General features: G+C 37.2%; 110 protein-coding genes, 3 tRNA genes and 1 pseudogene (2 of these 114 only partly in view). 48 read left to right on the top strand and 66 right to left on the bottom strand.

Translation table 11 applies throughout. The features are described 5' to 3' along the window. The 10 genes and pseudogenes from O4O04_RS06210 to O4O04_RS06165 form a co-directional block, all read left to right on the top strand. Positions 1 to 71, top strand: the final stretch of a protein-coding gene (locus O4O04_RS06210) for an electron transfer flavoprotein subunit alpha/FixB family protein (RefSeq protein ID WP_272534891.1). The gene continues 889 nt to the left of window position 1, outside the view; only the last 71 of its 960 coding nucleotides appear in the window; its start codon lies off the left edge, out of view; its stop codon occupies positions 69 to 71. 72 nt (positions 72 to 143) lie between these two features. After that, positions 144 to 679 (top strand): annotated as a pseudogene (locus O4O04_RS06205) (LolA family protein); the annotation flags it as partial. Positions 680 to 682: 3 nt separating this feature from the next. Then, positions 683 to 2,572 carry a hypothetical protein gene (locus O4O04_RS06200; RefSeq protein ID WP_272534889.1) on the top strand — a complete coding sequence of 630 codons (1,890 nt, stop codon included), beginning with the start codon at positions 683 to 685 and terminating at the stop codon, positions 2,570 to 2,572. A gap of 2 nt (positions 2,573 to 2,574) precedes the next feature. Continuing rightward, on the top strand, positions 2,575 to 3,546 hold the full coding sequence (trpS, locus tag O4O04_RS06195; RefSeq protein ID WP_272534888.1) for a tryptophan--tRNA ligase: 972 nt from the start codon (positions 2,575 to 2,577) through the stop codon (positions 3,544 to 3,546). Positions 3,547 to 3,588: 42 nt separating this feature from the next. Further along, positions 3,589 to 5,943, top strand: coding sequence for a ComEC/Rec2 family competence protein (locus tag O4O04_RS06190; RefSeq protein WP_272534887.1), 2,355 nt, complete (start codon positions 3,589 to 3,591; stop codon positions 5,941 to 5,943). Beyond that, positions 5,936 to 6,721: an rRNA adenine N-6-methyltransferase family protein gene (locus O4O04_RS06185; protein WP_272534886.1), complete on the top strand. Its 786-nt coding sequence runs from the start codon at positions 5,936 to 5,938 to the stop codon at positions 6,719 to 6,721. Before O4O04_RS06190 ends, O4O04_RS06185 begins: the two co-directional genes overlap by 8 nt. Before the next feature lie 166 nt (positions 6,722 to 6,887). Continuing rightward, positions 6,888 to 8,153 (top strand): sterol desaturase family protein, encoded by a 1,266-nt coding sequence (locus O4O04_RS06180; RefSeq protein WP_272534884.1) that lies wholly within the window; start codon positions 6,888 to 6,890, stop codon positions 8,151 to 8,153. A gap of 45 nt (positions 8,154 to 8,198) precedes the next feature. Beyond that, positions 8,199 to 8,681 carry a glutathione peroxidase gene (locus tag O4O04_RS06175; RefSeq protein ID WP_272534883.1) on the top strand — a complete coding sequence of 161 codons (483 nt, stop codon included), beginning with the start codon at positions 8,199 to 8,201 and terminating at the stop codon, positions 8,679 to 8,681. Between the two features lie 72 nt (positions 8,682 to 8,753). Continuing rightward, positions 8,754 to 9,035 (top strand): hypothetical protein, encoded by a 282-nt coding sequence (locus tag O4O04_RS06170; protein WP_272534882.1) that lies wholly within the window; start codon positions 8,754 to 8,756, stop codon positions 9,033 to 9,035. Next, on the top strand, positions 9,032 to 11,752 hold the full coding sequence (locus O4O04_RS06165) for a TonB-dependent receptor plug domain-containing protein (RefSeq protein WP_272534880.1): 2,721 nt from the start codon (positions 9,032 to 9,034) through the stop codon (positions 11,750 to 11,752). Before O4O04_RS06170 ends, O4O04_RS06165 begins: the two co-directional genes overlap by 4 nt. A 147-nt stretch (positions 11,753 to 11,899) precedes the next feature. Here O4O04_RS06165 and asd read toward each other — a convergent pair whose 3' ends face one another. Further along, a complete protein-coding gene (gene asd, locus O4O04_RS06160) occupies positions 11,900 to 14,143 on the bottom strand; it encodes an archaetidylserine decarboxylase (protein WP_272534878.1) in 2,244 nt (747 codons plus the stop codon). Positions 14,144 to 14,185: 42 nt separating this feature from the next. Here asd and O4O04_RS06155 point away from each other — a divergent pair, with 42 nt between their 5' ends. From O4O04_RS06155 to O4O04_RS06145, 3 genes are read left to right on the top strand one after another with little or no spacing between them, the layout of a single operon-like run. Beyond that, positions 14,186 to 15,025 carry a hypothetical protein gene (locus tag O4O04_RS06155; protein WP_272534876.1) on the top strand — a complete coding sequence of 280 codons (840 nt, stop codon included), beginning with the start codon at positions 14,186 to 14,188 and terminating at the stop codon, positions 15,023 to 15,025. Between the two features lie 34 nt (positions 15,026 to 15,059). Next, on the top strand, positions 15,060 to 15,302 hold the full coding sequence (locus tag O4O04_RS06150) for a hypothetical protein (protein WP_272534875.1): 243 nt from the start codon (positions 15,060 to 15,062) through the stop codon (positions 15,300 to 15,302). 6 nt (positions 15,303 to 15,308) lie between these two features. After that, positions 15,309 to 15,809: a zinc ribbon domain-containing protein gene (locus O4O04_RS06145; protein ID WP_272534874.1), complete on the top strand. Its 501-nt coding sequence runs from the start codon at positions 15,309 to 15,311 to the stop codon at positions 15,807 to 15,809. Here the strand turns inward: O4O04_RS06145 and O4O04_RS06140 are convergent. Continuing rightward, the gene (locus tag O4O04_RS06140) at positions 15,776 to 17,680 is read right to left on the bottom strand and encodes an ABC transporter ATP-binding protein (RefSeq protein WP_272534872.1); all 1,905 of its coding nucleotides are present in this window, start codon (positions 17,678 to 17,680) and stop codon (positions 15,776 to 15,778) included. The two genes, O4O04_RS06145 and O4O04_RS06140, sit on opposite strands and share 34 nt — an antisense overlap. Positions 17,681 to 17,682: 2 nt before the next feature. On the opposite strand from O4O04_RS06140, the gene O4O04_RS06135 reads away from it, so the two are divergent. Next, positions 17,683 to 19,107: an ABC transporter substrate-binding protein gene (locus O4O04_RS06135; RefSeq protein WP_272534870.1), complete on the top strand. Its 1,425-nt coding sequence runs from the start codon at positions 17,683 to 17,685 to the stop codon at positions 19,105 to 19,107. Here O4O04_RS06135 and O4O04_RS06130 read toward each other — a convergent pair. Next, positions 19,073 to 21,733 (bottom strand): transglycosylase domain-containing protein, encoded by a 2,661-nt coding sequence (locus tag O4O04_RS06130; RefSeq protein WP_272534869.1) that lies wholly within the window; start codon positions 21,731 to 21,733, stop codon positions 19,073 to 19,075. The genes O4O04_RS06135 and O4O04_RS06130 overlap by 35 nt on opposite strands. A gap of 1 nt (position 21,734) precedes the next feature. Beyond that, positions 21,735 to 24,098, bottom strand: a complete 2,364-nt coding sequence (gene lon / locus O4O04_RS06125) for an endopeptidase La (RefSeq protein ID WP_272534867.1) — start codon at positions 24,096 to 24,098, stop codon at positions 21,735 to 21,737. Positions 24,099 to 24,150: 52 nt separating this feature from the next. Between lon and O4O04_RS06120 the strand changes: the two genes are divergently transcribed. Then, positions 24,151 to 24,615, top strand: coding sequence for a hypothetical protein (locus O4O04_RS06120; RefSeq protein ID WP_272534866.1), 465 nt, complete (start codon positions 24,151 to 24,153; stop codon positions 24,613 to 24,615). Positions 24,616 to 24,703: 88 nt separating this feature from the next. On the opposite strand, the gene uvrB is transcribed toward O4O04_RS06120, so the two are convergent. Genes uvrB through O4O04_RS06095 form a run of 5 tightly spaced genes read right to left on the bottom strand, consistent with a single transcriptional unit; the run spans position 24,704 to position 30,277 of the window. Next, the gene (gene uvrB, locus O4O04_RS06115; RefSeq protein WP_272534864.1) at positions 24,704 to 26,674 is read right to left on the bottom strand and encodes an excinuclease ABC subunit UvrB; all 1,971 of its coding nucleotides are present in this window, start codon (positions 26,672 to 26,674) and stop codon (positions 24,704 to 24,706) included. Further along, positions 26,671 to 27,345: an ATP-binding protein gene (locus O4O04_RS06110; RefSeq protein ID WP_272534863.1), complete on the bottom strand. Its 675-nt coding sequence runs from the start codon at positions 27,343 to 27,345 to the stop codon at positions 26,671 to 26,673. The genes uvrB and O4O04_RS06110 overlap by 4 nt, the downstream gene beginning before the upstream one ends. Positions 27,346 to 27,372: 27 nt before the next feature. Continuing rightward, positions 27,373 to 27,840: a tRNA (cytidine(34)-2'-O)-methyltransferase gene (locus tag O4O04_RS06105; RefSeq protein ID WP_272534862.1), complete on the bottom strand. Its 468-nt coding sequence runs from the start codon at positions 27,838 to 27,840 to the stop codon at positions 27,373 to 27,375. 8 nt (positions 27,841 to 27,848) lie between these two features. After that, the gene (locus tag O4O04_RS06100; protein WP_272534861.1) at positions 27,849 to 28,979 is read right to left on the bottom strand and encodes a S1 RNA-binding domain-containing protein; all 1,131 of its coding nucleotides are present in this window, start codon (positions 28,977 to 28,979) and stop codon (positions 27,849 to 27,851) included. Between the two features lie 20 nt (positions 28,980 to 28,999). Then, positions 29,000 to 30,277, bottom strand: a complete 1,278-nt coding sequence (locus tag O4O04_RS06095) for a hypothetical protein (protein WP_272534860.1) — start codon at positions 30,275 to 30,277, stop codon at positions 29,000 to 29,002. Between the two features lie 187 nt (positions 30,278 to 30,464). Between O4O04_RS06095 and O4O04_RS06090 the strand changes: the two genes are divergently transcribed. Beyond that, a complete protein-coding gene (locus tag O4O04_RS06090; RefSeq protein ID WP_272534859.1) occupies positions 30,465 to 31,145 on the top strand; it encodes a histidine kinase in 681 nt (226 codons plus the stop codon). A gap of 6 nt (positions 31,146 to 31,151) precedes the next feature. Next, positions 31,152 to 32,012 (top strand): glycosyltransferase family 2 protein, encoded by an 861-nt coding sequence (locus tag O4O04_RS06085; RefSeq protein WP_272534858.1) that lies wholly within the window; start codon positions 31,152 to 31,154, stop codon positions 32,010 to 32,012. Here O4O04_RS06085 and O4O04_RS06080 read toward each other — a convergent pair. Beyond that, positions 31,908 to 32,261, bottom strand: a complete 354-nt coding sequence (locus O4O04_RS06080) for a hypothetical protein (RefSeq protein WP_272534857.1) — start codon at positions 32,259 to 32,261, stop codon at positions 31,908 to 31,910. The two genes, O4O04_RS06085 and O4O04_RS06080, sit on opposite strands and share 105 nt — an antisense overlap. A 58-nt stretch (positions 32,262 to 32,319) precedes the next feature. Between O4O04_RS06080 and O4O04_RS06075 the strand changes: the two genes are divergently transcribed. From O4O04_RS06075 to mutS, 6 genes are all read left to right on the top strand, one after another. Then, positions 32,320 to 33,255, top strand: coding sequence for a shikimate dehydrogenase family protein (locus O4O04_RS06075; RefSeq protein WP_272534856.1), 936 nt, complete (start codon positions 32,320 to 32,322; stop codon positions 33,253 to 33,255). Continuing rightward, entirely contained in the window at positions 33,252 to 34,508 is a 1,257-nt protein-coding gene (locus O4O04_RS06070) for a folylpolyglutamate synthase/dihydrofolate synthase family protein (RefSeq protein WP_272534855.1), read from the top strand. Before O4O04_RS06075 ends, O4O04_RS06070 begins: the two co-directional genes overlap by 4 nt. A 74-nt stretch (positions 34,509 to 34,582) precedes the next feature. Beyond that, a complete protein-coding gene (locus O4O04_RS06065) occupies positions 34,583 to 35,203 on the top strand; it encodes a TetR/AcrR family transcriptional regulator (RefSeq protein ID WP_272534854.1) in 621 nt (206 codons plus the stop codon). A gap of 21 nt (positions 35,204 to 35,224) precedes the next feature. Further along, positions 35,225 to 36,601: an ethanolamine ammonia-lyase subunit EutB gene (locus O4O04_RS06060; protein ID WP_272534853.1), complete on the top strand. Its 1,377-nt coding sequence runs from the start codon at positions 35,225 to 35,227 to the stop codon at positions 36,599 to 36,601. 3 nt (positions 36,602 to 36,604) lie between these two features. Then, positions 36,605 to 38,023 carry an ethanolamine ammonia-lyase subunit EutC gene (gene eutC, locus O4O04_RS06055; RefSeq protein ID WP_272534852.1) on the top strand — a complete coding sequence of 473 codons (1,419 nt, stop codon included), beginning with the start codon at positions 36,605 to 36,607 and terminating at the stop codon, positions 38,021 to 38,023. Further along, entirely contained in the window at positions 38,010 to 40,694 is a 2,685-nt protein-coding gene (gene mutS / locus O4O04_RS06050; RefSeq protein ID WP_272534850.1) for a DNA mismatch repair protein MutS, read from the top strand. The genes eutC and mutS overlap by 14 nt, the downstream gene beginning before the upstream one ends. Here the strand turns inward: mutS and serB are convergent. From serB to bioD, 7 genes are read right to left on the bottom strand one after another with little or no spacing between them, the layout of a single operon-like run. Continuing rightward, a complete protein-coding gene (gene serB, locus O4O04_RS06045) occupies positions 40,668 to 41,564 on the bottom strand; it encodes a phosphoserine phosphatase SerB (protein WP_272534849.1) in 897 nt (298 codons plus the stop codon). The genes mutS and serB overlap by 27 nt on opposite strands. A gap of 46 nt (positions 41,565 to 41,610) precedes the next feature. Continuing rightward, positions 41,611 to 42,378, bottom strand: a complete 768-nt coding sequence (locus tag O4O04_RS06040; RefSeq protein ID WP_272534847.1) for an SGNH/GDSL hydrolase family protein — start codon at positions 42,376 to 42,378, stop codon at positions 41,611 to 41,613. Next, positions 42,368 to 42,550, bottom strand: coding sequence for a hypothetical protein (locus O4O04_RS06035; RefSeq protein WP_272534846.1), 183 nt, complete (start codon positions 42,548 to 42,550; stop codon positions 42,368 to 42,370). Before O4O04_RS06035 ends, O4O04_RS06040 begins: the two co-directional genes overlap by 11 nt. 29 nt (positions 42,551 to 42,579) lie before the next feature. After that, positions 42,580 to 43,953 (bottom strand): MFS transporter, encoded by a 1,374-nt coding sequence (locus tag O4O04_RS06030; RefSeq protein WP_272534845.1) that lies wholly within the window; start codon positions 43,951 to 43,953, stop codon positions 42,580 to 42,582. A gap of 53 nt (positions 43,954 to 44,006) precedes the next feature. After that, positions 44,007 to 45,062: a biotin synthase BioB gene (gene bioB / locus O4O04_RS06025; protein ID WP_272534844.1), complete on the bottom strand. Its 1,056-nt coding sequence runs from the start codon at positions 45,060 to 45,062 to the stop codon at positions 44,007 to 44,009. Between the two features lie 23 nt (positions 45,063 to 45,085). Beyond that, positions 45,086 to 46,405, bottom strand: coding sequence for an adenosylmethionine--8-amino-7-oxononanoate transaminase (bioA, locus tag O4O04_RS06020; protein ID WP_442915930.1), 1,320 nt, complete (start codon positions 46,403 to 46,405; stop codon positions 45,086 to 45,088). Continuing rightward, positions 46,402 to 47,103: a dethiobiotin synthase gene (gene bioD / locus O4O04_RS06015; protein ID WP_272534843.1), complete on the bottom strand. Its 702-nt coding sequence runs from the start codon at positions 47,101 to 47,103 to the stop codon at positions 46,402 to 46,404. Before bioD ends, bioA begins: the two co-directional genes overlap by 4 nt. A gap of 34 nt (positions 47,104 to 47,137) precedes the next feature. On the opposite strand from bioD, the gene O4O04_RS06010 reads away from it, so the two are divergent. From O4O04_RS06010 to O4O04_RS06000, 3 genes are read left to right on the top strand one after another with little or no spacing between them, the layout of a single operon-like run. Next, entirely contained in the window at positions 47,138 to 47,662 is a 525-nt protein-coding gene (locus O4O04_RS06010; RefSeq protein ID WP_272534841.1) for a cyclic nucleotide-binding domain-containing protein, read from the top strand. Then, a complete protein-coding gene (locus tag O4O04_RS06005; protein WP_272534840.1) occupies positions 47,659 to 48,714 on the top strand; it encodes an AI-2E family transporter in 1,056 nt (351 codons plus the stop codon). The genes O4O04_RS06010 and O4O04_RS06005 overlap by 4 nt, the downstream gene beginning before the upstream one ends. 49 nt (positions 48,715 to 48,763) lie before the next feature. Beyond that, the gene (locus O4O04_RS06000; protein ID WP_272534839.1) at positions 48,764 to 49,063 is read left to right on the top strand and encodes a 4a-hydroxytetrahydrobiopterin dehydratase; all 300 of its coding nucleotides are present in this window, start codon (positions 48,764 to 48,766) and stop codon (positions 49,061 to 49,063) included. A gap of 149 nt (positions 49,064 to 49,212) precedes the next feature. Here the strand turns inward: O4O04_RS06000 and O4O04_RS05995 are convergent, their stop codons facing one another. Beyond that, a complete protein-coding gene (locus O4O04_RS05995) occupies positions 49,213 to 50,139 on the bottom strand; it encodes a DMT family transporter (protein ID WP_272534837.1) in 927 nt (308 codons plus the stop codon). Between O4O04_RS05995 and O4O04_RS05990 the strand changes: the two genes are divergently transcribed. The 4 genes from O4O04_RS05990 to O4O04_RS05975 all read left to right on the top strand — a co-directional run bounded on the left by O4O04_RS05990 (position 50,120) and on the right by O4O04_RS05975 (position 53,635). Then, positions 50,120 to 51,475 carry a hypothetical protein gene (locus O4O04_RS05990; RefSeq protein WP_272534836.1) on the top strand — a complete coding sequence of 452 codons (1,356 nt, stop codon included), beginning with the start codon at positions 50,120 to 50,122 and terminating at the stop codon, positions 51,473 to 51,475. The genes O4O04_RS05995 and O4O04_RS05990 overlap by 20 nt on opposite strands. Positions 51,476 to 51,559: 84 nt before the next feature. Then, on the top strand, positions 51,560 to 51,850 hold the full coding sequence (locus O4O04_RS05985; RefSeq protein WP_272534835.1) for a hypothetical protein: 291 nt from the start codon (positions 51,560 to 51,562) through the stop codon (positions 51,848 to 51,850). Between the two features lie 21 nt (positions 51,851 to 51,871). After that, positions 51,872 to 52,546: a uracil-DNA glycosylase gene (ung, locus tag O4O04_RS05980; protein WP_272534834.1), complete on the top strand. Its 675-nt coding sequence runs from the start codon at positions 51,872 to 51,874 to the stop codon at positions 52,544 to 52,546. A 48-nt stretch (positions 52,547 to 52,594) separates the two neighbouring features. After that, positions 52,595 to 53,635: a DUF368 domain-containing protein gene (locus O4O04_RS05975; protein WP_272534833.1), complete on the top strand. Its 1,041-nt coding sequence runs from the start codon at positions 52,595 to 52,597 to the stop codon at positions 53,633 to 53,635. Between the two features lie 743 nt (positions 53,636 to 54,378). Here the strand turns inward: O4O04_RS05975 and O4O04_RS05970 are convergent. Next, positions 54,379 to 55,956, bottom strand: coding sequence for a DEAD/DEAH box helicase (locus tag O4O04_RS05970; protein ID WP_272534832.1), 1,578 nt, complete (start codon positions 55,954 to 55,956; stop codon positions 54,379 to 54,381). Positions 55,957 to 56,089: 133 nt separating this feature from the next. On the opposite strand from O4O04_RS05970, the gene O4O04_RS05965 reads away from it, so the two are divergent. Further along, entirely contained in the window at positions 56,090 to 57,184 is a 1,095-nt protein-coding gene (locus O4O04_RS05965; RefSeq protein ID WP_272534831.1) for a DUF2804 domain-containing protein, read from the top strand. A 27-nt stretch (positions 57,185 to 57,211) separates the two neighbouring features. Here the strand turns inward: O4O04_RS05965 and vapC are convergent, their stop codons facing one another. From vapC to O4O04_RS05945, 4 genes are all read right to left on the bottom strand, one after another. Next, positions 57,212 to 57,661, bottom strand: coding sequence for a type II toxin-antitoxin system VapC family toxin (gene vapC, locus O4O04_RS05960; RefSeq protein ID WP_272534829.1), 450 nt, complete (start codon positions 57,659 to 57,661; stop codon positions 57,212 to 57,214). Positions 57,662 to 57,664: 3 nt separating this feature from the next. Further along, the gene (locus O4O04_RS05955) at positions 57,665 to 57,862 is read right to left on the bottom strand and encodes a type II toxin-antitoxin system VapB family antitoxin (RefSeq protein ID WP_272534828.1); all 198 of its coding nucleotides are present in this window, start codon (positions 57,860 to 57,862) and stop codon (positions 57,665 to 57,667) included. A gap of 180 nt (positions 57,863 to 58,042) precedes the next feature. Beyond that, positions 58,043 to 59,803 carry a methyl-accepting chemotaxis protein gene (locus tag O4O04_RS05950; protein WP_272534827.1) on the bottom strand — a complete coding sequence of 587 codons (1,761 nt, stop codon included), beginning with the start codon at positions 59,801 to 59,803 and terminating at the stop codon, positions 58,043 to 58,045. A 202-nt stretch (positions 59,804 to 60,005) separates the two neighbouring features. Continuing rightward, complete coding sequence (locus O4O04_RS05945; protein ID WP_272534825.1) at positions 60,006 to 61,223, bottom strand: OmpA family protein; 1,218 nt, start codon at positions 61,221 to 61,223, stop codon at positions 60,006 to 60,008. A gap of 107 nt (positions 61,224 to 61,330) precedes the next feature. On the opposite strand from O4O04_RS05945, the gene O4O04_RS05940 reads away from it, so the two are divergent. Together O4O04_RS05940 and can are read left to right on the top strand one after the other, a co-directional pair. Next, positions 61,331 to 62,872: a SulP family inorganic anion transporter gene (locus O4O04_RS05940; RefSeq protein ID WP_272534823.1), complete on the top strand. Its 1,542-nt coding sequence runs from the start codon at positions 61,331 to 61,333 to the stop codon at positions 62,870 to 62,872. Positions 62,873 to 62,968: 96 nt separating this feature from the next. Then, positions 62,969 to 63,601: a carbonate dehydratase gene (gene can / locus O4O04_RS05935; protein ID WP_272534822.1), complete on the top strand. Its 633-nt coding sequence runs from the start codon at positions 62,969 to 62,971 to the stop codon at positions 63,599 to 63,601. Here can and O4O04_RS05930 read toward each other — a convergent pair. After that, on the bottom strand, positions 63,553 to 64,596 hold the full coding sequence (locus O4O04_RS05930) for an NAD(P)-dependent oxidoreductase (protein ID WP_272534821.1): 1,044 nt from the start codon (positions 64,594 to 64,596) through the stop codon (positions 63,553 to 63,555). The genes can and O4O04_RS05930 overlap by 49 nt on opposite strands. Positions 64,597 to 64,628: 32 nt before the next feature. On the opposite strand from O4O04_RS05930, the gene O4O04_RS05925 reads away from it, so the two are divergent. Then, a complete protein-coding gene (locus O4O04_RS05925; protein WP_272534820.1) occupies positions 64,629 to 65,072 on the top strand; it encodes a hypothetical protein in 444 nt (147 codons plus the stop codon). Between the two features lie 92 nt (positions 65,073 to 65,164). Next, the gene (locus O4O04_RS05920; RefSeq protein ID WP_272534818.1) at positions 65,165 to 65,722 is read left to right on the top strand and encodes a dihydrofolate reductase family protein; all 558 of its coding nucleotides are present in this window, start codon (positions 65,165 to 65,167) and stop codon (positions 65,720 to 65,722) included. 6 nt (positions 65,723 to 65,728) lie between these two features. Here O4O04_RS05920 and O4O04_RS05915 read toward each other — a convergent pair whose 3' ends face one another. From O4O04_RS05915 to O4O04_RS05890, 6 genes are all read right to left on the bottom strand, one after another. Next, positions 65,729 to 66,529 (bottom strand): ABC transporter permease, encoded by an 801-nt coding sequence (locus O4O04_RS05915; RefSeq protein ID WP_272534817.1) that lies wholly within the window; start codon positions 66,527 to 66,529, stop codon positions 65,729 to 65,731. A 10-nt stretch (positions 66,530 to 66,539) separates the two neighbouring features. After that, positions 66,540 to 68,117 (bottom strand): hypothetical protein, encoded by a 1,578-nt coding sequence (locus O4O04_RS05910; RefSeq protein ID WP_272534816.1) that lies wholly within the window; start codon positions 68,115 to 68,117, stop codon positions 66,540 to 66,542. Between the two features lie 27 nt (positions 68,118 to 68,144). Further along, positions 68,145 to 69,887, bottom strand: a complete 1,743-nt coding sequence (locus tag O4O04_RS05905; RefSeq protein WP_272534815.1) for an apolipoprotein N-acyltransferase — start codon at positions 69,885 to 69,887, stop codon at positions 68,145 to 68,147. A gap of 15 nt (positions 69,888 to 69,902) precedes the next feature. Next, entirely contained in the window at positions 69,903 to 70,898 is a 996-nt protein-coding gene (locus tag O4O04_RS05900) for a PIN/TRAM domain-containing protein (RefSeq protein ID WP_272534814.1), read from the bottom strand. A gap of 35 nt (positions 70,899 to 70,933) precedes the next feature. Then, the gene (locus tag O4O04_RS05895; RefSeq protein ID WP_272534813.1) at positions 70,934 to 71,497 is read right to left on the bottom strand and encodes a CarD family transcriptional regulator; all 564 of its coding nucleotides are present in this window, start codon (positions 71,495 to 71,497) and stop codon (positions 70,934 to 70,936) included. Positions 71,498 to 71,615: 118 nt separating this feature from the next. After that, on the bottom strand, positions 71,616 to 72,287 hold the full coding sequence (locus O4O04_RS05890; protein WP_272534812.1) for an SPOR domain-containing protein: 672 nt from the start codon (positions 72,285 to 72,287) through the stop codon (positions 71,616 to 71,618). A 147-nt stretch (positions 72,288 to 72,434) separates the two neighbouring features. On the opposite strand from O4O04_RS05890, the gene O4O04_RS05885 reads away from it, so the two are divergent. Together O4O04_RS05885 and O4O04_RS05880 are read left to right on the top strand one after the other, a co-directional pair. Continuing rightward, positions 72,435 to 72,791 carry a single-stranded DNA-binding protein gene (locus O4O04_RS05885; protein WP_272534811.1) on the top strand — a complete coding sequence of 119 codons (357 nt, stop codon included), beginning with the start codon at positions 72,435 to 72,437 and terminating at the stop codon, positions 72,789 to 72,791. 153 nt (positions 72,792 to 72,944) lie between these two features. Then, entirely contained in the window at positions 72,945 to 73,340 is a 396-nt protein-coding gene (locus O4O04_RS05880; protein WP_272534810.1) for a hypothetical protein, read from the top strand. A gap of 24 nt (positions 73,341 to 73,364) precedes the next feature. Here O4O04_RS05880 and O4O04_RS05875 read toward each other — a convergent pair whose 3' ends face one another. From O4O04_RS05875 to O4O04_RS05865, 3 genes are all read right to left on the bottom strand, one after another. Further along, positions 73,365 to 74,471 carry a hypothetical protein gene (locus O4O04_RS05875; RefSeq protein WP_272534808.1) on the bottom strand — a complete coding sequence of 369 codons (1,107 nt, stop codon included), beginning with the start codon at positions 74,469 to 74,471 and terminating at the stop codon, positions 73,365 to 73,367. An 80-nt stretch (positions 74,472 to 74,551) separates the two neighbouring features. Further along, positions 74,552 to 75,670, bottom strand: a complete 1,119-nt coding sequence (locus tag O4O04_RS05870; RefSeq protein ID WP_272534807.1) for a CsgG/HfaB family protein — start codon at positions 75,668 to 75,670, stop codon at positions 74,552 to 74,554. 321 nt (positions 75,671 to 75,991) lie between these two features. Beyond that, complete coding sequence (locus O4O04_RS05865; protein ID WP_272534806.1) at positions 75,992 to 76,252, bottom strand: hypothetical protein; 261 nt, start codon at positions 76,250 to 76,252, stop codon at positions 75,992 to 75,994. A 235-nt stretch (positions 76,253 to 76,487) separates the two neighbouring features. On the opposite strand from O4O04_RS05865, the gene O4O04_RS05860 reads away from it, so the two are divergent. After that, on the top strand, positions 76,488 to 77,051 hold the full coding sequence (locus tag O4O04_RS05860; RefSeq protein ID WP_272534805.1) for a hypothetical protein: 564 nt from the start codon (positions 76,488 to 76,490) through the stop codon (positions 77,049 to 77,051). A gap of 79 nt (positions 77,052 to 77,130) precedes the next feature. Here O4O04_RS05860 and katG read toward each other — a convergent pair whose 3' ends face one another. The 9 genes from katG to sppA form a co-directional block, all read right to left on the bottom strand. Further along, complete coding sequence (gene katG, locus O4O04_RS05855) at positions 77,131 to 79,320, bottom strand: catalase/peroxidase HPI (protein WP_272534803.1); 2,190 nt, start codon at positions 79,318 to 79,320, stop codon at positions 77,131 to 77,133. A 328-nt stretch (positions 79,321 to 79,648) separates the two neighbouring features. Further along, the gene (locus O4O04_RS05850; RefSeq protein ID WP_272534802.1) at positions 79,649 to 80,923 is read right to left on the bottom strand and encodes a DUF5018 domain-containing protein; all 1,275 of its coding nucleotides are present in this window, start codon (positions 80,921 to 80,923) and stop codon (positions 79,649 to 79,651) included. Between the two features lie 1,326 nt (positions 80,924 to 82,249). Beyond that, positions 82,250 to 82,321 (bottom strand) — tRNA-His (locus tag O4O04_RS05845). A gap of 16 nt (positions 82,322 to 82,337) precedes the next feature. After that, positions 82,338 to 82,411, bottom strand: a tRNA-Arg gene (locus O4O04_RS05840). Positions 82,412 to 82,429: 18 nt separating this feature from the next. Further along, positions 82,430 to 82,501, bottom strand: a tRNA-Pro gene (locus O4O04_RS05835). A gap of 45 nt (positions 82,502 to 82,546) precedes the next feature. Then, positions 82,547 to 83,218 carry a tetratricopeptide repeat protein gene (locus tag O4O04_RS05830; protein WP_272534801.1) on the bottom strand — a complete coding sequence of 224 codons (672 nt, stop codon included), beginning with the start codon at positions 83,216 to 83,218 and terminating at the stop codon, positions 82,547 to 82,549. Further along, positions 83,203 to 83,943 carry a 5'/3'-nucleotidase SurE gene (gene surE, locus O4O04_RS05825; protein ID WP_272534800.1) on the bottom strand — a complete coding sequence of 247 codons (741 nt, stop codon included), beginning with the start codon at positions 83,941 to 83,943 and terminating at the stop codon, positions 83,203 to 83,205. Before surE ends, O4O04_RS05830 begins: the two co-directional genes overlap by 16 nt. A gap of 4 nt (positions 83,944 to 83,947) precedes the next feature. Next, entirely contained in the window at positions 83,948 to 84,544 is a 597-nt protein-coding gene (locus O4O04_RS05820; RefSeq protein ID WP_272534799.1) for a hypothetical protein, read from the bottom strand. After that, positions 84,541 to 85,524, bottom strand: a complete 984-nt coding sequence (gene sppA, locus O4O04_RS05815) for a signal peptide peptidase SppA (protein WP_336297494.1) — start codon at positions 85,522 to 85,524, stop codon at positions 84,541 to 84,543. Before sppA ends, O4O04_RS05820 begins: the two co-directional genes overlap by 4 nt. Positions 85,525 to 85,664: 140 nt before the next feature. Between sppA and O4O04_RS05810 the strand changes: the two genes are divergently transcribed. Further along, the gene (locus O4O04_RS05810; RefSeq protein WP_272534798.1) at positions 85,665 to 86,189 is read left to right on the top strand and encodes a hypothetical protein; all 525 of its coding nucleotides are present in this window, start codon (positions 85,665 to 85,667) and stop codon (positions 86,187 to 86,189) included. Positions 86,190 to 86,196: 7 nt separating this feature from the next. On the opposite strand, the gene hpt is transcribed toward O4O04_RS05810, so the two are convergent. From hpt to O4O04_RS05785, 5 genes are all read right to left on the bottom strand, one after another. Next, positions 86,197 to 86,733 carry a hypoxanthine phosphoribosyltransferase gene (hpt, locus tag O4O04_RS05805; protein ID WP_272534797.1) on the bottom strand — a complete coding sequence of 179 codons (537 nt, stop codon included), beginning with the start codon at positions 86,731 to 86,733 and terminating at the stop codon, positions 86,197 to 86,199. Beyond that, a complete protein-coding gene (locus tag O4O04_RS05800; protein ID WP_272534796.1) occupies positions 86,730 to 87,251 on the bottom strand; it encodes a SixA phosphatase family protein in 522 nt (173 codons plus the stop codon). Before O4O04_RS05800 ends, hpt begins: the two co-directional genes overlap by 4 nt. A gap of 118 nt (positions 87,252 to 87,369) precedes the next feature. Beyond that, positions 87,370 to 87,945, bottom strand: a complete 576-nt coding sequence (locus tag O4O04_RS05795) for a Crp/Fnr family transcriptional regulator (protein ID WP_272534795.1) — start codon at positions 87,943 to 87,945, stop codon at positions 87,370 to 87,372. After that, positions 87,942 to 88,364, bottom strand: a complete 423-nt coding sequence (locus tag O4O04_RS05790) for a cyclic nucleotide-binding domain-containing protein (protein WP_272534794.1) — start codon at positions 88,362 to 88,364, stop codon at positions 87,942 to 87,944. Before O4O04_RS05790 ends, O4O04_RS05795 begins: the two co-directional genes overlap by 4 nt. A 51-nt stretch (positions 88,365 to 88,415) precedes the next feature. Beyond that, positions 88,416 to 89,609 (bottom strand): hypothetical protein, encoded by a 1,194-nt coding sequence (locus O4O04_RS05785; RefSeq protein WP_272534793.1) that lies wholly within the window; start codon positions 89,607 to 89,609, stop codon positions 88,416 to 88,418. Positions 89,610 to 89,731: 122 nt separating this feature from the next. Between O4O04_RS05785 and O4O04_RS05780 the strand changes: the two genes are divergently transcribed. Continuing rightward, on the top strand, positions 89,732 to 91,390 hold the full coding sequence (locus O4O04_RS05780; protein WP_272534791.1) for an ArnT family glycosyltransferase: 1,659 nt from the start codon (positions 89,732 to 89,734) through the stop codon (positions 91,388 to 91,390). Here O4O04_RS05780 and O4O04_RS05775 read toward each other — a convergent pair whose 3' ends face one another. From O4O04_RS05775 to O4O04_RS05755, 5 genes are read right to left on the bottom strand one after another with little or no spacing between them, the layout of a single operon-like run. Continuing rightward, complete coding sequence (locus tag O4O04_RS05775) at positions 91,391 to 91,861, bottom strand: Crp/Fnr family transcriptional regulator (protein WP_272534790.1); 471 nt, start codon at positions 91,859 to 91,861, stop codon at positions 91,391 to 91,393. Positions 91,862 to 91,898: 37 nt separating this feature from the next. Continuing rightward, positions 91,899 to 92,555 (bottom strand): glutathione S-transferase family protein, encoded by a 657-nt coding sequence (locus O4O04_RS05770; protein ID WP_272534789.1) that lies wholly within the window; start codon positions 92,553 to 92,555, stop codon positions 91,899 to 91,901. 15 nt (positions 92,556 to 92,570) lie between these two features. Beyond that, positions 92,571 to 93,746 (bottom strand): MaoC family dehydratase, encoded by a 1,176-nt coding sequence (locus tag O4O04_RS05765; RefSeq protein ID WP_272534788.1) that lies wholly within the window; start codon positions 93,744 to 93,746, stop codon positions 92,571 to 92,573. A gap of 41 nt (positions 93,747 to 93,787) precedes the next feature. After that, positions 93,788 to 94,054: a hypothetical protein gene (locus tag O4O04_RS05760; protein ID WP_272534787.1), complete on the bottom strand. Its 267-nt coding sequence runs from the start codon at positions 94,052 to 94,054 to the stop codon at positions 93,788 to 93,790. 34 nt (positions 94,055 to 94,088) lie between these two features. Next, positions 94,089 to 95,030, bottom strand: coding sequence for a histone deacetylase family protein (locus tag O4O04_RS05755; protein WP_272534786.1), 942 nt, complete (start codon positions 95,028 to 95,030; stop codon positions 94,089 to 94,091). A gap of 64 nt (positions 95,031 to 95,094) precedes the next feature. Here O4O04_RS05755 and O4O04_RS05750 point away from each other — a divergent pair, with 64 nt between their 5' ends. The 3 genes from O4O04_RS05750 to O4O04_RS05740 are packed head-to-tail and all read left to right on the top strand — an operon-like array spanning position 95,095 to position 97,315. After that, complete coding sequence (locus tag O4O04_RS05750; RefSeq protein ID WP_272534785.1) at positions 95,095 to 96,021, top strand: putative glycoside hydrolase; 927 nt, start codon at positions 95,095 to 95,097, stop codon at positions 96,019 to 96,021. Positions 96,022 to 96,024: 3 nt separating this feature from the next. After that, positions 96,025 to 96,978 (top strand): hypothetical protein, encoded by a 954-nt coding sequence (locus O4O04_RS05745; RefSeq protein WP_272534784.1) that lies wholly within the window; start codon positions 96,025 to 96,027, stop codon positions 96,976 to 96,978. A 55-nt stretch (positions 96,979 to 97,033) separates the two neighbouring features. Then, a complete protein-coding gene (locus O4O04_RS05740; protein ID WP_272534783.1) occupies positions 97,034 to 97,315 on the top strand; it encodes a hypothetical protein in 282 nt (93 codons plus the stop codon). Between the two features lie 110 nt (positions 97,316 to 97,425). On the opposite strand, the gene O4O04_RS05735 is transcribed toward O4O04_RS05740, so the two are convergent. The 6 genes from O4O04_RS05735 to O4O04_RS05710 all read right to left on the bottom strand — a co-directional run bounded on the left by O4O04_RS05735 (position 97,426) and on the right by O4O04_RS05710 (position 101,923). Then, complete coding sequence (locus O4O04_RS05735) at positions 97,426 to 97,806, bottom strand: VOC family protein (protein WP_272534781.1); 381 nt, start codon at positions 97,804 to 97,806, stop codon at positions 97,426 to 97,428. An 80-nt stretch (positions 97,807 to 97,886) separates the two neighbouring features. Then, positions 97,887 to 98,627 (bottom strand): helix-turn-helix domain-containing protein, encoded by a 741-nt coding sequence (locus O4O04_RS05730; protein WP_272534780.1) that lies wholly within the window; start codon positions 98,625 to 98,627, stop codon positions 97,887 to 97,889. Positions 98,628 to 98,935: 308 nt separating this feature from the next. Further along, entirely contained in the window at positions 98,936 to 100,093 is a 1,158-nt protein-coding gene (locus tag O4O04_RS05725; RefSeq protein ID WP_272534778.1) for an alpha/beta fold hydrolase, read from the bottom strand. An 85-nt stretch (positions 100,094 to 100,178) separates the two neighbouring features. Further along, on the bottom strand, positions 100,179 to 100,967 hold the full coding sequence (locus tag O4O04_RS05720) for a class I SAM-dependent methyltransferase (RefSeq protein WP_272534777.1): 789 nt from the start codon (positions 100,965 to 100,967) through the stop codon (positions 100,179 to 100,181). Positions 100,968 to 100,974: 7 nt separating this feature from the next. Continuing rightward, positions 100,975 to 101,352: a slr1659 superfamily regulator gene (locus tag O4O04_RS05715; protein ID WP_272534776.1), complete on the bottom strand. Its 378-nt coding sequence runs from the start codon at positions 101,350 to 101,352 to the stop codon at positions 100,975 to 100,977. A 16-nt stretch (positions 101,353 to 101,368) separates the two neighbouring features. Further along, positions 101,369 to 101,923 (bottom strand): slr1658 superfamily regulator, encoded by a 555-nt coding sequence (locus O4O04_RS05710; protein ID WP_272534775.1) that lies wholly within the window; start codon positions 101,921 to 101,923, stop codon positions 101,369 to 101,371. Between the two features lie 131 nt (positions 101,924 to 102,054). Between O4O04_RS05710 and O4O04_RS05705 the strand changes: the two genes are divergently transcribed. Beyond that, positions 102,055 to 102,633, top strand: a complete 579-nt coding sequence (locus O4O04_RS05705; protein ID WP_272534773.1) for a DUF6272 family protein — start codon at positions 102,055 to 102,057, stop codon at positions 102,631 to 102,633. Between the two features lie 79 nt (positions 102,634 to 102,712). Here O4O04_RS05705 and O4O04_RS05700 read toward each other — a convergent pair whose 3' ends face one another. After that, positions 102,713 to 103,414, bottom strand: a complete 702-nt coding sequence (locus O4O04_RS05700) for an LIC_11490 family protein (protein ID WP_272534772.1) — start codon at positions 103,412 to 103,414, stop codon at positions 102,713 to 102,715. 99 nt (positions 103,415 to 103,513) lie between these two features. Here O4O04_RS05700 and O4O04_RS05695 point away from each other — a divergent pair, with 99 nt between their 5' ends. Together O4O04_RS05695 and O4O04_RS05690 are read left to right on the top strand one after the other, a co-directional pair. After that, on the top strand, positions 103,514 to 104,746 hold the full coding sequence (locus O4O04_RS05695) for a hypothetical protein (protein ID WP_272534771.1): 1,233 nt from the start codon (positions 103,514 to 103,516) through the stop codon (positions 104,744 to 104,746). Next, positions 104,746 to 105,210, top strand: a complete 465-nt coding sequence (locus tag O4O04_RS05690) for a chemotaxis protein CheX (protein ID WP_272534770.1) — start codon at positions 104,746 to 104,748, stop codon at positions 105,208 to 105,210. The genes O4O04_RS05695 and O4O04_RS05690 overlap by 1 nt, the downstream gene beginning before the upstream one ends. A gap of 347 nt (positions 105,211 to 105,557) precedes the next feature. On the opposite strand, the gene O4O04_RS05685 is transcribed toward O4O04_RS05690, so the two are convergent. The 4 genes from O4O04_RS05685 to O4O04_RS05670 form a co-directional block, all read right to left on the bottom strand. Then, positions 105,558 to 106,334 (bottom strand): hypothetical protein, encoded by a 777-nt coding sequence (locus O4O04_RS05685; protein WP_272534769.1) that lies wholly within the window; start codon positions 106,332 to 106,334, stop codon positions 105,558 to 105,560. A gap of 913 nt (positions 106,335 to 107,247) precedes the next feature. Further along, positions 107,248 to 107,799 carry a MepB family protein gene (locus O4O04_RS05680; RefSeq protein WP_272534768.1) on the bottom strand — a complete coding sequence of 184 codons (552 nt, stop codon included), beginning with the start codon at positions 107,797 to 107,799 and terminating at the stop codon, positions 107,248 to 107,250. 81 nt (positions 107,800 to 107,880) lie between these two features. Next, on the bottom strand, positions 107,881 to 108,438 hold the full coding sequence (locus O4O04_RS05675; RefSeq protein WP_272534767.1) for a hypothetical protein: 558 nt from the start codon (positions 108,436 to 108,438) through the stop codon (positions 107,881 to 107,883). 234 nt (positions 108,439 to 108,672) lie between these two features. After that, on the bottom strand, positions 108,673 to 108,900 hold the full coding sequence (locus O4O04_RS05670) for a disulfide oxidoreductase (RefSeq protein WP_272534765.1): 228 nt from the start codon (positions 108,898 to 108,900) through the stop codon (positions 108,673 to 108,675). Between the two features lie 59 nt (positions 108,901 to 108,959). On the opposite strand from O4O04_RS05670, the gene O4O04_RS05665 reads away from it, so the two are divergent. Both O4O04_RS05665 and O4O04_RS05660 read left to right on the top strand, forming a co-directional pair. Further along, positions 108,960 to 109,367 (top strand): 6-pyruvoyl trahydropterin synthase family protein, encoded by a 408-nt coding sequence (locus O4O04_RS05665; RefSeq protein WP_272534763.1) that lies wholly within the window; start codon positions 108,960 to 108,962, stop codon positions 109,365 to 109,367. Positions 109,368 to 109,382: 15 nt separating this feature from the next. Then, positions 109,383 to 111,428 carry an acetoacetate--CoA ligase gene (locus tag O4O04_RS05660; protein ID WP_272534761.1) on the top strand — a complete coding sequence of 682 codons (2,046 nt, stop codon included), beginning with the start codon at positions 109,383 to 109,385 and terminating at the stop codon, positions 111,426 to 111,428. Positions 111,429 to 111,442: 14 nt separating this feature from the next. On the opposite strand, the gene O4O04_RS05655 is transcribed toward O4O04_RS05660, so the two are convergent. The 3 genes from O4O04_RS05655 to O4O04_RS05645 all read right to left on the bottom strand — a co-directional run. Next, positions 111,443 to 112,888, bottom strand: a complete 1,446-nt coding sequence (locus tag O4O04_RS05655) for an Lcl C-terminal domain-containing protein (RefSeq protein ID WP_272534759.1) — start codon at positions 112,886 to 112,888, stop codon at positions 111,443 to 111,445. Between the two features lie 47 nt (positions 112,889 to 112,935). Continuing rightward, entirely contained in the window at positions 112,936 to 113,580 is a 645-nt protein-coding gene (locus O4O04_RS05650) for a lysoplasmalogenase (RefSeq protein WP_272534758.1), read from the bottom strand. 104 nt (positions 113,581 to 113,684) lie between these two features. Then, positions 113,685 to 115,343, bottom strand: the 3' portion of a protein-coding gene (locus O4O04_RS05645; RefSeq protein WP_272534757.1) for a glycerol-3-phosphate dehydrogenase/oxidase. It continues 57 nt past the right edge of the window; the window shows 1,659 of its 1,716 coding nt (coding positions 58-1,716); its start codon lies off the right edge, out of view; it ends in the stop codon at positions 113,685 to 113,687.

Below are 115,343 nucleotides of genomic sequence, written 5' to 3'. Positions count from 1 at the left end.
ATGGTGTAGTTGGGGATCTATTCGAAGTAGTTCCAGCTCTCACTGCAGAATTCAAAAAAGTACTGGGATAATCCACTACTCTATGTCCCGCAGATCGAATCGAATCCTTGTTTTTCTTGGATTGGTGATCCTATATTTAGGAAGTCTGCGGGATATCAATTCCCAATCATCAGGACAAGTATCCGCTTTAATAGGTGCGATGAATTCCTTTGATAGCTTTCGTGCAAATATCACTTTAAACGGATCCATTACAGGCACCCTTTCTTACAAAAAACCAGGTAATCTTCATATTAAATTCTCCGATGGAAGAGTAATATCTGCCAATGGCAAAACCTTATGGTTCTACTCACCTGAACGAGGCATCGCCGCTAAACAAGATCTTAAAGGTTATTCAAGCGGAATTGCTGGCTTAGTCTCGGGCTACGAAGAAGTTCCAGGCACAGGCAAAAATCTAAAATTGAAATCTAGTACGAAAAGATATTCCGAAATTTCCATAGCACTCAATGAATCGAATCTTCCAAGGTCGATTCGCATGAAACAACTCAATTCTGAGGAGGGAACTACCGAAATTATATTCAGTGGTATCTCAACCAATATTGGATTGTCCTCGAGTTTGTTCAATTTTCAACCTCCTGCTAGCTCCCTTATTGTAGAGAATCCGTTAAACCAAAAGGAATAGTCATTGAATTCAATCAGCCGTACAGACGCCCATAAAGTATTTGCTGATTTATATAGAAAATCAAGACCTCCTGAGCAGCAACAGCTAGTTGATGATGCAATCCAAAGATCCAATGATGTTTTTATTCGAATCGATCTAATCAAAAAAATAGATGAAGATTTCCAAAGTCAGTTAAGGGCAAAATCTGCGCTTCCAGAAGAGACTCCCCGACCTAAAAGAGCTGAACCGAAAAAAGATAGTGGCAATCGTGGAACAAGCGCATCTCCAAAACAAAATAAACCGAAAAACGATGACCCAAAGAAAAAGAAAAAAGACGCTCCAGTAACTGGAGGATTCTTAAGTGTTCTATTCGGCGGGAATGCGAATATTATAAAATTTGCAAAAGACACTGAAGCAGTTGATATTGGTTTGTTTGGACGAAATCCAACTATATCTGGAAATGTTGAGAAAATTTTCAAATACCTAAAAGAAGATCAGATCATTGCGACAATTCAGGCTCTACGAATCTGTGAACAGCAAGGGTGGAGAATTTGGAATCCTTTAGTCTATAATGTAATAAATAATTTTAATAAGTTTTTTAATTCTTTTATATCCTTGGATAGTTTGTTCTTGGATAGAATCTCTCCTGAAGTTTTCTTAGATCGATCACTCAAGATGCAGATGTATTATACAAGATTGATATCTAGACCAGATTCAAAGGATATTATTCTAGACCATGTTCCAGAAATGGTCAAACAAGATGAGAAACTAAATGCTAAGCTTGCGAACATTTTGTCTGGGCTAAACTACGGACTCGCCCTAGAGACCACCAAACCCAAATTAACCGAAGCAATCCAAGCATTCTATATTGTTGTTCATAAAAAAATGATGGAATGGGAAGATATCACAAAACTTCTCGCAGTTCCTCCAATCAATGAGACTCGATTCCAAGCATCACAAGAAATTACCAAAGAAGTAGAACTAACTATTGCAAGGTTATCGGATGAAATCTCCACAAAGCTTCACAAGAGAGATGAACTTGTTGGACTAAAGAATCGCTATTTCAAAATTGATGATAAAGGTAAGATCTCCTTTGATTTCTTAGGATTGGTGATAGAGGACTATTTTTCTCATCATTATCCAGAAAATGTTAATACGGACGGAATTAAGGCTCAATACAAAACCATGCCGCATAAGTTGGTATATCTATTATTACGAGATTTTCAATCTGTTTTTGTGAGTATACTCGAAGGTTATATCAAAGTTGGCGATAAGAACCAACAAAATGATGTGATTGCGATTCAACCTGGACTTTTCAAATCTGAAATCGAAACCATAAACACAATCATTCGTTCCATAGATGCCTTTAATAGAAAATACCCAAGCTTTCAATATAGCTTTGGTCAATTTTCAAAGGACTATTCATCAGGAGCAAGTGACCAGATTGCAAGTAATATTCTAGGAGTATTAGCAGAAGCAGCAGATTTTTTTGGCAAATTTGCTGTAAAATTAAATGTAATCGTCGAGAACCATTTGCTTGCAAAGCAGTATGAAGCGGAAGGAACTCTGCAAGATAAGATTCATCAAACCAAAGAAAAAGTAATCGAAGAAATAAAAATTCTCCATAGATTTATTCCGCATTATGATTCAAGAATCGTTACTCGTGATCGAATCAATGGAATGATGATTTCAGACGTGTTCATTACGATGAGTAAGCTTCTTTTTAATTATGCTGTAATTTTCAAAGATAAACTAACAACTTCTAAACTCACACAAAATCGTAGATTGGAAGATGAATTGCAACAACTCAACAAAGAATACGAACGACTCACTGGTAAAGGTTTTGAAAAATCTGCTAAACCGGAAAATCAATTGGGAGCCGAAGATTCTTCATTGGATTACGACGAGAATTAATTTTGAGAGTTTTAACAGGAATCCAATCGTCAGGCAAATTGCATTTAGGAAATTACTTTTCTGCAATTCAGAAAATGCTATCTTATCAATCCAAAGAAAATCTATTTCTTTTTGTTGCGAATTTACATTCTCTAACAACGTTTAAAGACAAAAAAATTCAATGGGAGAATACTAGAAATGCTGTATTGGATCTACTCGCTCTGGGAATTGATCCTAATAAAACAGTTTTTTGGATTCAATCCGATGTGCCCGAAGTAACAGAAATCACTTGGTATCTTAGCATGGCGATCATTACAAGCCAGCTCTCCCTTGCTCATTCATTCAAAGACAAGACCGCTCGGGGAATCACACCAACCGCTGCTTTGTACAACTACCCTATTCTTATGGCGGCAGATATCCTTGCGTTTCAGGCAGAAAAAGTTCCCGTTGGAAAAGACCAGAAGCAACATCTAGAATTTGCTCGAGACATTGCGATTCGCTTCAATACAACTTATGGCGAAGTTTTCACAATTCCAGAACCGGATATTGAGGAAGGAACCGCTCTCGTCCCTGGAATCGATGGAGCAAAAATGTCCAAATCGTACGGCAATACAATCAACTTTTTTGATTCTGAGAAAGAAATCAAAAAGGCTGTGATGTCGATTGTAAGTGACTCCGCAGGAATTGACGAAGCTAAAGATCCAGATAAAAGTGTTCTCTATGCAATCTATTCTTTATTCTTATCTAAAGACGACAAACTCCTATTAGCTGATCGATTCAGAACACCTGGACTTCGCTATGGCGATGTAAAAAAGGAATTGTTGGAGAAAATCCTAGAACATTTTGCAGATTTCCGAACAAAAAGACTCAGTCTACAAAATGATCCAGACTATGTAAGAGAAGTTCTTGCATCTGGTAAAGCTAAGGCAAAATCTTATATAGATCCCACGTTGGAAAAAATCCGAGAAAATCTCGGTGAACTTAAGTTTTTTTAATAAATAGAATCTTAGTCTCGCCCAATCAGGAAATTCCTAATTGTGGAGAAATATCTACCTCGATCCGGAATCGCGATTTTAGCCGCGGGAATTCTCTTCGCAGAATTTTTGGTATCCACCTATACAATCGAAAATACTCAATTCACAACTTCTAATCTCGAGAATGTTCTAATACAGAAATTAAAATATTCCGATCCTATTTTTCTAATCATACAATCTAAATTATTTATATATTCCTTTATTCTGATCAGTTTACTTGTTCTCCATGAAAGTTTACATCGATTCCGAATCTTAAAAAAAATCAACCTCCGAAAAATCTCCATAAAAGGAGATAATAAATACATTCATAAATTCATTCTTGGAATCTCGATCGGTCTCCTTGTCCTAGCGTATAGAAACGCTCAAACAAAAATCAATCAGGACTCACTTGATCAATTCTTAAGTTTACTTAAGAAAGATAATTCGGAATGGACAATCACACCTGGCTCGATGATTCGCAAAGGAATCTATCTGAGCAAATGGGAGAATGGGGATAAGCAATTCAATTTTCCATTGCAAATCTATAAACCAGAATCGATTTACAAAATGCAGTGTTTACCAGATTCAATCCAACCGCAAGATTTAAAAAATGAAAACTATTTACACAAAAGTCTAATCCGCTTTGGAAATAAATATTTTCGCATCCGAATACAAAATTGTAAGCAACTGGACGAAATAGATTATCCGAACATCTCCATAAAAAATAAGCTAGAATCAAAATTACAAAGCTATGGATTAAAAAAGAATGAACTAGCAATTGCTATGGGTTTGATTTTTGGTGATTCAGGATATTTAGACCGAGATTTCTACCAAGCAGCTCTAGAATCAGGAACCCTTCATCTTTTTGCAGCATCAGGATTGCATATTGGAATTCTAATTGGATTTCTATATTTTATTGGAAAGTATTTATTCCGATTCAATTATTACTTAGCTTATAGCTTCCCATTGATTCTAGCTGCGTTCTATTTGTATCTTTTAGCATTTCCAGTATCACTCACTCGAGCTTTCTATTTTGCTTTCTCTTTGGTAGTAAGTAAGATGATATTTAGAACCATCAGACCGATTGATTTACTTCTTACAAGCGCTCTCGTTGTATTTTTGTTTCGTGACGATATGTATCGTAGTATCGGATTCTATCTTAGCTTTTCGGCAGTTGCCGGAATTTTCTTCCTGAAACCTGCATTGGATTCTATTTTATTTTTTGGAAAAAAAACAATTATAAGTCAAAACTTGACTTTAACCCTTGCGGCAAGTTTTGGCACTTTCTTACCAGCTTTTACTTATTTTGAAGGTTTCAGTTGGGGTGGAATTCTCAGTAATTTTTTTCTTGTCCCGCTGACATCAATCATATTACCTTTTTTGTATCTGAATATATTTCTCGATTGGTTCATTCCTCATAGCTTAGTTACCTATCTCTGGGTTTTACTCAACTCTTCTTTGAAATTTCTTTCCTTCTCAATGAAATTCATATCGTATCATTTTGGTTTCTATAGAAATTGGGAAGCTAGTCTTGAAGCTATAGTCATCTATTCTATTGCTATAAGTTTTTTTCTATTGTTATGTTATGAAATTATTAGCAAAAATCAAAATAAATATTCTAAAACTGATTCCTCGAAAAGTACAGAACAAAAAGTCAAAAATTTATGGTTTCATCGAATATGCTTTTTCCTGGGATATCTATTCATCATAGGCTTTTTTATCTACGGCCATTCGCAAGGTAACGACATCCGAGATCCGAAGAAAGATGGAATCTATCATCTTAGCAATGATTCGTATTTTTTGATACAAGGCAAAAACGGATCATTAGGAGGATATTGCGGAAATGATCAAGAATCTCTGAGACGAAATATCCATTTCTATACATGCAAAAATTTAGATTATCTCTATATAGATCATTATTCTTGTCTTGCCTACGTAAGTTTCTGTTTTGCAAGTAACAAAGATTTAAAATTCTTAATTGGTTCCCGAAAAATTCGACTCGATCATCTAGAAATTCCCGAAGGACAGGTTGTAAAAATAAAGAAAAATTCCTTCTATTCAATTGCAGGTGAATCTTTTCTTTTCTTTAAATCTGGATTCGATCCGGATTGGCTTCCCAAATACATTGCAAAAAAACATCCGCATGGAACGATTATATTACAGAAACCTGAAATAAAAAAAGATCCAACAAACTCAAAAAAGTCAAAACTCAAAGATCTACCTACTGAAAAATCGCTTGGGTTATCCAAGCAATGGAAAATTCTAAACTTAAATGACATCTCAAGATTTTCCTTATTTCAAGCCGACAGAGATACGAAAAGTTCTGGAAGCGAAGGGAGTGAGCCCACGGAAATCTTGGGGCCAGAACTATTTGATTGATCGCAATATTGTTGATTCAATATTTGAGACTATACCGAATGATATTCCGAATACTACAGAATCTCTAGCCGAAATTGGAATTGGTCTGGGCGCATTGACCCATAAGATTCTCGAATTGAACCAGCAAACCTATCTTTTCGAAATTGATCCAATCAGTTGTAATATTTTTCGTGAAGGGATTGGTCACAACCAAACAAATATTATGCTATACGAAGGAGACTGCCTTGACTATCTAGACAATCTCAATGGCAAAAAATCATTTGTATTTGGAAATCTACCCTATTATATAACATCGGAAATATTAACAAGATGCATAGAGAACCTAGAAGACATGACTGGCTTCCTTTTTCTCGTGCAGAAAGAATTCGCCGATAGGATTATGGATGAGGTATCATCTCTCTCCGTCTTTATTCGTGGGTTCGGAACTCTTAAAAGATATAAGATAGCGAAGAAAGGATCCTTCTATCCTTCACCGAGCATTGATTCAGCTTTTATTCTATGGATTCGACACAAAGAACAATTGTTCATTAATAAAGAACAAATTCAAATTTTCTCATCTTTGCTTCGAGCATCCTTTTGGGGCAAACGTAAAAAACTCTCAACATCTATAAGAGAAGCTCCGGAAGATTTATTTCCCAACCATACTGAACATTCTGTACTTAGAAAACTTTTCTTAGACCAAATTGAATCATCTGGGTTGCTAGACAAAAGACCGCAAGAACTAAAACCTGAACAGTTTATACGGATTGCTCAAGATTCCATTCAACAATTGAAATGATACAATCGATATTCTATGACTAAAAGAAAATTCCTTAAATCTAAAATATAGATTTATAATTTTTCATTGGTTTAGGTAAGATTATTTAACTTCAAATTTCTATATTTTCCAAACATTAAACTTTTTCTTGACAAAGAATTGAATTCGAATTAACATTCATCTCACGATGCCAGAAAATTTTATTCCGCCACCTTATGTGACTTTCGCCATTCCATTTTTTTTCCTATTGATTTTTATAGAGATGGGAATTGGATTCTTCAAGAATAAAAATTATTATCGAATCAACGACTCTATTACAGATCTCTCAACTGGAATCCTATCTCAACTTTGGGGACTGTTCCAAAAGGGTGTTTCTCTCTTTGCATATTTTTATCTCTATGAGAACTTCCGCTTAGCTACAATTCCCATTGAATCTGTTGTCGGATGGATTGCTTGTATAATACTATGGGATTTCTGTTACTATTGGTTTCACCGTGTCTCACATGAAGTCAATCTTTTCTGGTCTGGACATGTGATTCACCATACTTCGGAAGAATACAACCTAATCGTTGCTCTACGACAATCTGGCATTGGTGGATTCTTATCCTGGATATTTTATCTTCCCTTAGCGATTATTGGATTCAATCCTTGGGTATTCCTTGCTGCAGGTCAGATCAATTTGATCTATCAATTCTGGGTTCATACAAAAGCAGTCAAGTCTATAGGTACTGTAGGTGAATTCATACTATCAACACCGGCGCACCATAGGGTGCATCACGCAATCAATCCGAAATACATTGACCGTAATCATGGCGGAATATTCATTATTTGGGACAGATTGTTCGGAACTTTTCAACAAGAAGAAGAGGAATGTGTTTACGGTACTGTCAAGCCACTAGGAAGCTTCAATCCTGTCTGGGCGAATTTCCACTATCTCTTAGAAATTGCAAAAATGAGCTGGAAAGCAAAAGGAATCACAAACAAAATCAAAGTATGGTTCAAGCCACCGGGTTGGATTCCTCCAATGAAAGAAGGTGAGCAAGCGGTCTTTTTGAAGCCACCTGAAGTGGATCCTAAGAAATATGTTAAATTTGATCCAAGAATAGAAAATGGAATCAAATTTTATACACTGGCTTGGTTTGTTCTAACATTGATTATATCCTTTATGGGATTACTATTTGTCGGAAAGATGAGTCCAGAACAGATCATTGCTCTCACAATTTGGGTGACTCTATCCCTCACAAGCTTTGGATGGATACTTGAATCCAGATCCATTTCTATGATCTGGGAACCGTTTCGACTTTTGACAAGTTTTGGACTTTTGTACTACTTCACCAATGAGACAATCTATATAGCGAGTCTAGGATTGATCGTAGCATTGAGTATTGGGTTTATGTTTTTTAAAAGAAATATCTTTAGAGAATTGGGTTCAGAGCCAGAATTAATTGGATGAATTTTGGAATGGACTATATATCAAGAAGGTTGAGTCTAAATCAATATGAGTGAATCAATATACAATTTTGAAGTAAAAAACAACAAAGGCGAAACCAAAAGCCTAAGCGACTATAAAGGCAAAGCAATGCTTATTGTAAATACTGCAAGTCAATGTGGATTTACGCCACAATATGATGGCTTGCAGAATCTTTATGATAAGTTTAAGAACAAAGGACTAGAAGTTCTCGCCTTCCCTTGCAACCAATTTGGTGGCCAGGAACCTGGAAGTGATAGCGAGATTGCAAGTTTTTGCCAAATGAATTATTCATTGAAATTTCCCATATTTTCTAAAATAGATGTGAATGGAAAAGATACTCATCCTCTCTATAATTTTCTAAAAAGCCAGAAGAAAGGATTCTTGGGAACCAAGGATATAAAATGGAATTTTACAAAATTCTTAGTAGATAAAAATGGAAAAGTTCTAGAACGCTACGGCTCCTCAACGAAGCCAGAAGATATCGAAAAGGACATCGAAAAGATACTGTAGTTCAGTAAAATCAAGTTCTTTAGCTTTATTTCTCTAGGCACGATTTAACATCCAGAAGATTTTGGTCTCAGAATGGAAACCAAACGAGTCCTCTATCTTCTGGGATTGATCTGCTTTCATTATTTCTCATCTTTGTCATGTATCAACAATGATCGCCTAACGTCATGGGAAATCACAACTCGTATCCAACCAATTATAGACTTTAAAGCAGATCAATGTGGAAGCCGCCCAGAAATTCCGCTCTGGTTTACAGCGGAGAGACCTGCAAATGAAGTTGAAGAATGTGAGAGAGCAATGCTTGCTGTCTCTTGTCCATTTAGAGCCTATCCTTGGGCATGCTTGAGGATATTTTGAAATCTTTACCTAATATAATTAATTATTTTAAATCCAAGACATATTTTATCTTGGATACTTTTACTAAAATTCTCAAGGCAATTATTATTATATTTATAATAAATTATTTTATTTCCAATCAACTATTGGCTCAAGCCAATGAACTTAAGATTGAAATCACTGTTATAGATAAAGTTGGAAACGAACCACTTGCTGAGACAGAGATCATCGTTCTAGAGTTAGGCAAAAGATTTCAAACAAACAAAATTGGTAAGCTATCAACTTCAGTTCCCAATAAAGGAAAATACAATATTCGAATTTTAGGAACCGGTGGGATAGATAAAAGAACGATTGATGTTCAATTTAGCGGACAGAAATTCAACCTTTTCTCGACCAACGAAACCCAAGGAATAGAAGTCAAAGGTCTCAAAGACAAATCCAATCTATCAAGTTATTCACTGTCGCAAGAAGAGATCAAGCGTATGCCCGGAACCCAAGGCGACTCTCTCAAAGCGATTCAAACTCTTCCAGGAATATTACCTGGCATTCCCATTGGACTCAATCCCACTCCACAGTTTAACGTAAATTTGACGGGACTTCCTTATTCCAATAGTGATCGAGGTGATTTTGTGCTTCGAGGTGCAGGACCAAGAGCTAACCAAACCTATTTTGATGGTCTCCCAGTAAGTTATCCTTTCCATCTCGGTGGTCAATCCAGTGTCTTTAATAATAACATAATATCTGATCTTGAAATTTTGACCGGAGCCTATTCGGTTCGTTATGGTTATGCGACCGGTGGTATCATCAACGTTGAATCCAAAAAAGAAGTGAATAAGAAAAAAGTTGTTTTGAATCTCAATACATTCTTATCGGATGCCTACGTAGAGACACCGCTCTGGGAAGGAAGTTATATGTTAGTTGGTGCGAGAAAATCTTATCCAAATATTTTTCTGCTTCAAGTCTATCCGCAAGGTATCCCTGAAGATTCGAAGTATGCAGATTTTCAAGATTTCCAATGGAAATTCGCAACTAAATTGGGACAAGACCATACAATCAGTCTTACGTTTTTGGGTGCTCGAGATATTCAAGGCTACAGCCGAACCCAAGCAGATTTTGAACGAAACAATGGCAATCCAGACAATAGGCCTCCAGTTGGATTGGATCGTCAATTCTATACTCAAGGTTTTGCTCATGAATGGAAAATCAATAATTGGATCCGCCATAATTTTCGGGCTTCACGAAACAGTTTCAAAGAATACTATGAGATCAAATTCGATAGTCCAGTTACCGCTGAAAATGTTTTTGGACTCAATAATACAACCACACAAGATTTATATTTTGTAGAAAATTCTATCCTATTGCAGATTTTCGAGCCATTTAGCATTGAAGCTGGAGGGAATTTTCGTGAAAGGAATATTGGACTTAAAGCTGAGAATATTACTTCACAAAGTAGCCTATTTGCAGAAGTTTTTGATGATCTTCTGAATTCTAGTCCTAGCTTTCGAGCATTGGTAGATGGAGATGGAATTCTTACCCGGGAACGAGGAGCTTTCTTGGAAGCAAAATTCAAATATGAGAATTTACTCATAATCGCAGGAACTCGCTATGATAATTACAACCTAACAAATGAAAAGAAAAACAGTCCTAGAGGTTCTATTGCCTATACTTTTGAGAAGACCAACACCACAATCCAAGCAGGTTCGGGTATCTTTCGAATCGCTCCTGTTGGAATCGAACAGATTTCCCTGAAATCAGGCAATTCAAAATTGGGAATGGAATCCGCCGAACATAGTGTTGTTGGCATCAGTCAAGAAATCGCGAATCGATACTCAATAAAAATAGAAGGTTTCAGAAACGTCTTCCGTGATATAGTTGTTAATGATAGTTATATACAAAACCCTTATGCATTGAAGAATAATCCGCGAGATTTTGTAGAAAGATTTGAATCTGTCCAAGAACAACCTTTTGAAACCAGAGGACTTGGTTATTCGAACCGTGGTTATGGATATTCTGAAGGAGTGGAAATTTTCCTTAGAAAGAATCCAGATCAGAGCCGAGTATCTGGATGGTTTGGCTGGATTTCGTATAGCAATTCTATTACTAAAAGAAACAACAACCAACCGAATCTAACAGAAGACGAAACAACAGACCGAGCAAGGGATAATTTCGGTAAAGAACTTCGATACCAAACTGTCATAAAAGAAGGCTATATAAATGTCTACGATGATGATAGCTATGAATTTCTATACAACAATGATCGAGAACGATTGTATGACCTGGATCGAACTCATATCTTGAGTGTTGTTTTCGGATGGAAACTTTCTCAAGACTGGCAATTGGGAGGTCGGTTTCGGTATGCTACAAGTGTTCCTGTTACGAAGCTAACGGGATCAAGTCGCGTGGGTCAAGCTGCAACTTTTGGACTCAATTTATACATCCCAGAATACTCAGAAGACTACAACAACCATAGACTTCCATCCACTCACCAATTAGATGTTAGACTAGATCGATTCTTTCACTATGGATGGGGATACATGAACTGGTATCTTGAGTTTCTCAATTTATATGGAAGAAGAAATCCTATATCCGAATTCTATGATAATACACTTACCTTCTCCAATGCCAATCCAACTTACAATTACGATACATTGAACTCTCCCTATATCCAAGGGAGTTTTAATGGCGGAAGGAAAATATACTATCCGATGATTCACTTCGGAATCGAAGTAAAATTCTAGAATCAATCTAGTCAGGTTCTTGAGAAATACTAATTCGGAAAAATTTACGAACAGCTAAATCCAAATTCAGTTATCAAGTAAGATTGAAACCTGCGCTTCTATTGAATCATCCATATCACAGAGAACTGAATCTGAATTCGAAAACTCTTAAGAGTTCTTAGGCAAACTCATAATCTTCTTTCGAAAATAACCTACAACATTGCCATATTGCGTCTTGTCATTTAACACAATATTGTCGACAAAATCAATTGTATCTTTTTCGAATACAAGGATTACAGTTGAACCCATTTCGAATCGACCCAACTCTCCACCTTTGTCAATTAGAATCGACACATCCTTGTAAGTTACCTCTTTGGAAAAACGAATCCAACTATTCGTAACAATTTTGTTATCGTAGGTTACCCTAATTTTACCAACGTTGGATGCACCGACCTTAACAACTGCGATCTTGCCATATTCAGTCTGTAAAAATGTAATCAATCGCTCATTTTTTGGGAATAAACTCTGAATATTCAAAACAGCTAAATCATTTACAGGAAATAATTTACCTGGTTCATAATAATAACCTAACACTTTGCCATACGATGGGCTATGAATTCTATGATAGTCCTGTGGAGATAAGTAGAAGGTCATAAATTTGCCATTGATAAAATCTTTCTTATACTTATCTGAGCCAATTAAGTCAGTAACCGAATAATCAATTCCTTTCGCTTGAATCACCGAAGACTCACGGATCTCTCCATAAGCAGTAATCCTCGCATCCACAGGGCTTACAATTGCATTGTCTGCAGAATCAATAATTCTTGCTTCGGCTCGCAATGCTCTTGTAAAGAATTGATTCAATGAGTTGTATTCTTGAATTTCAAGTTCCGCTTCATCCAAATTGATTTTGTATGTTTTGGCAAATGCCTTCAAGATCGGGATCATGATAAATCTCGGAAGATTCATCATAGAAAAAAGTCCAAAAAGCTTAGAAATAAAATTTTTCGGTAATATAGATAGTAGCACAAGATAGAAATCTTTTATAACTTCGTATCTTGCACCAGATTCTGTGATAAATTTATTCAATTCTAGACGAGCTTGCTTAACCATGAGAGCAAGCGATAGAATCAAAGGAAAAGATGTAATGACAGCCGCCGTAAATCCAATATTAAAGAAATAAGGAAGCACTTCATATCCATAGCGACCGATCAGAAACGAGGTTGCAAGTAGTGTTGCAACGAATAGAACTCTAAAAATATTAGAGAATCGATCGCCCATCACATAGAAAGAATTTTGTTCTCCAGTATAGAACCATCCAGCAAGCGATAAAAGACCAAATAGAATCAAAGAAGTATATAGAAATAAGGAACCAATTTCTAAAGGTTTAGAAAGCAATCCGATATAAAACTCTATCTGATCACCAGTTGATATGGCACCGTTAGTATAAAGTATATAAGCAAAAATAGGTGCAAATATAAAACTCTCAGCAAAAGTTGCAAGCATGCTCACCAAACCATGTTTAGCTGGATAATCTGTTCGGACAACTCCTGAGACTCCAGCACTTTTGCCAACACCAGTTTCTGTAGAAAGGAAAAACAGACCTGTTGATCCAGCCATAGTTTTGAATAGAAGAAAAAATCCACCTGCTGCAATCGACTCAATACGAAATGCTTCGTGGAAAATGGTTGAGAAAAAAGCTCCCACCATATCCTGTCCCGAAAACAGAATAAAAAATGATGTAACAAAAAGCACGATACCTGCAGGTGCAATGTATCCTGCAGCTTTACCCACACGACGAATCCCACCTAGAACCAATAAGACAAGGGCTGCTGCAATCACAATGGGCATAGCCATACCTTTGACCTGCAATCCTTGCTGCGAAATATAAGTTACCGCAATCATCGGATAAACTGCCCCGAATAACAAAACCGTGACGACAGAACCAAAACCAAAAGCCATCGCAAGCCATTTTGCCTTTAACGCTTTCTCTATAAAATACATTGGTCCGGATAGATATCTTCCGCTTGGTAACTTTTGTCTAAACCGAATGGCAAGCGTAGATGAAACGAATCTAAGTGGCATGATTACAATTGCAGCGATCCAGATCCAGACCATAGCACCGATACCGCCGACCATAAGGGCAAGAGCGGTTCCTAAAAATGAGCCCAACAACAAGGATGAACCAACTCCAGCGAAGAAGGATTGTGAATGAACAATTTGGCCTTTTGAGCCCTTTTCGTCCATATTGCCTGTTAAAATTTTCATTGAGAGAAAAAGGAAACGAAATTGGGGAAACCCAAGTCGAACAGTCATATACAATCCAGCGAAAATTAAGAGATAGAAGTACGGATTCAGGATGTCTTGTCCGAGAAATCCAAATTGTGTAGTGTTAAATATATTTTTATCCATGCAGTTTTAGCTCAATTTCTCAAGCTGGTTGAGAGTAACCCTGTGTCAAGAATCTTATTCATTCTATTTATATCCTTTGGAATTACTAGTAATTTGCTTAGTCAAATTGTCCTACAACCTGGCATGGTGAACCGAGGTGATGAAGAATCGGGACTGATCGAAGTGGGATTCAGGGCGGGACTTGGATTTCGAGCGAAAGATCGCTTCGAAAATAATTTGGAAAGTTTTACATCTACTTTCCAGCCTGGTGTCTACTCAAGAAGTCAAGTAGATGGATTCCGCACCATGACAACTGGTGAATTGTTATTAAGAACAGGAATTGGAGATAACCAAAGATTTGGAATCGCTCTAGGAACTTTGCAATATGATAAATCGAGTCTCACAGAATTGACCAGTGATGGTTTTTATACAAGACTCAATTTCAATCTCTACACGAACTACTTAATATTCACATACCATTATTTATGGGACTTCCATAAAAATTGGGGAATTGAAGGTGGAATGGGATTTGGTGCCAATGAGACTTGGTGGAGATCCGATGGATACGCTATTTCTGCTTCAGAGTATTTTCCGCAGAAAGGAACTCTTCGTGGAAATGGAATATCTTTTAGAGCGGAAGCGAGTTTGAATTATCGTGTAAGCGAGCTTTTTCTGATTCAATTCGGAATCTTAGTTGGAGTCAACCAAGTCGCTTCATTCTCTGGGTCTTGGAATGGCTCCGCTGCAACTTTTTATATTCGTGAAGATGGAAGAACCACACCTTTGTCACAATCTAGAGCTGTTGATTCAATAGTTTTAACAAATCAATTTGCTAGAAGTTTGGATATGAATACAAGTTATACCAGTTTGTATTTTTCAGGTATGCTAAGATTTTCTTATTGACTCCCCTTCCAAATCTAAGTGAATTGAAGTTGAAATGTCACAGAAAGCAATTACCATACCAACAAAAGAGCTATCACATCAGAAGATTATTTTGGCTGGCTGGTACAATTTTCTAAAAGAGACTTTTGACTCTGGCAAAATTTCCTCCGATGAATTCACTGATTTTCTAAGAGCAAATGTTGTCTACGATATGGATAAAGATCAAGTTGATCTTATCCTAACAGGAACTCAAGAAGTACTGGATGCATTTCGTACGCAATTATTCGGCTCTAAATAATTCTCTATGGATTTCTTACTTTATTTTTATTCATTTCTATTTCTGCTAATCATTGTAACTCCCTCAATTTTTCTAGTTCTCCGTTATAAAGAAAATTCTGCTTCACCATTTGGAGATACTCCGAATGAATTTGTTCTCAATTTGGAAGGAGAGAGACAGATCCTGATATCGAATCTGGCTGATCTAAAAGCAGAACAAGAAACTGGAAAAATGAAAGAGGGTGAATTTCGCGAATATTCCAAAGAAATTCTTTCGAGATTGAATGATATTGATACGAATCTAAGTGAAAGCAAAAATCAAACTGCCAGAATTTATAACAAATCTATAGGCGATTCGAAGAATAATCCGACTCCAATTTCTGCTAATCAATCGAATCAAGAAACACTTACCAATTACAGTCAGTCTAACAAAACTTCTGCGATCAATTTTTGCCCAAGCTGCGGAACTAAATCGATTGAGAATGCATTGTTCTGTCACAACTGCGGATTCAAATTCCCAGTGGCTTGATTCGCAAATTCCAATTCATACAGTTTCTTGTAGTAAGAATCTTGTTCAAGCAAGCTATCATGGCTTCCTGATTCAAGAATCTGCCCATTCTCCATATAATAAATCGTATTAGCAATTTTGACAGTCGATAGACGATGTGCAATGATTATCACGGTTCTATTCTTATATAGGGTTTGGAAGGCTACTTGTATTAAACGTTCCGATTCTGTATCAAGGGCAGATGTTGCTTCATCTAAGATGAGAATTTCCGGATCTAAAAGTAAAGCGCGTGCAATGGAAATTCTTTGTTTCTGCCCACCCGATAGCATAACACCTCTCTCTCCAACAATTGTATCAAAACCTTGTTCGAAGGCTTCAATAAACTCGGTGGCAAAAGCTTTATCGCAAGCATCCTTCAATTGGGATTCACTCGCATCCATGGATCCGTACATTATGTTCTCACGAATTGTTCCATTGAATAAAAAGACGTTCTGCGAAACGATACCAATTCGCTTTCGTAGATTATGAATATCAAGTTCACGAAGATCAATTCCATCCATCAGAATCTGTCCGGAACCTGGATCTATCAACCTTGGAATCAGATCAACTAATGTTGATTTGCCTGCACCGCTTTGTCCAACCAAGGCGATTGTTTCTTCTTTTCGAATTTTTAAATTGAGACCCCTAAGTGCAGGTTGTTCTGCATTTGGGTAATGATAATAGACATCTCGGAATTCAATTGAATCTTGAAGACGATCAATTTTTTTCGGATTCTTGACTTCAACTATGTCAATCTTTTCGTCCATGATATCAAAAACTCTTCCACCTGCAGCAAGGGACGCTTGAGCTAGATTGACCAATATGCTCATTTGCTTAAGAGGTCTCATGAGAAATATCAAGGTGATAAAAAACGCAAGAAATACACCACGGGAAAAACCGTTCTCTTCCATGAGATAGGCCCCAATTCCAAGAAAAATCACAGTTAGTAAAGCACCAGCGAAGTCCGTTATTGTTGGGCCAACTTGATGATAGAAATGTCCGCGAAAAGTTTTCTTATTCAAATCATCATTGACTTGGAAAAATCTTTTTGACTCAACATCTTCCCTTGAAAAGGCTCGAATAACTCGAATCCCGGATATAACTTCTTGGAGATCGCCATTTAGTGAAGATAGTCTCTCTTGCTGATTCTTGGTAGCTCTTCTAATTTTATCAGCTAACAGACCTACAGGTCCCATCAATATTGGAATTACAAAAAATACAATCAGGGTAAGCTTCCAACTTAGAAAAAACAAAATTAGTAAATGAGTAATTATATAAAAGAAATCATTGATAGCATCTTTCATATCGATTGAGATGATCTTGCCCATAGTCTCAACATCATTTATGATTCTACTCATCAAAATTCCCGTTTTCTCCTGAACAAAATAGTTCATTGGGAGTAGCTGCATTTTTTTGTATAAATCGTGACGTATATCTCTTACGGCTAATAATCCTGCTGAATTTATAAAATAAACCGTTCCCGCAAGACAGATTAACTTCGCTAGATAGATTGGAAAAACAATCATACAAAAAAGAAAAACCAACTCATCTGTTGTCATAGATGCAAACTTTTCATTGAGCTGTAATTTCGTTCGAGAAATATAAGTCTCCCATTCTTGCAGCCTTGCCATGGGTTCTGAATTCTTCCATTTGAGAAGATTGGCCTGATCTTTCTTGGTAATTGTAAATTGAAATTTATAGTTCTCACCACTACCTAAGGAATCAAAAATGGGAATTAGAGTTGTGAGACTTGCTCCGTTAAAAACCGAAACAAGAAATGACAGAAATATACCAAAAATCAAACGATACTTGTATTGACCAACGTATCCAAGCAATCTCTTATAAATACTCATCTATGAAAACCTTATCTCTTCTTCTTTGCCTGTTGTCCCTTCTTTTTTGCAGCGAAAAATCTACAGAAAATCCTAACGATGTGGTCGAAATCTCCTTTACAACAGATCCAACCAGTTTGGATCCAGTGCTTTCAACCGATCTGACCACAGAAAAATTGATTCGATTATTGAACTCAACTCTATACACATACGATAAAGCAGGTTCGCTTCAAAATAATCTCGCAGTCTCATCCATTGAGAACTATGAAACCTTAAGTCTAGATGTTCAAATAAAAAATCAAGTTTCGGCAGAGGACGTTGTTCAATCTATATACAAACTTATCCAGACACCTGGTCCACGCAAAGAAACATACAATATGATCCAATCGATCGAAAAATTAAAAGTTGGTAATACAGTACGTTTTAATTTAAAAAAGAATTATCATAAGAATCCAAAAAATATTTTCCATTCTCTAAAAATTGCACTTAGCTTTCCTGCAGCGTCCATTCAAAATCAAACCGGCGCATACAATTTGGATCAATGGAAAAAAGGGAATTCTTTAAAATTAGTATCCAATCCTAAATTTTTCGAAATCTTTCAAGACAAGAAAGGAAAACTTCCGAAGAATCTGAATATTCATATCATTCCTCAATCTACATCTGCGATATTTCTTTTTTCTAAGAATAAATTGGACGCACTCAAATTATCAGATTTTTTACTTAATCACAACCTAACAAAAAAAAATCAAGTCATAGCAAAGAAAGGACGTTCTGTTCAGTATGTCGCTATTAACCACAACAATGAATGTTTCGATCAGAACTTCCGAGAGGCAGTGAATCTTGCAATAGACCGAGAAAAAATTATCGATAAAATTTTAGAAAATCAAGCAGAATTAACTCTCGCAAGCATCCCAATATCGAGACTTGGCGACGAATACAAAAACAATAAGCAGTATCTTCCTCAATTTTCCCTCATGGACGCCAAAGCTCTATTAGAAAAATCCAAATGCTATCCAAGCTTACTCAATCAAGAATTGGATTTTCGAATGCGAGGTGACGATGAGAATCAATCGAAAGGTCGAGCTGTTGCTGAAGCATTAAGGCAACTCGGATTAAAAATCAAGATAAAAGGAATGGAAAAAGCTATTTTGTATAAAGAGAATGGAATGGGTCTTGGAGATTTCACCTTTCTTACTTGGTATGCAGACTATGAATCTCCAATGGCATTTTTAGATCCGGTATTCCATTCAGCAAAAGTCGGAAATGCTGGGAACAGAGCTTTTTACAAGAATAGCAAGCTGGATGAGAGCCTTGCAGAAAATGATATTCAAACTGCAATATCGATTCTTGTTCAAGATAAACCTTGGATATTCTTATGGTCTATCCAGGAGAACTATCTAATTTCTAAAAAAATTATAAATTATCCGGAATTGCTGGATTATCTATAAAAGGCTCATCCAATTCGACCCCACCTTCACGAACAGGTTCTGCTTGTTCTATAGAATCCTCCTTCGTGTTATTACCATTAGTCGTTGAAGGATTTTCTTTATCAATTTCATTGACTTCTGATTCTCCTTCACGCGCTTCAGGATCGTAATTCTCAAGAGTTGGACGAACTACTGCGATCTCTCTTCTTGGCGCACCATCACCAATATAATAGTATTGACCAAATAAGGGAAATTTACAATATCTAGGGTTCGGGATTTTAGGTTCAACTTTTTCTATAGCTTCCTTTGGATCTTTCTTTGCAGTCTTCGATTCTTTCTCTTCAGTTACAGGGCTACTAATAACGCTTGGAGTTGAAGCTAGAAATTCTTTCTCCCAATCTGTCTCCAATTGAGTTCCATCATCAGCGCAAATATCCAGCCTAAGAAAACTACCGTGAACTTCCGAGCTTATCAATTTATTTCCTAACTCAGTTCTCTTACCTAAACTAGAGGCAAATTTCCACCATACTCTTCCCGTAGTCCCAGATCCAGAACCAGGAAATGGAGCACCCCATTCATTTCCAATCCACACAACCGATGCGGCTCCAGGAATAAGTCCAGAAAACCAAGCATCTCGAACTCCAACAATATCGCCCCACTTCTTTCTCGCTTCTTTTGGGCTCTGCACAGTTCCAGTCTTGCCGCCCATTGGAAATCTTTCTTGCGAAGGTATGCGAATCGGCATAGTTCCCTCTTCAGTGAGTACGGATTGTAACGTATCAGTTGCCATAGCACATGCAATTGGATCTAATACTTGGTATGTTTCGGGTTGCAATAAATTGAAATCGTCTGTGGACAAATTGTCCGTAACTTTTCGTATTTTACGGGGAACTATTTTTTTCCCACCATTTTGAATTGTTGCGTAGATAACGGCAAGCTCCATCGGAGTCAACTCTCCCGAGCCTAGTGCCAGTGTTAGGTTGCGGTTGAATCTCTTCTTTATAGTCTCATCATCTAAAGAGAGAATCTCACCCAATTTATCAAAAAAATAATCTATTCCAATATCGTTTAATAATTTCACAGATATCGTATTAATCGATTGGGCAAAAGCATTTCGAACTGTGATTTCGCCTCTATATCCCGCATACCAGTTTTTCGGTGAATAACCAGCAAAGGAAATTTTCTCATCTATAACTTTAGATGAAGGATGCACCAATCTTTTCTCATAGGCCAGGGCATAAACTAACGCTTTTATGGTGGAACCTGGTTGGCGATAAGAAGTTTCAATCCGATTTGGTCGGTATGAAGTAGATATACGAAGATTGTTAACAAACACTTCCACTTCTCCAGAATCCGGAACCAATGAAACGAAGCTTCCTCTCATTCCTGATGCAATTTCGTTAGCCAGATCAGAACTTAATGGTTTAGGAGAGTTTTTTGTTTTTTTCTTGGGTGGATTCGCAAGTGCTAAAATTTCCGAACGTATTGCTGTGATTCCTTCACGAAGAGCTGTCTCGGCAATTTTTTGTTTTTCGTAGTCGAGTGTAGTATGAACGGTTATTTCACGGCCTTCTAAATCTTCTTCAGAATAATTATCTAAAATATAGCGGCGAATATCCAAATTGAAATCAGGAGCTAAGTTTATATTAAAATTTCTGTCATAACCTTTCGAGGCTATGCTGGAAGTAATTTTGACAATTTTCTCATCTTCTTTTTTCTCTTCAACTTTGTACAATTTCCGAAACTTTCTAATAGACTCATCTAATAAACTATCAAAATTCGAAGGAACCTCTGGTGCAGCAGGTCGAATGTTTGGATCCTTCGTCCGAGCCATCTCAACCAAAACGATACGTTGGCGACTGAGAGCAATATGCAATCGATCAACCGCATTGTATACAGAAGGTGCAGGAATTGTGCCAACTAACATTGCAGCTTCGGCAGGGCTGAGTTCAGATGCTGGTTTATCAAAATAGTATCTTGATGCTGCCTCAACTCCATAGTTATCTTGACCCAAATATATTTGATTGAGATACATTGCAAGAATCTCATCTTTGTTAAAATTCGATTCAATGTAATATGTTGCATAAACTTCAGTGAGCTTGTTGAATATATTCCTTTCACCCAAATTTAGGGTCAGCTTTGCAAGTTGTTGGGTAATTGTGCTTCCACCTTGCGAAAAACGGAAGCGAACTAAATTGACAACGACCGCTCGAAGAACAGAAATGATATTGATACCTGAATGGTTGTAGAACTCTCTATCTTCGGAAGATAGCAACGCCCATATAAACACTTTATGATCTTTTAAATTATCAGTGCGAATCGGTCGGAAATTTTTTCGGTAGAATTCACCAATTCGAACTCCATTTTTATCCAATATAACAATTGGTTTGGGCTGGAAAGCATCGTAGAAATTATTGATTTCACCGGAGAATTTATCTAAACTTTTTACAACTCGTGGTTTTTCGTTCTTCCAAGCTACATAGGATCCACCTAAGTAGAAGAATGAAAGAGCAAGTCCACCAATTATAACTCCGATCGTGATTGGCTTTCTTTTCTCCCATAGAAAAATAAAAAATCGAACTACCAGATTCTTAAGAGCTTCCAAAACTAGTATAACATTGTTTTTACGATTTATTTCATGATTCATATTATATTTTACCTAACAGCAATTCTGCTACCTCTGGAAATTTAGAAACTAGATGAAATTTTAATCCTTTCTTAACATATTCGGGAACTTCTTCAAGATTGCTAAGATTGTCTTTTGGAAGAATGATATTTTTAACACCAACTCTCTTTGCCGCAACAATTTTCTCTCTTAGTCCTCCAATTGCAAGAACTTCACCTGTGAGAGTGATCTCTCCTGTCATTGCAAAACCTTTCTTAACCACCCGATTGATTGCGAGTGAAAGAATCGTAGTTGCCATTGTAATCCCCGCACTTGGACCATCTTTAGGTGTGGCACCATCTGGAACGTGAAGATGAATGGACTTATCTTGGAATACAGTTCCATCTTTTACATAATTTTTTATATAACTCAAAGCTATATTTGCAGATTCTTCCATCATCTTGCCCAATTGACCAGTTAGGAAAATTTTCCCATCACCTTTAACGAATACAGATTCAATCAAAAGAGTAGTTCCACCAATGGATGTCCAGGCAAGTCCAAGGGCAGTTCCAGGAACTTGTGGATAAATCATTCGATCATCTACAAAAGGAGGAGAACCAAGTAATTCTTTTATATCTTTATCAGATATAGTCTTCGGTATTTTTTTGCCTTCAAGACTCTTCAATGCAAGCTTTCTTACAATTTTATCAGTCATTTTCTCCAGACCACGAAGTCCCGATTCTCTGGAATAAGAATTTATAAACGGAACAATGGATTTATTATCCAATTCGATTTTTTTATCTTTGAGTCCATTCCTATCAAGACTTCGAGTCCATAAGTATTTTTTGAAAATCTGAACCTTCTCATCGGTAATGTATCCTGATAAATTTATTATTTCCATTCGATCAAGTAAGACACGAGGAATTGTATCCGATGTATTGGCAGTTGCAATAAAAAATACCCCAGATAGATCAAATGGCATATCTAGATAATGATCTCTAAAGCTAGAATTTTGTTCCGGATCTAGAACTTCTAATAGTGCGGACGCAGGGTCTCCTTGGAAGCCAACGGACATTTTGTCCAGTTCGTCTAGCAGTATTACAGGATCTTTTTCTTTGGTAATGCGAAGTGCATTTATAATTTTGCCAGGCATAGCTCCCACATAGGTTCTACGATGTCCTTTGATTTCTGCCTCATCACGCATTCCACCCACAGAAAAGCGAAAAAATTTCCTTCCTGCAGCTTCGGCAACACTTCGAGCAATCGACGTCTTGCCAACTCCCGGTGGTCCAACCAAGCAGAGAATAATTCCTCTGCCTTTAGGATTGAGCTTATGAACTGCAAGAAATTCTAGAATTCTTTCTTTTACATCATCCAATTTATAATGATCTCGATCAAGAATTCGTCTAGCCTTAGTTATATCTATATTCCTTACAGGACTTGCCTCCCAAGGGAGAGCTTCTAAGGTATCAAGGTAATTTCGTAGAACGTTATAATCTGCACTATGCGGATCAGTTGAATGAAACTTTTCAACCTCACGTTGGGTCTCTTCAATAATTTGTTCATCTAGCTTTAAAGCCTTAAGACGCTCTATCAATTTATTGTATTTTCTATCCGATCGTTCTTGGTCAAGCCCCAACTCTGTTTGGATTGCTTTCATTTGCTCTCTTAAGAAATACTGTCTCTGCTGTTTATCAATTTTGTCATTGATCTGATCTTGAATTTTTCTCTGAAGATGAACGAGTTCAATTTCTTTCTTGAGATACAATAATACTTTTTCTAATCTATCACCAATTCTAAATGATTCGATCACAGATTGATATTCTTCTTTCTCCAGATTGAGAATAGAGCATACAAAATCTGCCATCTTACCTGGTTCATCCACGTTCATCATTGTTAGCTTCATATCTTCTGTGAACAGTGGATTGTTCTGAGCAAGTTCTTTAGTAAGAATTACAAGTGAACGCATCATCGCCTTGATTGCATTCTTAGAAGTTCCAAGTCCCTCTTCAGGATAGCTAAGGTTTGCCATCAAAAAAGGATTGTGCTGAGTAATTTTGCTTATCTCAAATCTTCGAATCGTATTAACGAGAATGTTAACACCACCATCTGGCAGATTGATTTTTTTTATTATGCGACTTACAATTCCAGTTTCGAACATATTGTTCTCAGAATCTTCAGGCGAATCATCTTTTTTGAGTAAGACTAGTCCTAAGAAACGATCTTTCAAGATTGCTTCTTCAACGGAGGCAACAAATCTTCCCATAGGAACCACAAGTGGAGTAATGATTCCTGGAAATACAGGTCTAGATTTCAATGGAAGCAAAAATGTTTCATGCGGAAGAAAATCCTCGATTTGAATTAAGTTACCTGGAATTTCTGAACTATTTGTATCTTGTGCGCTCAATGACGCCTCCGTTTTTATTTTTATAAGATGATATTTTCATGTCTAATTCTATATGAAACAATTGCTGATCACTCTACTTTTATTTAGCTCTTCTCTCTTCGCAGAAGAACTCAAGAAAGGAGATGTATTTCCTGAACTTCAATTAGAAGACACTTCTGAAACGGCACGTTTGATTCCATCAGACACTAAGAAAATTTTTTTCATTAGTGATATGACAGCAAGCAAAGTTATACATACTGTCCTCTCCGATAAACCAAATAATTTCTTATCCGATGCCAAATCTGTATTGATTTCGGATATTCACAAAATGCCTTCTCTGATTACAAGGTTTGTTGCCCTTCCCAAAATGAAAGGCTATTCTTATCCGATTCTTCTCATTCGTGATGATAAAACAGGGAGCTTATTTCCACACGAAAAAGAAAAGATTTCCTATCTAAGGCTTTATAAAGGCAAAATAGTAAGCATCCAATTTCTAGAAACTATCGAAGATCTGGAAAAAGCTCTCTCTGAGAAATAAATAAGAGTCTTCATACTGCGACCAATCTTAGAACTAAGATAATTAGATAAAAGTTAAGAGAACGGAATAGGCTAGGAGAACGGAATTTTTATACAGAATTCATTTTGTCCCGCAGAATGGCAGCTTTTTCAAATTCCAAATTTCTTGCAGCGACAAGCATGGCATCTTTGAGAGCATCCCTCAGTCGATCTTTGGTTTTGTATTTTTTTAGTGAGAATTCTCTGGTCACTTCATCCAAGGCTGCGATTTCTAAATCAATTTCTTTCTTTTCGTTAGGTAGAATATCATGAATATCTTTTACGATGGTGAGTGGAGTGATTCCAAATTTTGCATTATGACTTTCTTGAATGGATCTTCTTCTTGCTGTCTCATCCATTGCCTTCTTCATTGAGTCAGTTATTTTATCAGCATACAAAATTGCTTTGCCTTGGGAATTTCTCGCAGCTCGACCTATCGTCTGGATCAAAGATTTATAATTTCTTAGAAAACCTTCCTTGTCTGCATCCAAGATTGCAACCAAGGAAACTTCTGGCATATCCAATCCTTCTCGCAATAAATTGATACCAACTAACACATCAAAGATTCCTTTTCTAAGATCCCGAATGATTTCGACTCTTTCTATGGTATCTATTTCTGAGTGAAGATAGGAAATTTTGAGCCCGAGCTCTTTATAATAGTCTGTTAAGTCTTCAGACATTTTCTTGGTCAAAGTTGTAATAAGAACCCTTTCACCTGCAGCGATTCTTGCTTGAATCTCAACATATAAATCTTCCATCTGGTTGGTTGTTGGTCTTACTTCAACTATTGGATCAAGCAATCCAGTCGGGCGAATGATCTGCTCAACAACTTTTTTACTTCGATTCAGTTCGTAATCGGAAGGTGTTGCTGTAACATAGAGAGTTTGAGGTGTAAGAGATTCGAATTCTTTAAAATTTAGAGGTCGGTTATCGAAAGCACTAGGCAATCTGAATCCAAAATTTACCAACGTTTCTTTTCTCGCTCTGTCACCTGCATACATTCCCCCAACTTGAGGAATCGTTACATGGGATTCATCCACAATCATTAGAAAATCACCTTGGAAATAATCAATCAGACAAGCTGGCCGATCTCCAGCCGAACGACCTGTTAGATGCCTAGAGTAATTTTCAATTCCATTGCAATAGCCCATCTCAGAAAGCATTTCCATATCATAATTGGTTCTTGATTCAATCCTCTGAGCTTCGAGAAACTTATCTTGCTTATTAAAATTCAGTTTGGACTCTTCCATTTCTTTTCGAATGGCTTCAATTGCATCTTTTACTTTTGGTCCTGAAGTGATGAAATGCTTGGCTGGATAGATGATTGTTCTCTCAAGTTTCTCAATCACTTTTCCCGTAATCGGATCGAATTTCGAAAGTGATTCTATCTCGTCGCCAAAGAACTCAATACGCAGACCGGTATCCACATAAGATGGCATAAGTTCAATAGAATCTCCCCTTACACGAAATTTACCTCGAGAGAAATCGATATCATTTCTCTCGTATTGAATATGCAATAATTTTCTGATTACATCATCTCTTTCAATCTTGTCACCGGCATTGATCATGATTGTAGAATTCATATATTCTTCGGGACTTCCCAAACCATAAATGCAAGAAACCGAACTTACAATAATGACATCTTTTCGTTCCAATAGCGAAGAGGTTGCACGAAGTCTTAATTTATCTATCTCTTCATTGACAGACATATCCTTCTCAATAAAAGTATCGGAGGATGGGACATAGGCTTCTGGTTGGTAGTAATCGTAATAGGATACAAAATATTCTACAGCATTATTTGGGAAAAATTCTTTAAACTCACGAAACAATTGTGCTGCCAAGGTTTTATTATGACATAAAATCAATGTCGGACGATTGAGTTCGGCTATGACATGTGCCATAGTAAAAGTTTTACCCGAGCCAGTAACTCCGACTAACGTTATCGCATCGGAGCCGTCTTCGAAGGCTTGATTGATTTCTTTGATTGCATTGATTTGGTCGCCTGCAGGTTTATAGGCGGATACGATTTCAAATTTCTTCATTGCGATTGCAATATACGTTTTGCCTTGAAGCTCGCTTGTTTCTTATCATCTAATATTTCTAAATCTACTTGGTTAAAAAGTTTTTGCATAACCATCATTCCTCGCATCAATGTAGCAGTTGATGAGAATTTACCGCGTTTGATATCTTCTTCTAAATCAAATTCTTTTATATTATTGAGAAGTGATATATGAAAAGTTTTGCTACGATCAATTGAATATTCCACTTCAACAGAAGATCCATCACCATACTTAGCTGCGTTCTCAACTGCTTCCACAGTCGCAATTCCAATATCTATGATCTCTTCTTCATCAACGCCATTTCGGCGTAGAAAATATTCCAATCTAGTTTTAACATATTGCATGGGGGAGAAATCGAGTCTGCCTAAAATGTAAAATTTATCTTGGCTTGTGACTTTCTTGTAAAATTTGGAATCATCTGAAAGGAAGTATTCGCGTGCATCAAAACGTCCGGATACAAGGTTCCCTTCTGCTTTGTGTTTTTCTAAAATCTCGGCTACGTCTTTTTCGGATAAGATGACTTCGTCTTTGAATTTCTTCTGAATCTCCATGCGAATCCATTTGAGGAAATCCTGCACGTTACCCCCCACTCCCGTTTGCAAGAGAGAAGAAATTTCGTTTTCAAGATCCTTAGCAGAGAGGGGAAAAGCCATTCATTCCAAATATAGGGAATCGTAGATTCATGGCAAGGGAAATTCTTGCCATGCGTTGGTTTGACGCAGTGCTTCATACAAAATAATTGCAACTGCGTTAGATAGATTGATTGAACGAGAAACAGAAGCCATAGGAATATAAATGATTCTATCTTTTGGCATAGATTCCATAATTTCTTCAGGCAAACCACTGGTTTCACGTCCAAAAACAAAACGATCTCGTTTAGAATATTCTACTTCAGAATAACACTTTGTACCAAATTTTGATATTAGAAAAATTCGATCCGAATCATCTGAAGTAAATTCTTGCCAATCGACATATCTGCGCAGTGTGAGATGCTCCCAGTAATCAAGGCCCGCTCTCCGTGCAGATTTTACGCTTAGATCGAAGGAAGGCTCACCAATAATTCCCAATGGCACTTCGGCATTGACACATAAGCGCCCAATATTACCCGTATTTGGTGGTATTTCGGGACGAAAAAGAGCGACTTCCATACTTAGAACTATTTCTTTTCTAGAGATTTTTTTAGAAGTAGACCAAAAGACGAAGTAGAATGAGATTCTTCATCACTTACCAAATATTTCTGGAATTCCATTCTTTCTTCTGTATCTTTAGCTCGTCCGATCGAAAGGGAAATCTGTCTTTTCTCGGGATTGACTTCCATTACAAATACTTTGACTTTTTTACCTGGTGAGAACTCGGTCGCCAAACTTTGCTTAGGCGTAGTTCCTGTTTCTCGATTGGGAACAAGACCATGGAATTCATCTGTTAGTTTCACAAAAAGTCCAAATGGTTTGATTGAGTCTACTGTTCCTTCAAGAATATCCCCTTCTTTAAATGGAAGTCTTAGAGACCAAGGATCTTTGAGAAAATCTTTAACACTCAAGATGATTCGGTTCGATGTCCAATCCAATTCTAGAATTTTGGCTTTTAGAGTCTGACCTAAATTGAATTGAGTTTCGAGATTCACATTTCTAGAATAAGTTGCTTCAGTCGCTGGAATAAATGCTGACAGACCTTCTAAGTTTGCTTGGATTCCAGATTTTTGTATAGATGAAACTGTTACAGTTACAAAAGAACCAACCTTCCATTCTGATTTTAAAATTTCTTTGCGAGCTTCCTTTTCTTTGTCAGCAATCTTTCGCTGAGAGAGTAGTATTCTTTTTTTATCAAGATCGGTTACTACGAAACGAAACTTTTTGCCTTGGAGATCTTCTCCTTTATAAATTGGCTCGAATTGAGATGCAGGGCAAAAACCAGTATGATCCCCTAATTTAACTTCCCATCCACCGTTGACGTTGGCTCCAACTTGACCGAGAATAGGAAGATCATTGGTAATAGATAATTCCATTCGGCTAGCAGTAATCTCATCACCTTGCAAGCAATAGGTGAAAAGGTAGTCGCCTGAAGATTCTTCGAGAAAGAAAACTTGAATCTCTGCTCCTGGTTCAACTTCCTTTTCGAGACCTACGAATTCTTCAGCAGCAACAACACCGCGGATTTTCTCTTGGATAGTTTGAATAAAGACAAAGTCCTTAGCCTTTCTTGTAATCTTCGCAATATGCTGCGATCCAGGCTCGATATTCTTTCTTTTTTTTAAACTTTCTTCTAATAATGCAGCAAAATCTTCCATACTATACTCACCCTATATTTTTATTTTTGTACTGAATGCGATCTACCTTGAACATAAACGACAGAAGGCTTCATAATTCCTTCCGAATCTGACAATGGATTTCTTTCATAGAGAATCAAATTTGCCTCGAGTCCTTCACCAATTTTACCTAGGTGCCCAGCTTGGAGAAATCGGCAAGTATTCTCTGTAATGGCTTTAAGATAGTATTTTCTATGATCGGGGATTTTTCCAGAATCTTTTTTAGGTATTGCAATTGTTTCTACGGATTTTTCTAAACCAAACAATCTTCTTAGAGAATCCATAAACCCAGATTTTTTCCCATCGGATGATTCGTTACCACCTTCCGATTCAGAATTCAAAGTATTTTTGTCCCAAGAGCGAAATACATCTTCCCAGATTTTTATTTCTCTGTAAGCTCCGGCACCCGGATAGACAAGCGGATGCCCGGCACCTGATCCAAAGATAAGATTGTTTTTCATAAACTCTCTGGAAAGAAATTGAGTCCTGTAAGTTTCAAATTCTTTTTTTGCTTGGATATTCTTCTCATCAGACTGAATCAAAGATTCGGAAATTTCTTTCGATACTTCCGAATAATGCACTTTAAAAAAAGGACTGATCTTTTTGTATTCGGAGTATTCATGCGCCCATGACTTTTGAGACAGACTTGACTGGTAGTAGTAAACGGACATGAGAGGCGACCATTTAACTTTTCTTAGCTGAACTGATGTAAAATCTCCATTGATCGGATGATAAATTGCATCCCAACCAGTGGCAATTGCTTCTTGGGTGGAGAGCGGATCTGCAAAAGTATGAATGATCCAATCATCTCCAATTTTATTTTCCGTTTTTAATTTATAGAGAAAGCGAATATCAGGAATGTATCCGCCCAAATCTCTTTGGAAAATATGCGTCTTAAAGGAAGTCTTTGCTTGCAGATAGGATCTCATGTCTTCATCACTTCGAATGATTTTGTACAAACCGTCCGGTATGGATTCTTCGGATTCTGGAACAATGGGTTGTCTTGATAGATGAAGATTCGGTCCTTTCCAGAGACTTTTGTCTACATTGGATTTTGCTTTTTCAACCCATTTACCATCTGCAACAGACATTACATTTGTGAAACCATGACTTACAAAGGACTGGAGTGCAAGCTTCAAAGAATCAACGCTTGCCTGATCACCCCAAGGATTGACACCAAGCGTGACATAAGCATCACAAAAACCGGGCAAGGCGTAATAACTTGGCTTGGATTGCGCTTGGACTGGTATTTTTGGTAAGGCAAAATTTTGAATTTTCAAAATTTTACCTCGATCTATCGTTATTTGTTTTTGTTCAGAGAATATCTGTTTTTCGGAGTCCCATATTCGAACAGGAGCTACAATGATGGGTTTGGCAAATGTTACAGAATAGGAAAAAAAGTACAGCAATATGAAAAAAAGGTTTTTTTTCCTCGATTTTTTGAAACTATAGGCTGGAGAAAAGCGCATGGGAAATAAGGAAACCAAAGAAATCTCCGACCATATAAAATTGACGATTGAGAATGGTAAAATTCTCGCTCTCAAGACACATAAGGTTTCTAAAAGCGTTGAAGAGAATATCCAAAAAGCAATAGAGCTCATTTTGGACAAACTTACATATGCTACCCTCGTGCCTACTCTATATACCATAATAAAAGAACTTGCTATCAATGCATGCAAAGCAAATCAAAAAAGGATTTTTTTTGAAGAAAGAGGTTACGATATCTCCAATGGAGACGATTACTACAAAGGTCTTCAGGAATATAAACAATCTTTCAGCGAAGCAATGTCCGATGAATATGGTTTAAAATCTAAGAAAAAAGGATACTATTGCCTTATAAATTTCAGCTACAGTGCTGACGGAATTACCGTTGAAGTGATCAACAACACTCCCATTGCTAAACAGGAAGAGAAATCCATACGCGAGAAATTAGAAAAAGGTATGGCATACGATGATATCGCCCAATTCTATATGGACAACGCTGACAATGCAGAGGGTGCAGGACTTGGGCTCGCTCTCATTCTAATCATGCTAAAAGGCGAAGGAATTGATCCTAATTTTTTTAGAATTATTATTGGAGATGAGACGACCACTGCAAGATTGGAGATACCACTGACACCGGGATTCAAAAGTAAGAGAAAAGTTTAACTTTACATGCCCTTTCCAATTTCTGTTTGCATCATCACACTCAATGAAGAAGATAATTTAGAAAAATGTATTTCCAAATTAGGATTCGCATCTGAGATAATCATTGTTGATTCAGGATCCAACGATCGTACTTTAGAAATAGCAAGAAGCTACAAAGCGAAAGTTTCATTTCGTCCATTCGACAATTATGTAAATCAAAAGAACTATGCCTTAACTTTAGCGCAGAATGATTGGGTTCTAGCTTTGGATGCTGATGAAGTTCCAAGCGAAGAACTGATTCAAGAAATTATTTCTTTAACGGAAGAAGATAGAAAAAATGCCAATGGCTTTGCGATTCCAAGAATGACTTACTATTTAGGTCAATGGATTCGCCATGGAGGTTGGTATCCCAATCGGCAGGTTCGTTTGTTTCGACGCGACCAAGGTCGTTTTGCTGGATTTCTTGTTCATGAAACAGTTCAGATCTCCGGTCATATTCGAGAACTCAAAAAACCGTTGTATCATTTCTCTTATAAATCCTTATCCGATCATTTAATCTTTATCAATCATTATTCGACACTTTTTGCCATAGAAAAATTCAAGCAAGGCAAAAGGTCAGGACTCACCAAAGCGATAGGTAAATCCCTATTCAAATTGATCTGGATGTATATATTTAGATTAGGATTTTTGGACGGTAAACCAGGTCTTGTGATTGCGATCTTGGGATCGTATTATAACTTTCTTAAGTATACAAAACTCTTCGAACTAGAAAGAGACAAGGAGCTAGCCTCGTCTCTCCTTGTTGTGGTTGATTCGATTCATGATATAGAGAGCAAGAAAGCCCCCAATAAAAATGGCGATCAAGTTTACATTCGAGAGTTGAGTTGAACCTATCTTCGGTGACATGAGCCACATGATGATATCTCTAATAAAAGTCTGAAAAAGGGCAAAAACAATTAGAGAACCAACTGCTGCAACGAGCATAGCTCCCCAAAACTTACCCAAGAGATCTTTTTTTAGAAAATAGTAATAGTACCATGCCATTACTGCAGATGCACCTAGAAAGAACACGATATCGACCAAAGTTGTCCAGGGTGCCGACGGAGCCCCCAGAGGTGGAAAATAGTAATTTGCCATATTTCTCTTTTTTTTACTATCCTATGAGATTTCCATCTGGAGTCTATTATTTTAAACTATGAATAATCTTAGATTTTCAAATGAGACAGAAATTTTTGGAATTATTGGCAATCCACTGTCTCACACTCTATCACCTGTTCTCCACAATGGACTATTCCAAGATCATCGAATGAATAGAGTCTATATGGTTTTCCCAATTGAGAATCCAACGAAGGATGAATTGCTTACACTCAATCGCTATGGATTGCGCGGGCTGTCAGTTACGATTCCCTATAAAGAATGGGCCTATCAAATCGCTGATATACTTGATCCAACAGCTGAAAGGATGGGTGCTGCTAATACTTTACTATTTACAGACAAGGGAATCGTTGCATACAATACAGATGGAATTGGTGCTTTAGAATCCATACTGAATAAAAATCCCAAACTTGTTGAGCAATCAGAATCTGGAGATATTCTAATATTAGGATATGGCGGCAGTGCTCGCGGAATAGCTTTTGCAATTCTCGACTATATGATGCAAAAATCCAAACCTGATATGAATGGATCAAGTATTGATAAAGGAATTATCCAAAAAAAAATCTTTATAGCAGGTCGTGATCCTATTAAAGCTGAGAATCTAATTCAAGATTTAAGAAAGTTCTCGCATTTGCTTATCGATTTCATTCCACTAGAAAAAATCGAACCCAATAGTCTAGACAATGTTAAATTACTCATTCATACGACACCTGCTGGCATGAAAAACAATTCAATTGAAAATATCATTCCCAATAATTGCATTCATTCTTCGATGACAGTGTTCGACATAGTCTACAATCCGAAAAAAACGAATCTTCTCATAGCTGCAAAAAAGAAATCTGCAAAAATTATCTATGGATTGGATATGTTGCTCTATCAAGGTATGAGACAATTCGAACTATTTACAGGCGTTAGTCCAACAAAAAAAGATATCCGTAAATCGAAGCAAAGATTAATCAAAAATCTTCAAAAATGAATCCAGATAATTTCAATTCTGATAATGACTGCATAAAATTCTTGGATTTTATAAATCGTTTAACAAATCCAGAAAAATCTAGAAATTTCAATCGATTCCATGCTTATAGTCTTGATCCTTTTCAAGGCTGTATGGAAAAATTCCAAAAACCTCACACAAGTAAATTAAAAATTTCTATTGTAGGAACCAATGGAAAAGGATCACTAGCTCACTACCTTAGCGAATTACTTCAGAAATATGGCAAAGTAGGATTGTATACCTCTCCACATTTGATCACACCCCTAGAAAGAATTCGAATCAATTCCAAAAATGCCGTAGAATCAGAATTAGATGACATTTTGATAGAATTATGCGAAGAAAATGGGAATTTAGAATATTTACAGAACTTTTCTTATTTTGAAATTTTTACTTTATTTAGCAAATTATACTTTAATAGACAGAGCTGTGATTTTGAAATCTATGAAGCTGGACTCGGTGGAAGATTAGATGCAACCAAATTGATGAATGCAGAAATCGTTGTTCTTACAAAAATTGATCTTGATCACACAGAAATTTTAGGCAAAGATGAGGTTACTATTCTAAAAGAAAAACTCGGAATCATCAGAGAAAATACCAAAATCTTATTCTGCTTAGATCCAAACTCAACTGAATTGAAAAATGAAATCTTGCAATTCACAGAGAAATTATCAATACCTGTTTATTTTTATTCCTATATGCATTCAGAGCAGAAACCAGAATTCAATTATCTACATCTATATTTTGAAATGGCGATTTTCATCTTGGATATTCTATATAAGGTAAAGATTATTGAATTCAAAATAGATAAACCGGCTACCGATTTCAGACAAATAACTCCACCTCAAGCTAGATTAGAAAAACTGAATGATAATCCTTTGATTATTTACGATACAGGACACAATCCGCGTGCTTGCATGAACGCTTTGAACGATTTAAAGAATAATTATTCAAATATAGAATGGGATTGTATAGTCGGCTGTCTCCCCGATAAAGACTCGGACAGCATTTACCAAAATATTTCTTCGCTTCAAAATGTATCGAATCTACTTTTTCTAGACTACAGTCCATTCAAGAAACCAACTAAACACCAAGCAAACAGTCTAGATAGTGAGCAAAAACTTATTGATTGCTTAAAAGAAAATATCAATAATAAAGTGAATACTCTTGTTATGGGCAGTTTTCGAATCTATCCTATAGTACAAAATGTTCTCATGAAAACTATGCCATCTATGTGATTTAAGAAAACATGTTTGCCATATTTGATGAATTTTTCTAACCTGTTTTTTAAGAACATTGTTCAGGTATCAATATGCAGACTCCCAAAGACTCAACACGCAAAAGTATACTTCAAGCAGCACAGGAAGAATTCCTTCGAGTGGGATTTGAGAAATCATCCATGCGACGTATATCCAAAAAAGCCAATGTATCAACTAGTAATATTTATAATTATTTCCAGAATAAAGAAGATCTATTAAAAGTATTGGTTGAACCGGCAATCAAAGGCACGGAATTAGGAATAAGCCTAATCTCTAGCGATGACTATCTCGAACAACGTCTACAGTTTACTTATGAAACTCTGAAACGACGATTCAATGTAGTCTTGGACTATGTGGACGAAAATCGCGATCTTTTTGATCTTTTACTTTTCAAATCATCTGGTTCCATATATGAGAATTTTTTGACAGAGGTTCTTGAAAGAGTCACAGAACTCAATATGAAACAGGTCGATTACTTCAAGAAAACCCATAATATGGAAAGCCTTGAGACGCACGTATTTTTTGTAAAAAATCTTATAGCATTCTTTATGAATATATTTGTCGAAATGGTTAAGAATAAAATTTCAAAAGAAGACATGTTCAAGATCGAAGATAATTTTTTGAAATTTCTTCACTTTGGAAGCAAAGCAATTCTACTCGACCAAAAAGATTAAAAATTCTAGGTTGGAGGGGCAATGTATAAAACAATACTTGGCCACAAAACCTATCTATTCCCAGATCTTGGAATACTATTAGCTAAAGCTAGTCCTAAGAGATCTGGTGATTTACTAGCTGGGGTCGCTGCAGAATCAGATGAAGAACGTGTTGCAGCAATGATGGCACTAGCTGACACCCCTCTAACTGAATTTATACAAAAAGAAATCATTCCATATGACGAAGACGAAGTAACTCGTCTTATACAAGACCGTCTTAATAAAACTGCATTTGCCGAAATATCTCACCTAACAATTGGAAGCTTTAGGGATCTTTTGCTTTCTGAGGAAGCAGATACTGAATTTTTTTCTAGAATCAAATCTGGTGTGACACCTGAAATTGCAGCCGCTGTATCAAAAATTATGCGCAATCAAGATTTAATTCTTGTCTCGTCCAAAATAGAAGTTGTAACAAAATTTAGAAATACGATTGGATTGCAAGGTCGCTTCTCGACAAGATTGCAACCCAATCATCCCACTGATGATCCCAAAGGCATTCTCGCATCTATAATAGATGGATTGTATTATGCAAGTGGGGATGCTGTCATCGGAATTAATCCTGCAACTGACAATATTCAAAATGTATGCAATCTGAATCTACTTATGGACGGAATCATTCATAAACATTCAATTCCTACGCAATCCTGTGTTCTAACCCATATAACCAATACCATTGAAGCAATTAACAAGGGATTTCCAGTTGATCTGGTTTTCCAATCCATCGGTGGAACAGAGAAAACCAACTCATCCTTTGGCATCAATCTAGCGATGCTTCGTGAAGGGATGGAAGCAGGTTTATCTCTAAAAAGAGGATCGGTTGGTAATAATATAATGTATTTCGAAACCGGACAGGGATCATCATTGTCTGCTAATGCTCATTACAATTTGGATCAACAGACTTGTGAGGCTAGAGCTTATGCAGTAGCAAGAGAATTCTCACCACTTCTTGTGAACACTGTGGTTGGATTCATCGGGCCAGAATATCTATACGATGGAAAAGAAATCACAAGAGCTGGACTAGAAGACCATTTCTGTGGAAAATTAATGGGACTTCCAATGGGATGTGATGTCTGTTATACGAATCATGCAGAAGCGGATCAAGATGATATGGATAATCTTCTAACATTACTTGGTGTTGCTGGTTGCAATTTTATCATGGGTATTCCTGGAGCTGATGATATAATGCTCAACTATCAAAGTACGTCTTTTCATGATGCACTCTATCTGCGCCGTGTATTGAACAAACGACCCGCTCCGGAATTTGAATCATGGCTTGAAACGAATGGAATTTATATCCAAGATAAAGGGATACTTCCCCCTCCCAACGGTAATTTAAAATTTCTCGAGATGGTTAATTAAAATATGGCATCAAATCATCAAGATCCTTGGAGAAAATTAAGAACTTATACAGATGCAAGAATTGGTCTTGGAAGAACTGGGCAATCTGAACGTACGGATGATAATTTGGCATTTCGTTTAGCGCACGCTAAAGCAAGAGACTCGCTCAAGATGAACATTGATCCGAATGAATTGCAGAAAACGATTCAGGAGCGACTAGGAGTCAATTTGACTATCTTGAATTCTCAAGCAGATAATTTAGAAACGTATCTTTGCCGTCCTGACAAAGGGCGCCTTCTATCAGAAGAATCTATCAATACTCTCGAAAATCTGAAGAAACAAAACCAAAACTATGGTAGAAAATTCATCGCTATCACAAATGGACTTTCGTCACTTGCAATCATCAACAATATTCATGACTTTTTATCCGAACTATCGAAATTCATTTTAGAATTAGGATTCCAAATCGGTGTTGATATTAACCTAATCTACATTCATCGTTCAAGAGTTGCGATAACCGATCATATTGGCTCTATACTAAATTCCGAACTAGGCATTCTACTGGTTGGTGAGAGGCCAGGTCTTTCTTCACCAGATAGCTTAGGCGCTTACTTAACTTTTGAACCAAGACTTGGCAAAACGGATGAATCCAGAAATTGTATTTCCAATATTCGACCGAAAGGATTGCCTTACAGTATCGCATCTAAGAGATTGGTATTATTGATTCAGGAATCGCTCAACCGTAAGATTTCGGGAGTTCAATTGAAAGACAATTCAGAATCAATTTCACTAATGCTCGATACTAAGAAAGTCCAAGTAAAAATTTGCGGGGTAAGAACAAGTGAGATTGCTGTATATGCTGTTTCTGAAGATGCAGATTATATAGGTATCAACCTTTCGCAATCAAGTAAACGAAATGTAAAATTCGAAATTGCACAAGAAATTTCTAAGAATATTCATCTAGCCAATGCTAGGTTGTCGAAAGATTGCAAGGTAGTATTGCTATTTTTCAAGAATCCAATCGAAGAAATACTCAAAATCTCGAGGACTATCCGACCAGATTTCATTCAACTTATCTGGGGTGATGAAGAACTTAATTCCAAATGGGATTTTCTAAGAGAAGAATTCAATCTACTACCAGCATTTTCAGTTAGCGAGCAGATCACGGATTTAGACCTTCCCTTTCCTAATGAAGAGATCTGTATTTTAGATTCACCTTCCAATGGTCAAGGTGGAGGAACTGGTGCAAAATTTCCTTGGGATAGATTGTCTGGACTCACAAGAAAGTATTTACTTGCTGGAGGGCTCAATCCCGAAAATGTGGAACAGGCGGTGCGCAGTCTGCATCCATATGGCGTTGATGTCGCAAGTGGAGTTGAATCATCTCCAGGCGTCCAATCTCGCGAGAAAATAAGAGAATTTATTCAGAATGCAAAAAAATAATTTAAAAGACGCTCTAGATACACCTGTTATGCGACAGTTTCTAGAGATTAAAGCTAAATATCCAGATGCGATTCTATTCTTTCGCATGGGGGATTTTTATGAAATGTTTATGAACGATGCAAAAGAAGCTGCAAAAATCTTAGACATCGCATTAACAAAAAGACAGAACGAAATTCCAATGGCAGGCATTCCCTACCATTCTACTGAATCCTATATTTCCAGACTTATTAGTGCCGGCAAAAAAATAGTAATCTGCGAACAAACCAAGTCTGATGATCCAAAAGCAAAAATTATGAATCGTGAAGTGGTTCGTGTGATTTCTCCAGGAACTGTGATTGAAGAAAATTTATTAGGCGGATTCAACAATAATTTTCTTGGAATTGCAGTAATTACAGAACTTAAAATTTTCCTTGGTTTTGCTGATGTTTCAACTTCTGATCTATTGTATTTTTCCTTTGAACCAGGGGATATGGATGGGCTTCGAGCAAGTTTATATAAATTCAATCCCAAGGAAATCGTAATTCCTTTGGAACAAAAAGAAAAATGGGATCATTTATTTCCGGAAGGGAGTTTGAATTTTCATCCCTTGATTACAACGATTACAAATGAGGAAATCCAAGAACACAATGAATCCAAGAATGAACTCAATTTAGAAAATAAAAACAAACAAAATTTCGAGAAAAACTATAGTAAATTTGAAAACTCTAATTTACTCAACGAATCGCAGTTAGTTCAGGATTCGAATCCTTCCAAATTCAAAGAATACGAAGTTCTGGAACATATTCTGGATTGTTACTTGAGTTTTAATTATCGGGAGAATAGTTTTTCTTTCAAAAAAGCTGAGATCATGTCGGAGAATGAATACTTGGTTCTTGATGAAGAATCGGTTCGAAATCTTGAGTTGGTTGATAACGATAAATCCAAAGATCATACTCTATTTGCAGTTCTGAATTTCTGTAGAACTTCTGTGGGTAAACGATCCCTAAAACGAAATATATTATTTCCAACTAGAAATATGGAGATCATTCAGAACCGATGGAAGGCAATTGATGCTTTCAGTTCGAAGAAAAATCAAACTAAGATTCGAGAAGAATTGGACAATACGTCTGATCTAGAAAGAATCATGAGTCGATTTAGAGGCAACAAAGCCTACCCAAGAGATTTTGCTGGAATACTCAACACTCTCAAGACGAGTGCAAAAATTCTATCTATACTTCAAGAGATGAATATAGATTTTTCTTATGCACAATTATCCAATTCGATAGCAGGTCTTACTGGCTTACAAGAAGATATAGATAAGCGAATTTTTAAAGGTGAGCTACCAGTTTTTCTTGGTAACTCTGCATTCATTCAAGAAGGATTCAATTCAGACTTAGATCGTTCAAGAAAAGCCAAAAACCAAGGAAAGGACTGGATTCTAGATTTAGAAGAAAAGCAAAAAAAAGAAACGGGTCTAGGCACCTTGAAAATTCGATTCAATAAAATATTGGGTTATTATATAGAAATTTCAAGAAACCAAGCTAAATCATTACCAGAAAGTTATAGCAAGAAACAAACTCTCGTCGGCTCAGAAAGATTTACATGCCCTGAATTGGAAGAAATCGAAAGAACCATTCTTCAAGCCGACCAAGTCATCGACGAAATTGAAAAACAAGAATTCGACTTCTTAGTTGGCGAATGCTTAGAAAAGGAAGAATTGATTCGAGATCTTTCCCGTGAACTTGGACAGTTGGACTTTTTCCTTTCTCTAACAGTCGCTAAGGATCAATACGGTTGGAAAAAACCTGAAGCTACAAACAATCGGGAATTGTTATTGAACGAATGCCGCCATCCCGTAGTGGAGAAATACCTTCCTATCGGTGAGAGTTTTGTACCGAATTCGATTCATTTAGACAATCGTGATGAATCGATCGCAATACTTACAGGGCCTAACATGGCAGGTAAGTCTACTTTTATGCGCCAAGTTGCCCTCAATCAGATTCTATTTCAAATTGGCTCCTATCTTCCAATCAAGTCCGCCAAACTACCAATAGTTGATAGAATATTCACAAGAATTGGGTCCGGTGATAATTTGACTGGTGGTGAATCTACATTTTTTATCGAAATGAAAGAGACTGCACATATTCTCAATCAAATGACCGAGGAAAGTTTGATTCTCTTCGATGAAGTTGGACGTGGAACATCTACCTATGATGGATTGAGTCTTGCTTGGGCAATTCTCGAATACTTAGCTGAACGAGACGTTAGAACCAAAACCATTTTTGCTACCCACTACCATGAACTTACTGAGTTGGAACGAGGTAACGGAATCTTCAATTTATACATGGACACTTATGAGAAAGAAGGAGAAGTTTTATTTCTCAAAAAAGTTAAGCGCGGCAAAGTAAAAAAATCCTTTGGAATCTATGTTGCAAAAATTGCTGGAGTCCCAATCAAGATCACCAAACGAGCAGAAGAAATTCTAGAAGGATTGGAATCCAAGAAAAAAGAAATTAGGATCAGAACCGAAGAGCCAAGTCTATTCCCCGGTTTTCAAGGCGGTCCAGACCGAGCAAGCCTTGCAATGGATCGCATTCGAAAGAAATTGCAGACTATGCAAGTAGACAAGACTACACCGATCGAAGCGCTTGGAATTTTAGATGAATTACAAAGATGGTCCAAAGAGCAATAATAAAGATTCCATAGAATTGTAATCGACCCAATTGATTAGCTCATCTTTTAATTTGGGTTTAGCATGGAATCCGATTCCGAATTCAGCTTCAGCTAACATCAGTGCATCGTTTGCACCATCACCGACCGCAACAGAGTTCTTTTTTTCGACTTGATACTTCTCAAGCAATTCTAAAAAAGCATCGCGTTTTCTTTCTCGATTGACAATTCGTCCGTTTACAGTTCCTGTTAAACGTCCATTTGATTCATCCAAGACATTGGCTTCATAATAATCTAGATTGTATTTATTAGCAAATTTTTCAAGTATAGGAACAAATCCTCCACTGAGAACTGCCACATAACTATGTTTATATGTTTTTATCTGATCAAGAAATTCCGGAACTCCGTCATTAGGATTCAAATGATCATAGACATCGTCAAAGACTGACTTAGGAAGATCTTTTAAATATGCGACTCGCATTCGAAGAGATTCATCAAAGCTCATATTACCTTCCATAGCAATTTTGGTGACACTTGCAACTTCCTCATACAAACCATTGCGACGAGCGAGCTCATCAATCACTTCTTCTCGTATCAAAGTTGAATCCATATCAAAAACAAAAAGATTTGGACTTTTGGAATCCAAAAATTGATTTAGATAGATAAAATCGATTTTAAATTGTTGAAAACTTTGTCTTAATTGGATCAATCTTTCGCGGATCTCAGATCTTTCCACAGCATTGTAATTTTCAGGTAGAATCCAATACAATCCACAAGCTTCACCCACTCTAGTTTCTGCAACGGAGAGATTGCCAGGGAATCGCTTGGTCAAGGATTCAATACATTGATCTCGTTTATCAAAATTCTGGGAAATAGCAATGATTGCAGGCATTTTTAAATTCTATCCAATGATTCTAAACTGATCTAGTTAAGTATTTTTATAATAGAGGTCTTAGCAACTTGCCCCAGATTGAATAACCTTTTTCGTTAAAGTGCAATTTGTCTTTAAGTCCTTCCCGAAGTAAATCTCTGCGAATGGTTGGCAGATCTGTATCCTTCATTTCTGTCCAAGTTTCAAGATAGTGGAGATTGGAATATTGTTTTGGAAGTGATGCAAGAAATATATTAAAAATCGGAACAATAGCATTCAAATTTGGAATATCAGTCGGAGGAACTGCCAAGAAAATAATTTTGGTTCCAGGCAATTTAGAGCGGATTTTGGCAATAATAGAGTGAACATTTTTTTGCGAAAAAGAATGACACTTTCCAAAAATCATATCATTGCCACCGATTTCTATAATGATGTTTTGAGGTTGCAGAACAAGAACATCATCTTCTATTCGCAGTAAAAGAGTCTCAGTCATGTCACCGCCAATTCCTCGATTTACAATTCCCTTGGATGGAAATTCCTTTTCCATCAAGTCTGGTGTAAAAAGTTGAACAAGACTATTGCCGACAATTACAGTTTTGGCTTTCTTAATTTTTTCATTATCGGCCTGATAAATAAAACGAATCGGAAGCCAAATAGAACCAAGGTAGTCTTTGAAAATACTTTCGTTACTCAACCCAGGGTTTGGGTTGCATTCGAAATCGGAACTAAAGTAATTGGTTTCATATTTGAAAGAAGAGAAGAGAGTTTTGCATTGGGCAGAGAAGAGAAATAAAGATAATAAAATTACAGTATTAGTAAATTTCTTATTTCTCATATTCCGATGGTTCGTTCATACGAAAACGCTTCTGCCAATCTTTGATCTGCGACTGAGCATATTCTTCAGTATCGCAAATTCTAAATTCGATTGGGTTATTCGTTCCAGTCTCGATCAACTTAGCTTCAATATAGCCGTTCTTAAGCTTGGTTGTTTCTATTTTATACTTCATGGAAATTTATCCTCTTAAAATGCCAGGTTCTATTTGCTTCTTATCCTTTCAATCTCTTCTAAAGTTTCTTTCTCCTTATATTTGGAAAACAGGAGAATCGCCAATAGACAGAAGAATGCAGCTGCAGGACCCGTTGCTTGTATACCTGTTGAATTAGACGTGTCTCTTCCGAGAAGTAATAGACTAGAAAAAATTAAAATTCCAAGAGTTTGTCCCATTTTTTGCATTAGAGTTCTACCTGCATAAAATAGTCCTTCTCGTTGAGAACCAGTCTTAAGTGCATCCAATTCAGCGATATCAGCTAAAATCGCATTTGGTAATATTCCAAGAATCGCCATTGGAATTGCAGCGAACACAACGACTAGAATACCTTGAATAAACGGTGAGAACGGAATCCATGGCTGACCAAGAATCGAACAAAAACAAAAAACGAGAAAGAAAATAGAGAAACCTACTAATACTAAAGGTTTCTTACCTATCCTTTTAGCTAGTATATTAACAACAGGATACATTGCAAAAGATGTTACTCCAAGCACAAGCATAAGCAATCCCTGCAATTGTTCTTCTTGAACCAAGAGAACCGTTACATAATAGATCAACCCAGTTTGTAAAATGGTTGTGGAAAGAAAATATGCGAGATCGGAAAGAGAGAAGTAGAGAAAACTTTTATTCTTAAAAGTAAGAATCAATGCTTCTTTGAATGGAACAGTCGATGGCTCTGACTGACAGTATTTTTTCTCATCAACAGCAAAAACAGGAAAATACATGCAGATCATTGCAAGCAGTGATAGACCACCTAATGTATATTGCACGGCATCCACTTTTGGAAGATCATAGGCACTCATCATACCTCCCCACATAACAGGTGCTTGTGCGGCGATTGCAATACCTAGAAAGTATGTGACAGAAATATAGGTGGAAATATTCAATCTTTCGTCTGGTGTTCGGCCCAATTCAGGGATTAAGGCAAAATACGGCGTAACATAAGTGGTTAGAAAAAAGTAAAAAGCAAACATCATAACCACAAGCCAAACGAGGTTCTTTGTGCTTACAACGCTGTCAGGCGGGAAAAATGTAAGAAAACAAAATAAAGCGGCTGGTAGAGCGCCAAAAGCAAGCATAGGAACTCGCCTACCCCATCGCGTGTCTAGTTGGTCGCTGTAATTCGCAATGAGGGGATCGGTAATCGCATCCCACAGTCTTCCAAGAGATGCAACAATTCCGATCGTATTGAGAATTCCGAAAATTGCGACATCCGTAACTAGGATCGGTAGATCCGCTTCCTTCGGAGGTAGGTAAAAATATACAAGCCAAGTTCCAATTATATTGATCAACAATGACCAGCCGAATTGACCAATAGCATAACTAATTGTTCGTCCTAACGGAAATTTAGGTCGTTCCATGAAAACTGTACCTGCCTACCAAAACTGTATTAACGAAATCTATAGAAGCGTTCTTAATTTGGCAATGGATTTTTTTGAAATTTGTATAAATCTGGAAAATTCTTCGCCTCATACGGATGTTCTGTTACAAGAGAAGATTGCCAACTCTCAGGAACTCCATCAGCAAACTCAGGCTCCATACCGGCATCTTGAATCAGCTGTAAGGTATTTGAAATCTCAGATCCTTTTACATTCAAGTAACCAGAAGCAAATAGAGAATTTGCAATAAATAGACCCATGGACTCTAAACTTCGTAGATGGCCTTCTCTTCCAGCTGCCATACGGATCTCAGCATTTGGATTGATGAGACGAAAAACAGCTAGTATGCGTAGGCACAACTCAGGTGTTAAATTACTGGGATTTTTGATTGCATGTCCTTTTACAGGAATAAAAAAATTGACGGGAATGCTCTTCACATCCAAACGCTTAAGTTCAATTGCAACATTCACAATATCTTTGAAGCTCTCGCCCATTCCAACAATTACACCACTGCATAAACCAATGCCTGCTTGATTCGCAGATTCGAGCGTAGAAACTCGATCTTGATAAGTATGAGTAGTACAAATTTCACCGTAGTGAGATTCTGCTGTGTTCAAATTATGATTGTATCGATCAAGTCCTGCATCCTTTAGGATTTTTGCTTTCTCGTTGTCCAAAATTCCAGCGGATAGACAAACTTTCATATCCAGCTCATCTGTAATTCTTCGTATAGTGGAAGATAGTTTCTGAATGGAACGATCTCCAGGACCCGTTCCTGATGTAACCATACAAAATCTATAGGCACCATTTTCTTTGGCAACCTTCGCATCATTGAAAATTTCTTCTTCCGATTTGAGTGGATATTCCTTAATTCCAGAATCACCATTCTTTCGCTGAGCACAATATCCACAGTCTTCTGGGCAGAATCCGTTCTTTATATTATCAAGGATATGAATTCGAACTTGTTTTCCAAAAAATTCTGTTCTAGGTTTGCTTGCCTTCTGAATTACTTCCAATAGTGGAACACTGCCATCAAGAATTTCGAGGGCTTCTTCTTGGTTGATAAGACTATCTATGGTTGTCGCGATCATTGCTTCCATAATCTAATTGAGAATCAGTGCGTAAATTCTTTTTCCAGCACATTTGTAAGCACAGTAAATACTGTTTCCAAACTTTGTTCCGCTATATTGTAGGGAGGAGTGATGTACACTGTGTTGCCTAGAGGTCGAATCAAAACTCCATTGTCTAAACATGCCTTACGTATTTTGGCACCTACTGGATTCAAGTATTCGTCTCGCCCCAATTCTACTTCGACTTCAAAAGCAGCGATTGCCCCTAACACGCGAAAATCCCGGATTCGATCACCGAGCCTTTTCAACAAATTATTTCCAAATAGATTCAATTTTGTCTCGAGGCTTTTCACTTGATTGGCTCCTGATTCTTCCAAAATTTCCATAGAAGCGATAGCTGCTGCGCAAGCGAGTGGATTGCCCGACATTGTATGGCCATGAAAAAATGCCTTATTGGGATCAGGTGAATCGAATTCACTATAAATTTCGTCGGTCGTAAGGGTAAGTGCCAAAGGTAGCGTTCCCCCAGTGAGTCCTTTTGCAAGACAAACAATATCTGGCTTGATTGTAGCCTTCTGAAAAGCATACCAACTTCCTGTCCTATACATTCCAGTGAAGACTTCATCCAGAATCAATAAGATTCCATAATCTTGGGTAATTCGCCTAACTTCACGTAGATATCGATCGGAATGAAATACCATTCCATTGGCTCCACTAACCAAAGGTTCAAGAATGACTGCAACTATATCTTCGGATACCTGCTCCATAGACTTTCTAAAATCATCCAAACATTCTGTTGAACAAGATTCTGGTTTGAGTTGATAAGGACATCTCACACAATTCGGCGATTGGAATTCTTTTGTCGGAAATGCTAGATCCCGAAAAATTCTTGTAAATACAGAATCCCCTCCGACGGACATAGCTCCGATCGAATCGCCATGATAGGAGAGTGAAAACCGAACAAAGCTTTTTCTTTTATGATCTGTTTTCTTGTTTCGATTTCGAAAAAATTGCAATGCGATTTTTAAAGCGATTTCTATTGCATTGGATCCGTTGTCCGAAAAGAAAACTTTTGAGAATGAAAATTCATTATTCAACTTGGTGGAGTTTAAAATCTTTCTTGCTAATAATTCAGCTTTTGGATGAGTAAAGCCAGCAAAAATTACATGATCTAATTCAGACGTCTGTTTTCGTATAGCGTCCATTATATGAGGATGATTGTGACCATGAATAACTGTCCACCAAGATGAAATCGCATCTATGATTTTAGCTCCCTTGTCGGTATAAATAAATTCACCTTCTCCTCGTTCAATGCGAATCAGAGAATTCTCTGATCTTTGGATCGTCATCGGATGCCAAATCAATGGATCAGTCCTGAGAGTTTTTCTTCTGTGTCAAAATACTTATGAATATATTGAAACAATTTATCTTTTTTTAGAATTTCACCATTTATTTTGGGGACAAAAAACTCCCCCAAACATGGAAATCCCGAAATTTCCGAAATGATATCTTTGGAGTCGATCCAAATATCACTCATCTCACCGTAGCCAAAAAATCCAATTACAGGAATATTTCGATTTCTCAACATCTCCAAACTCATCAAACTATGATTGATCGTTCCAAGACTTGTTGATACGACCAGTAGAACAGGAATATTCAGCTCATGAATCCAATCTATAGTCAATGTTTTGCGATTTAGAGGAACCATGATTCCACCTGCACCTTCGACGATAATTTCTTGACCAATTAATTTTGCTTGTGATTTATATCTATCCCAGAAAAGATTCAAAAATTCTAAAGAAACTTCTGAATTTTCTTTACTTGCAGATAAATGAGGAGAAGCTGGATAAATAAATTTATAACCTTCTGGTAGTATGCAAGATGAATCGTTGAGGCAATTTGCAATCGTATCGCTATCACTTGGTTGAGAATTATCATCAATGCCAGTCTGCACTGGCTTCCAATAAAGCAATTTATTGCCTATTCCATATTTAACCATGATTGAAAGTGCAATCATAGTCTTACCAATATCAGTTCCGGTTGCTGTGATAAAAATTGACACGATAATCCAAACGTAAAATACTGGGAAGATACTTATGGAACTACCCGTATGGAAATCCATCTTCCGCTCCGAAACAAACCCCGTCAAAGAAATATTTCATTTTCTGAAAACAACTGCGTTATTTCAAGGTTTACCCAATAAACATATTCGTGAAGTTGCAAGACTGGTTCATAGAAGAAATTATCAGGCTGAAGAAATTGTTTTTCGACAAGGTCAGATGGGTGCTGGACTTTTTCTCATATTTAAAGGAAAAGTTGAGATCCAATCAACCCATGAAGGCGTGACTCTCAAGCTCGCGACTTTGGAACCCGGATCTTTTTTCGGTGAGTTGAGTCTATTCTCGGAAGAGCCGAGATCGGCTACTGCAACTTGCCAAGAAGATTCCATATTATTAGGATTCTTCCAACCTGAATTGGATTCACTCATCCAGACAAAACCAAGGACAGGCAATGCGATCCTCCTAGCCTTTTCGAAAGTAATAACTAAGAGATTGATAAACACCAATCAAGTGTTAGAGATTGCATACTTCAAAGGAAAAAAGAAAAAGGTTGATAAATGATTTCTGAGTCAAGAAAGACAGAGTCAGCCTTAAAATTTGTTTTTTACGGACTGATAGTTCTCATTATTGCCGTGATGATTGCCGGGATCAAAATCCTTGGCATCCCAATTCTACTTTCTATCCTTGTATACTACGCATTTCACGGATTGATCAATGATCTGGAGTCATATGGAATCAATAGAGCTCTTGCTATATCAATTATTTTTATAGTCATAGGTGGAATCATTTATTCATTATTCTATTTTTATCTTCCTGTTGCCGTTGAGAGATTGTCTCCTTTTCTTTCTTATTGGACAAAAGAATTCGAAAATCAAGAAAATGGAAGGTTTGCCGAACAAATTGACTGGCTTCTGAGAGTTGATTCTGAATTTATACAGAAGACAATTCCTCCTGGTGAATTAGCAAAAAACATATTAACTTACGCGAACTCAACAATTGATGATATAATTGATTCTGTTCCAAATATTATCACCTATCTGCTGATAACTCCTATTTTTTCATTCTTTCTATTATTAGATGCCAATTCAATCTACAAAGCTTGTGTTGCGATTGTTCCCAATCGGTTTTTCGAAATGACTCTAATGATCACACATAGAATCAATGAGCAAGTAACCAATTACTTAAAAGGTTTAATCATTCAATCCACTATTATGGCTGTAATTGCTAGTGTTTGTTTCTATTTTCTGGGTTTGAAATTTTTTGTAGTTTTTGGAATTTTCTTAGGCGTCGCCAATGTCATTCCATATCTTGGCCCAGTGATCGGACTTATTCCTCCAGCGATTTACGCGCTTGTAACCGGAGGAAGCTTGGAGTCGGTTTGGCCGGTCGCATCAGTCGTTTTGCTGTGCCAATTGATCGATAATGTTCTAGTCCAACCAACAGTAATTGCGAAATCAGCATCACTTCATCCGTTACTCGTCTTGATTGGCATCACAGTTGGGGGCAATTTACTAGGTCTATGGGGAATGCTTCTTGCGATTCCGATACTTTCTGTACTCAAAGTAACATTGGGAATATTATACAAAAGCCTCAAAGAACATGGCGTTATTTAGAAAACATAATAATCCGTAGATTTATTAGAAATAAAATATGGAGTAAGATATGAATCGAGAGCTGCTAAGCCAAAAGGCAATCGAATCCAAACTTGAGAATCTCGGGAATAACTGGAAAATTCACAATAATCATTTATTTCGAGAATTCAAATTTACAAACTTTGTAAAAGCATTTAGTTTTATGACAGAAGTTGCTTTTCATTCAGAGACTATGGATCACCACCCAACATTGATCAATACTTACAATCGAGTATCGATCGAACTATGGACTCATGATACAGGAGGACTCACTGAGCTAGACTTTGAGTTAGCTATGAAAATTTCGAATATTTCGAATTTGAATGTATAGATGAAGTAAATTCAAGCAATTTAAAAAGATCAATTGTTTTTACCTACAGAACTTATCCCAGTTCAATGGTCCGTATAGCGAATTGCAATGCTCCAATAGAAAAGGGGGAATCGAGTGTCATTTTGGAAAATATTGAATAATAGAATATTCTAATTTTCATGATTCCGAATTTTCTTATGAGGGATTGAAGTTAAAATTACTCCAACAAACACAATACTACAGCCTATAAGACCAATAACTCCTAGCAATTCTCCGACCACAAAAAATGCAAACAGACTTGCAAAAACTGGCTCAAGACTAAAGATCAAGCCAGCTCTAGTTGGTGTAACCGCTTTTTGGAATCGAGTCTGAACCCATACGGGAACAATCGTTGCAATGACCCCCGTATAGAAAATTCCAAACCAAGCTGAATTGGAAAATTCCATCTTAACTTTACTCGGATCATAAAACCAATCTATTCCCAATAAAATGCCTGCAAGAATTGAAGCTGCAGTCAATTGTCCTAATATCAAAGATACCTCATGATATTTCTTGCTTACTATATCGATCAATAAAATATAGAGAGCAAAAAAGAAAGCACCAATGAGAGTGAGTATGTCACCCCATTGTAAAGCAAAATGGAAATCTTGAGTATCTATTCCTTTATCACCAATCGAAATTAAGAATATCCCGATAAAAACAATGACAACGGCTAACAAAATACTGAACTTAGGAATGCGGCGAGTCCATATAGACTCTAACATCGGTATGATGACCACATAAGCACCTGTAATAAAGCCTGATTGAGTTGCGGTTGTATATTCTAAACCAGCAGTTTGAAAATAGTATCCTCCAAACATCACTAATCCAACGAGCAATCCGATTCCAAATGTAGATCTATTCACTTTTGACAAATCTGACTTCCAGAAAATAAGCGCACATCCAAGGGCTATGGTGAATCGAAGTATAAGAAAAAGACTGGGAGAGAGAGAATCAAGGGAAAGTTTAATGAAAATAAAAGTGCCACCCCAAATAATCGTCATGAATACCAAATAAAATTCAGCGGTGATATAGAATTTGTCCCTTTTTGCATCCATTACAAAAAAACCTCTTACAGCTCACCTTAGTTTTACGCCAGGTCTTGGAGCCTATGCCTTAGAAGAATGTAATTCCATAATCTTGAATCCCTGGATTCCAGAAAAGAAGAATACGGCAGAGCCACAGCTCATCCTACACCCGGAAAAAATTATAGTACGAAAAGTATCCTTGCAAGCTCTACTAGGACTTCTAACTAGAAGTTATAGCTTGAGGGATATCTATGTCCTTCTCGCAGAAAAATTAGGAGATAAAGATTTTGTTTTGGATCCAGAGATTCGTGATCTAATTCGTAAAGAAGGTGGATACAATTTGGTTGTTCAGATTCGTCAATCACCTCGTTGGACTGAACAATCTGCACGCAATCATTTAACCAAAATTATAGGACGTGATCCTTCCCAGAAATTGAATGAGCTCAAGCCCAGATTTTTATTGGAAATTTTCAATAATCATGCAAAACTTTATTTAGCCCTTAGAGACAAGCCACTCTATCAACGAGGCTTTCGTTCTCCTCTCTCCAAAAGTGCACCTCTAAGTGAAGATATAGCGGCAATATTGCTAAACCAAATGATTCAAAGATTTTTCCAAAATCAAGGGAAGGGTCAAAATAAGAACTCAATACAAAATTTTGATCCTAAATCTAAGATACGATTTGTTCTACCTTTTTCTGGAACGGGCACTTTGGCATTCGAGTTCTATCTCATTATGAATTCTATCGCACCTGAGAATCTCAATTCCTTAGAAAGTAAACATATCAATATCTGGAAAGGAAATGATCCTTATCTTTTCCTAAGAAAAAAATCAAAAGCTAGTATTTTAGAAAATCTAAATATTATAATGGAATGCTATGATCTAGAAACGGACGCTGTTGACAATTCGAATTCCAATCTAGAATCGTTTGCAGAACGCATCCAAGAATTAAGATCAGACATTCTAGTAAATAGCCAAACTAATAAGTCCAAACCCAATGCTAACTCCACACTTCATTCCAAAACGGATAGATCAGCATTTTGGAGTTTTGAAGAGGGGAATTTTTTCGAACGCAAAATCGATGCGGGTGAAGGTGAGACAATTTTCCTTCCTCTCAATCCACCTTACGGCTTACGAATGCAAAAAAAAGAAGAGAATACAAACTTCTACACAAGAATTGCTGAGAAACTCATCGAAATTGAGAAAAAGAATGCAGGGAATCCAATATTTGGCTTCTTGCTCTGCCCCGATTCCGAGACCCATTTCTTGGCATGTAAAGTCATCAAACCAAAATACAAAATAGAAACCGTTCACTTCTCCCAGGGCAATTTGTCCTTGCGCGCGTTATTTTTTTCTAGACCTATATGAAAAAACTCTTGTATGATTTTCGGATTATGTCCCTTATATACCTTAGACCTTTTTCAGGTTAAGAGACATAAACAGGTACTGGGCATGCAAGTAACGAAAGATCAGCAACAAATTTCACTCCTCATTTCAATTCCTTGGGAACTCGACGCAATTCGAGTGATTGGTAAACCGAACTTTTTGAAGGTTCACGAAATCCTACAAGGATCTGGGCGATATCTGGAAATTCTTTGCGAAGATACTGCGTATTTTCCTGCATTCGAGCTTTTTTGTGACTTGGTAATTAAGAATGTTCAGGATAAGCATCTTCCTGCACTCTCCGTATTCTTAAATGCACTGAGAACTTGGGATTGGCAAGAATCTAAGAAAATCGCCTAAGCTTTTGTCTTGAATGTAAAATTGGAGAACTCCTGGAAGAATATTCTGGGAGATGAATTTACTAAGCCCTATTTCCTCGAACTAACAGAATTTGTAAAAACCGAATATAAGAATTTTCGAATATTTCCGAAAGCCAGCCAAATCTTTCGAGCCCTTGATTCCTTACCAGTCCAGAAAGTTCGTGTCGTCATTCTTGGACAAGATCCGTATCATGGAACAGATCAAGCAAATGGTCTATGCTTTAGTGTTAACCCCAATGTCCAGGTTCCACCTTCGCTTCTGAATATTTACAAAGAAATCAAAAATGAATTACTAACAGCAGGTGAACAGAATGTAACTATTCCTAAGTCAGGTGATCTCTCACACTGGGTTGAACAAGGAATCCTTCTGCTCAATGCAACACTCACAGTTCGAGAAAATCAAGCCGGCTCACACCAGAACAAAGGTTGGGAAAAATTTACAGATCGTGTAATAGAATTACTATCACAAGAAAGATCTGGATTGGTCTTTCTACTATGGGGAGCCTATGCTCAGAAAAAAGGAATGGTCATCGACACAAGCAAACATCTTGTTCTAAAATCCCCACACCCATCTCCTCTGTCTGCGTCCAGAGGTTTTATGGGCAATGGTCATTTTCTTGCGACAAATGAATACTTGGTATCCAAGGGTGAGAAACCCATCAAGTGGTTTGAGTGAATCTGAATTTTTCTTGCCTACGTTATGCTTAAGCGAAAGCCTACAAATATGTTTCCAATTACAACTCGTGAATTTATTTTTGCAATCTTCAATGGCATTCTAATCGGTATAGCTAACCTAATTCCTGGTGTGAGTGGTGGAACTTTTGCACTTGTTCTCGGACTCTATGATCGCTTGATTCTTGCGACCACATCCATTGACACTTCCACAATCAAAATATCCATCGCTTTCTTACTATCACCTCATAAGAGAGAATCGAGAGTAAACTTCGCTGAAGAGCTACGTCGAATTGACGCGTTCTTTTTGGGGAGTGTTTTCTTAGGTGTCATGATTGCGGTTGTTCTAGGAGCTAAATTCATGCAATTTGCCCTTGCTAATCATCCATCGATCACCTTAGCTTTGTTTATTGGTCTTATAATTCCCTCACTGTCTGTTCCTTGGAAAATGGTCGAAAATCGAAAATTTTCAACGCTGATCTGGATGATTCCAGGTATTGTACTGGCAATACTCCCAGTATTTTTTATTGCTGATAAAGCGGGATCCGACAATCCGATCATTGGTTTTGTTACCGGTGCCATTGCAATTTCTGCCATGGTGCTTCCTGGTGTTTCTGGATCTTACATTATGCTTGTCCTTGGTGAATACCAAGTTGTTCTCGCAAAACTTTCCAATATTTTGGACCCATCATCCATTCTATTTCTGGGCGCCTTTGCGATTGGTTGTCTTGCTGGGCTACTTGCTTTCACGAGACTCATTCGATATCTTTTAGAACATCATAAATCAACAACCATGTCTTTTTTGATTGGTTTGATTCTTGGATCTTTCTTTATTCTTTGGCCATTCAAAGACTTTTCTGCCGGACAAACTGTAACAGGAAGATCAGGAGAAGTTAAGAGAGATATTCAAATTGCAACTGCCAAGAATATAATCCCTGAGCAAGCATCTGATATCGCTTGGGTTCTAGGATCAATTGCAATTGGTTTGATGCTTGGCATAGGCTTGAACTATGTAGAAGCTCTAAAAGGGGAAAATTACAAAGACAAACATCCTCATCATCCCAATCATCCTAGTGATTCAAGGAAATCGTAGAAACATAAGGCATTCTCTATTTAGAATATGAAAGGAAAAACTTAATAATGTTTAATTAGTTCAAAACGGTATATTCAATTATCGTTTTATACTTTTCATTTCGGAAAGTATGTAATTATCACAAATCACGTAAAACGGATTTGTAAATTTTCATTGTAGCTCAGTGGGAATGAAATTTTTGAAAGTTGTTGATGTTGAATTTTCTCCAAGCCCGGGGCTTAAGCCCCGTCCTCCCGTCCTCCCGTCCTCCCGTCCTCCCGTCCTCCTGCCCACTATCTATGCAAAGTTTTGCAAGAAACACAAGAGTCTCAATTCACACCTTAGCAAAATTTCCTTCGGAATGAAGTGTTATGTAAGCATAGAGCACTGAAGTTACGTAGAGGAAATAAATCAACAAATACGACTACTAAACAACACAACATTCTTCGTGTGCTTCGTGTCTCCGCCTGCCCGTCACCACTTTCTGAAAGAAATGGTGATGTGGTGTGAAAACTCTTCGTACTTTTCTCCAATATATTCGGATATTGGAAGATTTTCACAAATCACATAAAACGGATTTGTAAATTAATATTGCAAATCATAATAGATAAAGTTCTTAGATGTTTAGGATTTTGAATTTTCCTATAGCGTAGGGCTTAAGCCCTGGGCTGGGTTATTACGAAAAAAAAGGTAAGGATTTGATTCCTTGCCTTTTTGCATTCAGAGAAATATGCGAGACCTGACGATCTTATATCTAACTAAAGTTATCTGCTTGCTTTCTTAAAAGTTTTTTTCTCTGACCTGTTGCCACCGCTTGAATCACGAGAAGAACCAGAGGATCCAGATGAGCCAGAAGAACGATCCGATCTTTTGTAGTCAGAACGGCCATTAGACGAAGACTTACCTTTATCACGGAAAAATCTATTCCCGCTACCTTGGCTAGAGCCACCTCCGCCCCCACTTGATCTTCGATAACCACCACTGCGGCCACCACCATCACGATCAGCGCCTGATGGCTCGCGAAGAGTTGGAATATTATCAACTACTTCAAGAGGACAGATTTTTTGTAAGTATTGAGCTAAGATATGCTCTATTGCAATCCCTTTTGCTTTGAGTTCTTCAACCAATTTTCTATGATGATCCAAACTTACGTCAACTGACAGAGATTCTGCGAGTCCTGCAAGATTATCGATATAAGAAGCCCGTATTTCTTTGCTGGAAGGTGGGCTTTTCTTAATCATTGTTACTTTGGAAAATTTCTCAATTCCGCGAATTTTGCGAAGCTCAGAAGAATTTGTAACAAAGCTAATCGCTTGTCCAGATTTACCTGCGCGACCAGTTCTTCCAATTCTATGAACATAATTCTCACGATCCGCTGGAATATCGTAGTTAAACACTGCATCCACATTGCTTACATCAATTCCACGTGCAGCAACATCGGTTGCAACTAGAACATTCAAAGAACCACGACGAAAAGCATTCAATACTTGGTTTCTCTGAGCTTGACTCAAGTCACCATGAATTGCATCCGCTTGCAATCCAGTTCTGCGAAGAGATACAACTGTATCATCTACAACTTTTTTGGTATTGCAGAAAACGATTACCGACTTCATCGCTGTTTGGCGAACAACCGAAGACAACAATCTAGGTTTATCTTGCGATCCAACTTCATAATAGATTTGCTCAATAGAAGCATTCGTCATAACTTCGCCAGTCACTTTTGCATGAGCTGGTTTATTCAAATATTTCTGAGCGATATCCATAATCGGAGGAGACATGGTTGCTGAGAATAGAATAGTCTGCCTTGTAGTAGGGATCGTTCCGAGAATTTCTTCCATATCATCACGAAATCCCATATTGAGCATTTCATCTGCTTCATCCAAGACTGCCATTTTTACAGTATCGAGTTTTAAGATTTTGCGATTCATGAGATCCAGCATACGTCCTGGAGTTCCTACTATGATTTGCACGCCATCACGAACAGATTTGATTTGTTTTTGGATTGAGTCTCCGCCAAATACTGCAAGGATACGAACATTTTTACGAAGCCCTGCAAGTTTTTGAAGTTCACGACTTACTTGCAATGCAAGCTCTCTAGTTGGGCATAACACCAAACCTTGTAGAGAATTGTCGCCTGCTTTTAACATTTCGAGAAGAGGTATGCCAAATGCTGCTGTTTTTCCGGTTCCAGTCTGAGCCTGACCAATTAGGTCGCTGCCTTTTAATAATTTAGGGATGGCTACTGCTTGAATAGGAGAAGGTTCTGTATAACCCATAGCTACAATTGCATCTATGGTTTCTTGGGACAACCCAAGGTCTTGGAAAGTGATTGTTGATTTCATTTTGATTCCTAAAGTGGAAAATCCGGCAGGGGAAAAGAGCTAGAAATTCGGTCTTTATCCACAATTGTAGAATCGATCAGGCTGTAAAGCCAATTCCACTTGCCAAATTCTTACCATTCGAGAACCAGACAAAATGAAGACTCCCAATAATAAATATGAAGCCTTAGAAATAAAGGAAACTATTTCACTCTGTTCTCCAAATGGAAACCTCAACAGAGAAGCGATTGGATGGGCAAGAAAACCTCTATTTATTCCCAATCTTAAGAACCATTTCCTTAGAAAAAAGCTTTGGAATTATTGGTGCGTAACAGGACCCGAAGGGATGTTTTCGATAACAATATCCGACGTTGACTATGCCGGACTTGCTTTTGTCTATTATCTTGATTATTCAACTGGGATATTTCAAGAAGCAACCGAAATGATCGCTTTTCCTCTTGGTAAATCCTTACCCCAATCCATTTCTGATAATGCAAGCTTTGAAACTCCAAATGTAAAAGTAGACTTCCAGAATTTTGAAGGAGGCACCGAAGTTCGCCTCAATGTGTTGTGGAAAAATTTTCATGGCAAAAAATTAAATGCAGAATTTATCATTTCTTATCCACCTAACCATGACACTTTGAATGTAGTCGTTCCATGGTCAGATTCCAAGTTTCAATATACTTCTAAGCAAAATTGCCTGCCCGCTCGAGGTTTTGTTCAAATAGAACCAATTGACGATTCATCCAAACAAAATAATAATACCCAAACAATTGGTGAAATAAAACCTTTTCGATTGGAATTCAAAACGGAAGACAGTTTTGCCTGTGCTGATTACGGTCGCGGAGTCTGGCCTTATTCCATTTCTTGGAATTGGGGCAGCTTCTCGACAAGAGCCGGGTCTGATACTATCGGCCTGAACATGGGCGGGCAATGGACCGATGGAACGGGAATCTCCGAAAATGGTTATGTCATCAATGGAAACCTAACAAAGATTACTGAACCACTCCAATGGATCTATGATAAGAAAAATTACAAAAACAAATGGATTATGAAAACATTGGAATCCGATTCCATCGAATTGGAATTCGAACCCTTCTATGTAAGACGAGCTCTATCCAATTTTATTGTAATTTTCTCAGAAGTATTCCAGTGCTTTGGTAGATACAACGGAGTCATCCGAACCAAAACTCAAAACTACAAAATCGAAAATGTAATAGGCTGGGCTGAAGACCACAAAGCCCGTTGGTGACCATCATTTGAGTCTCCAACCGAGACATTATGAGTTGGCTTTCTTTTTAATCTTCAGGTAATTTTCTAAATTTAAAATATTTAATTCTTTATATTTGGAAATTCCGACAAAATCGTTATCATAAGTAGCTAAGTATAGATTTCTATTAATTGCCGTTGTTGCAATTTGACAATCAATTGTAGTCAATGATAAGCCTTTTTTTGATAATTCATTCCGTAATTTTGCAGAATCAATATAGTCCTTCTTATCCAATTCTAAGTAGCTAAAATAATTTAAATGATTTTGTATCTGATCGAACAGTCTGCCGTCTTTTATCCCTGACAATATTTCTTGAATTATTGATCCTGTGAGAAATATTTCTTCTTCATTTTTAATCAATTTATACAAGAAAGTCTCAGAAGTCTCAAAATCATTTTTCTTTCTTCGAAGTGCTTCAGACCAAACCGAAGTATCAACCAAAAGACTTAATTTTCTCAAAATCTAACGATCTCTTATTTTTTTATAATTATAGTTTTCGTCGTATTCAACATTATTGATGAAATTCAGAAATTGATCCTGCTTGTATCTTTTTATAAATTCTTTTAATGCTAAATTTACAGTATCTTTTTTGGATTTTAAACCACTTATAGAGTAAGCTTGATTCAAAAGATCATTATCAATATTTAAATTGGTTGCCATCTTAACTACACAATACAGTGTGTAAACTAATAGTCAATCTAAAAACACTTAATATGCATCTATATGACCATTGTCCCCAACATCAATCTTGTTTTCTTTTTATTTCTATTATTCAAAAGTTCATAAATGAAAGTCGTGAGCTTTTTAATGAACTATTAAATGTAGGGACGATGACCAAATTCAACTCTGAACTTCGCCCACTTTGAACTTCTTGACTAAATCATTGATTTCAAATGCTAGGTTATTGATATTTTTTGATAAATCTTTCATTTCTATGGAAGTATCTGCCATAGTTTGCGATTCATTACTTAGATTACTAACCATTGAGGCGAATTCTTGAATTGCTTTTTTTTGCTCAAGAGTAGATCCATCAATGATATCCATCATATTTTGAAATTTATCTACACCTTGAACTATATTCTTTGTATTGCTAGTCTGATCCGTTATGCTATTCATAACATTCGTGACAGAGCCTTCAATACGTTCTACGCTTGAAATGATTGTTTCCAGTATTTTGAGAAGCTGATTGATTTGTGTCTTTCCACTTTCAATCGAGTCTACCATATCTTTTGAATTGATATCAATATCCTTCACACTTGAAGAAGCTTGATTTGCTAATTTTGAAATTTCTTCTGCAACAACAGCAAAACCTTTTCCTGATTCTCCAGCTCTTGCTGCTTCAATTGCCGCGTTCAGTGATAGCAAATTGGTTTTGTCCGATATATCCCTAATAATTCTTGTGAATTCTTGGATTTTTGCAGATTTCAAGGCGATATCGTGGATGGAATTATTTACTTCATTGATTTGCTTTTTACCTACACTTGCATGCTCATTCGTAAATGTGGAAATATCCGTCAGATTTTGGATTTCTGACTGAATAGAAAAAATCGAATCATTCAGAAGATTCAAAGACTTAGAAATTTCCGTTCCTCGCTTAACAGTATCATTGATATGAACAGAAATATTTTCTTGAGTCGATGATAATTCTTCGATTGCAGCCGATGATTCCTCCGAAGCTGCAGCCTGACTTTGCGAAATATTTGCAAGCGAATCAATCTTAGTATTCATATTATCAGATGTAATTTGTAAATCCGCGGATGTACTTTTGATTTTAGTTACAAAATTATTCAGATATTCTCTCATGGAATCAATCGAGATAGAAAGCTGTCCAATCTCATCATCAGAATCCATTTGTGATTTTTGAGATAGATCTCCTTCAGAAATATTTTTGGATATTGTCACAAAATTTTTAATTGGTTTAATTAGTAATTTTTGAATTCCATAAAATAAAATAAAAACCATTGCAAGAATGAACAATGGAAAGGACAGACCATACTTCATCAAATCAGCATTCAATGCTTCTTTATCTTTATTTAGATTTATATAAACGTTAATACTACCTAATAGCTTATCTGTTCCAGGATTGTAGAAATGGCAATGAGCACATCCAGGATGTGTATTGGCATTCAAAGGAAGGCTCAGTCGATAGAAATTATCATTAAACTCTTCTACTTTTTTTGATCCTTGTAGAAAAGACTTCAATGCCTCTTCTTCAAAACTTATTTCGACTCCAGTAGAAGTTCCTTGAGGTTTAAGAGAAAGTAATTTTGGATCTGTGACTAGTCTCACTCTTGGAATATCAACTCCAAAATCATGAGTGATTGCTTCGTCAACTGCGAATATAGTTCGAGTCCAATCCTGTCTTACCAAGTTTTTTGCATCATCACCATTTGCAGAATCAAATTCTTCATTGAACTTAATGGTTGATACCATAAACATTTGAACCGAACGAGAAACATAGTCAAGAGACTTCTCTATTGCGCGATCCTTCATTTCACTAGTTCGGTCGATATACAACAACCCAATAAAAATTGCATAACCGATTGCTGAGACGAGAAAAAAGAGAGCAATTATCTTGCCACTAATATTTTGTAATTTCATAAACCAATTTTTCAAATCGTATAAACATATTTTACATATCTATTGCGTACAAAGAGTACAGTCAATTATTAATTTCTATATAATGGAAGCAGAGGTTCTATGAAAATATTCTAATCGTTAAAATTAGAATATTTACTCATTGTTTTGGTGATTTAAAGATTTTGCGATGCAGTTTCTGTTTTCTATCAAATCGACACCATCGCTATTCAACAACGATAGTTATATCCACACGACGGTTCTTCTTTCTTTCTTCTTCTGTTTTGTTCGAAGCTATTGGTTTGCGATCAGCAAGCCCTTCGTATGACATTCGATCTGGGTCTAAACCAAATTTATCAACCAATGCATTCAATGCTGACTTGGCTCGATTCTCAGAAAGTTTCTGATTGTAATCTTTTCCACCAGTATTGTCTGTATGCCCACTGATTCGAATTTCTCTTTTGGGATATTTCTTTAGAACTTCAGCAATTTTTCCAATCTGATCTAGAGCATCCTTTCTCAGATCTGCGCTATCTAGATCAAAAAGGATTGAATCCATAGAAATGGAGATTCCTTCATCAGTTCGCCTAACATTTAATGGAGACTTGCTATCGTCTTTTGGAATTCCTAGCTCATTAGAGATTTGATTGCGAAAATCATCCTTTGCTTGATCGGTCAATGTCTTGCGATGCTGATAGACTCCATTGATATGAAAACTAGCTTCCTGAACTATTCCACCAGGATAGACAAACGTATAAGATAATTTATTTTCTTTGTATTGAGGAACCCCTCGAATTGGATCAAAATAGACAGTCCCTCGAGCAAATCCGTAAATTTTAACTGGCACTCCTTCTCGAACGGATTTTTCTTGATGATAAATCGAATAACTATAGTTAATTCTTTCTCCGCGACCCGAATGTTCGTTCCACTTCCATTCCCTTGGACCTTGTATATTGTATTCAGCGTTTACAGGAATCTTAACGCGACCACCTATAAAATCAAAGGATTCTTCTGCAGCCATATTCCAAGAATCTCCAGTTGAAACTGGACTTTCAGGAAAACCTGGAACTGATCTTAGATTAGGCATAACATATTCATCTGGAACTATGTAGAGTCCATTTTTTTGAATGAAGAATTTAGAAATAAAACTTTTGTCCTTTCGAAAGGGACCTTCCGTATTTCCATAACGAACGTACGTATCAAAAAAACTGTCCAAACGACAAGAAACTGCCGAACATTCTTCTACTTTCAAAACGATACGATTCCTATCTTGCCGATTGACCTCACGATCCATCACTCGAAACCGTACATTGTGAAACTCATTCAGCTCCAAAACATCGTCTGATTGGAGTTTCCATTCTAATTTTCTTGGCTCGTCTGAGAAAATATAACTTGGAATTAGGATAGAGAAAGCAATGGCAATCGAAAGAAAGTAAGTTTGCATAAGAAATCCTTAGTTTATACTTCGACCAATTTGAAAAAATGTTAATTTTCAATTTCTGAAAATAACAGATTGATCGCAAAAAATCGCATTCTAAATTCGGATAGTCAATGAATTTTAAATATTTTAAAGCTGATGTATCTGCCTCTTTTGTAGTATTTCTTGTTGCGCTTCCAATCTGTTTAGGGGTAGCTCTCGCATCTGGTGCTCCTTTATACAGTGGGATTCTTTCTGGCATTATCGCAGGAATTGCAATCGGGATAATGAGTGGATCGAACCTGTCAGTATCTGGTCCTGCTGCAGGACTTGCAGTAATTGTCTCTCGAGCAATTGATTCCCTTGGGAGCTATGAGAATTTTCTTCTTGCTGTAGTTGTTGCAGGAATTTTTCAAATAGGCTTAGGTTTATTAAAGGCTGGATATTTGAGCAGTCTTTTTCCACATGCAATCATTCGTGGAATGCTTGCGGCAATTGGTATCATCCTAATCTTAAAACAAGTTCCGCATGCTATAGGATATGACTTCGATTTTGAAGGAGATGAAAGTTTTTTTCAATTTGATGGGCATAACACATTTAGTGAATTGTTCTATTCTTTTCAATCCATATCTCCGATAGCAGTATGTATTTCTATATCATCACTGATTTTTCTTATATTAGTGGACAATCGTTATATTCGTAAATTTGAATGGATTCGTTTACTGCCAGGAGCTTTAATTGTAGTATTGGCTGGAATCGGATTCAATCAGTTCCTTCTGGTTTACAATCCAAACTTAGCACTTGCACAGAATCACTTGGTTACTTTACCAGATATACTCAAGAGCGATACATTCTTTGAGAATCTCACTTTCCCCAATTATTCAGCATATAAGAATTTGTCAATATACGGAGTTGGTTTAACGATCGCTATTATCGCATCCATTGAATCTTTACTGTCCATTGAAGCAATTGACAAAATGGATCCAAAACGAAGATCCACATCCACGAATAGGGAACTAATCGCTCAAGGGATAGGGAATTTTCTATGCGGAATTTTTGGCGGAATCCCAGTAACATCCGTTATCGTAAGAAGCACAGCCAATCTCACTGCTGGCGCAAAAACGAAATTATCCTGTATCTTGCATGGTATATTGCTTCTTCTATCTATACTTTTTTTTGCTAATGTATTAAATCTCATTCCACTTTCTTCGTTGGCGGCGATTCTCATTGTAATCGGATTCAAATTAACCAATCCGTCCGTTTTTATAGAGATCTATAAAAAAGGTCAGAATCAGTTTATACCATTTTTATTCACAATTATTGCCATACTGTTTACAGATCTTTTGATCGGAATTTTTATAGGAACTGCGATTGGACTCATTTTTGTTCTAAAAGGCAACTATAAAGAGGTTATCACCCTAACTAAACATAATGAAAACTATTTACTCCGACTCAATCGAGATGCTTTCTTTATCAATAAGCCTGAACTAAAACAGAAAATTCTGGATATCCCTGATGGTGCAAGTGTGCTCCTTGATGGGTCTCGGGCAGAATTTATTGACAATGATGTGTTAGAGACTCTGGAAGATTTTCTGGATTCTTGTATAGACCGAAACATTGACGTTGAAGTATATAAAATTCATAATGCCAGATATGAAATTTTTAGAAAGAACTGAGAATTGATTTTTTTCAATAATATACAATGCATAAAGTATTCAATTGATAAAATAATCTAAATTGAAATTTTAAAATAAACTGTAAGGATATACACAATGAACTCATTCGAAAAAATACTTCTAGAGAATAAGGCTTGGTCAGAAGAAAAGAAAAAGAAAGATCCCGAATTTTTTGGACGTATGACTCAACTTCAGAAACCAGAATTCTTATGGATTGGATGCTCAGACAGTCGTGTTGCTGTAAACGAAATTACCAATACAAATCCCGGAGATATTTTTGTTCATAGAAATATTGCAAACCTTGTTGTGCATACAGATCTCAATCTACTATCTGTTCTTCAATACGCGGTAGAAATCCTCAAAGTCAAAAACATAATTGTCTGCGGTCACTATCAATGCGGAGGTGTGCAAGCTGCACTCGATACAAAAGATCTCGGTCTAATCAATAAATGGCTTAGAAACATCAAAGATGTCTATACGAAGCATAGCGCAGAATTGGATCTACTCCCACACCAAGAAAAATTAGATCGTCTAACAGAATGGAATGTAAAAGAACAGATATTGAATCTTTCGAAAACAACAATCATTCAAAAATCATGGAATAGAGAACAGATTCCTGAATTGCATGGATGTGTTTATAGCTTAAAAGATGGAATCATGCATGAAATCATTTATATGGATCATAAATCAATTGTTGACCCATTATATAAATACGAATTGTCCGAATAAACTCCTATATCTTCTCGCAAAGGATAATTGCCTCTGCGTTCTTCGAAATACTGATTATTTCCAGTAATAAATGCGGATTTCAGTTGATCGGATTCAAAGTCTAAAAAAGTTTCTGTTTTGAAATCCAGATTTTTTTGTAAGAAGCTATCTATAGGCTTAGGATACTTTCGACCAACTCTCTCGGCTAATCGGCAAGCAAGTCTATAGATGCCAAGTATGCGTCCGATCTGACTATATCCTGCTATATGAGGAGTATAGATTGAGTTTTTCCTTGTAATTAGTTTACCAATCAAATCTTCATTAGGTGGTTCTGGGTCAAATACATCTAATACAAGATTTATATCTTCACGTCGAATCAAGGATTGTACACCACTCTGAGTAAGGATCTCACCGCGTGATGTATTGATAAACATAGAGTTGGATTGTAAATTTGATATCTCGCCTTCACCGATAAAACCAAAAGTTGGATATCTACCATCCCATGTGAGTGGGACATGGCAACTGACAACATCGCTCTTCCAGACTTCGTTCCAATTCTTACTGGACGAAATAAATGGATCATAAAATTTCCATACTAAACCGTGGCTGTCTAAGATTTTGCCTAAGACTTTACCCACCTGTCCATAACCAATCAAACCAATCCTAAGATCAGAAATATTTTTATAAAATTTATGTAATGCAACAACAATGTATTCCGCAACCGATGAAGCATTGCAGCCGGGTGAATTCATAAATTTTCGGTCGTATTTGCGAAGCATATTCCAATCCACATGATCTGTTCCAGAACTCACAGTTGCAAAACAGGAGACATGCTTATATCGATTAATGGTTTCTTCATTTATGATTAATCTAGTATTGGCAATGAGAACAGAAATTTTCTCCGATTGAAGAGATGTTAATTCGGAAGGATTGTACGGTATGATTTCGGAATCAGGAATAAGATTAAAAATCTCCCTTCCCAGTTTTGTTCCAGCTGGATAAAAAACGCGTTGCATCTAGGGTGGTGTACCTGGTTATATCAGATTGTATGAACCTTGAGCTGTCAATCGAACAATATGAAGCACTTTTAAAACTCATTTTCATTGGTGATTGGGTTATGAGCTTCAGCGAATACGATAATCCCGAACCCGGTGAGAATCGCATGAGCGAAATCGCTCAATATATCTACGGCCAAGCAGATACAGTAGGACTTGGACATTTAGTAACCCATGACCAGAATTCTGATGCCCTTACTCTCACTCGAGAATTTGAAGAAGGCAGTGGGATCACAGAGATACTAGAATACTATGAGGAAGAAACTTTCTGGGAAGAGCTCATTCACAGGCTTGCGCATAGAGATTTCTATCGTCATTTTGGTGAGACAGCAATTTCTGAGATGGCAATCGAAGAGAGAATAGAAAAAGAAACTCCCTTTGTAGAAAAATACGCAACAGAGTTCAATGAGAACGGCTTAGAAAATCTTAAGACATAAATTCGATAATCTCTTATTCTTAATTTTACATTTAAGGATTATGATTTAGATATGAACATTCACTCAGTTTTTATTCTCCGAGGTTTTTAACCATGAGAAAAGTTATTTTTGCAATCAATTGTACAGCGGACGGATTCTATGGACATGAAAATATGCTACCGGATGAATCTGTTCATAATTTCTTTACAAAACTACTTAGCTCGGCAGGCTGCATTCTTTATGGACGAATCACTTTCCAACTCATGATTCCCTATTGGCCTGAAATTGCAAAAAATCAGAATGAAGATGCTTCATCTAATGAGTTCGCAAAAACATTTGACTCCGTTCACAAAATTCTTTTCTCAAGATCATTGCAAAAAATAAATGAATCTAACTCAGTACTTGCACAAAATAATCTGGTAGATGAAGTATTGAGTTTAAAAAAGCAACCTGGAAAAGATATTTACATTGGAAGTTTGAGTTTAGCGTCTCAGTTAACAGAACAAGAATTGATAGATGAATATTATTTTGTCGTTCATCCTGTAATCGCTGGGCAAGGTCCAAAACTATTCAATCAGACAAGTATGCAAAACAATCTTCTACTAGATTTGATTGGATCAGAAAAATTTCCATCTGGTGCAATTGCACTACATTACAAAAAAAGAATATAGTTGTATTTAGGCACCACCTGCTGATTCGTATGCTTTAATACCTTTTCGCCAAAAGTACATAGCTATCGAGAAGACTGCAATTCCAATTGGAAGAGTTCCTAAACCAAATAATGGATGCAAACCTGTATCCTTATTCAGAAAATAAGCTGCCGGATAGAAATTCACAAATGCAATTGGAAATAGGAAACTTAAGGAGAATTGCACACCCCGAGTGTAAATGCTCGCTGGATACAATAAGAACTCTCGTGCTGAGAAAATAAAAAGATGAACTAGCGATTGATTGTTGATTGAGAAAAATGCAACGGATGCAATCAAAATTCGTATTCCGCCCATGATCATCACACCCCCAATAAGTGAACAGATAAGAAGGACGATATTAATCACTCCCCAATGTATATCCACAAGCTTATTCGCATATATGAATGTAAAAGTTCCAAGACTTAGATGGGCAATTCCTGATACATCAAATCCCATACATATCACCTGTCCCAACGGAGAAATTGGACGAATCAAATACCTGTCAAAACCCCCAAGTCTAACAAGACTTCCGAACTCCAAGACGCCGGTAAAAACACTTGAGACAATGCCTCCGACAAGGATCAGTATACTGTATAAAAAAACTACCTCACCGAGTGACCATCCACCAATAGTTTTGAATCGGTTGACGATTACACTAACTGTGATTATCTGAGCGGCGTATAAAAATAATAAAGTTACAATAAATATAAAAAAATTCCAACGATATTCCATCCGTGCTTGGATGGAGGCTTTGATTAGATCCCAATAGATTGCAAAGTGGGTTGTCATTTACAGAACACTACTTCTTTTCTTGTAGCTGTTTCGCTTCGTTCTTCTTCCAAAGTAGTTTGTCTTCGCGGATTTTTTTCTCATTCAACTGTTTGCTGATTCGATTTCTAAGAATAAACGAAATATGATTCTGTGAATTGAAATCGATCATTCCTAATGCGTTAACCGAACTTGAATTTAAAACACCCATCACATCTTCGAGTGCCGTACTGTTTAGGAAATCACCGCTGTTGGATTGACCTAACCGCAAAGATTTCCAGAGCTGGATTGCTGCATTCTGATGATCGATTCTTTTTTCCGGAGGAAGAGTTTGACTGTATTCCCAATGGATCCTTCCCTTTTCGAATACTGCGTCAGATCTGCGATAATTATCCGGAGTATTCTTTAGAATCGTATCCATGATTTCTAATTTTTTCTGAGTATAGAGGCGATTTACGTCCTCCATAGATTTTATATTTTTTTCTTTGAGAATTGGTTTGTATTTTTCTAAAACCCTTCTGATTACTTCGACTCGTAGCTGTTTCTTCTGTTCAGGTGATAAGCTAGAAAGTAATGCTGCATTTTTAAAGTATTCTGCGAGAGCTCTCGATTGGATGTCGTAAATATTTTCTAGAGTAAATAGAATTTCCGTTCCCACTTTGTTTTCTTGGAATTCAGAATACAAAGCGAGCGAATGTTTCAAGAAATCTTCTTTATTCAGATTTTCTTGGAAATAATCAATGGAGAAGTAAGTAGGATCAGAACTAAAAGGATACGCTAATCTCTGCAAGTTTTCGTAATACAAATCTCGAACAAAATTAGGTAGATCTCCTTTATCGGGGTCATAATTCATAAATCGAGAAATAAATTCTTTCATTTGAATTTCTTTTTTCTTCGTTATGGACTGATCGAGATAAGTCATCCGATCTTGCTTGGGCATTTCTAGGACGGACTTATTGGTTTTCTCGCCGTCGGATTCAACGTTGATTTGAATTACATCGCCTTCGTCCGTTTTATTGCGATAGAGATCAATGATTTTGTTTCTTTCTTGGTGAGTGACAAGATCGGCGGGTGCTTGTCTAATTTCTTCTTCGAAGGGTTTGTCGATATTGTGAATCGTTGGAAAAACTTCCTTCACTGTTATATCTTCGTATTCTCTATTTCTATAGATATAGGAATCCGGAACCGATCCATCCTTTACAATATTATCATAACTATTTTTGAAATTCTTTCGTAGATTACTGGATTCTTCTAATTTCTCTACAAGATCTTTCCACTGCCCTTCACCAAACTTTGACTTGTCGAATTCAGGATTCGTTGGCATTTCTCCGAACTCTCCCGGATTCCCTGAGTCTCCGTCTTCTCCATCCATACTGAATTCAATGCTTCCTTCGCCATCACCTTGCTCATCACTAAATTCCATTTTGAAAGTATACTCTTCCGTAATTCCCTCTGGCTGTGTTGGATACATCCATAATGGCGCGCAGATATATTGCCCATTCAAATCAGGACTAGAATTCGAAGCATATACAATAAAGCTAATATGCGCAACTACAGAGAAGTATGCTGCGAGAACAATTCTTGTGCGATAGAAAAGAAATTTGTCCATTAGACTTCGAAAAGAAAAATTCAAAACTTACTTCCTCTTTTTCCAATAGATAAATCCATACCTAATACTTAGACCGAGTAAGATCATCCAAGAAAGTAGATTTCCATATTTGACATAGAAGGTTTGTTCTGAATCGACAACACCCACTTTCTTTCGCATAAATAATGATGCTTCTTGAGCCGAGAATTCGTTATCAACAATTCTACCCAGATGATCCACAAAGAAAGACGAACCAGAATTCGTTGAACGAACCATCCATTTGCGCCATTCTATTGAACGAATTCTTGCAAGATCACCGTGTTGAAAAGTCTCGGCGGACACTCCGTACCATTTATCGTTAGTTACATTTACAAAAAAGTCTGGATTCCCAGAATCCCGAAAAGTCCGGACAAATTCTGGAACAATCACTTCATAACAAATCAAAGGAAGAAATTTACCAACTTCTGTCGTAGGAGTTTTCAATTCACTATAATAATTTTCCACGTCAGGCTTACCAATATTTAAGGTATCTTCATAGCTGATAGGTTTAGGAAGTTCGCTATCTAATTTTCTTTCTTTCGAATAATAGGGAATTAGCTCAAGACTTTTGCCTGGCTCAAAACGTCCTGTCTGCGGACTGAGTGCATACATCCAATCAAAAGGCATGTATTCACCAAAGATCAGGAGAAAAACTTTCTGATAGGATTTCTTCCGTTCCCCATTTGGATCATAGAGAGTAGAGCTATTGTAAAGTCTTCGATTGGCTCTGGTTCGAATATTGTCTTTGAATGATGCATCCAATTCATTGAAGAAAATATTGGATTGCAATCGATTGGCAAGAAGAAACATAAGTGAATCGTACCGATCCCAATACATGGGCGGACTGATTGTCGCCGAATGTTTGTGAGCTGAGAAAAATGGAACTCCTGATTCTGGCAGAACAATCAAGTCAACTGGATCTGGACTGGATGCTTTGCCTTGAACAGCCAATTCATCAATTCGTTTCATAAGATCGTTGATTGTCTCGGCAACACTTCTTCCATCACGAAACTCTAAGGGAGCATTGGGTTGAATAACCAAAGTATCTACGTAACGAGATGGCACTACATTATTCCATTTAACGTATAACGAGAATCCTACGACATAGAAAATGATAAATAGTGCTATAGGAAGATATAACTTTTGCAATAGTCGAAACCGCTGCGGAATTCTTTTCCACCTCGCAGGAGATAAAAGAATATCTCGACCCCACCAGGAATACATAGTATATGAGACAACAAACAATAAAAAGCTGAGACCATAGATCGACATGATCTCCGCTGTTTGAGCGAGAGTTTCATGTCCGGCCACTATGCTTCCCCAATACCAAGGAAAGACTTGTGGTGTGACAAATTCTCCCAGTAGACAGACAAATCCTGCAACCCAAGCGAATTCTTTTTTTACCTTGATGATAAGAAAAGAAAACAACATCAAGAAAAATGGAAACCAAAGATTGAGAATGATTGCTGAAATAAAAAAGATCGGTAAAGCGAGAAACATGGGAAAGCCGCCAAAGACGACCGTCATATAAATGATCCAATTGAAAGAGAAGGAATAGAAAACAATTGCGACCAGGCATCCTGCCCAGAAGAGCTTCTTCCATTGGCCACGGTAGCGGCTCTCTAAATAGAAAAGCCCCCAGGGTGCAAGCCATACAAGGATTGCATTGCTAAAGGGGGCAAATGCGTAATTTGAAAAAACTCCTACCCATAGGGCAGAAGTTATTGGGAAGATCCAAGATTTCCAGTTCATCCCTTACAGGGTTTTTTACTTGTTCACCTTGGTAAATATCATTTTTCCTGCATTGGTTTGGATAATCGAAGTTACTACAACTTTTACTTCCTTACCAACCAAATATCCGCCATTTTCGATTACGACCATGGTTCCATCTTCTAAGTAACCAATACCTTGGTTCTCGTCTTTACCTTCTTTGATAACGCTGATATTCAATTCTTCGCCAGGAAGAACGACTGGTTTCAATGCATTAGCAAGGTTGTTTAGATTTAAAACTTTGACGCCTTGGAGCTCAGCAACTTTATTCAAGTTGAAATCGTTGGTTACAATTTTGCCACCAGTATCAATTGCAAGCTTGATGAGTTTTGCGTCTACTTCTCTTGTGTCAGAATAGTCTGCGTAAGTAATTTTTACTTCAATCGAACCTTTTCTCTGTAGCTTGTTCAACATATCCAGACCACGTCGACCGCGAGCTCGTTTGATTGGATCGGAAGAATCACTGATAAGCTGAATCTCACGAAGAACGAAGTTGGGAAGAATCAGAGGTCCATCAATGAAGTGTGTATCTGCAATATCCAAGATACGACCATCGATAACAACGGATGTGTCCAAAATTTTGTCCCGAACGTCTTCGATTGCACCTTCAGCAAAAGTTAGATCCTTAGCTCCACCACCAAAAATCGCAAGCCCAGGATGTTTGTAGAAAGCAACTCCAGCACGGCTCCCAAGAAGTCCAAGAATTAAGGTTACTAGGACCGGAATTCCACGAGATCCATCGGTTACAAAGAGCTTTACAACCAAAAAGGAAAGTATGACCCCGACCAATGCACCGACACCGATGCAGAAAAGTAGATCACCCTTCCATTCTGGAAATAATTTCTTTTCGCCATAGAAGACGACAAGAAAAACAACGAAGGCGATAGTGCCTCCTGCGACGCTGAATACTACATCATTTGTATCAGAAAAAATGAAATAAGAAGAGGCAAGTCCCGCCAAAATAGAGGCGAGCACATTTAAGGCATGCTTCATTATGTTACCCTCAAATAAATATTGAGAGATAACGGTTAAATATCTACTTCGTCATCGCCAGGAGGTAGCTGAGGAATCTCGCCCAGAGAACTAGCCAATACATCAGAGACAATATTGCCAGCTTCTTCCGTCGGAACCCCCTTGCTTAGAGAAATTTCCATTTTCACAAGGTTATAAGCACTCTCGTAAAGTTTTCTCTCCATGATGGAGAGTTCCTTGCCAAATGCCCTCTTGAATAGGTTCCTACATACATCCGCTACTTCGTAAATAGAACCTGACTTGATCTTATTCAAGTTGTTCTGGTAGCGGAGTTTCCAATCTTCCTCGGTGTCTACTTCATCTTTCTTCAGAAGATTCAGGACTTTCTTGACATCTTTTTTGTCAATGATGGACCGAATGCCGACTATATCTGCATTCTCCACTGGAATCATAACCTTCATCTTCGTACCATGGATTTCCATAGTATAACAATCCCGTTTTTTACCGAGGATACTTTTCTTAGTAACTTCCGTGACTTCCCCAACCCCATGGATTGGATAAACCACGTAGTCTCCTACTTTGAAAGTGGTAACTGCTTTTATTTTCTTCTTGGCGGCCAATTAAGTATGATAACTTCCGTTAAAACTCTAAGCTGAGATTGAAGGAGCAAGATAACGGTGTCAAGCTCCTTTTTATAAAAAACTCTGTATTTTTCAGGCAGATTGTGTAATTAATGTGTCAGAATCGAACAGTCTTGAGATCAGCATCCGTAAAATCATCTTTTTCGAACGCTCGCAATGCTTTCAGAGCATCTTTTGCTTCATCTTGCTTGTAAAAATAGCCCGCGAATAGCTTGCCTGTGGAAGTACGAAACAACCGTCCTTGGAACTGTGGAGCTTCTTTTAAGATTAATTTGCCAACTCTAGCGGATTCAGCGGGTTCATAAGCACCAATTTGGATCAAATAGTTGATTTGATCCATTTTCGGGGGAAATTTTAGATTTTTCGGATAGTAAGAATTTTCTGTAATGCTAGGATCTTGCTTTTTTTCGGAAACGGATGAATCGCTGAGAACTGCTTTAGATTCTTCACTAGATATTCTAGATTCAGATGTATCCGTGATGATTTTTCCCATACTAGAATTCTGTTTTTCTTCACTTATGATTTTTTTGTCGGGAGAAGTATTTCTAAGGGAAATGGATTCCTCGCCTGTTTTTTGAAAATTCTGTTCGGTCTGATTGAGGTGAAGTCCCGTTACCATCCCACCAGTGAAGAGTAAAATCGCTCCAATAAAAAGTGGAAAAGGAGAACGACCCTTTGGCAGAATGGATTGCTGAGGCGCAACTGCAGGACTCGCTTGGGTATACATTCCAGTAGTCTTTAGTCTTCTTGAATAATCGATATTTAACATATAAATCCTTACAGTTTCAGTATCGACGAATGTTTGCGATTCTCCTTTTAAATTTTTTTTAAATGTTATAGAATTTTTTCTTAAGTATTCTCATATTCTTAGAGCATCTAGAAATCTTTTGAGTATGCACAACAAAGGAGTTCAAGCATGAAAGGTAATAACTTAGCGTATATATTCGCAGATGGAAATCTAACTTCCGATCCAGAAACAAAGAAGACAAGCACTGGCAAAAATGTAACAAGCTTTACAATAGCTGTTAATCACTCGACCAAACAAGATCATGATGGAGAGCAAGAAGTTTCATTTTTCGAAGTGGAGACATGGGATAAGCTTGCAGAGAATTGTGGAGAATATCTTAAGAAAGGAAGTAAAGTAACTATAATTGGACTTTTAAAACAAGATCGCTGGAAAAGTCCAGATGGAACTAGTAGATCGAAGGTTAAAATTTCTGCGCAACAAGTTCGATTCGACTACACAGCTAAATCAGAACGTAAAGCAGCCTAGTCCTTTCAGTTTCATAAAATCCCCAGCGCTTTCTATAATATTTAGAATTTATTACTGGGGATTTTGTAAATGGTTCTTAAACTGAAGTCCATGGTCACAGAATTTCAAAATTAAAAAACTTGCTTTTTCTAGATAAATATTTATATTTCCTTTATGAAATCTAAATATTTGGTAATATTTTTAATCTGCACTTTATTTCCATTCTCTATATTTGCGACTGAATCTAAAGAATCTCTAGTATTCAATTCTTGCATGCAAAGCTGCTACAAAAAATCAGATAGACTTCAGAATTTTTTATCTGCTGTTAGCTTTGCCGGTTTAATTGCGGCAGTTGCTACAGGTCACGGATCAAATACTGGAAATAGTAAAATTGTGGATCATACTGGTTTTGAACGTTATCAAACAGATCCTAGATACAAGCTCTGTCATTCTTCCTGCAAGAATTCTAATTCAAGTTTAGATTCGGTTGGTGACGGGGAATTCCATCCAAGATACAATAATTCTCTATATGAATATATTAATAGGAATAAGAATATATATAAATACTAGAAACTTTTTCTCCTATCTAAGTATCTAAATTATTCCATCGCGAATAAGCTGGTGAAAAAGTTTGCTAACCGATTGCTGAATGATATCATACTCGGCCTGAATATTTTTAACTCCTGGAGTATGAAAATTAACTTGGACATTTGATCCATCTTTTGGAATTCTATTCCGAATCTTATATTCTACTGTTTGATTCCAATAAATTTTGCCTGTTTTTACATCTTCGCAGATCGCCATATACTTTATTGATTTGTAACCTGAATTTCTAGATCCAACTTCCTTATAATTAAAATTTTGAATCTTTATTGTACGATCGATTTCAATTGCCGTAATTTTTTCTTCATCGGTTTCGAAGATCGAAAATCCTTTTGAAAGCAAAGCTGATTCCAAAGCAGTTATAAATTGAGATTCATACTTTTTGTTTAGAGAAGTCTCATTCGAATTATCAATTTTATTGGAATCAATCACTAGTGAATATCTAGGCGAATCAGAAATGAAAAATCTCTCTCGAAACTGCGAATCGCGATTCAGATCGATCCTAAAATCTCGCGAGAAAGCTTGGAAGGCTCTCCGCATTACACTAAAACTGCGCTCGTTAGTCGAATGATCAATATAGTCAGAGAATAAAGGAAGGAAAGGAGATAGAAAAAAATTGGAAATACCTTCATATACCGTATGATGCAAATCATAATTGTATTCTTTAAGTATTTCATTTTTATTGAGATCAAAAACTTGAAACTGAATATGTCCAGAGGACATTTTTTCATAAGGTATGATGGAAACTGTAAAATATGATAAAAGTTGATCCGGAAAATATTCAATATTCTCTGGAAGTGGTTTTATTAAAATTAGTATATTCGCATCTGGATTACTTACAAATAATTCGCTCATTTGAAATTTCGATAGTATCTCTTCTGAATAATAGTTTTCTATAATATATTCATTTTCTTTACTATATTCATTAAAAACGCTTATCTCGATTTGCCCATTTTTAGTAGTCTTTACACGCACTGGAATAGTTTTCGGAATACTTGATCGATCCAACTTCAATTTAACAGGAAGTTGAATTCGACCCAAATCAACTCTGTCTTGTTGGTATTCTTTGCTTGGTGGGATTTGCGCTGTGTAATGCATAAAGCAATTCCATTGGCAAAAAACCAAACCAAATACTATTGGAAAAAATGTTTTCTTTTTACAAAAAACAACAAGATATTTCATATATCGCCACTGGTTTGCAATTTATAAAGAGTATCCCTTGCCGATAGACCAATATGCCAATCCATTGACTGGGATTCCGCGCTAATATAATTTGATCGCTTGGACCACAAAATTTTCCCGGTTTCAATATCCACACATCGGATTGAATAAAAAATTTCCGTCGTCTTGGTTGTACCAGGCTTTTGAAAAACCAAGTCTTCAACTAATATCAATCGATCTGCATTGGTCAACTTTCCAAATGCTATTCGGTTCGAGGCAGTCAGTCCTGTATTTGCAAATTTTATTTCATTGAGGAGAGCATCCAATTTTTTTCTTTCCACCATATTCAATCCAGATTTTACAAATTGTGACTCTAATGCAGAATGGAGTTGATCTTCGAATGAACGACTAGAATTAGCTTTTTTAGAAAAAGGAAGCAGAGCATATACCTTATTTGTATCCGCTGTAAAATTTTTAACGAGAGCTTTATCTTGATTCAATTCAGCCATTAAATCATTTTCAAATTGTTGGAAAGCTACGCGCATAATTGCAAAATTCTTCTCGTTGGTTGAATGATCGAAACGATCACTCAATAATGGAAGAATTGAACCAAGAATGATAGTACTAGTTCCCAAAAACTCTCGGTGTTGAATCGGATATTTGAATGTACGAATACTTTTGTTCTTTGAAGAATCATACAGTTCAAACTGCACTCTTCCATAGGTTCTCTTTATAGCAGGAAAAATTCCTAAAGTTCCAATTGCTGCAACCAAACTGATCACTGGACTTTTAACTTCTTCAAGTGAAGAGACAACACGAATCTTCATATTTGCGGATGAGTTATGGGTGAAGTATTGACTATTTCGAAACTTTGCTACAATTTCTTCTGAGAAATAACTTTCGATCGTATTGTCAGAGACTTCGATATTCTGACCTTTACGTTTTAAATATTCTTTTACAAATGCTTTCTCACTAGAATCAAATTCAACTCGCACTGGTAATGTTCCATTGAATAATTCTCCCTTTCCGAAGATTAGAGATTTGGCTCCGTATGCGTCTCCTTGAATATTCGCATGATGGAGGTAACAAGTTGATGTGCTTAATAAAATAAAAAAACCAATTATATAATTTTGCATTTGCAATTGAGAACTCCCTTAAGCTTAACTTAGATATCAATATGGAAACTAAGAATCGATAAAAATCATCGAACAGTTTCCAGTGGTTACATTTGAGCTCTAGATTGACTCTCTGAATAACCAATGGATCATTGTATTGAAGAAATAATTTATTTGTCAGCTTAAAAAAAGCTAATCTGCGGTGTTTTTGTCCGAGAAGAATTTATCCTAAATCTGTAGTCTTGAGCTAGGGCGACCCATTTGAAATAAAACGAATGTGATTTTTCAAAACTGGTATCACTGCATAATCGGGGACTACCTTTTCCTAATTTTTTTAAGTGGTCAATCGCACGCATTCTCCTCTATCGATGTGCATAGAGCTTCATACCCGACTCTTTGAGGAGAACATTCAAGACTTGCAAGCTGTGGAGTTTCGGAATTCGCTAAACATTCATTATTAATTCTAGTCGCTTCCAATCGACAAAGTATCGCTATATTCTTAGCGTCCTTGCATGAATCTGACTCTCCACCTGCTAAATCGTTTAAGCAATTTAGAGTTAGATGAGAAACCATTAGAAAAACGAGAATATTTATAAACTTCATATAACCTTCTTATATGTTGATATTTTAACAACAATTATACTGTTGATAAATAAAATCAATACTTTTTTACATAAATATGTTTGAAATTTAGGGGAATATGGCCATTTGGATCCGAACATATAATTTACTGAAACGAGAAATACTTGTATTTTTTGAGTATTTGTGAGAAATGATTTACAAATTACACTAGCGCCGTCCTTAAGTGCGGGGCTAGTGTAGAAATCACATATAAACTATGAATACATTTATGACAGCATTTGACTTTACAGAGGATGACTTAATCGCGAATCAGCAATATCTCATTACTAAAAGACAAAAGAAAAAATTGAAAGCGATCGAGAGAATTCTTCTTTTTATATCAGTTCTTCTAGTGGTTTTTTTTACCTGGATGACTTATTTTTATTTGCATGCCTTTTTTTATAATGAAAGCCTTATTATGAAAAACGGGAATCTTTTCCCAGAATCAATCCTTCCGTATTTGGGAGTAGGATCCTTCATTCTAAATTCTGTGATGATTGTCGCCATGTTTCGATTGATGAGAAATCTAGAAGGAATTGAGAAATATGAAAAAGTTGAAATCAAAGAATCAATGATTCAAAATATTGAATATGGTAAAACTAACGATAAATCCAAAGTGCCTTATTTGAAAGTCCATGGAATCAATTTGCGACATATTGAAAGCTACAATCCCAATTTATTCCAGGAAGGACTTATCTATAGATTCTATTTTGCATCCCTAAGTAAATGTCTCCTTTCAGTTGAAATCAAAAAGAATGAGCATGGGTTTAGCCATAATTAATATTTAAACCTGGATTGATTTGAACATTATCAATCCAGGTTGTTAGTTTGGAATTCTGAATATGCGAGAAATATCGTTTCTATTTTAGATCAAATCGATCCGCATTCATAATCTTATTCCAAGCGTTGACAAAATCATTCACAAACTTTTCCTTTGCATCATCTTGAGCATAGACCTCTACATAAGATCGTAGTATTGAATTGGATCCGAAAACCAAATCAATTCGAGTTGCAGTATATTTTACTGTTCCCGATTTACGATCAATGATTTCGTAGAGATTATTTCCAGCTGGCTTCCAGGAATAATTCATATCAGTGAGAGTCACAAAAAAATCATTACTGAGTGTACCGACTTTATCCGTGAAAACTCCATGTTTTGTTTCACCGAAATTTGTGCCCAAAACACGCATTCCGCCAACTAACACAGTCATCTCATGAGCGGTGAGCCCCATCAATTGTGTTCGATCAAGCATCAACTCTTCTGGCGAAACAGAATAATCCTTTTGTAGATAGTTTCGATAGCCATCATGAATAGGTTCAAGAACAGCAAAAGATTCTGCATCCGTTTGTTCTTGACTTGCATCACCACGTCCAGGTAGAAAAGGAACAGAAATTTTTACACCTGCCTCGTTAGCTGCCTTTTCTATTGCCGCAGATCCACCAAGAACAATCATATCTGCCATACTAATTTTTTTCTTGAGGTTCGATCGAATACTTTCCAATTTATTCAAAACTTTACTCAATCTTGAAGGCTCATTCCCGTGCCAATCTTTCTGCGGTGTTAGGCGAATTCTTCCACCATTTGCGCCTCCGCGATAGTCAGAACCACGAAATGTACGAGCACTGTCCCAGGCTGTAGAAACAAGTTCGGATATAGTCAATCCGCTATTGAGGATCTGGCTTTTTATATCAGCAATTTCGGATTCGCTCACAGTGATTTCTGATTTTGGAATGGGATCTTGCCAAATCAGTTCCTCTTTTGGAACATCGGAACCTAGATAACGAGTTATCGGACCCATGTCTCGATGAGTCAATTTAAACCAAGCCTTTGCAAATACTTCAGAGAAATAATCAGGATTTTTGTAAAATTTTTCTGAAATTTTTCTATAAACTGGATCCTTTATCATTGCCATATCCGCATCAGTCATAATGGGATTGTAGCGAATGGACGGATCCTCAACGTCAACTGGCTTATCTTCCTCTTCAATATTGATCGGCTCCCACTGCCAAGCTCCAGCAGGACTCTTCTTAAGTTCCCACTCATACTTGAATAAGAGGGTAAAGTATCCGTTATCCCATTTGGTTGGGTGTGTTGTCCAAGCACCTTCTAGTCCGCTTGTGACTGTATTGCGTCCAATACCTTTTCCAGATTTATTATTCCAACCTAATCCTTGTTCTTCGACTGAAGAAGACTCCGGATCACCTCCGAGAGAATCCGCTTTGCCATTGCCATGTGCCTTGCCGACAGTATGCCCACCAGCTGTCAGAGCCACCGTCTCCTCATCATTCATTGCCATTCTTGCAAAAGTAATCCTTACATCTTGCGCAGTTCTTAGAGGATCTGGTTTACCACCTACTCCTTCAGGATTAACATAGATTAGTCCCATCTGAACTGCAGCTAATGGATTTTCAAGTGATTCGCGTTTATCACCGCTTTCATAACGATCTTTATTGCCAAGCCATTCTGACTCCGAACCCCAGTAGATATCTTTTTCTGGATGCCAAATGTCTTCACGTCCACCGGCAAATCCATAAGTTTTAAGACCCATAGATTCATATGCCATATTACCAGCTAACACGATTAAGTCTGCCCAGGATAATTTATTTCCATATTTCTTTTTTATAGGCCATAATAAACGACGAGCTTTATCTAAGTTCACATTGTCCGGCCAGCTATTCAGAGGAGCAAAACGTTGATTGCCAGTACCAGCACCGCCGCGACCGTCTGCAATACGGTAGGTTCCTGCAGCATGCCATGCCATTCTAATCATAAGTCCGCCATAGTGACCCCAGTCGGCTGGCCACCAATCTTTGCTATCCGTCATAAGTGCTATCAGATCTTTCTTTACTGCCGATAGATCTAATTTTTTGAACTCATCAGCGTAATTGAATTTTTCCCCAAGAGGGTTCGACTTAGTATCGTGTTGATGAAGTATATCTAGATTTAGGGCTTTTGGCCACCAATCTGTATTCGATTTCTCAGTCGTAGTATTCCCGCCATGCATGACTGGGCATTTGCCAGCTGTTGAAGGTTTAGAATTATTTTCCATAAAGTTCCTCTCGCTTAAATAAGGTATTGTCTAGTATAGACATAACACAAATCAAAGTCAATGGATACTTTTAAGAGAATTACTCAGATATCATAGATTTATTAAATCATATGATTATTGAAATATATGTAGAAGCGAACGAAGTATACCATTCGATAAAATAAAAGTTCAGATTATAGCAACAATCGGATCAAGTTGCGCTAATATTTAAAGGTAAAAGCCATTAACAATTCAGACCTAGAAAAAAGAAAACTTCCACAATTGATCAAATTTTTTTAACTTATAGGAAAGTTTTCATTCGCATATCAATCGGATAGAAAATAGATTCTTACAATCCGCAACTTTGATTAATAGATGTTAATTTGTATTTGAGACGTAAATAGCAAAATACTTTATCAATTTCATTTTGAGATAGGTTTGTATTGAAATATAGTAACTCAGCAATATCTGCATCTAGAAGACCATTTGATATAAAGGCGTTGCCTACATCTTGTCCACCTGAAAAATCATACAATCCTACAGTCACGTTCCCTTTGAAGTCCCCATTCCAGAATTCACTATTACTTGTTGTAAGTATTTGAACGCTACCGATAGCTATGTATTCATTCTGTGGAATTGGTTCTCCCGAAATATTGTAGCATCCTAAATTGTTTCTGCATTGTTGGTAGATTCCATTCGGATGAGTTAGCACCATTTCTCGTCCATCTGTACCATGAATATTGAATATAGAACTCCCAATTCCATTAGTTAATATCCATTTCATAACAACAAAAAAAGTTCCGCTATTTGTTACATACAGACCTGTTCCACTGGTAATTAATTCCAATCTTTCTGAATTTGCTTGTCTGAATTGAATGGAAGGTAGGTTATTGATTTGATTTGTTCTATAAGTTGGTCTTGCTGATACTATAGACTGTGGCAATGAATTTCCAAAACCACTCAAATCATTCCATGTCGCAACTGGGTCACCATCATTGAGCGCAAGAGAATCAGATTTTAACCAAATTCTCAACGAACTTCCTCCATAGATACGAGGAGCAGTAAGAGTTACTGTATATTCTTGAGATGTTCCATTTGCGGCTGTTACTTTATAGATTAAGTTACTACTGTAGGAGTTTACTGATACGCCACTTGTTTGTTCAACTCCAGAAACCGAGTCTGAGATTCCTGTCGTTTCAAAATTTGCAACAAGAGGAGTCAAACCAGTTAATGTATCCGATGAAAGGCTGATCTGATTACCAGAAATAATTCCCGTTAAACCCAAAGAAGGTATCGAATAGGAAGTGATTTCTTTATCTTCCGCTATTACGCTAGGACTAGCTGAGCTCTGACCTACGACACAAGGTGGGCTATTGATTCCGAGGGCAAGTCTAATGAGAATTGCACTTGCATACGTTCCTGAATTTGGATCACAAAGATTTTTAAAATCGGTCTTGATGCAATAAAAAGTAAAGAAAAATGATAGTATAAAAACATATAGAAATCCTGCCGAATTTTTAAGAAAATTTCTTATTTCATGCGAGTTGATACGAAGTTTAGGATTAATACTGGAAGTAAGCCCATAGATTGATTCATGACATCGTCCAACAATTTTCATAATCATGAACTTTTCTTTAGCTTACCTAACTAAATTTGCAATGAACTATACAATTGTAAATCCATTTTATTTTTTATTAACTAATCAAAAAATATTTGTATGGAATAAACTGTTCGCAAATGGCTAGTTGTTCGGTTTTAAAAGTCCAGATCTACTCTAATATAAGTTATCAAAAATTTGATTTTATATTGAGCAATTGTCCACTTCCATTCCTTCTGGATACCCTACCAATTTCACTTCTAAAATTACGTTAACATAAATTTCACGACATCTTCACAACCCGAGCGAAGTGGTGCCTTTGCGACGGCTTTGGCCCAGCACCAGCTCCAGCACCATTATCTTTGTTAAATGTATTATTAAATTTACTTCTATTTTAATGGGAGAATGGTGCTGGATGCAGGGTGGACATTCCGAACTGGCAACTGAACGCAACTTAGAATATTTTACCACAAAGGTCCCGAAGTCCACACAAAGTTCACAAAGGATTTTGTATGAATTGTAAATTTATTTACTATATTATAATATTCGATTAGTATGCCTTAATTTCATGACAAAGTCACAACCCGAGCGAAGAGGCCTCACCGCACAGACCTGTCGCGAAGCGAGTCGGGAGGATGAGGTCTCATAGCAGTTAGTTTCCCTCTCTTCGTCGCTGCGATGACGTAAGCCATCTAGCTCCTCAAGTCCTTCAGCCGTCTCGACTCGCTTACTCAATTAATTTCCAATTTGCTTTATTATGATATTCGACTAACATATCCCCATTTCACAATAGACTCATAACTCGAGCGAAGTGGTGCCTTTGCGACGGCTTTGGCCCAGCACCAGCTCCAGCACCATTATCTTTGTTAAATGTATTATTAAATTTACTTCTATTTTAATGGGAGAATGGTGCTGGATGCTGGGTGGACATTACGAGTTGGCCACTGGACGGAGCAAAGGTGCCAATGAGCCCATCGTTCGAATCCCTGATTGTTTTTACGAAAGCTTAAAGATAATTGAAAGTGTTATGTGTTTGTGAATGCTAAACAATGGGACGGATGTTCGGATTCCCTCAGGAGGGTCGTGCATCCTGCACTCCCTCCCCCCAAACCAACTACACTTCGTTTGTTGGTTTCCATCTCTTCGTCGCTGCGATGACCTAAGCCATCTAGCTCCTCAAGTCCTTCAGCCGTCTCGACTCGCTTACTCAGGCTTCCTGCCTTCGTGTCAATTTCTCGCTCCTTGGTCGGAGCTTGAAATCGACTAGCGAATCGAGCGTTCGAATCCCTGGTTGTGTTTACGAAAGCTTAAAGATAATTGAAAGTGTTATGTGTTTGTGAATACTTAACAATGGGTGGATGACGGGATTCGAACCCGCGACGACTGGTACCACAAACCAGGGCTCTACCGCTGAACTACATCCACCATGTTATCTCAATCTTGACCCGAGAGGGATTCGAACCCCCGACCAACGGCTTAGAAGGCAGTTGCTCTATCCAGCTGAGCTACCGGGTCTCTTGCAGTAAGAAGTTATCGGGATGACAGGATTTGAACCTGCGACCCTCTGTTCCCAAAACAGATGCGCTACCACTGCGCTACATCCCGTTAATTCTGTATGCGATTACCAGTTTTTAAAAACGTGAGCAAGCGTCAAGTCTGCTTTCGCAAATCGGCAAGGTGGTCGAGCAATTCTGAGTGGTCCGGTGCAAAAGAAACAGCTTTTTCCAAAGCCAAAATCGCTGACTGTTTATTACCAGATTTTTCTAGGAGAGTTCCGAGTGAATCGAGGAAAGCAGGGTTATTGGGGGAAATCTGAACAGCTTTCTTAAGTGCAGCCATTGCTTCAACCATATCCTCTTTGCTTGGATTCACTGACTTCTTGATAATCAAGTAACCCAAATTGTTCAAGCTATTGGCATAATTTGAATCAAAGCTCAGAATTTTACGATGGATTGCAATGGATTCTTCGAACTGTGATTGTTTTTCGAATACATGAGCTTTGAGAGATAGCAATGTAAGATCTCGCGGACTAATATTGAGTCGACTTTCTAATTCAATTAAAGCCGCTTCCCAATTTTTCATTTGAATCAAAGAAAGTATCAAAATTTTATAACAACGATCCAATTCAATAAAGCGCGGAAACCTATCCATAAGATCACGAAGAACGGTAATTGCCTTCTTAAAATTGCCGGTATGATAACAAGACAGGGCGAAATGATAGTATGGAATGGGGTCATCAGGATTTTTCTGGATCAATTTATCCAATAAGATCAAAGCATGGGCATAGTTGCCTTTGTTAAATGCTTCTATTGCTTTTTCCAACGATCGAGCTCCTTATGATCTGTAACATCTAATAGAACCGTTGAGATAGGAATTTTGCCTTGGTAAAAAACATCAAAATCACAACCAGGATCATCATAATTATCTAATTGGGAACCGTTCAAAGTGAACTCACTGATTCCTCCAACTATATGCTTTTGTATATAATTTTCAGTATATTTTCTTCGTCCTAAATGAGTCCATTCAAGTTCAGATAAATCGCCCTTGCCCGAAATGCTTTCAGGAAAATTCATATTGTAAACAGAAGCCTTATCTAGTTTATTCGAATATTCTTCTATAAATTCTGCAACTAAATGAGCTTCTCTCTCATATCCATCTGGTGGATCAATGCGAACAGAACTTACAGCAATAGATGTGATTCCATGCAAAGCTCCGTGCTTAGCCGCACCAATCGTTCCAGAATAATGAACATCATATCCCATGTTTACTCCACGATTTATACCAGACACTACCATATCTATCTTGGGGAAAATTCCAGAATACAATCCGATGTTCACACAATCAGCCGGGAATCCATCGGCTACATAATGTTGGTCATTGATTCTCTCAACTCTCATTCCTGTGAAAAGAGTCAACGCCATAGAAGTGCAAGATCGTTCTTTTAGCGGCGCAATCAAAAATGTTGTATGTTTAACGGATAGAGATTTTTCTAAAGCAAGGATTCCTTGTGAAGAAATCCCATCGTCATTCGTAATTAGAATATTCATTCTCTTACAGAGTGAAATTTAAAATGAAACTCGTCATGTAAAAATTAAACAAAAATGGATAGAAAAAGGATAAACCTAAAGCATAACTCGAGTAGCGAATGGCATCGCTATCCTTTAGATCATGAATGTATTTGACTCCACGAGAGCACACGAACAAATAAAATCCAAACATGGTGATCATAGCAAAAAAGGCACCAGCAAGACCTGTAAATCCAATTGCTTGGAGAATCATACAAATTGGAGCATACAGCATAAATAGAGAAAGGGACACATTGCCAAAATCTCTCAACATGATTGCTTTTCCAGTTCTCTGCTTGCTCTGCGCAAAATAGTCAATGAGCGATCCGAAAATTGTTGGAAGTAAGATTAGAATTGCAAAATTTGCAAAAGTTGAGAGAATGATCGGGAAAATATAACCAGATGTATACGGTGGGGAAATATAAGAAGTGCCAACTGCTAAAGAAAAAGCAGAAAGGATAGCAAAAACTCTTCCATAACCTACCCAAGATATTTCTTGTTTCTCCCATGCGTCGATAAAACCAAGAGGACTCATAAAAGCAAAATCCAATACATCAGTTAACTGAAGCAATTTATCTCTCATAAATCACCTGGAAGACGGATAGCAGAAGGAAGCATTAACAAAATTGGTGAATGATTGTTTTGCCAAAAATTTTGGATTGGATCAACCTTACCTATCATTTTCAAACCCATTACGCTTCCACCAATCGATTGCATAAATCTATCAATCGGTGATTCGCTTTCTTCTAAGAGAGGAATTTCTCCTTCATATTGACAGAGTTCAGATAGCTTAACTAAAGCTTCACGACGACCACCGATATCATCGACTAACTTATTTCGAAATGCATCTTCACCAGAATAAATTTTACCTTCAGCTAGCTCTTCAATAGATGCGACCGTTCGATTACGGCCTTTGGATATATCTTCTATAAATTTATTATAATTATCTTTTAGCAATTTATTCATCATATTCACTTCTTCATCTGTTGAGTCTCTAAATGGACTCAGTGAATCTTTGTATTTTCCAGCCTTGAATACTCGCATCTCCACACCGTAACGATCCATCAAACCTTTGATATTGGGTGACACTGCAATCACACCAATGGATCCCGTTAATGTTCCACTCTCAGCAAAGATACTATCTGCTGCCGATGCGATATAGTAACCTCCGGAAGCCGCAACGTCTTTCATTGATACAACGATCTTCTTAGATTTTCGAAGAAACATAAGTTCATTGTAAATTTCTTGCGAAGCTGCGACCGTGCCCCCTGGTGAATTGATCTCCACAAGAATTCCTTTAACATTGGGCATCTCTCCAACTTCTCGCAATCTACTAAGTATTGTGTCCGAGCCAGTTGAAGAATAGGTTGATCTTCCAGAGTGGATTTCTCCCTCAATTTTTATAAGTACAGCCGAGACTTGCGGCGATTGGAAAAAATTTGTACCAGTGGAGGCTGCATACCGATTTGATGTAGAATACAATCCGATATTCAGAATTCCGATCAGAGAACCAGCCAAAGCCAGAAAAAATGATAATAAAAGGATAAGTTTGTTTTTTTCCATTGGTTTTCATGACAGAACCCCGTAAGAAGGCTGTCAATTCATTATTCTGCTTTACTTTTTTTCATTTTTTTCTACAATAGCATTGTTCATGGTTCGATAATATAATGGGAACCTAGAACTTGGAAAAGAGGTGACATAACATGGATGTTCGATTATCAAATCTACTCAATTCCGCAGAGAAACTAGTTAAGGATAAGATCCCTGCTAGCTCTGATGGACAAAAGGGCAAGGAAGGCCAATGGAGCAATCCTGTCGTTCAAGATACAGCGGAATTTACAAACCAGCTTACTGGTAAGTATCAGACAATTCAGGCAAAATTATCTGAACTTCAGAATAATTTAACCAAAGAACAAATGAAACAAGGTCTGCTTGCAGAGAAAGCTCCAGATCCTGCTGAATTGATTCATATACTTTTTGGCAAAGAGCCATTGTTCTCAGAACTTCAGCAAGATGCCAATGCAGATCTTGACAAAATCCGTTTGCAATCTGGTGAGAATATTCTAAATATCGAAAAAGAAATTCGCACGAAAGAAGTTGAGAATGAAAATGTTGTATCTCTTGGAATGACTCACAATCCAAAAGAATTTTCTAAAGCATTAGAAGGCATTGATAGAATCAGCTGGAAGCCGTTAAACGAAAAAACTGTTCAGAAGTTAATTCAGTAAGGATAATTTAATTATCCTTACTCTCACTCTGCTTCATAATTCCTAGAAAGGGAAGCTGTCTGTATTGACCAGCAAAGTCCATTCCGTACCCAACTAAAAATTGATCCTCAACTTCAAAGCCTTTATAATCCGCGGGGAATCCTGGTTTTTCCTTCGAGTTTTTAACAACTAAGCTGCAGATTTTTACTGATTTAGCGCCTTCCTCTTGGAGATATTCGTGAATTTTCGCATAGGTATTGGCTGTCTCAACAATATCCTCAACTACTAGAACATGTTTACCCTTAGGACTTATGCTGAGATACTTTGTAATCTGAACTTTGCCAGAAGAGACTTGGGAGTTTCCATAAGATGATGCACCCATAAAATCTATGACATGAGGTATGGATATATTTCTCGTTAAGTCAGCAAGAAAAATGAAGGCACCATTGAGGACACCACATAACATTAATTCCTTGCCTGAATATTCTTCTGATATTTGAAGTCCCAGTTCTTTAACTCTTTCTTGAATCTTTGATTCAGAAATCAGTGGATCAATTCTTATCATCTACCCTTACGACCTGGTATCCAAAAAACCGTGATCGATGCATGTCCAGGACTCACGTCTCTCCAGTTCTCAACAGATAGAGAAATTCCAAGAAATGCGGCGGTTGGGAATTTCGTAAAGAGAGGATTGTGAAGATCTTCAGAATCATCACCTAATATCAATAATTCTGCTAATTCTTCTAAACCTGGATGATGTCCGATTACAAGCAATGATTGACAATCATCTGGAGCGGAACGTATGATCTCGAACAAAGCGTCCCCATTTGCTTCGTAGATTGCTGGTTGAATTTCTACTTTTTTTGCAAAAGAATGTTTTTCGGAAATAATTTCCCAAGTAAGCACAGATCTCTTTGCATCAGAATGATAGCATAAATCGCAGTGGAATCCAAACTGATTCCAATACTCAGCAATTTTATGGGAAGCATCGATGCCGCGAGGTGATAATCCTCGCTCATGGTCGGTGGAAAAGTCTGTCTCCCAATCCGATTTTGCATGACGCAAAAGATAGAGGGTCTTCATAAAAACTCCTGCAAAGAAAATGCAAATATGCACCCCTATTGTTTATTGCCTTCCATGATTTAAGAACGCCAAAAACCGATCAAGGCTAATACATTTACTCTATCTCGTCTATTTCGGATCAATCATCAGACGAATCAGAACCTAAATCTGAATCATTGAGATCTGCGCTATCTCCTCCATCTAAGGATTCCATAGCTTCATCTTCGGACGAGCTTGGTGCAGCAGATTCACTTGATGATTGTGACTCAGTAACTTCACTCGAAGGAACCCACATATTCGCAGCGAGCATCGCATCAATTTCTTGCTCTTGGATATCTAGCATATCCCGCATTTCTTCTCTTACAAGAACCCTCTCTTGCATTTTTCGAAACAAAACAACTAGGAATTCTGGATTTGTTTTGGATAAAACGATAAAATGATTTCGAGATATTACTGCGACTTTTGCTGAGTCCGAAACAACCAAAGCACTTGCTGTTCTTGGTACATTTTGTACTAGAGCGATCTCACCGAAAAATGATCCAGGCCCAAGATGGTTTATCTCTTCTTCTATTCCACCCAAAGTCTTCTGGATATGGATCTCTCCGCTGAATATAAAAAACATTTCTTGGCTTCCGAATCCTTTCTCACGAAAAACATAGTCTCCCCTTTTAAAAGAACGAATCTCCAATCCTTTCGCTAAATCTTGAAGATTCATTCTGAGCCTCCACTCTTACGTTGTATGCTCTGCGAAATATTCGAGATCTCAGTTTCCACTTTTAGCATTTTCTCAATACTGTGCTTGAGCAAGGAGAAGAAGAAAAGAGGATTCGACTTTCCAATATGTATGATCTTCTTGTGATCAAGATATCCAATCTTTGTATTCACATCAATTGCAGAATATTGCTCTCGAAGTCGTGAATCTCTTGGTGGCTTTGCAAATCCAAAAAAATCTCCAGAATCTAAATAATAAGTTCTTAGGGGAGTATCAGGTTCCAAAATCCTCTGAACTTCAACTTTTCCCTTCAATACAAAATACAAAGTGTTCTCTAAATCACCTATTTGATCACCCGCAATCAAATCACCTTGATGGTACATGTTCGAATCAAGATTCGTTACAAATTGAAAAATATCCATATATCTAAGTTAGATTGGACGAATAGAACGGTTGGAATACTTCTCTATTTATTATTCAGAATTGCAATTTCTCGAACTAAGCATTTTTGTTTTTCGGTAGACTGGATTGGTTCCAAACATTCCTAACCAATCTCTGATCTCGACTCGAACATAATCATCATTTGGTTTCATTGTATAACTTGATTTGGATTTGTGGAATTCTGATAGCACTGGTTTCCCCAATCCCGTAAAAAAATGTATTTCTCTTACATTTTCTGGCATTTCAACAGTAAGAGTATGATTTTCGAATATAATATTTTTGATATTGAAATCGTTACTGCTCTTAAGGAATTTTTTGACAAATACAAATCTTCCTTCGCAGAGAGACTTCATTAGGGACGATTCCGAATCTCCGTCCATGAGAACATAAAGGAATCGTTGAAAAGCTTCACCTTCCCTTCCATAAACAAATGAGATATATTTCCAAAACTTCTGTTTAAAACTCTCATGATTCAAATTAGATTCTTCTAAAGGTAAATAGTGAAGATCGTCGGATGCAATACCAAAGACTGGATGGCCTGCTGTCAATAATTCATCAAGAATTGTAGAATCATCTCCATATGGAGTAAACACTTCCACTGCATCGTAACCTTGGAGTTCTTTTAAAAGATCAATTGAAAACGAATTATATAACTTAGGATGATTTACAATAACAAACGGTTTGGAACCTTTAAATTGATCGAGTATCCATTGTAAGTTCTCAGTACTTGAGAAAAAAATAAAGGGATCCATAATGATTTTTTTTGAGTTCAAAACTAGGAAATGTCGCTTCAACATATTACTACCAAGCTCATAGGAATCATAAGAATTCGCAAAAAATTCCCGAACATCTGTTACTTGTCCATAATCAGAAAGAGAAATCCAATCGAATCCATTTCTCTTGTATGACATTACAAGATCCTCGACAGACTGTCGTTCTGGTGTATACCAAACCCTATCAGAATGAATATGTATCGCAACCTTATTCCATTTCCCTTTGTTAACATAGTAAGGATTGAATAAATCTGATTCTGAAGATTGATTGGTGAAAGGTTTCGAAGTTATTTTGGGAATATCACCCAGACTGGAACTCAGAGAATCTCTCTGATCAGTTGAACTGGAACGCAAAGTAAAAAATGCAATCGTGTTGATGATTAACAATAATATTAAAATTGGAAGAATTATATATTTAAAAACATTGAATAGAATCCGAATTGTTCGCTTCATAAATAATTTATTAACACCATTTTGCGTCACCAATATGACGATCGAATTACAATCTGTTTACATATAAAGACAAAATTATTTTTTAGTTGGCTTGAAGTCTGATAAAAGAAAAAAAGAGATTCATGAAGTTATATATTTCTGCTCTTTTACTTATATCTGCTCTATTCCTGAGTTTGGGCGTTGAACTCTGGGATCAAGATGAATCTGCTTATATGGGCTTTGCATCTGAGATGATACGGACAAATGATTGGGTTGTCCCGAGTTTTCCCATATCAGAACCCCATCGAAAAACTCCGCTTCATTTTTGGACTGGAGCAATCGGATTCACTTTGTTTGGTGAACATGTTGAAGTTTTACGCTCCATTAACGTCATTTATTTTCTTTTGACAGGATTTGTAATTTTTCTTTTGAGTCGTTCCATTTTTCCAGATGAGAAATATGCCGAGCTTCCATTGATTTCGACTAGTGTATTTTTAACGGGTCTTTTTCTTCCGATTTATTCCAAAATTGCTCTCACTGATATGGGCCTTTTATTCTGGCAGATTCTAGGAATTTATTTCTTATGGAAAACTATAGAATCGGATTCTTGGAAATCATCGATACCTTGGGTTTTAGGATTATGGTTCACAATTTCCTTGGGTGTATTGCAAAAAGGACCACCCATCATCATTTTGCTTGGCGGAATTAGTGCTTTATTATTGATCTTTCTTCCTTCAAGAATTCGAATCCTGCGATTGAATCCATGGTTTTTTCTTCCGATTGCTCTTTTTCCAGTTTTGATTTGGGGGCGACTTGCCTGGATCGCTACAGATGGAGTTTTCATTCGTTGGTTGGTTGATTGGTATATACTCAAACGTGCCGGAGGAAGTGTCTTTGGTCAGACAGGCCCTCCAGGCATATATCTTATCCTCTTCTTTTTCTTTCTGGTTCCTTGGTCAATATTTCTTCCGAATATTCTAATAGGATTATGGAACGACGCTAAAGATTTCATCAAAGGGAAAAGACAACTTATTTCTCTTTTCCTGCTTTCTTGGGCTGCGATTGCTTGGATTTTTTATGAGGTTCTCCCGAGCAAATTACCAAGTTATGTTCTCGCGACATATCCCTTATTTTCAATTCTCATCGCCAAATCTATATTAGATAAGAAAAAAGTGAATAATTACGAAACATCAATTTCAATTTTTCTGATTTTGGTTTGGTTGACTCTGCTTAGTTACATTTTGCTTCCGAATATTGGAGTCTTTGGGAATACGCAAAATTCTTATCTCAATTATTTGGCTATTGCTTCTATTGTATTTTGTTTTCTATATATAATATGGGTTGTATGGCGCTTCAAGTGCGATCAGAAGGAATCAAAGATTATTGATTGGAGATCATTGACACTTTCCATGAGCATTTTCCATTTTGTATTTACTTTAGTTTACTATCCGATACTTGGAAATGCGAGAAACTATCCTACTGAGATAGTCAATCTATTGCCATTATCGCCATTGAATTCTGTAGACACTGAATTCAGAAAAATATTCATCCACTCGGATATCCGTTTAGCAAGTATTGTTTACAAACTGAAATCTTTAGGAATCACACCAGAAAATATTACAGTATTAGATGGAACTATGAATACTTTGGAAAATTACAAAAAAAATGCAGGAACCTATTTGGTTCCTGCAGATTTTCTAGAGGTACTGAGTCTCACAGGTTTCACTCCCGCTTCAAAATGTCATGAATTCTATTCTTATGAAAGCGGTAAGTTATTGAAACTCTGTTGGGTCAGCAAATGATCATGTAAATCTTTTCTTAATTTCTCTTGCGTAAGTTAAATCTTGAGTTAACATTCTTACTCGTTTGATAAGATTGAACGCTATCGATCTATAGAATTTAACTTGCATGGATGGGCTTGTCTCTAAAACTTTTTCTAAATCTTTGTATTTAATTTCGATTAAGTCGGACTTCTCTAGAGATTCAACTGTTGCTGCTCTCTTCTCATGATCAAAGAATGGTAATTCACCAAAATGGTCGCCGACGGATATTGTTGTGATATTTATATCATCTCCACCTTGTGTATTTGCAGTGATTTTTAGAGTTCCGTATTTCACAACATAGAATGAGCTCGCATCATTGCCTTCTTGAAATACTGTATCATTGTGCGGAATCGAAATCTGCGTTGAAATCTCAGAAATCTTAGCAATCTCTGCTTCATCGAAATGTGAGAATAGGTATATTTTTTTTAGAATTTGTTCGTTTGATTCCATTAATTATTTCCTTTGATTTTTGTAAAAATTCGTTAGCCTATTTTTGCCAAGACGAAGAGATTCGTAAAGCTGCTTTTTGTGAACGGAGTACTTCTTTTGCTTTTGGTCTGGATTGAATTCTAAGTAAGTATTCATTGATATATGAATGATTCTCAAAAATATCAAAACCACCAATTTTCTTAACAGTTGCTTGAACAGGAACCCAAGTAGCCATTGCTGTAATGTCAGCAAAAGAAAATTCATCACCAACAGCAAAATTTTGACAATCTATGACTTTTGATAGAGCAGTCCATGCGAAACGAACCTTCTTCATACATTTCTCAACCAATTCAGTAGGTGGATCTTGCTTACCAAAAAATACATATGGGAATAAAGGCCTTACAGCCAAATCAAAATAATTGTCTGTCATTAGGGTAATCTCTCTTACCCTCGCTCGAGCGTAATTATCTTTTGGCAAAAGGGACAATTTGTCCGGATATTCTTCTTCGAGGAATTCCAAGATTGCTTGTGTCTCGCGAACAAATTGTCCATTAACTTCGATGATTGGAATTCTTCCCATCGGACTTATATCCAAAAATTCTCCGGATTTAGTTGGAACTGCTCTTACTTCTTCGAATTCAATCTCTTTTTCGAGAAGTGCGAGTTTTACTTTGTTGTAGTAGTTGCTAGTTGGAAATCCGTGAATTTTTATCATTTCTGCCTTTTCTATTTATGGTTTTTTCTTAATTAGAATTCGTCTCTCAATCTCGAAAATTTTCTCAGGAATCTTATCCTTGCCCATTTTCTTTTTATCATTTTCTTTATAAAAGAGATCCTCACCATGCTTATCGAAAGCATCATTGGCTTTCACATTTTTGAGACCAATAACTTGGCATTGAACTTCACCAGCCGCAATTCCATACTCAGTTCCAGCATCCTTAACTTCGAGGATTCTTGTAATGCATGTTACAGTATCGCCACTTACAGAAGGTGCTGTGTGATAACCTTCAGTAAACCCTAGCTCCCATAGCATGTTCTCGGAGATATCGCGCGAAGCAAGACCGAATAACCAAGCAAATACTAAGCCTCCGTATACAATCGGCTCTCCACCCATAGGTCCGGAAATACCTGTTGAATACAATTTATCATAGTGCAATGGATGAGTATTGCCCATACGGTAAGTCCAAGGAAAATGCTCATCCGTAATTGTTCTTCCATTCTGATGAATATAAATCTGACCTGGTTGAAAATTCTCAAAATAGGTTCCCGACCAAGTAGAGCTTTGAAATTTTGTTGGGTATTTGAGTGAAGGTAGTTTGAGAACAGGAGTGTCTGATTCTGGAAATTCTGCAGATCCAGCTGATGGTTCTGGCTTTCCTTTAGGTTTGCCATTGGAATGATAGATCATGATCTTTCTTTCATATTGAAGAACAACTTCCCCATTCTGATTGAGACAAAGTGTTCGTACATGAACGATTCCAGGCTTATCTGCACCTTTATCACTTATATTTAAAACTTTAGTTCGTGCGGACAAAGTGTCACCAGGATACACAGGTTGTAAAAATTGTGCGTTGTAGTAACCTAAGTTAGCTAAAGCTTTTTCAGAATTATTCTGCACACCAATTGACAAAGCGATATTGAAAACCTGAAGCGGTGATACCAACATATCCTTGAATCCATGAGCTTGAGCATATGGAGCAGAGAGAAAAAGAGGATTGACATCCATAAAAGTGGTAGCGAATTCTTGGGCAAAACTTCTATCCACTGTGAATTCTCTCGGATGAACATAAAGATCTCCCTCTTTAAATTCTTCTAAGTATCTTCCGTATATATTTCTTTTTACTTCCCCTGTTGTGATTGGGGTTTTGGGTGCTCGTTCCTCAAAAGGAGTCACTTTCTTTTCCATAAATAATTCATTCCTAGTTTTTTAGTCAATGCTCGTGAGACTTAGGAATTTGGGAAAGAGTTTTTCTTGTGACGAATTCTTGCAATCACGGAGGTAGTTACTCGTTCTTCGTCGTCTGTGGAGAGTAACCAAGCTGATTTCCATTTCTCGTTCCAAGATGCCCACTCTTCTCGAATGGTTCTTCGAAATGTCATTTCTTCAGCTAATTGATGAGTGAGATCTTCCAATAATAGAACTCGAGCTGTGACTCGCTCAACTAATTCTCGGAAGGATGCGTCATGGACTTCCATTTCTAGAATTATCGGCATATTTACATCTCAAATAGAAAATTTTCTCGAATGTTCAACCAACAAGAACAGACAAATGTGCTTCAACTGATTCCGACAGAGCGTGCAAATTGTAGCCACCTTCTAAGAAAGATATGATTTTGCCCGAGCAATGTTCATTGGCTTTATCTTGAATCCATCTTGTAAATAGTTCAAAACTCTGAGTGGTCAATTCCATTCCACCAAGTGGATCATCTCGATGAGCATCGAATCCAGCAGAGATCAAGATGATCTCAGGATGGAATTCATCAATTGCAGGAATAATTTTATTATCAAATTCTAATTTATAGTCATCGAGAGTAGAACTTCTGGGAAGTGGACAATTCAATGTTGTGCCAAGTCCTTTTCCTTTGCCTGTATGCGATGCCTTACCAGTCCCTGGATAAAAAGGAAATTGGTGCAATGATGCAAAAAATATGGAATCATCTTCATAGAATGATGCTTCTGTTCCATTGCCATGGTGAACATCCCAATCCAGAATCAAGATTTTTTTGGCACCTAAAGACTGAAGATACCTTGCAGTAATTGCAATATTATTAAAAAAACAAAATCCCATGGCACCTTCTTCAACAGCATGATGCCCTGGAGGTCGAACAAGTGCGAGACCGTTCTTAGCTTCTCCAGACCAGACTTTATCAGCGAGGACAAGACCTGAACCAGCTGCAAGTGATGCGGCACTAAAAGTTCCTTGAGAGTACGGAGTGTCCGGATCTATAAATCCTGACCTTTTTCTTTCGCACAAGTCTCTTAGAGTTTGTATATATTCTGAATTATGGATGGTTGCTATTTCTTCCTGGCTCGCAAATCTTGGTTCAGGACGTTGAAGATTACTGTAGTAATCAGTTGCGGATAATCGATCTCGAATGGCAGTGAGTCTCTCTTTTTTCTCAGGATGAAGACCTGTATCATGCTCAAGGAATTCATCCTTCCAGATAATTGCGGTGTTCTCGCCTGCCATTTGATATAAAACCGATTTCCCAATAGAGAATGGCGTCATTTCATGTTATAAGCAAGGATTTTTTATGATAAAAATTGTTTTTTTTACAACTGTTTGCTTTTTTATAGGCTGTCAATCCCAAGCAAAGGCAACGGGCGATATTTCTGGATCCAACGGTCGACCCGATTTCTACCAAGGTGTTTACATTTCTAATCGAACAGCTCAGTCAGCTAAAGCCTTTGGTAAACTTATCGATACAATTGCAAATGATGGAATGAATGCTGTCGTAATCGATGCACAACCTCGAAAATTAGATAAGTATGTTTTGGAAAAACTCCAAGAAAAAAATGTGTATGGAATCGCACGTGTCGTTGCTTTCGAAGGAGGCCTTACTTCCCAATTTCCAAAAAAAGAAAGAATGGATTCAATAAAAAAATCCGTACGCGATGCTTGCACACTCGGTTTCAAAGAAATAAATATCGACTATATCCGTTATTCTGATGGCGGTTGGGATTTTAAAGCAAGCTTTGAAAAGCGATATGAGAATATTACTTCCATAATACAAGAGATACGTTCTGACACATTAGATGCATGTTCGTCGGATGTATTGTTTGGTGGTGATATTTTTGGTAGAGTTCCATTTATTGAGAATGATGCTATAGGTCAACGCGTGGAAAATTTCTCGGAAAAGCTGGATCTACTCTATCCAATGTTGTATCCTTCTCATTTCTACGGATTGAAGTCCCGAGTTGGTGATCCATATACAACTGTTTTGGAAGGAATGCAAAAGACGATCAAGCGCTCCAAAGAAACAACTCTCGTGGTTGGATGGATTCAAGGATTCAGGATGCATATTGGAGCAAGCGGACTATCTTATACTGACTATATCAAAGCACAGATGCAAGGCTGTTTGGATTCCAAAGGTAAAGGATTTATAGTCTGGAACGCTATGAACGAATATGAGCCAACTCTTGAAGCATTTCGCCAATTCAAAATGGAGAACTCTCCTTAGGTCATGAGCATCGTTGACCGAATATTCAATCACTTATCAAATCTATCAATTGATGTATGTTTTGGTGCGCTTGGTGTTGGATATTGCGTTTGGGTTATACTCGGAATTGATCCACCCTTTTATTGGTGGATCATCTTACCACTTTCAGTTTTCACAATTTACAATGCCGACCATATTTGGGATGTTTACAATATTCAAAATTTAGAATCTATCAGTAAGAATCCACGGAGACATTTTCACTATCGATATAGACTCATATTGACTTTTTCTACAATTCTATCTGGAATAGTTTCGATTATTCTCACGTTGATCTATGCCCCGATTCAATGGTTCTACATTGGTTTAGGTTTGGGAATATTTTGCTGCATTCATTTTGTTTTGATCAAGTTTATTCCTCGCATACCCAAGGAAATTATTGTAGCGACGATTTATACTATGGGTGTATTTATTATTCCTAGTTTTGAGAAATTTTATTCCATTTATTTACAAAACTACTCAACAAATCCTAATTTATTTAATTCAAGCATTCAAATTCTACAGGAATTTACTCATAGTCCGCATGCTTATATCACACTTGTTTTTTTAGCGATCATTATTACTGCTGTTGTAATTAATCTATTAGTAAATGCTTATATGGATTACAATCAGGATATACTTGAAAATTTTTTATCTTTAGCAAATCGTTTGGGTATTGACAGAACAAAAATTTGGATTCAAAGATTGAGTGCGATTGGTATGCTCTTGTCGATATTTCTTGTCTATTTATTAATTTCTCAATCCAATTCGGGAAGTAAGTTTTTACGTTCGCTGATCATATTTCCTTTATTGGGTGTTTTTGCTATTCCTAATATGATAGCGGCGAATTTGAACTTTATTGTTCAGGGCAATCGATATAGGTATCTAGGAGAATGGTCATTTGCCGGGCTATCCATCATAGGCGTGCTTCTAAATTTATAGTTATGGGCAACACATATTACTTGAAAGGTAAGTCGATGGATCTATATTAAACATTATGACAACTGGACAATTTTTCCCTATACGACTCACAAATCTTATGAAAGTTCCGCAGACTAAACTGGAAGCGGAAGAATTGCTTGCATCTTTTAAGAAAACTTTGGCCGAGCTCGAAGAAGAAGATAACAACCCATGTGCCGTGTTCCGAAAGAACATGGAAGAAGGATATCTTTACATAGCGGCTCTAAAGGACGCAACGAACGCTCTCACTGTTTACACAAATCTCTATCAGAGCATGCTAGAACTTACAGAAATTTTAGAAAAGAAAAATTGGGAATAGCCTAAAAAGCCAATTCTTTGTTCCAATTGAATGAATTGCTGAACTGTTAGAAAAAGCTCTCGAGGTTAGTAAGCTACTCGAAAGCCTTTTTCGAATATTCTTTATGTAAACTAAGTCATTGAATTGAGTCCGAAAAGATTGCCCTCCGAATCTTCAAGCAAGGTCACCCAACCAAAATCTCCGATCGAAAACTTAGGTCTCACCAATTTACCACCTGCCTTTGCAACTTTTGCTCCTTCTATATTGCAATCTTTCACACTAAAATATACCATCGTTCCACCAACTCCAGGATTCGAATGGGGTGATTTTACCAGAGCTCCAGAAGCCCCATACGATTTCATATCTGCTGGAAAAATCATCATCTCTGTCTCACCAGTTGGATCTTCCAATTTCTCTAACTTTTGATTCAGAATTGCTTCATAGAATTTTGTAGCTCGCTCCATATCTTTTACATAAATATCAAACCAGCCAATTGCATTTTGTTGTGACATATAATCTATCTCCTTAATTAAAATTTTCAATGTCAGATAGAAAGAATATATCAGTTCCAGATAAGTCTGTATTGTATAAATCAGACATGGAAATTTTTGAAATAATCTGCTGGAGTATAGCCAGTAATTTTGCGAAAAGAATGAATAAAATGAGACTGATCCGAGAAATAATCAAGGTATTGTCCCCTAAAAGAAAGTTGAAGACGTAGGATTTTCAGAAAATCATGAGGAGTAAATCCGGTCGTCTGTTTGAGAATCCGCTGCAATTGTCTTGTGGATAGATTTGCTGAAGCTGCCATATCTTCAACTGAATCTATTACATCAATATCAGAAAGTATCCTGGATGTTATGATATTTTCACCAACTAACTTATTCACAACGAGAGATTGAACCAGTTCAGAAAGGACCAATCCAAATTCTGAAAATTTTTTACCCACAAGTTTATTTGCAGTATCGACTAAGGGTAAACTGCCTTCATAAGGACTGTCTACAAAACCTTGCACGATCTCATCACGATTGCCTATCCACATACCAGGCAATAGTTGAATACCAACGTAATGAAATCTTTTACCCAAATTCAGCGCAACATATGTTGTTAACCTAGAAGTAACAGCAGCGATCCTAGTATCTACTAAGTTCAATAATATATTTACGCATGCATCGGGGATGACATGCAAAACAAAATCGTTTTCTAATATCGTATTGGTTTTTAGTTCCCAAAAACTATGAACCATTCCAACTAAATCAGCCGATGGTTTTAATTCATTGTATTCTACTGAATTTTCCTTTTTATTAATACCATCTTTTATAGGATCATACATAGAGTTTAATTTGTTTTTAAAGAATATTACTGTTAACTATTTATTGGAATGGATTACTGGAATTTGTTAGAAATGTTCGTTCTTGATTCAATTTGTACGGATTGCATAAAAATTAAATTGGATATTGTTTGATCGATTTATGTTTGAATGGAGATTTGGATTCAGCCCGGGGCTTAAGCCCCTAAGTTTTTTTTATTCCATATTACCATTGACAAGTTAGATTGATGGATTATAAAGTTAGAATTTCAATTGGAATTGGGAGGGGCTTAAGCCCCGGGCTTTCGTCCCCCTCCAAGCCCCTCTTACATTTACTGAAAGAAACCACTCAATGCTGTTCTAAATGCTTCTGGTTGCTCCAAGAAAGGAAAATGCCCACAATTAGAGATTAAATGTGTTGTTACTGTAGCATTTGTTAGGCCTGTTTGAACAGAAACTGGAGAAGATGGAACTGTACCAGTAAAATATGTTTCACCAGTATTGATCACAAAACTTGCAGGAATCACATCGTCTGCTCCGTGAATCAATTTCACAGGCACAGTAATCTTTGCAAGATCCGCAACTATATTATGCGTATTTTTTGTGTTCGAGAAAAAACCGGCAGTTAAGTCATCGTCAGCAATACGAAGACTGAGATTTATCAAAGAGCCAACAGCAAGACCATTACGGATTGTTTTCTCAGCTGACAATCCCAAATTCAACTTCGCAAAGTTCGCACTGGTTCCATTCTGGGTATTGATAGGAGTGTAGTCTGCAAAATAGAATTTGAATAGAAAAGAATAATATGCCTTCAAAGCATTCAAGGTAGGAAGGTAGTTGGCTGATGAAGGATTCAAAGGCGCGCCAAGATTTCCAAGCGTCGCAGCAGCTGCTTCTCCACCAGCCTTATTAATTAAATTATTGAGTAGAAAAATTCCATAGTAATTATAATGCGCTCCACTGCTTCCCACTAAAGCAAGCGATTTAACATGAGCTTTGTAACTGTCATTAGATGCGTAGAGCATAGCATACAAACCACCCCATGAATGACCCAATATATTGATCTTGTCACCTAAATTCAGGCCAACTCGAACCGCTTCTAAGTCCTCAAGAAATTTCGTTTTATTGATAAAACCAGCATTGAGATCACTAAACTCGCCGCGAGAAAATCCAGTACCGCGTTGATCGAAGAATATCAGTTGATGATTTGAGCCCAAGAGTTCAGAGAGAGGCTGAACCAAATAGTTGTGATCAAGACCAGGTCCACCGTGTAGAACGACAACGGGGATTCCAGTTCCAACTTTTTTATAATAAATTGCCGTACGTTCTGAACCAGATCCAGAATAAACAATACCTTCCGTCGCTACATAACTATTATAAAGGAGTAGTAATGTTGTTTCTCTATCTTCTTCGGAACTTTTGTCCGGCGCACATGAGAAAACTAAACTTATTATACTAATTATGCCAAAACGTAGGAAAGCTGATTTCATAAAAACTCCTGGAACTTGAAAATTATATTGATTATTATTACTAGATTTCCTGCGTCAAGGAAATTCTTAAATCTTTTGGATTTTGCTAAGCTTTCTTGCGATAAAGACGTATCGAGACAACAAATTGTTGAATGGAAATTTCTTTTTTCATGTAAGATTCCAAACATTCGTTGTAAATATCTCTAAGATTCATCAGTTGTCCCATATGACTGATCATAGACCAAGCTGTCATGCGACCGATTTTGATATTCGGATAATTGAGCTCTGGCGCATCGTCACTACCATCTGTTGTAATGATCAATTCTTGCTGTGTGATCATTTCGTACGCTTTACCCAAGTAAAAACTTTCTGCTTGAGTTAAAGCCTTCCTGTCACCAGGACCTAGCTCACCATGGCTATGGATTAATTTCTCAATGAGAGGATCGACTTTAGTCGCTTGCTGATCTGGTTCGATCATGAGTATATAGCCACCTGGTCTCAAAACGCGATCCATCTCCTTAAGAGACTTTTCAAGTTGAGGAAGATGTATGAGAAAAAATGAATTTAGTAAAATATCAAAACTTGCATCACTAAAAGGAAGTGAAGCCACATCACCATTCACCCATTCCATCTTAGGATTAGAAACTTGTGCAAATCGAATCATGTCAGTGGATTTGTCTAATCCAGTTACATGGATTCCTGGGAAATGCCTAGAAACAAGAGCCGTAAGTATTCCTAATCCAGATCCTACATCTAGCAAAGATCCTTCATTTTTTATTGGAATTGGGTGCGATCTTAGAAATTCCTCAAGACCCAAATAGACTAGGCGTGATTGTGCCGCAAGTCTTGGCATCTCTTCTTGAAGAGATAAGGAATCTAAGTATAGATCGCTCATTATAATATTATACTCCTGGAATATTATCCTCGGGAGTCTTATCTGGAAAATCTACAATGATCTCATTCCAAAGTTTATGGAAGTTAGCGGCAGATTTAGCTTGCCAAGAAATCTTAGCTGAACCTAATATGCGCATCGGAGTAGTTTTCTTATTTCTTGCTTCAATGATAAAAAGACTGATTGTTGTGATCCCAGAACTGTTCAAAAAGTTCAATCCTCGAATATCAATCGTTAATTGTCCTTGGGATCTATCCAGACCATCCTTCAAAATCTTCTTAATCTCTTCATAAGCTGCTAAGTTTTGAAGTCGCATAGATCCGGTCATCAATACCGTATTTTCTGCTTCTATAAAGGAGGCGGCGTATTCGTCTGTTTTTACTTCCATTTCCCTATGTCCTGGTCTATTGTTCTATTATGTTGAGATAAGCTTCAACAGTTGTCTCATGCCTATCACTTTCCATCTTCTTAAATTGATATCCAAAACGAATTGGATAATCTTTATACATCATCAAATATCCCATACCTGAAGTATCTGATTTATTCACTAGGCTTTCTAGATGATCAAAATACATCATTTCGATATCACCCGAAAGATATTTCTTGATATGAGATTCAAAATTCAATCTCATCCGATCTGATACAACATTTCTCACTTCAATCTTAATTATAGTAGAGTAATATTTCAAATCAAGATCAATCAATCCATTTCTTGGTTTGGCAAATTTTGCAGCATTCTCAATCAATTCATTCACGACCGTGGATACAGAATTCCGAACATAATCGCTCAAGGATTGATTGTTTGCAAAAAAGTCCGCTGTAAAATCAGAAACCAAACCTATTCTCTTCCACTGAGACATCATATCAATTGGCTGTAAACGCAAATAGATATGAGATTCCGGAGGTAAAATGTCAGGAATTAGTTTGTAATCAGCGTATTGAACGATTTCAGCTGCCATATATAAATTTTTCCAAAAACACCAAGTAGAACCAATTTTTTTCTTTTTCTTTTTGGCTCATACTAATAAGTTTTCCATATACTATTTTTGGCAAGGTTTTCCTGTCAAGGAATAGCAAGAGAGGCACAAAATTGAAAGAACTTCTTTTAGGCGATTACGGAAAGGTAGTTCCAAGCGAACAAGTCCCAGACAGCCATGTGGAAATCATCATCACACCTTTGGATTTGGTGACCTATTGGAAACGAGTTGGGATTTTGGCAGATTTTGTCGCAGGTTTTTACTCATATTCTTTCCTTCCAGTCGACGTTGCTGTAAAAGATATATCTGAAACTCCTGTTTTCCATTCAATCTCAACAGTTTTCAACGAGATGGTAGAGAACGCTGCTAAGTATTCGATGGACAAAAAATCGAATATCACCATCAATTTGAATCAATATGGTGGAATTTTCAAAATGCAAGTTGAGAACTCAACTTCCAAAGAATCGGCAATGAATTTCCATCGAGTTATGTCAGAAGTATTTGCATCAGATGATTTGGATTCTTTGTATTTCAAGAAGCTTGAAGAGAACAGCCAAAATCCATCGGGTCATTCGGGCATTGGACTTATGATGATTCTAAAAGATTACCCGGCAAAAATGGGAGTTAGAATTCGAGAAGATGATAAACAAGCATTTGTTCTAACAGAAGTTTACTATCAGACAGAAGAATAATTTAATATTAGAGAGTAGTTTTAAAGAAAACTAGAGTTAAGAATAAATTTCCCTGATAATCTGAGAACTTGGCTTTAGTTTAGAGAGCTTTCTCTGCTTGTGCAAAGAAGGCTCGCACTTCATCCGTTCCGTCGGTAAAGAACACGGGAGCCGGTAGATCTGGTCTTGAAGGAAGAAAGACCACAGCTTCATCAAAGAACACAACTTGTTTAAGATCTCTTGGTTCGTATGTGTATGTTAGATTTTTCACTCGAAAGATCATTGATCCATTCTCGTCGCTCATTGCACCTTCGCCTACTCTACGCAGATCTTGGAAACAGTCTTCGGATAGATCTAAATCTTTGAGATCTTTTTTCTCATAGGGAATTTTGCCCTTCATGTCCATAAATAACAAACCACGAATTTTGAAATGAGACTCCGGCTCCAGATTCACTTTGGAACCCGCCTCATCAATTACGCTAACTGAATCAACAATGTCAGGTCTTTTGCTTGTTTCCATAACAGGCTTGGTATATAAAACTTCTGGATCAGAATAATTCGAATCGGAAAAACTTCTCTCATGTAGAATTCTATCATCATCAAGATCATTGGACTGGCTGCGACCTCGTGCATTGTAGAGACTATGTCTAAGATCTGTCTCTTGCATTTTTGCCCTGCGTTTGCCCGGGAAATTACTTTCCAATCGATCGACCTGAGCTTTGTTGGAATCCCCTTGGGCGAGAGATACATATATAAAACAAAGTATCCCAATCAGAATCATGGCTATCGCAATAAAAAGCATCTTGCTTCTATTATCTATATTTTAGCCTTTTATCTATAGTAGAATTTTCTTGGTTTACAGAATAACCCCATGAAATTGTCTTCTATGTAGGAAGTTATTATGCTTGAAGAAACCCCAACGACCATAGGACAGAAAATCTGGAGAGGGGTCATCGGACTTTTTCTCTCAATTATGGTTCTCATGCTAATCATCACCTTTTTGCCAGGTGATATGGAACAAAATCTCATAGACCAAGTAACGGGTCGTATGAGCACAACGGCCGGAAAAGTGGGAGATCGTGCGATCTCTATCGACTATTTCAACGCTGCTAGAAAAAATTGCTATTTCCAATACAAGGACTATGCTCCGCAACTTGCATCCAATGAAGATCTATTGGTAAGTTGTGCTTTTCAGACAATTCGTTCTGTATTTGTTGCGGGAGAACTCGCTGATGCATTCGGATATCAGGTCTCTGAACTTGCCATCAAGAGAGAAATGTCGAGGCAAGCGCGCGAACTTCATAAGCAGCAGACCAACCAAGCTGGATATGGAGAAGAAGATATTCGGTCAGCAGAAGACATTTATAGAAGTATTCTGCGCAGCGAGCCAATTCTTTTTAAGAAGGAATCAACGACATCGATGAGTCTTTTTAATAGTTTTATGCGTGCTGACCTTCGTAAGACAACAAGCGAACAGATGATAGAAAAGGAAGCTCAACTTGCAAAATTTGGACTAAGACTTGTTTCTGTTACGGATGCCGAGTTGATGAATGTGGTCGAAAAAGAATTGGTTATTTCTGATGAAGAAATCCGTTCGGAATACGACAAAGAAACTTCTGCAGGCAATACACCGAAGGATCCCGATGGTAAACCATTGAGCTTTGATGCAAGAAAAGCGATCCTTACAAATAAGATTCGATTGGATAAAAAAACAAAAGCTCTCGAGGATAGAAAATCATTGCTTCGTGTCAAAAAGGAAGAAGGGGCTAGCTTGGAAGAATTGGCAGAAGCAATTTCTACAAAGCCAATCAGTCTATCCTCACTCAGCATTGGAGACCTTTCATCTCTTTCTGCCGGAGGTCAAGTCTATAGATTGAGCGGTGACCAGACTTTTCTCAAAGACATGAGTGAAATCGGCTTTGGTTCCAAGAAAATCGGTGGCCCTTACAAAGATGGCGATAAGAATATTTTTGTCGAGTTCACAGAACTTAGATTGCCAGATACGAAAGCACCAACTGTTAGCGCTGCAATCCCTGACGACAAGCAAATGTTAGCTGGATTTTTCCAAGAGATGATCGCATCCATGAGCAAAGAGAATCCTCTACAAAGAAATATCCGAATGGCAGGCGAGTGATGCAAATCAAAGCAGATTTCATCAACCCTTTCCTTGAGGCAGCGACAATCGTATTTCGTGATGTTCTTCAAACAGATCTGATTCGTGGCAAAATTGGGATCAAAGATTCCCCTGAGCCATCGCATGAACTTGCGATCATAGTAGGGGTGATTGGTTCATTCAGTGGAGAGGTTGTTTACAGCCTCAACTACGATGCAGCTTACAAAATCTCTTCCAAATTGGTTCCAGGTATGTCACCAGAAGATCTCAAGAATGAATTCAAAGATATGTTAGGTGAGATTGCGAATATGACAACTGGTAATGCGATGAATATTTTTACATCCGCTGGTCAATCTATCGAGATTACGACACCCAATATCGTTGATTCCAAAAACACTTCTATCAAATTCAACAAAAAACCTACTCTTCAGATCAATCTATATTCCAAATTTGGAAGACTAGAAGTAAACGTAGCTATTGCCTAGGCTACGTGCCTACCTTCGTTCCGTCCAGTGGCCAACTCGGAATGCCAAAGCCGTCACGAAGGCAGGCACTCCGCACAGGTTTAAAAGATCCCAATTTATTTATGCGATTTTGATTGGTATATAGCTAAGTGAAAATCTGAACCTGTCCTTTTTCGAATATCAATCTTCGAGAACTTCATGTGCACTTAGGGAACTTTGTGGTAATCTTTTTTCTTAACCACAAAGAACACAAAGTATGCGCAAAGCACCCAAAGTAAATATTAGTAGAAAAAATACGGTTCACACAAAGACACAAAGCACCATTTAAAACCTTCAGCTTTGCTTCGCTAAATGGTGCTGGGGAAAATTCAATACGGATTCCTTTTCCCTTTCAATTCTGGCAACTCATCAATTTCTTCCAAAACATCCTCATAGCTACCCCATAGTCTATGTCCCATGTAATAATCTGATGTACATAAAGGCATATTTTTCTCGCCTGGGTAGACTTCCAAGACTTTCAATTGGATTGCGAAGATCTTACCGAAACTTGTTGTAGGCTTCAGTGGGTGAAAAGATTGCATTGCATTTATGATTTTCTCATCTTCTATGATTTCTATTTCATAGCTCTTTATTCTTTTAAAACTTTCTTTTAGCTTAATGTCATTCATATTGTTCACTGTTGTGTAAGGTGAATCATAGTAGGTCAGACGCATCTTTTTAATACGAGCATAACGGTTATCAACCTTGCCATCAAACTCACAATAGTTCTTGAAATAGAATAGATAGTCGTCCTTCAAATCCGAGGACTGTTCATTATCTCTCAACACAAGACCATTATTATAAGAGGCAGAAACATAGATCGCTGGTTCCTTACCTTTCCATTTGCTAACAAACCAACGACGTCGATCTCCCCATTTCTCTATCGATTCCAAACGGTCTGGTTGTTTGAGGTATCTTTTGAATGTTTCATGAGACTTATAATAATTAACTAAATAAACTTTATCTTCTTCATGAGATGTAATCATTCTACCGCTAACAAAGCTATTATTATATGTTTCTATCCGTTTTAATAAATTTAATAGATCATTATGTTCATTGGAAGATAATGATAGAGATGTAAGGAAAAAAATCAATAAATACTTCATTATTGTTTCTCCAATATTGTAGACCAAAGATTACCTAACTTATAGTCACCGTATTTGACTCGAACAAGTTCTGTAGTTTTACTAGAATCGCTTACGATCCTTTTATATTCCCGTAGATTACTCATTGTAAGATACATTATATTCGATGGCTATTGGTGTTTAGTAGAATATTTGTAGCCAACAAAGGGGTGTTGAATCCATCTTTCTCAAAAATTTTAGCCTTTCAACTAAGCATCGGATTTGGATAATATTTCGCAATCAGGAATTCTATTTAAATTTGATTTTCGCGAATGCAGTAATTTGTATTTAAAATTCTTTATCATCAATGCCTCATATTCAATAAGGATTAGGCTTTCAATGATAATCCTCCGTGTTCATTGTGTGAACTTTGAGAACTTTGTGGTAATAGAATTCGTGCCTACCTTCGTTCGGTCCGGTGGCCAACTCGGAATGTCTACCCACCACCAAGGGGTTGGACTGGTGATGGGCCAAAACCCCTCAGACGGCAACCACTACGTGCGAGCGGAAGAGATCTCAATTCAGTTAAGCGATTTTGATTGGTATATAGCTAAGTGAATTGGTATACTATTTACATTCCTTCGGAATAAAATACGGTTCACACAAAGAGACCACAGCACCATTTCTTGCAGAAACTGATGCTGGGCAGAGCAGAGCAGAGAAATCAGAGGGAAGAAAAAAAGAAAACAGTTAACCCCTAACTAATACATGTCTCTAAGCGAACTTCGTGTGCACTTAGAGAACTTTGTGGTAACTCTTTTTTCTTAACCACAAAGAGCACAAAGTATACGAAAAGCGCTCAAAGTAAATAATAATAGAAAAAATATCAAAATACTAATAAAACAAAATTCAATACATACGACTTCCTAGCCTAACACCACCCTTCGTGAACATCCTATTCCAACCCGAAGATCGCACTAACTTGATTTATATCAATTTTCTTTTCATTTGATGCATCAACAAAATACTCAGATTGCCAGTTTTGAGTCTTCTGTGCTTGTTTGCTCGTTGTAGTATCCCAAGGCGGGTAGACTCTAATCCCAAGTTTACCAACTTTGTTCGCATCAGAAATTATTCTCTGAATCTGAAGGATTTTCTTGGGAAATATAAAAAAGCCTAAATGATTTTCTTTCTTAGATCCAATAATATAAAAATCAATTCCATCTGAGAGATCAAATGGCTTTGTTATTCCTTGAATGTTCCGTTTCCAAACTGTTACAAATTGTCCGGATTTTATTGGAGTAATTTTTGATACACGAAATATTGCTTTGAATTTGCCTATTTGAATTCTATGCGCAGCATACTCACGGCTTTCCTTATCCACTTCAATATTATTCAATTGCATACCGCATGGCTTTAGAATCAACTTGGTGAGTAGTTCAAGTTCAAGAGTGGTATCCTCTATGACCAGCTTATTCCGTTGGCCACTAGAATCATCTTTTTTCATTCGAATTTCCTTCATTCATATTATAAATTGAACTTTTTGGAAGAGACTTGCCAATGCGTAAAAATTTATTATTTCTAAAATTCAAACTTGAAGATCTCGAACCAAATTGTTCAAAATTGTCTCTTCATATTCATCATCAAATAAAAAAGGTGTCAGAGGTAGAAGAAAAAACCAGTAGTAATTCAGTTTTTCATAACGATAAGTAGAAATCAATTCCTGATTATTTAAGCTATCAATATTGATTATATTTACTTTGTATTCCGTTAAACTCCTAGTTGGAATTAGAAACAGTATTTTTGCAAAACTAAATGGTGAATGATAAGTTATATTCAATTTTATCATCTTACATAATTTGGAATCAATATGATTCGCTTCATTCATACTAGAAATTTCTTCAATTACTTCTATGCAACTAACTTTCATTAACTTTTTCTTGAGACTTTTTAATGGAATCTCTGGTTTCATTTCAATCGATTGATCTTCATTTATCTGAGAATAGCTATTCAGTAGAAAAATATGATATTTTTCGTTACCAATACAAAATTTTGAAGATATAGGTTTGATATCAGAATTGTAGATTGTTATACAACCCGAAAGACAAAGAGAATAAATGAATACAATTATCTTAGTATTTTGCATGAATTACAGAAAATTAAATATTTTTTGATATTATTTCGATTAGATGCCAACCTAGACATTTACAATAAAATAAATAAATGAAAGGTATCGTCAACTGGTATTACAGCCCTCAAACGAGGAAATATGAAATTTCTTTATTCTTTAAAGAAATATGAAGGTGGTTTATTTTTGAAAAAATGAGAACAGGGCGAATGTCTCGCCCTAATCATGCTATTTGACCAGGATTGTCAGAGTTTAATCTTCTGAATCTTCTAAGAGATTATTTAAGCTATCAATCAGAACTTCCACTTCTACTCCATATCCCATACAGACTTGTTCTACCGTTTCTAATTCATTAATCGAACAATGTGAACAGCCTCCGAGGTGATAGCTTGAAAAAACGAGTCCAGCTTCAGGATGGAGAGCCATTGCTTCCCCTACAGTCATTTCTTTATAAAAACCAGTTTTTGTTGATTCAGTCATTGCATGCCCCTAAGATTTTACTATACATTAATTAGACTTGTGGTATACAGTCAAGTATTATGTTTCTAGATGAAAAAGGCGAATTTTATATAAGAATTGAGGGTCGATTTGAATCGGCACATTACCTTTACGAATATTTTCCCGATGGATCTGATGAACCGATCCACGGCCATTCCTGGAAAGTAGAAGTGTATCTAGCGGGTAAGAATGGACTTCGAGCGGACGGAATATCCTATGATTTTATATCAGCGAAAAGCAAGCTAAAAGAGCTTGTCGACACCATTGACCATCTTATGATCAATGATCTTCCTGAATTTAAAGGAGTCAATCCGACATCCGAGAATATAGCAAAATGGTTTTTTTACGGACTGAAATCATCAGTCGACGAAACGGGTGGAATTATCCAAAAAATTGTGATCCATGAAGGTCCAGAAAACATTGCCTATTTCATTCCAGGCAAAAAGTAATATCGGAACTCAGTTATGAATCAGCAGAATCCAAAACAAATTCCTCTCTGGTCACCTAATCATAGTAATGTTACGAAATCTCAGTTAACGATTTTTCAAAAAGCACTTGAATCGTCAATTGGTAAGAAATTTTCCAATTACCATGAGTTATGGAAATGGTCAACAGAACATGTGGAAGATTTCTGGCAATACTGGGCAGAATATTCGGGATTGATTTTTCAGAAAGAAGCAAAGTCTACTTGGACATTATCAGAGAATTTCTACGATACAGAATGGTTTCCAGGTTCCGAGATCAATTTCGCCGAGAATCTATTACGTAGATTCACAGAAGACCAGGATCGTGTTGCAATTCATTTCCAACCTGAATCCTCAACTGTTCCCGCGTCCGATCTTACTCGCAGAGACGTTTTGCATGAAGTGAAAAGATTGCAAGATTTCTTGATTGCATCTGATATAATAAAAGGGGATCGAATAGCAGGAATTCTTCCCAATTCTCCAGTATCTATACTATCGATGCTTGCAACCACATCACTTGGTGCAATATGGTCAAGTGCATCGCCAGACTTTGGCACCAAAGGGTTGTTAGATCGTTTCCAACAGATAGACCCTAAAATTCTAATTCTATGTGATGGTTACTTTTTCAAAGGCAAGAAAATTTCATGCCTTGCGAAATGGAAGGAGATTCTTGATTCGCTTCCATCAGTAGAGAAAATTGTAATCTGGAACTTTACTGAACAAGACAAAGCTCTAGATCTATCATCGATTCAAGAATGGACAGAATCATCTGTTCATGCCAATGGATCCAAACATTCCAAAGAAATAATTCTCTGGAACGAAATTCCATCGCCATCTGATAAAAACCCTGGTGAAAGTATCGAAATTCAATACACTCCTATTCATTTCAATGATCCAGTGTACATTATGTACTCATCTGGAACTACAGGTCTGCCTAAATGCATTGTACAAGGGCCAGGAGTTCTACTCAACCATACGAAAGAATTGATTCTACATACGGATCTTGTTGAAGACGAATCCATAACTTACTATACAACATGCGGTTGGATGATGTGGAATTGGGTTGCCTCATCGCTTTATATTGGTTCGCGTCTTTGTATTTTTGATGGGAATCCTTTCTATCCAGATTGGAGATTCCTCTGGGAATGGATCGATCGTGAGAAAATTCATGTATTTGGAATCTCTGCCAAGTATCTTACGGTTCTCGATTCCGAAAAAGTAGATCCAAAATCCGAGTTTAAATTGCAGAGTTTAAGAGCTATTCTCTCAACCGGATCACCCTTACCTGCATCTGGATTTGAATTTGTTTACAATCGTATAAAATCTGACATACAATTATCTTCCATTTCAGGTGGAACAGATCTTAACGGCTGCTTTGCGCTCGGTAATCCAACCCTTCCCGTTTATTCAGCTGAGATACAATGCCGAGGTCTTGGTATGGCAGTCCATGTATACAATGACGACGGACAATCTGTACTTGAAGAAAAAGGTGAATTAGTGTGCGAGAAACCTTTTCCCTCTATGCCTTTGTATTTCTGGAAAGATAAAGATCGCACCAAATACAAAGACGCATATTTTTCTCGCTTCGAAAACATCTGGTGTCATGGAGATTTTGCTGAAATTACAGCTACAGACGGTATGATCATCTATGGTAGAAGTGATGCAACACTCAACCCTGGTGGTGTGCGAATCGGAACAGCCGATATCTACAATATTATAGAAACGTTTGAAGAAATACAAGATTCAGTGATTATTGGACAAGACTATCAAGATGACGTACGAATTGTACTTTTTGTCAAGATGAAATCAAACTATACTTTTAGCGAAGAGCTTGTATCCAAAATTAAGAAAACAATTCGTGATCAAGTATCGCCTCGACATATGCCTGCCATCGTTCTTCCAGTTACGGACATTCCGTACACAGTGAATGGCAAGAAGGTCGAACTCGCTGTCAAGAATATTGTCGAAGGAAAAGAAGTAAAAAATGCCAATGCACTAAGCAATCCAGAATGTTTAGCTCAGTATCGTTTTCCAGAGTTGCAGTAGCGGCAGAATTTATATCAATTGGAATCTTGCACGCAATAGGCTTTGATATTTGCAGCCGTGCTTTTCGTAAGATTTGTTACCACTTCTCCTAATGAATTCATAGCAAATGCTCCCGCTTGTGAACCAGCATGAGAGCTTGTTGTAGCTGACCAGTATTGAACACTCGGTGTAACATTTGGAAAAAAGCTTCCTTCAATTCCATTGGTTGCATTAGAATAATCGAACAGACTTACTAACTCGTGTGAATTCGGGAGACGCCATCTTCCACCCAAATTAGAACAATCTTGGAGTGCAGCCTGCCAATTGGGATTTGGATTTGCGCCAGTACAACCTGGATAGGTTCTACCTGAAGTGCATCTTTTCCATGTTAGACCGGTTCGCAAGTCATTGACTTCTTCATCGTTGACAATACTCAATGATCGAGAGGGTGTTGCCCCTCCCGATACACAAAGTGCAAAACGGATTCCCGAATCAGTTCGTTGATTCAAAAAATTGCCATCCACAAATCTGAGTCGATAGCCTTCGGATGCATCATTGGGATCAATTGTGCTCGACCAGACGGAATTTGTTGCCGCTATTTGCGGAAATCGAGTGGTGTGTATAAAAGGCTCACCATCGTTATGATAGGTGATGTACATCAATTCTTGGATCGTGGGAAGTCTCCAGAATTTGAGACCTCCGTATCCTGATCCAGAATTTCGATTATTAAGATCGGAACAATTGGTGATCGCATCATCCTGGTTCATTCCTGTTGCTGCTCCACCACAATTGGTTGTTGGGTCTTGACCAATTAAGCAAGAATTCCAGATAAGTCCTGTTACCTGATCAACAGTAATTCGATCGTTGAATGTTGTGGAAGCAGATGCAAGTAGAGACCGACCATTGGCTGATGCAACGCTTCCATCTTGTCTGGGGTGCGTTGTAGAAACTGCATTGCAGGTTTGCATACTTGTGCTATCATAACAATTTGCGAGTCCAGTTTCTGGAACAGGTGATAAAGGTGTTACATTCACTGTAATTGTTGCATTCGGACAATTTGCACGAGAGAGAGTATAAGCAACTGGATTCGAGAAATCGTTTGAAGTGGAAGCACTCACTTGCGTAGTCTCCGAAATCTGAACTGCTGTATTCTCTGTAGTTTGGAAATCAGCGATTGCGCGAACAATTCTTCCGTAAGGAAGGTTGATCGCTACTGAATTTGTAGATATCGTTCCTGTATAGTTGCTAGACAAAGAATTGGTAGTTGATCCAAAAGAGTACGAAGTAAAATTCAGTTCGCAGGGATTACTAGAATCTTCATCTGAATTGCTTCCTGCAGCATTGGCTAGAGGCAAAACAAAAAGCATATCAGCATCTTGTTCCAATTGACAATTCAGAATTAGAAATGCTAGCAAATGAATCAGCCCATAAGAAATCAATCTTGTAAGCTGAATTCGGGTGCATCCAAGAAAGGGCTCCATAATCAGGTAAAACCTATCATAGAAACCCTTTCCTGTCTAATCAAATTTTAAGATTTAAGTCCGACTCCTAAAACTCCACGAGCAAGCAGACCTTGTGCCAAATAGTAGGTGGTCATGATTAGCAAATGCGATTGTGGAATTGGATCAATAAATTTGCTATAGGCTATGATACCATCGGATATCATGAAAAATACTGCACCGAGAAATATCGGAAGAGCTCCTTCTTTTTGAACGGATGCGAAGACTGCCATAGTAGCGATGGTTAACAAATAGACCGTCACAGGAATTGTCATCTCTCCTGTTCTTGGCAGAAGCAATAGGCACATAATAAAAGCAAAAAATAATACAACAGCAACTTGTGCTCTTCTCATAGCGAAGCTGTGGCGATTTCGTTTGTAAAAACTGGAGACATAGAATAAATGTGCAACCAAAAACAAACCAAGACCAATAGTAAAAGAATGAGGAAAGCTATGTGCGAGGACAACGTCTCCGGCAGATGAGAATACCAATCCAATTCCGAACAAAAGATACGGTATGCCTGTCTTGAATTTTGAAAGAACCAAAATAGCCAAAACCAGAATTGGCAATGCCTTTATGTAAGGTTGACCTTGATATGGTTCAAATTGCAGACTCACCAAATATACCAAGCATAGAAAAGGGAACAAAAGATTTAATACGTTCTTCGCATTCATAAATTTCTCCTAAAACGAATTTACCAACAAGGTTAAAAAATAGCGGACATATTGTCCGCGTCACTCAATTTTCAATTAAAGATTTTATTTAATCGCAGAGATAATTATCTTTTTTTTGCAACCTTATTCGATTTTTTGGACGGAGACTTCTTCTTACTATTTGATTTCTGAGAAATCGGCATACTCTTGTTAGATTTTGCTTTTGATTGACTAGATTTTCCTTCGCCAAAATACTCTTCCAACTTGGATTTTGCTTCATTCCCAAATAAAATTTCGCAAGCTTCTTTCAATCCTGGTGATGAACGAATCGTTTCTTTTCTTTCGATAAGAGAAATTTTAGATCGTCTTCGCAGAAAATCTTCTAGCTTTTCTACCATTTCTCTTCTTGCTGCTTGGTGCAATTCACATCGAATGTATTCCGTTCCGTGAATCAAAACTTCCGCTTGATCTGGATCTTCCCTAATATTTTCCAACATCCCGATTGCTTGCGCTCCGTATCTACGCCATAATCGCAGAGTAAGAGGTTCTGACGAATCAGGTACTGTGTAGGAATCCAAATCCATCAATCGTGCTTGATGAAAGTATTCATCTCTAATCGCATCATCTGGTTCGCCATACCAACGTTTGTTAGGAAATGGAAAATCGATTCCCATACTTTTTACATAGGATGCAACTTCTTCTCCCACATTGATACAATCCGTTAACTTACCACCGAAAACTGTTAGGTGCTTCTTATCTCGGATCACCTCTACTTCGTGCTTGCGAGAAAGCTGCATCCAATCTTTAGAACTTCCACTTTTCCCTTTTACACAGAGCGGTCTCACTCCGCAACGCTCAGATATGATATCCGCTTTTGTAATCGGTTTATCAAGATTCAATCTCTTATTGATATTCGATAATACGAACTCACGATCTTCTTCCGTTACCTCTGGAGTCGGTGTGTCAACTTTTGTATCGGTCGTACCAATGCAAGTTTTGGCTCCCATTGGAAGAACAAAAAACAATCTACCATCATCTGCAAAAAAAGTTAAGACTCTCTTGTGTGGACTTATGCGATCAACAATGAGATGGATTCCTTTGGAGAAAAGATGGTGGTGCTCAGTTGAGATATCAGATTTCTCATTTTCCATATCAGCCCAAGGTCCACAAGTATTGATGAGGAGCTTACTTTTGATATTAAACTTCTTACCAGACATCTTATCTTTAACAGACGTTATCCAAATATCATTTTCCTTTTTGGAACCTAACGATTCAACATAGTTTGCGGCGATACAACCATAGTTCAGTGCCATCCGTATAAAATTAAAAACGAATCTAGCATCATTATCGTGTAGATAAGAATCAGAATATTCGAATCCACCTTCAGCATTGGTTGTCTTCACCACTGGCTCTTCTCGTGCGATTCTAGATTTAGTAAGAAAACGTGGCGACTTCGTAAAGCAATTGCCAACGAACCAATAAAACCATGTTCCTAAATAGATAAACCAGGAAGGAAATCGGAATCCTTTTTCTATCGTAGTGTAGAACCGTATTTCTTGTACGGTTGATGGATAACTTCGCATCAAATGGTTTCTAGACATGCAAAGCTTTCTTACAAGGAAGAATTCCAAGCTTTCTAAATACTTGATTCCGCCCCAAGCGAGGTTTGACGATTCTTGACTTGTTCCTGAGGCAAAATCATTCATGTCAATTAAAGCAACCCTTGCTCCCTTAGCAGAAAGTGATGCAGCGGATACGGCACCGTTGATCCCCCCGCCAAGAAT

It is taken from the genome of Leptospira sp. GIMC2001, from assembly GCF_028462125.1.
GTDB lineage: Bacteria > Spirochaetota > Leptospiria > Leptospirales > Leptospiraceae.
The sequence above is the reverse complement of the archived record's forward strand: the minus strand, read 5'-3'. Positions and strand labels throughout refer to the sequence as shown.

Bases quoted from the DNA above. Each gene is read 5' to 3' on its own strand.
- O4O04_RS06180 (WP_272534884.1), top strand. From the start codon at position 6,888: ATGCCAGAAAATTTTATTCCGCCACCTTATGTGACTTTCGCCATTCCA.
- O4O04_RS06175 (WP_272534883.1), top strand. From the start codon at position 8,199: ATGAGTGAATCAATATACAATTTTGAAGTAAAAAACAACAAAGGCGAA.
- O4O04_RS06170 (WP_272534882.1), top strand. From the start codon at position 8,754: ATGGAAACCAAACGAGTCCTCTATCTTCTGGGATTGATCTGCTTTCAT.
- asd (WP_272534878.1), bottom strand. From the start codon at position 14,143: ATGGATAAAAATATATTTAACACTACACAATTTGGATTTCTCGGACAA.
- O4O04_RS06150 (WP_272534875.1), top strand. From the start codon at position 15,060: ATGTCACAGAAAGCAATTACCATACCAACAAAAGAGCTATCACATCAG.
- O4O04_RS06145 (WP_272534874.1), top strand. From the start codon at position 15,309: ATGGATTTCTTACTTTATTTTTATTCATTTCTATTTCTGCTAATCATT.
- O4O04_RS06140 (WP_272534872.1), bottom strand. From the start codon at position 17,680: ATGAGTATTTATAAGAGATTGCTTGGATACGTTGGTCAATACAAGTAT.
- O4O04_RS06135 (WP_272534870.1), top strand. From the start codon at position 17,683: ATGAAAACCTTATCTCTTCTTCTTTGCCTGTTGTCCCTTCTTTTTTGC.
- O4O04_RS06130 (WP_272534869.1), bottom strand. From the start codon at position 21,733: ATGAATCATGAAATAAATCGTAAAAACAATGTTATACTAGTTTTGGAA.
- O4O04_RS06120 (WP_272534866.1), top strand. From the start codon at position 24,151: ATGAAACAATTGCTGATCACTCTACTTTTATTTAGCTCTTCTCTCTTC.
- uvrB (WP_272534864.1), bottom strand. From the start codon at position 26,674: ATGAAGAAATTTGAAATCGTATCCGCCTATAAACCTGCAGGCGACCAA.
- O4O04_RS06110 (WP_272534863.1), bottom strand. From the start codon at position 27,345: ATGGCTTTTCCCCTCTCTGCTAAGGATCTTGAAAACGAAATTTCTTCT.
- O4O04_RS06105 (WP_272534862.1), bottom strand. From the start codon at position 27,840: ATGGAAGTCGCTCTTTTTCGTCCCGAAATACCACCAAATACGGGTAAT.
- O4O04_RS06100 (WP_272534861.1), bottom strand. From the start codon at position 28,979: ATGGAAGATTTTGCTGCATTATTAGAAGAAAGTTTAAAAAAAAGAAAG.
- O4O04_RS06090 (WP_272534859.1), top strand. From the start codon at position 30,465: ATGGGAAATAAGGAAACCAAAGAAATCTCCGACCATATAAAATTGACG.
- O4O04_RS06085 (WP_272534858.1), top strand. From the start codon at position 31,152: ATGCCCTTTCCAATTTCTGTTTGCATCATCACACTCAATGAAGAAGAT.
- O4O04_RS06080 (WP_272534857.1), bottom strand. From the start codon at position 32,261: ATGGCAAATTACTATTTTCCACCTCTGGGGGCTCCGTCGGCACCCTGG.
- O4O04_RS06075 (WP_272534856.1), top strand. From the start codon at position 32,320: ATGAATAATCTTAGATTTTCAAATGAGACAGAAATTTTTGGAATTATT.
- O4O04_RS06070 (WP_272534855.1), top strand. From the start codon at position 33,252: ATGAATCCAGATAATTTCAATTCTGATAATGACTGCATAAAATTCTTG.
- O4O04_RS06065 (WP_272534854.1), top strand. From the start codon at position 34,583: ATGCAGACTCCCAAAGACTCAACACGCAAAAGTATACTTCAAGCAGCA.
- O4O04_RS06060 (WP_272534853.1), top strand. From the start codon at position 35,225: ATGTATAAAACAATACTTGGCCACAAAACCTATCTATTCCCAGATCTT.
- eutC (WP_272534852.1), top strand. From the start codon at position 36,605: ATGGCATCAAATCATCAAGATCCTTGGAGAAAATTAAGAACTTATACA.
- mutS (WP_272534850.1), top strand. From the start codon at position 38,010: ATGCAAAAAAATAATTTAAAAGACGCTCTAGATACACCTGTTATGCGA.
- serB (WP_272534849.1), bottom strand. From the start codon at position 41,564: ATGCCTGCAATCATTGCTATTTCCCAGAATTTTGATAAACGAGATCAA.
- O4O04_RS06040 (WP_272534847.1), bottom strand. From the start codon at position 42,378: ATGAGAAATAAGAAATTTACTAATACTGTAATTTTATTATCTTTATTT.
- O4O04_RS06035 (WP_272534846.1), bottom strand. From the start codon at position 42,550: ATGAAGTATAAAATAGAAACAACCAAGCTTAAGAACGGCTATATTGAA.
- O4O04_RS06030 (WP_272534845.1), bottom strand. From the start codon at position 43,953: ATGGAACGACCTAAATTTCCGTTAGGACGAACAATTAGTTATGCTATT.
- bioB (WP_272534844.1), bottom strand. From the start codon at position 45,062: ATGATCGCGACAACCATAGATAGTCTTATCAACCAAGAAGAAGCCCTC.
- O4O04_RS06010 (WP_272534841.1), top strand. From the start codon at position 47,138: ATGGAACTACCCGTATGGAAATCCATCTTCCGCTCCGAAACAAACCCC.
- O4O04_RS06005 (WP_272534840.1), top strand. From the start codon at position 47,659: ATGATTTCTGAGTCAAGAAAGACAGAGTCAGCCTTAAAATTTGTTTTT.
- O4O04_RS06000 (WP_272534839.1), top strand. From the start codon at position 48,764: ATGAATCGAGAGCTGCTAAGCCAAAAGGCAATCGAATCCAAACTTGAG.
- O4O04_RS05995 (WP_272534837.1), bottom strand. From the start codon at position 50,139: ATGGATGCAAAAAGGGACAAATTCTATATCACCGCTGAATTTTATTTG.
- O4O04_RS05985 (WP_272534835.1), top strand. From the start codon at position 51,560: ATGCAAGTAACGAAAGATCAGCAACAAATTTCACTCCTCATTTCAATT.
- O4O04_RS05975 (WP_272534833.1), top strand. From the start codon at position 52,595: ATGTTTCCAATTACAACTCGTGAATTTATTTTTGCAATCTTCAATGGC.
- O4O04_RS05970 (WP_272534832.1), bottom strand. From the start codon at position 55,956: ATGAAATCAACAATCACTTTCCAAGACCTTGGGTTGTCCCAAGAAACC.
- O4O04_RS05965 (WP_272534831.1), top strand. From the start codon at position 56,090: ATGAAGACTCCCAATAATAAATATGAAGCCTTAGAAATAAAGGAAACT.
- O4O04_RS05955 (WP_272534828.1), bottom strand. From the start codon at position 57,862: ATGGCAACCAATTTAAATATTGATAATGATCTTTTGAATCAAGCTTAC.
- O4O04_RS05950 (WP_272534827.1), bottom strand. From the start codon at position 59,803: ATGAAATTACAAAATATTAGTGGCAAGATAATTGCTCTCTTTTTTCTC.
- O4O04_RS05945 (WP_272534825.1), bottom strand. From the start codon at position 61,223: ATGCAAACTTACTTTCTTTCGATTGCCATTGCTTTCTCTATCCTAATT.
- O4O04_RS05940 (WP_272534823.1), top strand. From the start codon at position 61,331: ATGAATTTTAAATATTTTAAAGCTGATGTATCTGCCTCTTTTGTAGTA.
- can (WP_272534822.1), top strand. From the start codon at position 62,969: ATGAACTCATTCGAAAAAATACTTCTAGAGAATAAGGCTTGGTCAGAA.
- O4O04_RS05930 (WP_272534821.1), bottom strand. From the start codon at position 64,596: ATGCAACGCGTTTTTTATCCAGCTGGAACAAAACTGGGAAGGGAGATT.
- O4O04_RS05925 (WP_272534820.1), top strand. From the start codon at position 64,629: ATGAACCTTGAGCTGTCAATCGAACAATATGAAGCACTTTTAAAACTC.
- O4O04_RS05920 (WP_272534818.1), top strand. From the start codon at position 65,165: ATGAGAAAAGTTATTTTTGCAATCAATTGTACAGCGGACGGATTCTAT.
- O4O04_RS05915 (WP_272534817.1), bottom strand. From the start codon at position 66,529: ATGACAACCCACTTTGCAATCTATTGGGATCTAATCAAAGCCTCCATC.
- O4O04_RS05910 (WP_272534816.1), bottom strand. From the start codon at position 68,117: ATGGACAAATTTCTTTTCTATCGCACAAGAATTGTTCTCGCAGCATAC.
- O4O04_RS05905 (WP_272534815.1), bottom strand. From the start codon at position 69,887: ATGAACTGGAAATCTTGGATCTTCCCAATAACTTCTGCCCTATGGGTA.
- O4O04_RS05900 (WP_272534814.1), bottom strand. From the start codon at position 70,898: ATGAAGCATGCCTTAAATGTGCTCGCCTCTATTTTGGCGGGACTTGCC.
- O4O04_RS05890 (WP_272534812.1), bottom strand. From the start codon at position 72,287: ATGTTAAATATCGATTATTCAAGAAGACTAAAGACTACTGGAATGTAT.
- O4O04_RS05885 (WP_272534811.1), top strand. From the start codon at position 72,435: ATGAAAGGTAATAACTTAGCGTATATATTCGCAGATGGAAATCTAACT.
- O4O04_RS05880 (WP_272534810.1), top strand. From the start codon at position 72,945: ATGAAATCTAAATATTTGGTAATATTTTTAATCTGCACTTTATTTCCA.
- O4O04_RS05875 (WP_272534808.1), bottom strand. From the start codon at position 74,471: ATGCATTACACAGCGCAAATCCCACCAAGCAAAGAATACCAACAAGAC.
- O4O04_RS05870 (WP_272534807.1), bottom strand. From the start codon at position 75,670: ATGCAAAATTATATAATTGGTTTTTTTATTTTATTAAGCACATCAACT.
- O4O04_RS05865 (WP_272534806.1), bottom strand. From the start codon at position 76,252: ATGAAGTTTATAAATATTCTCGTTTTTCTAATGGTTTCTCATCTAACT.
- O4O04_RS05860 (WP_272534805.1), top strand. From the start codon at position 76,488: ATGAATACATTTATGACAGCATTTGACTTTACAGAGGATGACTTAATC.
- katG (WP_272534803.1), bottom strand. From the start codon at position 79,320: ATGGAAAATAATTCTAAACCTTCAACAGCTGGCAAATGCCCAGTCATG.
- O4O04_RS05850 (WP_272534802.1), bottom strand. From the start codon at position 80,923: ATGATTATGAAAATTGTTGGACGATGTCATGAATCAATCTATGGGCTT.
- surE (WP_272534800.1), bottom strand. From the start codon at position 83,943: ATGAATATTCTAATTACGAATGACGATGGGATTTCTTCACAAGGAATC.
- O4O04_RS05820 (WP_272534799.1), bottom strand. From the start codon at position 84,544: ATGAGAGATAAATTGCTTCAGTTAACTGATGTATTGGATTTTGCTTTT.
- sppA (WP_336297494.1), bottom strand. From the start codon at position 85,524: ATGGAAAAAAACAAACTTATCCTTTTATTATCATTTTTTCTGGCTTTG.
- O4O04_RS05810 (WP_272534798.1), top strand. From the start codon at position 85,665: ATGGATGTTCGATTATCAAATCTACTCAATTCCGCAGAGAAACTAGTT.
- hpt (WP_272534797.1), bottom strand. From the start codon at position 86,733: ATGATAAGAATTGATCCACTGATTTCTGAATCAAAGATTCAAGAAAGA.
- O4O04_RS05800 (WP_272534796.1), bottom strand. From the start codon at position 87,251: ATGAAGACCCTCTATCTTTTGCGTCATGCAAAATCGGATTGGGAGACA.
- O4O04_RS05795 (WP_272534795.1), bottom strand. From the start codon at position 87,945: ATGAATCTTCAAGATTTAGCGAAAGGATTGGAGATTCGTTCTTTTAAA.
- O4O04_RS05790 (WP_272534794.1), bottom strand. From the start codon at position 88,364: ATGGATATTTTTCAATTTGTAACGAATCTTGATTCGAACATGTACCAT.
- O4O04_RS05785 (WP_272534793.1), bottom strand. From the start codon at position 89,609: ATGAAGCGAACAATTCGGATTCTATTCAATGTTTTTAAATATATAATT.
- O4O04_RS05780 (WP_272534791.1), top strand. From the start codon at position 89,732: ATGAAGTTATATATTTCTGCTCTTTTACTTATATCTGCTCTATTCCTG.
- O4O04_RS05775 (WP_272534790.1), bottom strand. From the start codon at position 91,861: ATGGAATCAAACGAACAAATTCTAAAAAAAATATACCTATTCTCACAT.
- O4O04_RS05770 (WP_272534789.1), bottom strand. From the start codon at position 92,555: ATGATAAAAATTCACGGATTTCCAACTAGCAACTACTACAACAAAGTA.
- O4O04_RS05765 (WP_272534788.1), bottom strand. From the start codon at position 93,746: ATGGAAAAGAAAGTGACTCCTTTTGAGGAACGAGCACCCAAAACCCCA.
- O4O04_RS05760 (WP_272534787.1), bottom strand. From the start codon at position 94,054: ATGCCGATAATTCTAGAAATGGAAGTCCATGACGCATCCTTCCGAGAA.
- O4O04_RS05755 (WP_272534786.1), bottom strand. From the start codon at position 95,030: ATGGCAGGCGAGAACACCGCAATTATCTGGAAGGATGAATTCCTTGAG.
- O4O04_RS05750 (WP_272534785.1), top strand. From the start codon at position 95,095: ATGATAAAAATTGTTTTTTTTACAACTGTTTGCTTTTTTATAGGCTGT.
- O4O04_RS05745 (WP_272534784.1), top strand. From the start codon at position 96,025: ATGAGCATCGTTGACCGAATATTCAATCACTTATCAAATCTATCAATT.
- O4O04_RS05740 (WP_272534783.1), top strand. From the start codon at position 97,034: ATGACAACTGGACAATTTTTCCCTATACGACTCACAAATCTTATGAAA.
- O4O04_RS05735 (WP_272534781.1), bottom strand. From the start codon at position 97,806: ATGTCACAACAAAATGCAATTGGCTGGTTTGATATTTATGTAAAAGAT.
- O4O04_RS05730 (WP_272534780.1), bottom strand. From the start codon at position 98,627: ATGTATGATCCTATAAAAGATGGTATTAATAAAAAGGAAAATTCAGTA.
- O4O04_RS05725 (WP_272534778.1), bottom strand. From the start codon at position 100,093: ATGAAATCAGCTTTCCTACGTTTTGGCATAATTAGTATAATAAGTTTA.
- O4O04_RS05720 (WP_272534777.1), bottom strand. From the start codon at position 100,967: ATGAGCGATCTATACTTAGATTCCTTATCTCTTCAAGAAGAGATGCCA.
- O4O04_RS05715 (WP_272534776.1), bottom strand. From the start codon at position 101,352: ATGGAAGTAAAAACAGACGAATACGCCGCCTCCTTTATAGAAGCAGAA.
- O4O04_RS05710 (WP_272534775.1), bottom strand. From the start codon at position 101,923: ATGGCAGCTGAAATCGTTCAATACGCTGATTACAAACTAATTCCTGAC.
- O4O04_RS05700 (WP_272534772.1), bottom strand. From the start codon at position 103,414: ATGCTTTTTATTGCGATAGCCATGATTCTGATTGGGATACTTTGTTTT.
- O4O04_RS05695 (WP_272534771.1), top strand. From the start codon at position 103,514: ATGCTTGAAGAAACCCCAACGACCATAGGACAGAAAATCTGGAGAGGG.
- O4O04_RS05690 (WP_272534770.1), top strand. From the start codon at position 104,746: ATGCAAATCAAAGCAGATTTCATCAACCCTTTCCTTGAGGCAGCGACA.
- O4O04_RS05685 (WP_272534769.1), bottom strand. From the start codon at position 106,334: ATGAAGTATTTATTGATTTTTTTCCTTACATCTCTATCATTATCTTCC.
- O4O04_RS05680 (WP_272534768.1), bottom strand. From the start codon at position 107,799: ATGAAAAAAGATGATTCTAGTGGCCAACGGAATAAGCTGGTCATAGAG.
- O4O04_RS05675 (WP_272534767.1), bottom strand. From the start codon at position 108,438: ATGCAAAATACTAAGATAATTGTATTCATTTATTCTCTTTGTCTTTCG.
- O4O04_RS05670 (WP_272534765.1), bottom strand. From the start codon at position 108,900: ATGACTGAATCAACAAAAACTGGTTTTTATAAAGAAATGACTGTAGGG.
- O4O04_RS05665 (WP_272534763.1), top strand. From the start codon at position 108,960: ATGTTTCTAGATGAAAAAGGCGAATTTTATATAAGAATTGAGGGTCGA.
- O4O04_RS05660 (WP_272534761.1), top strand. From the start codon at position 109,383: ATGAATCAGCAGAATCCAAAACAAATTCCTCTCTGGTCACCTAATCAT.
- O4O04_RS05655 (WP_272534759.1), bottom strand. From the start codon at position 112,888: ATGGAGCCCTTTCTTGGATGCACCCGAATTCAGCTTACAAGATTGATT.
- O4O04_RS05650 (WP_272534758.1), bottom strand. From the start codon at position 113,580: ATGAATGCGAAGAACGTATTAAATCTTTTGTTCCCTTTTCTATGCTTG.